At 69.7% G+C, this 115,343-nt stretch carries 102 protein-coding genes, 3 tRNA genes, 1 pseudogene and 1 riboswitch; of the genes and pseudogenes, 50 read left to right on the forward strand and 56 right to left on the reverse strand.

The window, feature by feature from the left end; genetic code table 11:
- Positions 1–38: 38 nt before the first annotated feature.
- Positions 39–872: a rhomboid family intramembrane serine protease gene (locus KIH27_RS08985; protein WP_307856823.1), complete on the reverse strand. Its 834-nt coding sequence runs from the start codon at positions 870–872 to the stop codon at positions 39–41.
- A gap of 39 nt (positions 873–911) precedes the next feature.
- Between KIH27_RS08985 and KIH27_RS08990 the strand changes: the two genes are divergently transcribed.
- Together KIH27_RS08990 and KIH27_RS08995 are read left to right on the forward strand one after the other, a co-directional pair.
- Positions 912–1,553 (forward strand): class I SAM-dependent methyltransferase, encoded by a 642-nt coding sequence (locus tag KIH27_RS08990; protein ID WP_214092603.1) that lies wholly within the window; start codon positions 912–914, stop codon positions 1,551–1,553.
- A 29-nt stretch (positions 1,554–1,582) separates the two neighbouring features.
- The gene (locus KIH27_RS08995) at positions 1,583–2,035 is read left to right on the forward strand and encodes an Rv1352/Rv1906c domain-containing protein (protein ID WP_214092604.1); all 453 of its coding nucleotides are present in this window, start codon (positions 1,583–1,585) and stop codon (positions 2,033–2,035) included.
- Between the two features lie 12 nt (positions 2,036–2,047).
- On the opposite strand, the gene KIH27_RS09000 is transcribed toward KIH27_RS08995, so the two are convergent.
- From KIH27_RS09000 to KIH27_RS09020, 5 genes are all read right to left on the reverse strand, one after another.
- Entirely contained in the window at positions 2,048–3,445 is a 1,398-nt protein-coding gene (locus KIH27_RS09000; RefSeq protein ID WP_214092605.1) for a PE-PPE domain-containing protein, read from the reverse strand.
- 96 nt (positions 3,446–3,541) lie between these two features.
- Entirely contained in the window at positions 3,542–3,883 is a 342-nt protein-coding gene (locus tag KIH27_RS09005) for a DUF732 domain-containing protein (protein ID WP_214092606.1), read from the reverse strand.
- Between the two features lie 47 nt (positions 3,884–3,930).
- Positions 3,931–5,331, reverse strand: coding sequence for a PPE family protein (locus KIH27_RS09010; RefSeq protein ID WP_214092697.1), 1,401 nt, complete (start codon positions 5,329–5,331; stop codon positions 3,931–3,933).
- Between the two features lie 12 nt (positions 5,332–5,343).
- Positions 5,344–6,576 (reverse strand): PPE family protein, encoded by a 1,233-nt coding sequence (locus KIH27_RS09015; protein WP_214092607.1) that lies wholly within the window; start codon positions 6,574–6,576, stop codon positions 5,344–5,346.
- A 130-nt stretch (positions 6,577–6,706) separates the two neighbouring features.
- Complete coding sequence (locus KIH27_RS09020) at positions 6,707–7,345, reverse strand: TetR/AcrR family transcriptional regulator (protein WP_307856825.1); 639 nt, start codon at positions 7,343–7,345, stop codon at positions 6,707–6,709.
- 122 nt (positions 7,346–7,467) lie between these two features.
- Between KIH27_RS09020 and KIH27_RS09025 the strand changes: the two genes are divergently transcribed.
- On the forward strand, positions 7,468–7,914 hold the full coding sequence (locus KIH27_RS09025; protein ID WP_250149827.1) for an MmpS family transport accessory protein: 447 nt from the start codon (positions 7,468–7,470) through the stop codon (positions 7,912–7,914).
- Entirely contained in the window at positions 7,911–10,850 is a 2,940-nt protein-coding gene (locus tag KIH27_RS09030) for an MMPL/RND family transporter (RefSeq protein WP_214092608.1), read from the forward strand. Before KIH27_RS09025 ends, KIH27_RS09030 begins: the two co-directional genes overlap by 4 nt.
- A gap of 1 nt (position 10,851) precedes the next feature.
- Here the strand turns inward: KIH27_RS09030 and KIH27_RS09035 are convergent, their stop codons facing one another.
- Positions 10,852–11,481 (reverse strand): hypothetical protein, encoded by a 630-nt coding sequence (locus tag KIH27_RS09035; protein WP_214092609.1) that lies wholly within the window; start codon positions 11,479–11,481, stop codon positions 10,852–10,854.
- Between the two features lie 67 nt (positions 11,482–11,548).
- Positions 11,549–12,046 (reverse strand): SRPBCC family protein, encoded by a 498-nt coding sequence (locus tag KIH27_RS09040; RefSeq protein ID WP_214092700.1) that lies wholly within the window; start codon positions 12,044–12,046, stop codon positions 11,549–11,551.
- A gap of 90 nt (positions 12,047–12,136) precedes the next feature.
- Between KIH27_RS09040 and KIH27_RS09045 the strand changes: the two genes are divergently transcribed.
- Positions 12,137–12,913, forward strand: a complete 777-nt coding sequence (locus KIH27_RS09045; RefSeq protein WP_214092610.1) for an SDR family NAD(P)-dependent oxidoreductase — start codon at positions 12,137–12,139, stop codon at positions 12,911–12,913.
- A 72-nt stretch (positions 12,914–12,985) separates the two neighbouring features.
- Here the strand turns inward: KIH27_RS09045 and KIH27_RS09050 are convergent, their stop codons facing one another.
- Entirely contained in the window at positions 12,986–13,615 is a 630-nt protein-coding gene (locus KIH27_RS09050) for a GntR family transcriptional regulator (RefSeq protein ID WP_214092611.1), read from the reverse strand.
- Between the two features lie 129 nt (positions 13,616–13,744).
- On the opposite strand from KIH27_RS09050, the gene KIH27_RS09055 reads away from it, so the two are divergent.
- Both KIH27_RS09055 and KIH27_RS09060 read left to right on the forward strand, forming a co-directional pair.
- Complete coding sequence (locus KIH27_RS09055) at positions 13,745–14,812, forward strand: class I SAM-dependent methyltransferase (protein WP_307856826.1); 1,068 nt, start codon at positions 13,745–13,747, stop codon at positions 14,810–14,812.
- Between the two features lie 19 nt (positions 14,813–14,831).
- The gene (locus KIH27_RS09060; protein ID WP_214092613.1) at positions 14,832–15,824 is read left to right on the forward strand and encodes an isopenicillin N synthase family dioxygenase; all 993 of its coding nucleotides are present in this window, start codon (positions 14,832–14,834) and stop codon (positions 15,822–15,824) included.
- 5 nt (positions 15,825–15,829) lie between these two features.
- Here KIH27_RS09060 and KIH27_RS09065 read toward each other — a convergent pair whose 3' ends face one another.
- From KIH27_RS09065 to KIH27_RS09075, 3 genes are all read right to left on the reverse strand, one after another.
- A complete protein-coding gene (locus KIH27_RS09065) occupies positions 15,830–16,840 on the reverse strand; it encodes a glycoside hydrolase family 6 protein (RefSeq protein ID WP_372451333.1) in 1,011 nt (336 codons plus the stop codon).
- Between the two features lie 83 nt (positions 16,841–16,923).
- Positions 16,924–17,238, reverse strand: coding sequence for a DUF2710 family protein (locus KIH27_RS09070; RefSeq protein WP_214092615.1), 315 nt, complete (start codon positions 17,236–17,238; stop codon positions 16,924–16,926).
- 66 nt (positions 17,239–17,304) lie between these two features.
- Complete coding sequence (locus tag KIH27_RS09075; protein ID WP_214092616.1) at positions 17,305–18,504, reverse strand: DUF5631 domain-containing protein; 1,200 nt, start codon at positions 18,502–18,504, stop codon at positions 17,305–17,307.
- Positions 18,505–18,602: 98 nt separating this feature from the next.
- Between KIH27_RS09075 and KIH27_RS09080 the strand changes: the two genes are divergently transcribed.
- Positions 18,603–18,770: a hypothetical protein gene (locus tag KIH27_RS09080; protein WP_214092708.1), complete on the forward strand. Its 168-nt coding sequence runs from the start codon at positions 18,603–18,605 to the stop codon at positions 18,768–18,770.
- Here the strand turns inward: KIH27_RS09080 and KIH27_RS09085 are convergent.
- The 5 genes from KIH27_RS09085 to KIH27_RS09105 all read right to left on the reverse strand — a co-directional run bounded on the left by KIH27_RS09085 (position 18,767) and on the right by KIH27_RS09105 (position 22,220).
- Positions 18,767–19,081: a DUF2694 family protein gene (locus tag KIH27_RS09085; RefSeq protein WP_214092617.1), complete on the reverse strand. Its 315-nt coding sequence runs from the start codon at positions 19,079–19,081 to the stop codon at positions 18,767–18,769. The genes KIH27_RS09080 and KIH27_RS09085 overlap by 4 nt on opposite strands.
- The gene (locus tag KIH27_RS09090; RefSeq protein ID WP_214092618.1) at positions 19,081–19,395 is read right to left on the reverse strand and encodes a type VII secretion target; all 315 of its coding nucleotides are present in this window, start codon (positions 19,393–19,395) and stop codon (positions 19,081–19,083) included. The genes KIH27_RS09085 and KIH27_RS09090 overlap by 1 nt, the downstream gene beginning before the upstream one ends.
- 5 nt (positions 19,396–19,400) lie before the next feature.
- Positions 19,401–20,555 carry a DUF4226 domain-containing protein gene (locus KIH27_RS09095; RefSeq protein ID WP_214092619.1) on the reverse strand — a complete coding sequence of 385 codons (1,155 nt, stop codon included), beginning with the start codon at positions 20,553–20,555 and terminating at the stop codon, positions 19,401–19,403.
- Positions 20,556–20,622: 67 nt separating this feature from the next.
- Positions 20,623–21,468, reverse strand: a complete 846-nt coding sequence (locus tag KIH27_RS09100) for a C40 family peptidase (protein ID WP_214092620.1) — start codon at positions 21,466–21,468, stop codon at positions 20,623–20,625.
- Positions 21,468–22,220 carry a helix-turn-helix domain-containing protein gene (locus KIH27_RS09105; RefSeq protein ID WP_214092621.1) on the reverse strand — a complete coding sequence of 251 codons (753 nt, stop codon included), beginning with the start codon at positions 22,218–22,220 and terminating at the stop codon, positions 21,468–21,470. The genes KIH27_RS09100 and KIH27_RS09105 overlap by 1 nt, the downstream gene beginning before the upstream one ends.
- Positions 22,221–22,398: 178 nt before the next feature.
- On the opposite strand from KIH27_RS09105, the gene KIH27_RS09110 reads away from it, so the two are divergent.
- Positions 22,399–22,815, forward strand: a complete 417-nt coding sequence (locus KIH27_RS09110; protein ID WP_214092701.1) for a WhiB family transcriptional regulator — start codon at positions 22,399–22,401, stop codon at positions 22,813–22,815.
- A gap of 92 nt (positions 22,816–22,907) precedes the next feature.
- On the opposite strand, the gene KIH27_RS09115 is transcribed toward KIH27_RS09110, so the two are convergent.
- Positions 22,908–22,990: transfer RNA gene (locus KIH27_RS09115), tRNA-Leu, on the reverse strand.
- Positions 22,991–23,235: 245 nt separating this feature from the next.
- On the opposite strand from KIH27_RS09115, the gene KIH27_RS09120 reads away from it, so the two are divergent.
- The 7 genes from KIH27_RS09120 to pknB all read left to right on the forward strand — a co-directional run bounded on the left by KIH27_RS09120 (position 23,236) and on the right by pknB (position 32,945).
- Entirely contained in the window at positions 23,236–24,963 is a 1,728-nt protein-coding gene (locus KIH27_RS09120; protein ID WP_214092622.1) for an FhaA domain-containing protein, read from the forward strand.
- A gap of 139 nt (positions 24,964–25,102) precedes the next feature.
- A complete protein-coding gene (locus KIH27_RS09125; protein ID WP_214092623.1) occupies positions 25,103–25,570 on the forward strand; it encodes an FHA domain-containing protein FhaB/FipA in 468 nt (155 codons plus the stop codon).
- Positions 25,567–26,982, forward strand: coding sequence for a PP2C family protein-serine/threonine phosphatase (locus KIH27_RS09130; RefSeq protein WP_214092624.1), 1,416 nt, complete (start codon positions 25,567–25,569; stop codon positions 26,980–26,982). Before KIH27_RS09125 ends, KIH27_RS09130 begins: the two co-directional genes overlap by 4 nt.
- Complete coding sequence (locus tag KIH27_RS09135; protein WP_214092625.1) at positions 26,979–28,388, forward strand: FtsW/RodA/SpoVE family cell cycle protein; 1,410 nt, start codon at positions 26,979–26,981, stop codon at positions 28,386–28,388. Before KIH27_RS09130 ends, KIH27_RS09135 begins: the two co-directional genes overlap by 4 nt.
- Entirely contained in the window at positions 28,385–29,863 is a 1,479-nt protein-coding gene (gene pbpA, locus KIH27_RS09140; protein ID WP_214092626.1) for a D,D-transpeptidase PbpA, read from the forward strand. Before KIH27_RS09135 ends, pbpA begins: the two co-directional genes overlap by 4 nt.
- Positions 29,860–31,071 carry a protein kinase domain-containing protein gene (locus KIH27_RS09145; protein WP_214092627.1) on the forward strand — a complete coding sequence of 404 codons (1,212 nt, stop codon included), beginning with the start codon at positions 29,860–29,862 and terminating at the stop codon, positions 31,069–31,071. The genes pbpA and KIH27_RS09145 overlap by 4 nt, the downstream gene beginning before the upstream one ends.
- Positions 31,068–32,945, forward strand: coding sequence for a Stk1 family PASTA domain-containing Ser/Thr kinase (gene pknB / locus KIH27_RS09150; protein ID WP_214092628.1), 1,878 nt, complete (start codon positions 31,068–31,070; stop codon positions 32,943–32,945). The genes KIH27_RS09145 and pknB overlap by 4 nt, the downstream gene beginning before the upstream one ends.
- Positions 32,946–32,967: 22 nt before the next feature.
- On the opposite strand, the gene KIH27_RS09155 is transcribed toward pknB, so the two are convergent.
- Together KIH27_RS09155 and KIH27_RS09160 are read right to left on the reverse strand one after the other, a co-directional pair.
- Positions 32,968–33,663, reverse strand: coding sequence for an aminodeoxychorismate/anthranilate synthase component II (locus KIH27_RS09155; RefSeq protein WP_214092629.1), 696 nt, complete (start codon positions 33,661–33,663; stop codon positions 32,968–32,970).
- Positions 33,664–33,687: 24 nt separating this feature from the next.
- Entirely contained in the window at positions 33,688–34,449 is a 762-nt protein-coding gene (locus KIH27_RS09160) for a DUF881 domain-containing protein (RefSeq protein ID WP_214092630.1), read from the reverse strand.
- Positions 34,450–34,542: 93 nt separating this feature from the next.
- Between KIH27_RS09160 and crgA the strand changes: the two genes are divergently transcribed.
- Together crgA and KIH27_RS09170 are read left to right on the forward strand one after the other, a co-directional pair.
- Entirely contained in the window at positions 34,543–34,827 is a 285-nt protein-coding gene (crgA, locus tag KIH27_RS09165; protein ID WP_214092631.1) for a cell division protein CrgA, read from the forward strand.
- A 140-nt stretch (positions 34,828–34,967) separates the two neighbouring features.
- Positions 34,968–35,399, forward strand: a complete 432-nt coding sequence (locus KIH27_RS09170; protein ID WP_214092632.1) for a PH domain-containing protein — start codon at positions 34,968–34,970, stop codon at positions 35,397–35,399.
- 30 nt (positions 35,400–35,429) lie between these two features.
- On the opposite strand, the gene KIH27_RS09175 is transcribed toward KIH27_RS09170, so the two are convergent.
- From KIH27_RS09175 to dnaA, 10 genes are all read right to left on the reverse strand, one after another.
- Positions 35,430–35,978, reverse strand: a complete 549-nt coding sequence (locus KIH27_RS09175; RefSeq protein WP_214092633.1) for a peptidylprolyl isomerase — start codon at positions 35,976–35,978, stop codon at positions 35,430–35,432.
- Positions 35,979–36,101: 123 nt separating this feature from the next.
- A tRNA-Ala gene (locus tag KIH27_RS09180) sits at positions 36,102–36,174 on the reverse strand.
- Positions 36,175–36,184: 10 nt separating this feature from the next.
- A tRNA-Ile gene (locus KIH27_RS09185) sits at positions 36,185–36,261 on the reverse strand.
- 86 nt (positions 36,262–36,347) lie between these two features.
- Complete coding sequence (locus KIH27_RS09190; RefSeq protein WP_214092634.1) at positions 36,348–37,175, reverse strand: DUF3566 domain-containing protein; 828 nt, start codon at positions 37,173–37,175, stop codon at positions 36,348–36,350.
- A gap of 41 nt (positions 37,176–37,216) precedes the next feature.
- Positions 37,217–39,742, reverse strand: a complete 2,526-nt coding sequence (gyrA, locus tag KIH27_RS09195) for a DNA gyrase subunit A (protein WP_214092635.1) — start codon at positions 39,740–39,742, stop codon at positions 37,217–37,219.
- A gap of 49 nt (positions 39,743–39,791) precedes the next feature.
- Positions 39,792–41,807: a DNA topoisomerase (ATP-hydrolyzing) subunit B gene (gene gyrB, locus KIH27_RS09200; RefSeq protein ID WP_214092636.1), complete on the reverse strand. Its 2,016-nt coding sequence runs from the start codon at positions 41,805–41,807 to the stop codon at positions 39,792–39,794.
- Positions 41,808–42,029: 222 nt separating this feature from the next.
- Positions 42,030–42,617, reverse strand: a complete 588-nt coding sequence (locus tag KIH27_RS09205; protein WP_214092637.1) for a DUF721 family protein — start codon at positions 42,615–42,617, stop codon at positions 42,030–42,032.
- Positions 42,614–43,759 (reverse strand): DNA replication/repair protein RecF, encoded by a 1,146-nt coding sequence (gene recF, locus KIH27_RS09210; protein WP_214092702.1) that lies wholly within the window; start codon positions 43,757–43,759, stop codon positions 42,614–42,616. Before recF ends, KIH27_RS09205 begins: the two co-directional genes overlap by 4 nt.
- A gap of 28 nt (positions 43,760–43,787) precedes the next feature.
- On the reverse strand, positions 43,788–44,984 hold the full coding sequence (dnaN, locus tag KIH27_RS09215) for a DNA polymerase III subunit beta (protein WP_214092638.1): 1,197 nt from the start codon (positions 44,982–44,984) through the stop codon (positions 43,788–43,790).
- Positions 44,985–45,507: 523 nt separating this feature from the next.
- Positions 45,508–46,983, reverse strand: coding sequence for a chromosomal replication initiator protein DnaA (dnaA, locus tag KIH27_RS09220; protein ID WP_214092639.1), 1,476 nt, complete (start codon positions 46,981–46,983; stop codon positions 45,508–45,510).
- 573 nt (positions 46,984–47,556) lie between these two features.
- On the opposite strand from dnaA, the gene rpmH reads away from it, so the two are divergent.
- The 9 genes from rpmH (at position 47,557) to KIH27_RS09265 (ending at position 53,839) form a co-directional block, all read left to right on the forward strand.
- Positions 47,557–47,700: a 50S ribosomal protein L34 gene (gene rpmH, locus KIH27_RS09225; RefSeq protein ID WP_073695092.1), complete on the forward strand. Its 144-nt coding sequence runs from the start codon at positions 47,557–47,559 to the stop codon at positions 47,698–47,700.
- A 17-nt stretch (positions 47,701–47,717) separates the two neighbouring features.
- The gene (gene rnpA / locus KIH27_RS09230; RefSeq protein ID WP_214092640.1) at positions 47,718–48,080 is read left to right on the forward strand and encodes a ribonuclease P protein component; all 363 of its coding nucleotides are present in this window, start codon (positions 47,718–47,720) and stop codon (positions 48,078–48,080) included.
- Complete coding sequence (gene yidD / locus KIH27_RS09235; protein ID WP_214092641.1) at positions 48,077–48,346, forward strand: membrane protein insertion efficiency factor YidD; 270 nt, start codon at positions 48,077–48,079, stop codon at positions 48,344–48,346. The genes rnpA and yidD overlap by 4 nt, the downstream gene beginning before the upstream one ends.
- Entirely contained in the window at positions 48,330–49,427 is a 1,098-nt protein-coding gene (gene yidC / locus KIH27_RS09240) for a membrane protein insertase YidC (RefSeq protein WP_214092642.1), read from the forward strand. The genes yidD and yidC overlap by 17 nt, the downstream gene beginning before the upstream one ends.
- A gap of 54 nt (positions 49,428–49,481) precedes the next feature.
- Positions 49,482–50,045 (forward strand): Jag family protein, encoded by a 564-nt coding sequence (locus KIH27_RS09245; RefSeq protein ID WP_214092643.1) that lies wholly within the window; start codon positions 49,482–49,484, stop codon positions 50,043–50,045.
- 60 nt (positions 50,046–50,105) lie between these two features.
- On the forward strand, positions 50,106–50,828 hold the full coding sequence (gene rsmG / locus KIH27_RS09250; protein WP_372451334.1) for a 16S rRNA (guanine(527)-N(7))-methyltransferase RsmG: 723 nt from the start codon (positions 50,106–50,108) through the stop codon (positions 50,826–50,828).
- Positions 50,717–51,823, forward strand: coding sequence for a ParA family protein (locus tag KIH27_RS09255; protein WP_250149830.1), 1,107 nt, complete (start codon positions 50,717–50,719; stop codon positions 51,821–51,823). The genes rsmG and KIH27_RS09255 overlap by 112 nt, the downstream gene beginning before the upstream one ends.
- The gene (locus KIH27_RS09260) at positions 51,820–52,836 is read left to right on the forward strand and encodes a ParB/RepB/Spo0J family partition protein (protein WP_214092645.1); all 1,017 of its coding nucleotides are present in this window, start codon (positions 51,820–51,822) and stop codon (positions 52,834–52,836) included. Before KIH27_RS09255 ends, KIH27_RS09260 begins: the two co-directional genes overlap by 4 nt.
- A 244-nt stretch (positions 52,837–53,080) precedes the next feature.
- Entirely contained in the window at positions 53,081–53,839 is a 759-nt protein-coding gene (locus KIH27_RS09265; RefSeq protein ID WP_214092646.1) for an acetyltransferase, read from the forward strand.
- Position 53,840: 1 nt separating this feature from the next.
- Here the strand turns inward: KIH27_RS09265 and KIH27_RS09270 are convergent, their stop codons facing one another.
- The 8 genes from KIH27_RS09270 to KIH27_RS09305 form a co-directional block, all read right to left on the reverse strand.
- Positions 53,841–55,046, reverse strand: a complete 1,206-nt coding sequence (locus tag KIH27_RS09270; RefSeq protein WP_214092647.1) for an N-acetylmuramoyl-L-alanine amidase — start codon at positions 55,044–55,046, stop codon at positions 53,841–53,843.
- Positions 55,047–55,237: 191 nt separating this feature from the next.
- Complete coding sequence (gene trxA / locus KIH27_RS09275; protein ID WP_214092648.1) at positions 55,238–55,576, reverse strand: thioredoxin; 339 nt, start codon at positions 55,574–55,576, stop codon at positions 55,238–55,240.
- On the reverse strand, positions 55,573–56,601 hold the full coding sequence (gene trxB, locus KIH27_RS09280) for a thioredoxin-disulfide reductase (RefSeq protein WP_372451335.1): 1,029 nt from the start codon (positions 56,599–56,601) through the stop codon (positions 55,573–55,575). The genes trxA and trxB overlap by 4 nt, the downstream gene beginning before the upstream one ends.
- Positions 56,602–56,634: 33 nt before the next feature.
- On the reverse strand, positions 56,635–57,156 hold the full coding sequence (locus KIH27_RS09285; protein ID WP_214092650.1) for an RsmA family anti-sigma factor: 522 nt from the start codon (positions 57,154–57,156) through the stop codon (positions 56,635–56,637).
- A gap of 32 nt (positions 57,157–57,188) precedes the next feature.
- Positions 57,189–57,803, reverse strand: a complete 615-nt coding sequence (sigM, locus tag KIH27_RS09290; RefSeq protein WP_214092651.1) for an RNA polymerase sigma factor SigM — start codon at positions 57,801–57,803, stop codon at positions 57,189–57,191.
- 70 nt (positions 57,804–57,873) lie between these two features.
- Positions 57,874–61,257: a murein biosynthesis integral membrane protein MurJ gene (gene murJ / locus KIH27_RS09295; protein ID WP_307856827.1), complete on the reverse strand. Its 3,384-nt coding sequence runs from the start codon at positions 61,255–61,257 to the stop codon at positions 57,874–57,876.
- Positions 61,254–63,548: a hypothetical protein gene (locus KIH27_RS09300; RefSeq protein WP_250149847.1), complete on the reverse strand. Its 2,295-nt coding sequence runs from the start codon at positions 63,546–63,548 to the stop codon at positions 61,254–61,256. Before KIH27_RS09300 ends, murJ begins: the two co-directional genes overlap by 4 nt.
- A gap of 95 nt (positions 63,549–63,643) precedes the next feature.
- Entirely contained in the window at positions 63,644–64,429 is a 786-nt protein-coding gene (locus KIH27_RS09305; protein ID WP_214092652.1) for an NUDIX hydrolase, read from the reverse strand.
- A 98-nt stretch (positions 64,430–64,527) separates the two neighbouring features.
- On the opposite strand from KIH27_RS09305, the gene KIH27_RS09310 reads away from it, so the two are divergent.
- From KIH27_RS09310 to KIH27_RS09330, 5 genes are all read left to right on the forward strand, one after another.
- A complete protein-coding gene (locus KIH27_RS09310; RefSeq protein ID WP_214092653.1) occupies positions 64,528–65,970 on the forward strand; it encodes a CCA tRNA nucleotidyltransferase in 1,443 nt (480 codons plus the stop codon).
- Positions 65,971–66,015: 45 nt separating this feature from the next.
- Complete coding sequence (locus KIH27_RS09315) at positions 66,016–66,525, forward strand: pullulanase (protein WP_214092654.1); 510 nt, start codon at positions 66,016–66,018, stop codon at positions 66,523–66,525.
- Positions 66,526–66,661: 136 nt separating this feature from the next.
- On the forward strand, positions 66,662–67,279 hold the full coding sequence (locus tag KIH27_RS09320) for a hypothetical protein (protein WP_214092655.1): 618 nt from the start codon (positions 66,662–66,664) through the stop codon (positions 67,277–67,279).
- A gap of 5 nt (positions 67,280–67,284) precedes the next feature.
- Positions 67,285–67,506: a hypothetical protein gene (locus tag KIH27_RS09325; RefSeq protein ID WP_214092656.1), complete on the forward strand. Its 222-nt coding sequence runs from the start codon at positions 67,285–67,287 to the stop codon at positions 67,504–67,506.
- 324 nt (positions 67,507–67,830) lie between these two features.
- Positions 67,831–68,691 carry a PE-PPE domain-containing protein gene (locus KIH27_RS09330; protein ID WP_214092657.1) on the forward strand — a complete coding sequence of 287 codons (861 nt, stop codon included), beginning with the start codon at positions 67,831–67,833 and terminating at the stop codon, positions 68,689–68,691.
- A 113-nt stretch (positions 68,692–68,804) separates the two neighbouring features.
- Here the strand turns inward: KIH27_RS09330 and KIH27_RS09335 are convergent, their stop codons facing one another.
- Positions 68,805–69,578: a TIGR03084 family metal-binding protein gene (locus KIH27_RS09335; RefSeq protein WP_214092658.1), complete on the reverse strand. Its 774-nt coding sequence runs from the start codon at positions 69,576–69,578 to the stop codon at positions 68,805–68,807.
- Positions 69,579–69,587: 9 nt separating this feature from the next.
- A complete protein-coding gene (locus KIH27_RS09340; protein WP_214092659.1) occupies positions 69,588–70,880 on the reverse strand; it encodes an MFS transporter in 1,293 nt (430 codons plus the stop codon).
- 130 nt (positions 70,881–71,010) lie between these two features.
- Between KIH27_RS09340 and KIH27_RS09345 the strand changes: the two genes are divergently transcribed.
- On the forward strand, positions 71,011–71,616 hold the full coding sequence (locus KIH27_RS09345; protein WP_214092660.1) for a YqgE/AlgH family protein: 606 nt from the start codon (positions 71,011–71,013) through the stop codon (positions 71,614–71,616).
- 14 nt (positions 71,617–71,630) lie between these two features.
- On the opposite strand, the gene KIH27_RS22510 is transcribed toward KIH27_RS09345, so the two are convergent.
- Both KIH27_RS22510 and KIH27_RS09355 read right to left on the reverse strand, forming a co-directional pair.
- Positions 71,631–72,239: a hypothetical protein gene (locus KIH27_RS22510; protein WP_250149831.1), complete on the reverse strand. Its 609-nt coding sequence runs from the start codon at positions 72,237–72,239 to the stop codon at positions 71,631–71,633.
- A 28-nt stretch (positions 72,240–72,267) separates the two neighbouring features.
- Positions 72,268–73,128: an LpqN/LpqT family lipoprotein gene (locus KIH27_RS09355; RefSeq protein ID WP_214092661.1), complete on the reverse strand. Its 861-nt coding sequence runs from the start codon at positions 73,126–73,128 to the stop codon at positions 72,268–72,270.
- 185 nt (positions 73,129–73,313) lie between these two features.
- Here KIH27_RS09355 and leuS point away from each other — a divergent pair, with 185 nt between their 5' ends.
- Both leuS and KIH27_RS09365 read left to right on the forward strand, forming a co-directional pair.
- Complete coding sequence (gene leuS, locus KIH27_RS09360) at positions 73,314–76,208, forward strand: leucine--tRNA ligase (RefSeq protein WP_214092662.1); 2,895 nt, start codon at positions 73,314–73,316, stop codon at positions 76,206–76,208.
- Positions 76,209–76,224: 16 nt separating this feature from the next.
- Entirely contained in the window at positions 76,225–77,358 is a 1,134-nt protein-coding gene (locus KIH27_RS09365) for an adenylate/guanylate cyclase domain-containing protein (protein WP_214092663.1), read from the forward strand.
- 4 nt (positions 77,359–77,362) lie between these two features.
- Here the strand turns inward: KIH27_RS09365 and KIH27_RS09370 are convergent, their stop codons facing one another.
- From KIH27_RS09370 to KIH27_RS09395, 6 genes are all read right to left on the reverse strand, one after another.
- Complete coding sequence (locus KIH27_RS09370) at positions 77,363–78,028, reverse strand: SDR family oxidoreductase (protein ID WP_214092664.1); 666 nt, start codon at positions 78,026–78,028, stop codon at positions 77,363–77,365.
- Between the two features lie 5 nt (positions 78,029–78,033).
- Positions 78,034–78,549 carry a MarR family winged helix-turn-helix transcriptional regulator gene (locus tag KIH27_RS09375; protein WP_214092665.1) on the reverse strand — a complete coding sequence of 172 codons (516 nt, stop codon included), beginning with the start codon at positions 78,547–78,549 and terminating at the stop codon, positions 78,034–78,036.
- Between the two features lie 59 nt (positions 78,550–78,608).
- On the reverse strand, positions 78,609–79,352 hold the full coding sequence (locus KIH27_RS09380) for an amino acid ABC transporter ATP-binding protein (RefSeq protein ID WP_214092666.1): 744 nt from the start codon (positions 79,350–79,352) through the stop codon (positions 78,609–78,611).
- Positions 79,352–81,112, reverse strand: a complete 1,761-nt coding sequence (locus KIH27_RS09385; RefSeq protein WP_250149832.1) for an ABC transporter substrate-binding protein/permease — start codon at positions 81,110–81,112, stop codon at positions 79,352–79,354. Before KIH27_RS09385 ends, KIH27_RS09380 begins: the two co-directional genes overlap by 1 nt.
- An 80-nt stretch (positions 81,113–81,192) precedes the next feature.
- Positions 81,193–82,299 (reverse strand): inositol-3-phosphate synthase, encoded by a 1,107-nt coding sequence (locus tag KIH27_RS09390; RefSeq protein WP_214092667.1) that lies wholly within the window; start codon positions 82,297–82,299, stop codon positions 81,193–81,195.
- 58 nt (positions 82,300–82,357) lie between these two features.
- Positions 82,358–82,900: a PadR family transcriptional regulator gene (locus KIH27_RS09395; protein WP_214092668.1), complete on the reverse strand. Its 543-nt coding sequence runs from the start codon at positions 82,898–82,900 to the stop codon at positions 82,358–82,360.
- Positions 82,901–83,045: 145 nt separating this feature from the next.
- On the opposite strand from KIH27_RS09395, the gene KIH27_RS09400 reads away from it, so the two are divergent.
- The 11 genes from KIH27_RS09400 to KIH27_RS09450 all read left to right on the forward strand — a co-directional run bounded on the left by KIH27_RS09400 (position 83,046) and on the right by KIH27_RS09450 (position 97,093).
- A complete protein-coding gene (locus KIH27_RS09400) occupies positions 83,046–85,280 on the forward strand; it encodes a transglycosylase domain-containing protein (RefSeq protein WP_214092669.1) in 2,235 nt (744 codons plus the stop codon).
- Positions 85,281–85,354: 74 nt separating this feature from the next.
- Positions 85,355–85,780 carry a DUF5318 family protein gene (locus KIH27_RS09405; RefSeq protein ID WP_214092670.1) on the forward strand — a complete coding sequence of 142 codons (426 nt, stop codon included), beginning with the start codon at positions 85,355–85,357 and terminating at the stop codon, positions 85,778–85,780.
- Positions 85,773–88,271: a transglycosylase domain-containing protein gene (locus KIH27_RS09410; protein ID WP_214092671.1), complete on the forward strand. Its 2,499-nt coding sequence runs from the start codon at positions 85,773–85,775 to the stop codon at positions 88,269–88,271. The genes KIH27_RS09405 and KIH27_RS09410 overlap by 8 nt, the downstream gene beginning before the upstream one ends.
- The gene (locus KIH27_RS09415; RefSeq protein ID WP_214092672.1) at positions 88,268–89,959 is read left to right on the forward strand and encodes a glycosyltransferase family 87 protein; all 1,692 of its coding nucleotides are present in this window, start codon (positions 88,268–88,270) and stop codon (positions 89,957–89,959) included. The genes KIH27_RS09410 and KIH27_RS09415 overlap by 4 nt, the downstream gene beginning before the upstream one ends.
- Positions 89,960–89,969: 10 nt before the next feature.
- The gene (gene rpsF, locus KIH27_RS09420; protein WP_214092673.1) at positions 89,970–90,260 is read left to right on the forward strand and encodes a 30S ribosomal protein S6; all 291 of its coding nucleotides are present in this window, start codon (positions 89,970–89,972) and stop codon (positions 90,258–90,260) included.
- Positions 90,261–90,312: 52 nt separating this feature from the next.
- Entirely contained in the window at positions 90,313–90,819 is a 507-nt protein-coding gene (locus KIH27_RS09425) for a single-stranded DNA-binding protein (protein WP_214092674.1), read from the forward strand.
- Between the two features lie 74 nt (positions 90,820–90,893).
- Positions 90,894–91,148, forward strand: coding sequence for a 30S ribosomal protein S18 (rpsR, locus tag KIH27_RS09430; protein WP_085128913.1), 255 nt, complete (start codon positions 90,894–90,896; stop codon positions 91,146–91,148).
- 29 nt (positions 91,149–91,177) lie between these two features.
- The gene (gene rplI, locus KIH27_RS09435) at positions 91,178–91,636 is read left to right on the forward strand and encodes a 50S ribosomal protein L9 (protein WP_214092675.1); all 459 of its coding nucleotides are present in this window, start codon (positions 91,178–91,180) and stop codon (positions 91,634–91,636) included.
- Positions 91,637–92,115: 479 nt separating this feature from the next.
- On the forward strand, positions 92,116–95,184 hold the full coding sequence (locus KIH27_RS09440) for a replicative DNA helicase (RefSeq protein WP_214092676.1): 3,069 nt from the start codon (positions 92,116–92,118) through the stop codon (positions 95,182–95,184).
- A 490-nt stretch (positions 95,185–95,674) separates the two neighbouring features.
- Positions 95,675–96,538 carry a hypothetical protein gene (locus tag KIH27_RS09445; RefSeq protein WP_214092677.1) on the forward strand — a complete coding sequence of 288 codons (864 nt, stop codon included), beginning with the start codon at positions 95,675–95,677 and terminating at the stop codon, positions 96,536–96,538.
- A 297-nt stretch (positions 96,539–96,835) separates the two neighbouring features.
- The gene (locus tag KIH27_RS09450) at positions 96,836–97,093 is read left to right on the forward strand and encodes a DUF3297 family protein (protein ID WP_214092678.1); all 258 of its coding nucleotides are present in this window, start codon (positions 96,836–96,838) and stop codon (positions 97,091–97,093) included.
- A 44-nt stretch (positions 97,094–97,137) separates the two neighbouring features.
- On the opposite strand, the gene KIH27_RS09455 is transcribed toward KIH27_RS09450, so the two are convergent.
- Together KIH27_RS09455 and KIH27_RS09460 are read right to left on the reverse strand one after the other, a co-directional pair.
- Complete coding sequence (locus tag KIH27_RS09455) at positions 97,138–99,276, reverse strand: DNA gyrase subunit A (RefSeq protein ID WP_214092679.1); 2,139 nt, start codon at positions 99,274–99,276, stop codon at positions 97,138–97,140.
- A 9-nt stretch (positions 99,277–99,285) separates the two neighbouring features.
- On the reverse strand, positions 99,286–101,319 hold the full coding sequence (locus KIH27_RS09460) for a toprim domain-containing protein (RefSeq protein ID WP_214092680.1): 2,034 nt from the start codon (positions 101,317–101,319) through the stop codon (positions 99,286–99,288).
- A gap of 221 nt (positions 101,320–101,540) precedes the next feature.
- On the opposite strand from KIH27_RS09460, the gene KIH27_RS09465 reads away from it, so the two are divergent.
- Positions 101,541–102,431: an alpha/beta fold hydrolase gene (locus KIH27_RS09465; RefSeq protein WP_214092707.1), complete on the forward strand. Its 891-nt coding sequence runs from the start codon at positions 101,541–101,543 to the stop codon at positions 102,429–102,431.
- Here KIH27_RS09465 and KIH27_RS09470 read toward each other — a convergent pair.
- From KIH27_RS09470 to KIH27_RS09480, 3 genes are read right to left on the reverse strand one after another with little or no spacing between them, the layout of a single operon-like run.
- Positions 102,428–103,450: a CobW family GTP-binding protein gene (locus KIH27_RS09470; protein WP_214092681.1), complete on the reverse strand. Its 1,023-nt coding sequence runs from the start codon at positions 103,448–103,450 to the stop codon at positions 102,428–102,430. The genes KIH27_RS09465 and KIH27_RS09470 overlap by 4 nt on opposite strands.
- Positions 103,451–103,465: 15 nt before the next feature.
- On the reverse strand, positions 103,466–104,668 hold the full coding sequence (locus tag KIH27_RS09475) for a PPE family protein (protein ID WP_214092682.1): 1,203 nt from the start codon (positions 104,666–104,668) through the stop codon (positions 103,466–103,468).
- 14 nt (positions 104,669–104,682) lie between these two features.
- The gene (locus KIH27_RS09480) at positions 104,683–104,982 is read right to left on the reverse strand and encodes a PE family protein (RefSeq protein WP_214092683.1); all 300 of its coding nucleotides are present in this window, start codon (positions 104,980–104,982) and stop codon (positions 104,683–104,685) included.
- Positions 104,983–105,270: 288 nt separating this feature from the next.
- Positions 105,271–105,442, reverse strand: a riboswitch (M-box (ykoK) riboswitch).
- Between the two features lie 394 nt (positions 105,443–105,836).
- Between KIH27_RS09480 and KIH27_RS09485 the strand changes: the two genes are divergently transcribed.
- Positions 105,837–106,604, forward strand: coding sequence for a DUF1906 domain-containing protein (locus KIH27_RS09485; RefSeq protein ID WP_307856828.1), 768 nt, complete (start codon positions 105,837–105,839; stop codon positions 106,602–106,604).
- A gap of 28 nt (positions 106,605–106,632) precedes the next feature.
- Here KIH27_RS09485 and KIH27_RS09490 read toward each other — a convergent pair whose 3' ends face one another.
- Positions 106,633–107,118: a TetR/AcrR family transcriptional regulator gene (locus KIH27_RS09490; RefSeq protein WP_214092685.1), complete on the reverse strand. Its 486-nt coding sequence runs from the start codon at positions 107,116–107,118 to the stop codon at positions 106,633–106,635.
- A gap of 333 nt (positions 107,119–107,451) precedes the next feature.
- Here KIH27_RS09490 and KIH27_RS09495 point away from each other — a divergent pair, with 333 nt between their 5' ends.
- Positions 107,452–108,852: a PE-PPE domain-containing protein gene (locus tag KIH27_RS09495; RefSeq protein WP_214092686.1), complete on the forward strand. Its 1,401-nt coding sequence runs from the start codon at positions 107,452–107,454 to the stop codon at positions 108,850–108,852.
- A 13-nt stretch (positions 108,853–108,865) separates the two neighbouring features.
- Here the strand turns inward: KIH27_RS09495 and KIH27_RS09500 are convergent, their stop codons facing one another.
- Positions 108,866–110,095, reverse strand: coding sequence for an acyl-CoA dehydrogenase family protein (locus KIH27_RS09500; protein WP_214092687.1), 1,230 nt, complete (start codon positions 110,093–110,095; stop codon positions 108,866–108,868).
- A gap of 108 nt (positions 110,096–110,203) precedes the next feature.
- Between KIH27_RS09500 and KIH27_RS09505 the strand changes: the two genes are divergently transcribed.
- Positions 110,204–113,551: a DEAD/DEAH box helicase gene (locus KIH27_RS09505; protein ID WP_214092688.1), complete on the forward strand. Its 3,348-nt coding sequence runs from the start codon at positions 110,204–110,206 to the stop codon at positions 113,549–113,551.
- A 30-nt stretch (positions 113,552–113,581) separates the two neighbouring features.
- Here KIH27_RS09505 and eccA read toward each other — a convergent pair.
- A pseudogene (gene eccA, locus KIH27_RS09510) lies at positions 113,582–115,315 on the reverse strand (type VII secretion AAA-ATPase EccA).
- Positions 115,316–115,343: the final 28 nt, after the last annotated feature.

Consider the following 115,343-nt stretch of genomic DNA (forward strand, 5'->3'; position numbering starts at 1 on the left):
CTTCGCCTCTCCTTCGTCGAGGCTCGCTAACCGCCGGGTCAGGCGACCAATTCCGTGGTGCGCCACCAGATCAGGACCGCGAACAGCACCAGGGTCGCAACACCGGCGACGACCTGGATCTGGGTGCGGCGGTGCCCGGCGCCACCGAGGTATCCCAGCGTGACCAGCGTGCCGACGATCAGCCCGCCGAGGTGTCCCTGCCAGCTGATGCCCGGGACGCTGAACGTGAAGATCAGGTTGATGACGATCACGCCGACCACCCAGCCGGTGTCCATCCGCAGCCGCCGGGCCACCACCGCGGTCGCGCCGAACAGCCCGAAGATGGCCCCGGATGCGCCGGCGGTGGCGGTGTCCAGCGGCGCCAGCAGGTACACGGTGACCGACCCGCCGAGCGCGCTCAGCAGGTACAGCGCGCTGAACCGCCACCGGCCGAGGAAGCCCTCCAGGGCGGGACCGACCACGTACAGCGCCCACATGTTGAACAGCAGGTGCATCGGGCCGTAGTGCAGGAACGCCGAGGTGAACAGGCGGTAGAACTGGCCGTCGGCGACCGCCGGCGACCACAGCACCAGCGCGGATTCGACGTCGCGCGAGGCGTTCTGCGCGATGAACAGCAGCACGTTGAGCGCGATCAGGCCGTAGCTGACCACCGGCAGCGCCGCCAGCCCGCGACCGACCGCCGCGCGGGGCCGGCTTCCCGCACCGGCGTCGGCGGTGGCGCAGTCCGGACACTGCTGCCCGACGGCGGCGCTGCGCATGCAGTCCGGGCAGATGTGGCGGTCGCACCGGGTGCACCGCAGCTGGGTGGCGCGGTCGGGATGCCGGTAGCAGGTGGGAGGCGCGGCCGACGGCTGCTGGATCGGATAGGTCACCGCTACACCTTCCCATCGTTCACCGGTAGGTTTCACTCCATGACGACTTCACCGCCGCGCAGAGGGCTCAACGAACTGGTCACCCGGTTCTGGAGCTGGGCCGCACCAGCCTATGACGCGGCGTTCCTGCAGCACTGGGTGTACCGCCCGGCCCAGGACGAGCTGATCGCCCAGCTGCGCGCGCACCAGCCGGCCCGGGTCGCCGACATCGCGTGCGGCACCGGGATTCTGGCCGACCGCATCGAGCGGGAGCTGCAGCCGGGGACGGTGTACGGCGTGGACATGTCCGCCGGGATGCTCAACGAGGCCAAGGCCCGGTCGTCGCGGGTGCACTGGCTGACCGGCCCGGCCGAGCAGCTGCCGTTCGACGACGGCGCCCTGGATGCGGTGGTGACCAGTTCGGCGTTCCACTTCTTCGACCAGCCGGCCGCGGTCCGCGAGTTCTACCGGGTGCTCGCGCCGGGCGGGATGGCGGCCGTCACCGCGCTGAGCCCGCGGCATCCGCTGCCGATGAGCCGGCTGTTCGGCGGCCGCTGGGCGCCCGCGCACCAGCCGCGGCCGGAGGAGATCCGGGCGATGTTCACCGATGCCGGGTTCGACGTCCGCGACCAGCACCGGGTGGCGCGGCCGGCCTGGACCCTGGTGGTGTCCGACCTGCTCACGGTCGGTATCAAGCCGTAGGCTGCCCCGCTGGCCTATCCTGGCGCGGTATGAGACCGAGGAGACTCGCCGCGACGGCGTCGGCGCTGCTCGTCGCCGCGTGCTGGTCGGGCGTCGGCGCTGCGGCCGCCGACCCGACTCCCCCACCCACGCCCCCGCCGGGCCCGAAGACCGTCATCGATCACGACGGCACCTATGCGGTGGGCACCGACATCCTCCCGGGCACCTACAGCACCCCGGGCCCGACGGAGGGCAACGTCTGCTACTGGAAGCGCGTGCAGGGCGACCAGATGCTCGACAACAACATGAGCAAGAAGGCGCAGGTCGTCCGCATCGAGCCGACCGACACGGCGTTCCGGACCACCCGCTGCCAGCCCTGGCAGCTCACCGACTGCCCGCCGACCTGCGCTCCCGCGCAGCAGCCGGTGCTGGGCCTGCCGGATGTGCTGAAGGGTATTCCGCTTCTCCCGCCGCAGCCGCCGCCGGCCGCCGGCGGGCACTGACCGGCGCCGGGCTCAGAACAGCCCGGACAGGTCGGCGGAGATCGCGCTGGCGGTCTGCTGCAGCACCATCACCCCGATGCCGGCCGCGAGCGTGATCAGGCCGGTGTCGGCCGCGAGCGGCAGCCCCAGCGCACTGAGCGGGTCGGACAGGTGGTCGGCGAACAGCGTCGCGTCGTAGGCCGGCATGCTCACCCCGAGCGCGGTGGCGATGTCGGCGAACGGCAGCGTCGTCGAGTACGCCTGGGAGAACGCCGCGGTCAGCCCGTTGATCACGTCGGTGAACGACGCCGGGTCGGTCGCCGCGGCGGTGCCGCCGTCGGTCACCGCGGTGGTGACCGGGTGCTCCAGGTCGTTGGTGAAGGCCGCGAACCCCTGCTGCAGCGCCGGGCCCATGTTGTGCAGCGCGGTCATCAGCTGCTCGCTGGACGGGAAGAGCCCGAACTGGGTGGCCACGTTGGGCTGGCCAACATCCCAGCCGTTGTTGTCCGGGTTGTCGTAGCCCAGGTTGACGATCTGGGTCAGCACCGGGTTGAGCAGGTCGGTGAGCGGCTTGCCGATGCCCGGGATGTTCTCGAACGGCCGCAGCAGCGGCAGGATCTGGCTGTCGGTGTCGCTCAGCGGGATCATGTAGTAGGTGGTGTGTCCGTCGTAACCCTCGGTGGGGTCCAGCTGGATCGCGTTGTTGACCTGGTCGGCGGTGAGGTCGCGGTAGGTGGGGTGGATGTACTCGATGCCGAGGAAGGCGTTGAGGTCGGCGAGGAAGTTCAGCGTGTACTTCGGGAAGTCGGCGAAGCCGTCGTACTCCTGGGTGTAGATCGTGGTGTCGTAGATGCTGTCCGCCGGGGTGGCGCCGCTGAATGTGATGCCCAAGCTCGGCAAGCTCAGCCCCGCGAACCGCTCCAGCAGACCGCCGTCGGGGTTGGACGGGTCACCGACCAGCACGAACTTGACGGCGTCGGCGGGGACGCCGTCCTTCTCCAGGTTCGGCATTACCATGCCGGAGATGGTGGAGCTCTGCGACTCCCCGAAGACCGCCACGGTGTTGCCGGCCTGAACCTGCTGTTCGATGTCGTGGGTCAGGATCGTGGTGCCCTGCGCGAACGACTGGTCGAAGGTGAGGCTCTTGACGCCGGTGTAGATCGGTGAGCCGCCCTCCGGGGTGAACACGCCCTGCGGGGTGGCGCCGGGCAGGATGCGCTGGATGTAGGCGTCGGCGCCGTCGATGTAGGCCTGGCCGGGGATCGGGGTGCCGGTGCCGCCGACGATCAGGCCGACATCCTCGCCGGAGGTGAGCTGCACGGCCCGCAGCTGCAGGTCGGGCGCCGCCGCCGTGGCCGGGGTGACGGCGACCAGGCCGGCTCCGACCAGGGTGATGCCGGCAGTGACGTAGGGGCGCAGGGCGCTAGACATGACTCATCCTCATCGACCAGAAGCGGGGAACTCCTGAATCGTACGGTTGAGCAGCCTGAGTCCCAAATAAGTACGACTGTCAATCAGCTGTGAACGTTATTTCTTGGTCAGGTGGTGGTTGCAGTACGTGTTCGCCGCGATCGCCGCGAACTGGGCGGCGCCGTCGGTGGTGAAACCGGGGTTGTTGGCCTTGAGGTCGGCGATCAGTTCCAGGCCCGGCTCGCCCCGGTCGGCCAGGTTGCACAGCGTCCGGCCGGCCGTGACGGCCTGCGCGGGGTCGCTGTAGGAGATCCCCGCGGCCCGCAGGGATTGTAGGAAGACGCCGTCCTGCACGACGGTGGTGTCGACGCCCGCCTGCTCGTCGACGGCAGGATCGGCGTGGGCGTGCGGCGCCAAACCGACCACTGAGATCCCCAGCAGGGACAGCAGAAACTTCATCGGTTGCACCTCCGGTTGCAGATGGTATCGCCGGTCGACGGGCTGCGTCAGCCGGATTTCGACGCGGCCGGTTCGCCCTTGGCGCCCTTCTTCAGGTGCACGGCGTGGAAGCCGGGCTTCTTGGCGAGCTCCTCGAGGAGGTCGTCGAGGCCGGCCTCGTCGATCTGCCAGTGCTGGACGCTGTCCTTCTGCTGCTGCAGCTGGGCGATGACCTTGTCCAGCTGCACCGGCGCCTCGCGGCCCCGACCCGCACCGCCGCGCACGCTGGCGCCGTTGATCAGCCGCGATCCCGGGCTGCCCAGCGCACCGCCGGTCAGACTGCCCAGCGCCGCGGGGCTGAGCAGGCCCTCACCGATACCGGCCAGCGGCGCTGCGCCGGTGGCGGCCGGCAGCGAGGTGGCGGCCAACCGGATCGCCGGGGTGGTGGTGGCCCAGCCCTGCGGCACCGACAGTGCGCCGACCGATGGGGCGGTGCCCACGTCCGCGGTGACGGCGCGGATCAGTCCGCCGGCGTTCGCCGACGTCGGCCCGGTCAGCCCGAGACCGGCGCCCAGCGAGTTCATCCCGGCACCGCCGAGGCCGGCGCCGAGTGCGGACTTGGGGATGTCGGGCAACAGCGACAGCGGCTTGAAGAACGTCTTGAACTCGACCATGCCGAAGTTCGGCACGCTCATCGCCGCATTGCCGATGCCGTCGAACTTCACCACGTTCGCGACGGTGCCGAACAGGTTGGTGTAGAGCGCCGCCAGCCCGTCTCCGATCGACGACGACCCGGCCGTGCCGGCACCGGCGACGCCGGCCGACTGCGCCCCACCCAGCCCGAGAGCCTGCAGCAGTTGCGGGACCATCGACTGGACGCTGCTGCCGGCCGTGGTGGCGGTGGCGTTGCCGGCCGCGGCGGCCGAGGCCGCCTGCCCGGCCGGGTTGGTGGTCTGCGGCGGGGCGCTGAACGCGGCGAGCCGGGTGGCGGCCGCCGAGGCGGCAGCGTAGCCGTACATCGCGGCGGCGTCCTGCGCCCACATCTGCAGATACTGCGCGTCGGCGGCGGCGATCGCCGCGATGTGCTGCCCGAACACGTTCGACGCCACCAGCGATGCGCGCAGGCTGCGGTTGGCGGCGATCACCGGCGGTGGCACCACCGCCGCCAGCGCCGCCTCGAACGCGCTCGCCGCCGTGGCGGCCTGCACCGACGCCTGTTTGGCCGCGACGGCCGCGTTTCCCATCCACGTCACGAACGGCGTCGCCGCAGCCGCCATCGCCGCCGACGACGGGCCCGCCCAGCCGTCATCGGTCAACCCCGTCACGACCGCGCCGTAGGCACTCGCCGCGGCGGACAGCTCTGCTGCCAGTGACTCCCAGGCGGTGGCGGCGGCGACCATCGACTCCGCACCGGGTCCGGCGTAGATCCGCCCCGAGACGATCTCCGGGGGCACTGTTCCGAAATCCAGCACGTCGCCTCCTCAGTCCTCGGGCACCGGGATCACCAGGATGGTGGCCGTCGTCAGCTGTTCGGTGTCGGGCGCCCTGCCGATCACCCGGGAACCACCACCGCCGGCCACCGTGCGCACGGTGGTGCCGCCGACCGCACGCCCGGCCAGCGACGACAGCGCCATTTCGTTGAACATCCCGCCGGAAGACTCCAGGGTGATCGTCGTGGTGGCCGCGTTGGCCGGCAGCGACGTCGACAGCAGCTTCACCGCCGGGGCGTTGGCCGACCACGCGCTCGGCACCGACAGCGACCCGATGAGGCTGGACTGCCCGGTGACCGCCGACACCGTGCTCGCCGAACTCGCCGCGCCGGCCGCCAGCGGGGCCTGGTAGGAGATGAACCCGCCGGACAGCGGCCCCAGCGCACCGGTGATCGGCGGGGCGCCGCTGAGCATGCTCACCACGCCCGGCACGTTCTGGGCGTAGGCCAGGATCTGCATGGCCGTCAGCCAGCCGGTGCCGACGTTGGCGATCGACCCGAACGGCGAGTACGCCCCGCCCAGGTTCCCGAGCATCCCCGAGACGTCCGACAGCCCGCCGTTCACGCCGTCGAGCATCGACTTCGCCGAACCGGCGACGTTGCGCAGCATGTTCGGCACCACCGACAGCGCCTGCGTCACCTTGCCGGAGGCGTTCGTCGTCTCGGCGGCCGAACCGGCCGCACGCGACGCCGACCCGACCAGGCCCGACGTCTTCGGGGGCCTGCCGAACACACTGAGCCGGGTCGCCGACGAGGACGAGCCCGCATAGCCGTACATCGCGGCCGCGTCCTGCGCCCACATCTCGGCGTAGTGCGCCTCGGTGGTGGCGATCGCCGGGGTGTTCTGGCCCAGCAGGTTCGTCGCGATCAGCGTCAGCAGCAGGCTGCGGTTGGCCGCGACCACCGGCGGTGGCACGTGCCCGGCGAACGCCGCCTCGTAGGCCGCAGCGGCGGCCGCCGCCTGCGCGCCCGCCTGCTCGATCTGCGCGGCGGTGGAACTCATCCACTCCACGTAGGGCATGGCCGCGGCGGCCATCGCCTCGGCCGACGGTCCGTGCCAGCCGGCGGTCAGATCGGAGAGCACCGCCCCGTACGCGGCGGCCGCGGAGTGCAGTTCGGCGGCCAGCCCGTTCCACGCCGCCGCGGCGGCGAGCATCGGCCCCGGCCCCGCGCCGGCGTACATCCGCCCCGAATTCACCTCCGGCGGCAGCGCTCCGTAATCCATGGGCTTCGACCTCCGGCTCGGGCGTGGCTGCGACGGCCACACCGGTGGCCATGAGGCAACTTACAATCGGCGGCTGGAAGGTTCTTGTACGCAACCTGTGAGTGTTACGGGAGTCAGCTGTCGGGTCGGATCACGTCGGCTCGGGGTTTGCCAACTGCAGGATCGCCGCGTCGACCATCGTCTGGATCACCTGGTCGGTGCTGAAATCGCTGAGCCAGAGGTTCGGGGCGTCGGTCCGGTGCAGCATGGCCACCCCGTGCAGCGCCACCGACAGGGCCGCGGCGATACGCGCGGAGACAGCATCGGCCGGGGCATCGAGGCTCTCCGCGGGGAGCGGTGCGATCCCGACCCGGCAGGCCAGCAAACCCCGCGTCACCACGTCGAGCGCCTGCCGGGCCGCCGGCGGCGTGTGCGAGGCCTGCGTCATCAACGCGTAGCGCAGCGGATGCCGCTGGGCGAACGCCACGTAGACCCGGCAGCCGATCAGCAGCCGCTGCCGGGGATCGCTCGCCGATTGGACCTGCTCGGCGATCTCCTGGGAGACCTGCACCCAACTGGACTCGGCGACCGCCTCCAGCACCCGGTCGCGATCGTCGAAGTGCGCGTACACCGAGGGTGCGGCGATGCCGGCCTCCCGGGCGATCCGCCGCAGGGAGACCTCTGCCTCGGTGTCGGCCTGATCGATGACCCGGACGGCTGCGGACAGGATCTCGTCGCGCAGCAATGCGCCGTGGCCGCGCAGATTGCGCCGACGGGTTGGACTGGGCACGACGTCATCCTAACGACCGTAAGTTGATTCGACCTGCGCCTCGGGCAACATCGGCCGGTCGAGTGTGACCTGAGGCAACGTAACTTTACATGTGTTTCCTTATGGTCGTAAGGTTAGCGGTCATGAACGCTCTGACAAAACTGCGCAGCGTGGTCCGGGGGCTGTGGATCGTGCTGGTGATCGTCCCGGTCGCCGCGGTCGGGACGCTGGTCATCTACCGATTCCACGGGATCTTCGGCGCCGATCCGCTGGCGTCGGCGCCGGCCGGCGGTGGCGAGATCGTGTCCACCGTGCCCAAGTACGTCACCTACGAGGTGTACGGACCGGAAGGCACCACCGGCATGGTCAGCTACGTCGACGAGCGCGCCGAGTCGCGGGAGGCGCAGTTCACCAGCCTGCCGTGGACCCTGACCCTGACCACGACCGTGCCCAGCGTGTTCGCGAACATCGTCGCGCAGGGCGACAGCCACGAGATCGGCTGCCGGATCACGGTCAACGGCGACCTGCGCGTCCAGCAGCAGGGCACCGGGCACGACGCGGCCGCCTTCTGCGTGGTGAAAGCCGCATGAGCACCCACCGCTCCGGCGAGAAGCCGGCCCTGTTCCCCCGGCTGATCCGCGCGGCCGCGATCCCGATCATCCTGTTCTGGCTGGCCGCCACCGCCGCCACCAACATCCTGGTGCCGCAGCTGGAGATCGTCGGCGCCCACAACGCGGTCTCGCTGTCCCCGCAGGACGCCCCGTCGGTGATCGCGATGAAGCACATCGGGGAGACGTTCGGCGAGTTCGACTCCGATTCCGTGCTGATGATCGTGCTGGAGGGCGACGGCGAACTCGGCGGCCCCGACGGCGAGGCCCGCCGGTACTACGACCGGCTGGTGACGACGCTGCAGGCCGACACCGAGCACGTGCAGCACGTGCAGGACTTCTGGGGTGACCGCGTCACCTCCGCCGGTTCGCAGAGCGAGGACGGCCGGGCCGCCTACGTGCAGGTGCACCTGGCCGGCGGGCAGGGCTCCGCTCAGGGGGTCGAGTCCGTCGACGCGGTGCGCGAGATCGTCGAGCACTCGGACCCGCCGGCGGGCCTGCGGTCCTACGTGACCGGGCAGGCGGCGGTGGTCGCCGACACCAACGAGTCCGGCGACGCCTCGATGGTGAAGATGACCGGCGTCACCCTGGTGGTGATCGCGATCATGCTGCTGGTGGTCTACCGGTCCTGGGTGACCACGCTGATCGGGCTGACCGTCGTCCTCACCGAGATGAGCATGGCCCGCGGGCTGATCGCTGTGCTGGGCAACTTCCACGTCTTCGCGATCTCCACGTTCGTGGTGTCGATCCTCACCGCGCTGGCGATCGCCGCCGGCACCGACTACTGGATCTTCCTGATCGGGCGTTACCACGAGGCCCGCAACGCCGGCGAGGACCGGGACACCGCGTTCCCGATCACGCTGGCCGGCGTCACCCACGTGATCCTCGGCTCCGGGCTGACGATCGCCGGGGCGATGCTCTGCCTGCACTTCACCCGGCTGAACTACTTCAACACGCTGGCGGTGCCGTGCGCGCTGGGCATGTTCACGATCCTGGTGATGGGTCTGACGTTCGCCCCCGCCGTGCTGGTGGTGGCCAGCCGGTTCGGCCTGCTCGACCCCAAGGCCGCCACCAAGACCGGCGGCTGGCGGCGGATCGGCACCGCGGTGGTGCGCTGGCCGCTGCCGATCCTGGCCGCCGCGACTGCCGTCGCCGCCGTCGGCGTCCTGGTGCTGCCGGGCTACCGGGCCAACTACGACAACCGGCACTACATTCCGGCCAGTGTGCCGTCGAACGTCGGCTACGCCGCCGCCGAACAGCACTTCACCACGGCCCGGATGAACCCGGACATGCTGATGGTCGAGGTCGACCACGACATGCGCAACCCGCGGGACATGCTGGTGCTGGACCGCATCGCCCGCAACATCTTCCGGGTGCCCGGCATCGCGCGGGTGCAGAGCATCACGCGTCCGCTCGGCCCGCCGATGGAGCACGGGTCGGTGCCGTTCCAGATCAGCGCACAGGGCGTGCAGCTGCGGGAGAACCTGCAGTTCATGAAGGCGCGCCTGGACGACACCCAGACCATGGCCGACCAGCTCGGCTCGATGGTGACGGTGCTGGATCGCCTGCACGGACTCACCCTGCAGCTCTCCGACGCCACCCACGGCACCGCCGACGCCACCCACGACATGCAGGCCACGATGGCCGAGGTTCGTGACCACATCGCCGATTTCGACGACGAGGTGCGGCCGCTGCGCAACTACTTCTACTGGGAGCCGCACTGCTTCAACATCGGGGTCTGCAATGCGTTCCGGTCGGTCTTCGACGCCACCGACGGCTTCGACAAGCTGGCGGAGAACACCAAGGCGCTGGCCGATCAGATCGACCGGGTCGACGGGCTCACCCCGCAGATCGCCGAGCAGATTCCGCCGATGATGACCATCGCCACCAACATGCGCGATCTGATGCTGACCATGCACAGCACCTTCGGCCAGGTGATCGACCAGCTGGAGCAGATGACCGACACCGCCGCGGTGATGGGTCAGGTCTTCGACGACGCCAAGAACGACGACATGTTCTACCTGCCGCCGGAGGCGTTCTCCAGCCCCGACTTCCAACGCGGCATGGAGCTGCTGATGTCGCCGGACGGACACGCCGCCCGGTTCACCATCACCCACGACACCGACCCGGCGTCACTGGACGGCATCAGCCACGTCGACGCCGAGCTGTCCGCGGCCAAGGAGGCCGTCAAGGGCACCCCGCTGGCCAAGGCGAAGTTCTCACTGGGCGGTACCGCGGCCACCTACAAGGACATTCAGATCGGGGCGCACTACGACCTGCTGATCGCCGCGATCGCCGCGATCATCCTGATCTTCGTCGTGATGCTGCTGATCACCCGGGCGCTGGTGGCCTCGATCGTGATCGTCGGGACGGTGGTGCTGTCACTGGCGTCCTCGTTCGGGCTGTCAGTTCTGCTGTGGCAGTACGTGTTCGGCATCGAACTGCAGTGGCTGGTGATCGCGATGAGCGTGATCGTGCTGCTGGCCGTCGGCTCGGATTACAACCTGCTGGTGGTCTCCCGGATGAAAGAGGAGATCTTCGAAGGACGTCGCGCCGGGCTGCGCACCGGGTTGATCCGGGCGATGGGCGCCACCGGCGGCGTCGTGACCGCGGCGGGGATGGTGTTCGCGTTCACCATGATCGCGATGCTCGCCAGCGACCTGCGCTCGGTCGGCCAGATCGGCACCACGATCGGCCTGGGTCTGCTGTTCGACACGTTCATCGTCCGCAGCCTGATCACCCCGTCGATCGCGGCGCTGCTCGGCCGGTGGTTCTGGTGGCCGATCAACGTGCACCGGCGCCCGGCCCCAGCCGCTCCGCCCGCCAACTCGCCGAGCGTGAACTCAGGTTCACCGTCGCCGGTCGAGCGTGAACCCATCTTCACGTTCGGGGCGGGGACGGCGGCGCCGACGGCCTGACTCAGGCCGTGCAGGAGGTGAGCCGCGGCGGGGAGAACGTCACCGACCCGACCCCGCCGAGCACCATGCCGTTGTCCCGCAACGTCATCGCCGACACATACGGGCACCGCTGGATCTCGGTCAGCCCGTCGAGGTACACCACGTCGAAGGTGTAGGCGAACGCGCGGACCAGCTGGCCGGCCCGCCACGGATGGTCCACCACGAAGCCCAGCGATGACGCCGAGTGCGCCCCCAGGCCGCGGGCACCGCCCTCGCCGATGTGCGGGCGGACCAGGAACCCGGTGCCCTCCCGGGTGGTGCCGGTCAGGCTGACACTGTCGATCCGGTAGCCGGTGGCCGCCGCCGGCACCAGTGGCCCGGCGTCGATGCGGGTGCTGAACAGGACGGAGTAGTTGGTGCCGCCGGCCACGGCGGTGGTGCTGAAACTGGTCGAGGTGAACTGCTCCGGCACCTGCACCGCGCAGCCGTTGATCAGTTCGTTCGGGTCGCCGCACGAGTTCGGATCCTGCGGATCGGCCAGCGCCCGCGGTGCGGCCAACGCAACACCCACCGCGCCCAGCGTCGGGACCGCCAGCGCGACGCCGCGCACGAAGGCCCGCCGCGATATCGCCGAACCGGGTGTGTCGGTCATGGGTGGAGCTCCTTCCGGTCGCTCAGCCGACAGTACCGAGTAGCGGTCATCGACGGCCCGTATCCGGCTAGCGACCGACCGCGAACCGTTCGTCGGTGTAACGGCGGAGGTTGGCCAGGAACCGGCGGAACGCCAGGTTCATCACCGGTGCGCTCAGCGGGGCGAACAGCCGGGCCGGGCCGGTCAGCCGGTTGGCCAGCGTCCAGGTCAGCCGGCAGCCGGTGGCGGCCGGCTCGATGCGGTAGTCCTCGGCGAACGCGCCCAGGGCGGAGGTGGAACTCGCGGTGAACCGGAACGCCATGCGCTGCCCCGGCTCCCAGGCCAGGAACTCCTCGTCGCCGACGATGCCGAAGCGCATGTCGACCAGCCGGGTGGTGCCGACGCCGTGCGGTTGCGGGCTGGTCCAGGTCACGTTCGTGATGACGGTGGCCCAGTGCGGCCAGGCCGTGGCGTCGGCCAGCACCTCGAACACCTGGTCGGGGGTGACGGCGAGGTCGACGCTGTTGGCGAACCGGTGCGGTGCGGTCGCCAGGAAATCGAGGTCGACCGGCTCGCAGGGGTGCATCCGGGGCATGGGGTTCCTTTCCGAGGGATCGTCCTGCGCACAGGGCCCAGCCATCATGCTCCTATGACGCGTACCACGTAGTCTGTCGGCGTGGAACTCAACGGAGCTAGCGCGATCGTCACCGGTGGCGCATCAGGAATCGGGGCGGCAACCGCCCGTCAGTTGGCCGCCAAGGGCGCCAAGGTCGTCATCGCCGACATGCAGGCGGAGAAAGGCGAGGCCCTCGCCAAGGAGATCGGCGGGGTGTTCGTCTCCGTCGACGTCACCGACACCGACCAGATCATCAACGCGGTCGAGACCGCGGTGAAGCTGGGGCCGCTGCGCGCGCTGGTGAACTCGGCCGGTGTCGGCTGGGCGCAGCGCACGATCGGCAAGGACGGCCAGTACGAGTCGGCGCACAAGCTGGACCTGTACAAGAAGGTGCTCGACATCAACCTGGTCGGCACCTTCGACTGCATCCGCATCGCCGCCACCGCGATGAGCCGCCAGGAGCCCACCGAGACCGGTGAGCGCGGCGCGATCGTCAACATGACCTCCGTCGCGGCGTTCGACGGCCAGATCGGCCAGGCCGCCTACTCGTCGTCCAAGGGCGGCGTCGTGGGCCTGACCCTGCCGGTCGCGCGGGACCTGTCGGCGGTCGGCATCCGCGTCAACACCGTCGCCCCCGGCCTGATCGACACCCCGATCTACGGCGAGGGCGAGGCCTCCGAGGCGTTCAAGGCGAAGCTGGGCGAGTCCGTGCTGTTCCCGAAGCGCCTCGGACAGCCGGCCGAGCTGGCCTCGATGGTGATCGAGCTGATCACCAACTCCTACATGAACGCCGAGGTCGTCCGTGTCGACGGCGGCATCCGGATGCCCCCGAAGTAATCTCCCGATCAACGCGAAGGCCCCCGCACCGGACAGGTTCGCGGGGGCCTTTCGCGTTTCGGCTGCCGGCGCTTACTGGGCTTCGTGTCCATGCGATTGGTGTTCGCGCAGCAGCGTCGAGAATGCGATCCAGTCGCCGGACTCGGCGTGATCGAGCAGGCTCCGGTGTTCCGCCAGCACCAGGTCCGGTTCGTGGCTGACGGTCGGGTTCCGGATGATCGACAGGTACTGGTGATCCTGCAACCTGTCGTAGAAGGCCAGCATCGCGGTGTTGTTCGTCAGCTCGACGAAGCCCCGGTGAAACTGCATCGACAGCGTCGCGAAGTCCGGGAAATCGCGTCGCCGCAGCGCTTTCTCTTGGCTGTCAAGGTTTTTCAGCATGCGCCGCCCCAGCGTTCGACGTGCGTCGGGATCGCCGATCTGCACACCGGCGCACTCGAAGGCGTGCCGCACCTGCGCGGACTCCCGGATCTCGGCGGAGGTCAACTCGCGCACCAGCGCACCGCGCTTGGGGTAGATCCGCACCAGGCCCTCGTCCTGCAGGCGGCTCAGTGCGCTGCGCACCGGGGTCCGGCTCATCGACATCGCCGTGGCCAGCACCGACTCGCTGAGCATGGAACCGGCGGTGAATTCCCCGCTGAGAATGCTCGCCCGGATCATTCGGTGAGCGCGCTGCGCCGTGTCGACCGTCGCGCCGTCCATGCGAACCTCCTGCCCGGCTCCCACGTTGTGCCGCATCCCGATCGGATACCGCTAGTATCCTAGATGACGTCCAGCCGACCGGGCCGGCTCACGGGTCGAGTGTCGGTCCGATTCGAGACGAGGTGCGCGGTGCCCACACCTGCAGAGGACACCGCGGCGTTCGCCGCCCGGGTCACCGACGTGCTGGACACCGCCAGCCTCGCGCTGCTGCTCAGCATCGGACATCAGAGCGGGGTGTTCGACGCGATGGCCGGGCTGGCCGGGCCGGCCACCAGCTCCCGGATCGCCGAGGCCGCCGGGCTCGACGAGCGCTACGTCCGCGAATGGCTCGGCGGTGTGACGGTCGCCGGCGTCGTCGACTACGACCCCGAGACCGCCACCTACCTGCTCCCCGAACACCGCGCCGCGGTGCTGACGCGCGCCGCCGGATCGGCCAACCTGGCGCGCATCGCGCAGTACATCCCGCTGTTGGCCGAGGTCGAGCAGAAGGTGCTGACCTGTTTCCGCCGGGGCGGAGGGCTGGACTACAGCGAATACCCCCGCTTCCACACCGTGATGGCGGAGCGCAGCGGCGAGGTGGTCGACACCGCGCTGGTCGATGTCACGCTGCCTCTGGTCGACGGGTTGCCCGAGCGGCTGCGCGCCGGCGCCGACGTCGCCGATTTCGGCTGCGGCAGCGGTCACGCGATCAACGTGCTGGCGCAGGCCTTCCCGGCCAGCCGGTTCACCGGCCTGGACTTCTCCGCCGAAGGCATTGGGCGGGCGACACGGGAAGCCGCCCAGCGCGGGCTGACCAATGCGACGTTCGAAAGCCACGACCTCGCCACGTTCGACCGGGCATCGGCCTATGACCTGGTCACCGCTTTCGACGCCATTCACGATCAGGCGAAGCCGGCGCGGGTGCTGGCCAACATGTACCGATCCCTGCGCCCCGGCGGCGTCCTGCTGATGGCCGATGCGAAGGCGTCGAGCCACCTGGAGGACAACGTCGGCGTCCCCACCAACACCTACCGGTTCACGGTATCGCTGATGCACTGCATGCCGGTCTCACTGGCGTTCGACGGCGCCGGCCTGGGCACGATGTGGGGCCGTCAGCGCGCCATGTCGATGCTGGCCGACGCGGGCTTCACCGAGGTGCGCTGCACCGAGATCGATGAGGATCCGTCGAACTACTACTACCTCGCCACCAAGAACTGACCGGGAAGGCGGCGCACCTTTGCTTCCCGTCGTGAATTTCGACCGACTCGATTCCACCGACGAACGCCTCCGACTGCGGGAGATCACCCACACCGCCGGATTCTTCTACCTCGTCGGGCACGGCATCGCACCGGAACTGACCAGTGCACTGCACGGCGTGGCACGCGAGTTCTTCGCCCTGCCAACCGAAGACAAGCTGGCGATCGGACTCGACCGCAGCCCGCACTTCCGCGGCTACTCACAGGTCGGCGGTGAACTGACCAACGGCGAAGTGGACTGGCGCGAGCAGATCGACTTCGGCCCGGAGTCCGACGCCGTCCCCGGCGCCACCGGTGCGCAATGGCTGCGCGGACCCAATCAATGGCCGCGGGCCCTGCCCGCGCTGGCCGGACTGATCGGTGAGTTTCACGACGAGATGGACCGAGTCGCGCGGGAGTTGTTGCGGCGCTGGGCAGAATCCCTCGGCTCGCCGCCGGACATCTTCGACGCTGCCTTCGGCGCCGAACCCGCATCGTTGATGAAGCTGATCCACTACCCGCCGCGTCCCGCCGGTTCGGCCGACGACCAGGGCGTCGGCGCGCACAAGGACCCCGGCGTGCTGACACTGCTCTGCCTGGAGCCCGACTCGGGCGGCCTACAGGTGCAGTCACTCGACGGGCAGTGGCTGGACGCGCCGCCCATGGCGGACGCTTTCACAGTGAACATCGGTGAGCTGCTTGAGGTTTCGACCCGTGGTTATTTGCGCGCCACTCCGCACCGGGTGCTGACCCCGACGGGCGGCGAGTCGCGCGTCTCGATCCCCTACTTCTTCGGCCCGGCGCTGGACGGCGTGGTTCCCACTCTTGAGCTGCCGCCCGACCTGGCCGCCCGGACCCGCCCGATCAGTCACGACGCGAGCAATCAGTTGCACAGCACCTACGGTGCGAACATGTGGAAGGCCAAGCGCCGCGCCCACCCGGACGTGTTCGCCCGGTGGCACGACGCGGAGCCCGACCCGCAGCGGTCGGCCTGACGGCCCTACCGGCCGGCGTTGCGGGCCAGGTCGATCGCGTACTGGCTGACGAAGTGCCCGGCGGCCGGTTCACCCGAGCCGCAGCTGCCGTCGGACTCCCCCACCCGCTTGACCCACAGGTAGGCGTCGGCGTGCCCGCCGGCGGTGTCGGTGGTCGGGGGGGTACCCAGGGCCCGGCCGGCCGGGTTGCACCAGCCGTACGGGTCGCCCTCGGCCGGGCCGGCGCCGTTGCGGGAGGTGTCGATGACGTAGTGCTTGCCACCGGTCATCCCCGAGATCGCCTCGCCGTAGCCGGTCTCCTCGTCGGTGGTGAAGTAGTTCGTGGAGTTGAGGCTGAAGCCGCGGGCGCGGCCGACGCCGGCCTGGTTGAGCCGGTTGGCCATCTCCTCGGCGCTGACCCAGCGCGAGTGCCCGGCGTCGACGTAGACCGCGGTGGCCGGATTGCGGCCCAGGGTGTCGACGGCGTAGTTGATCAGGTCGAAGCGTTCCTGCCGGGCATCCCCAGACAGGCAGTCGGCCATCGCCAGGGCGTCGGGCTCCAAGACGATCGCCGCCGGGTTGCCGCCGATGCCCTCGGCGACACCGTCGACCCAGGCCCGGTACGACGCACCGGACGAGAACCCGCCGGCGGCGTAGCTGCCGCAGTCGCGGTGCGGGATGGCGTAGAGCACCAGCACCGGCGTGGCGCCGGCCGCGGCGGCTGCGCCGGTGTGCCGCGCCACCGTGGCGCTCACCGAGCCAGGCCCGAACGCCTGGTCGAGCCAGTACGCCTGCGGTGTGTTGGCGACGTGGGCGAGCTGGGCGTTGTCCGGCTGGGCGCTGGCGGCGCGCATCGCCGCCGAGATCGGGTCGACGTAGAACGGCCGGCCGGCCAGCGGGTTGTCGTCGTTGACCAGCCGCAGCGCCGGGGCGGTGACCACCTGTGCCGGGCCGAGGGCAGCGGCTCCGACCACCGCCGCGGCGGTCATCAGGGGGGCTGCCAACCTCGTTACCAAACCGATACCTGAGAACATCACCACTGGAAACTAATGCCGCGAGCCGCCAATGCCAAGTCCCGCCCGGACGGCCACCCACCGAACCGAGCGGGCCGACCGGGGACTCAGCCGGGTTCGCCGCAGAGTTCGGCGAAGTCGGACCGAACCTCGTCGCGCAGCGCAGCGAACGCCGTGTTAAGCCGGTCACTCAACTCGTCGTGCGTGTAATCGCTTACCACGCAAGGATGCAACGCCAGTTCGACCAGCCGGCCGTCGGCGTCGGCGACCACCCGGACGTCGCCGAGGTCCACGCTGTAGGTCACGCTCTGAGCCTCGGCCACCAGCGCTTCCCACTTCTCGGCGGCTTCCCGCAGGTCCCGCAGCACCGCGTCGACGAGGTCTTTGTCACTCGTCTCCGCCCGGTGATCCGGCCCCGACATGTGCCCAGTATGTGAGCCGCTGTGAACAGCGTCAATTCACCCGCACCGCACGACCGGCGGTGGTAGCTAGGCCGGATCCCAGCGGCTGGGACCGGGTGCGCTGAGCGCCTGGAACCAGCTGAAATGGTAGTTGGCCGCGACCCGGTCACCGGTCGCGATCGCCTCGGTGGCCGCCAGCAGCATGCAGTTCAGCAGCAGCGCGCCGTCGGCGTGCGGGTACTGCGCCAGCAGCTGGTAGCGGGCCGTGTCCAGGTGCACCCGCAGCAGGTCCATCTCCGCGTCGACGACCCCGGTGCCGGCGGCCCCCGCCTTGGCCAGGGTGTTCGTCATCCGCGGCAGGTCGTCTCGCCAATGCGTGGCCTCGGCCAGCTGCCAGCCCAGGTCGTCGACGGGCGGCAGCTCGCGGGGCGCGACGGAGGTCGGGGTTGGGCCGAAGTCGGCCGCCGGGGCCAGCCGGTCGCCGGGGATGTAGGACGCCCCGGTGACGACGCTGCCCAGCAGGGCGGTCGCGTCGCCGGTTCGCCGGCCGGGCTCCAGCAGCCGCACCTCGGCCGGCAGCACGACACCCGGCGGAATCCAGCCCTCGGCGAGATCGGTGACCAGCAGGATCCGGCCGGCGCCGCTGCCGATCGCCCAGCGCAGGCCCGGCTGCTGTCGGGCCACGAACGCCAGCAGCCGCTGCAGCCGCCGGTCCTCGGATTCGGCCACCGGCTCGGTGCGGACGGGTCCGCCCGCGACGGTGTCCGGTGTGTGCTGCACGCTGCCGGTCTCGTCGATCACGACGCCGCCGGTGGATTCGAAACGCCGGTGCCGGTGTGTTTCGGAATGGCCCGGATCCGGTTCGTCGGGGCCACGGTCGGGGGCCGGGACCGGTGGCGTGGCGGTCAGGCTGAAGTATTCGGCGCGCAGCTCCAGGGATTCCCGGTGCAGCTGCCGAACGGTCGACTCCACCCGCAGCACGGCGAACGCCCGCGCGACGTTGATGACCCGAGCCTCGGCCGCCTGCCGGGCCGGGCCGACCAGACCGGCCCGGCTGATCGCCGCCAGCTTGTCGTTAGTCGAGGCGGCGATCCGCTGCAGATCCGCATTCAGGTAATGGGCCAGGGGCGCCGTCTCGGCGGTGACCGTCGCCAACTCGGCCGGCCACAGCCCGTTGAGCACCCAGGCGCTGCAGTCGACGGGGCCGCTGAAGGCGGGGATCGCCAACGATTCCCGGGCGGCGCTGCGGAGGCGTTGGCGCGCCGACCGCCGACCGAAGATTGCCACCGCGTCAGCGTACCGTCGCCGCCGGTCACAGCCGATATTGTCGCCCGTGCGGGCCGGGGTGAATTGTGGCCGCCGCGACGGCTGGGTAGCGTGCCGGCATGGCCGAGATGAGGTCTTCGGGCCGGGTGGGCGACGCGGTCGCCGCCCAGTTGAGCGAGGTGCTCCTGCTGCTGGGTCGGGCGCGAAGATTGTTCGGGGACAACCCGATCCGGCCACCGGATCGCATCGGCCCGGATATCGGTGCCGCAGCGCGGCGCGTCGTCTAACCGGCGGTGCGTCGGCCGCGGTGCAGGTGATGCTCCGCCAGCCGTCCAGCGGCCACCCGAAGGTCGTCGACGGTCGGCAGGGCCGCGGACGGGGTGTGCCCCGCGGACACGATCTCGCGGCGAATCTGCAACGCCGCCTTGAGGAATGACACGTCGGCCGCCAGGATGATCGCCTGCGCCAACGCGGCGGCATCGGCGCTCATCGCCGCCGCGGTCAGCGACACGCTGTGCAGGCAGCCACCGCGGCAGGACCGGAAGACGACGGCACCGCCGGGATGGGTCGCGTCGAACTCCGGCAGCGGCTCGGTCATCACACGCCGCCGGTGAGTCGGCGGTGGGCGGCGGTGACGTCCTGCTCGTGGTCGTCCCAGGTGGCCACCGTCAGGTACAGGTTGTCGGCGAGTTCGGAATGCGCCGCGGCCTGCTCCTGATAGCACCGCCGGCGCGCTTCGAGCAGTGGACCCGCCGCCGCCAGGAGGTCGCCGTACACCGGTCCGAGGGACCGCAGACTCGCCTCGATCTGCGGGTGGGCGGCGGGGACAGCCGCCAGGTGATCCGAGGTCTGGGCATGCTGTCCGGCGGCGCGCGCCAGAGCGCCCGGATCGATGTGAATCCGCTCGGGCATCTCCGCTACCTCCCCGACCGCGCGGTGCCGGTCGCCGGGCGGGTCGGCTCCGGTGGCTCCACCTGATCCGGGGCCGTACCGAAGGCCGATCCCCGCGGGTGCAGCCAGCCCAGGAATCCGGGCCCGCGCAGGTTCGCCACGTCCTGGAACTGGCCGTCGAGCAGCGCCCTGCCATCACCGACGGCCAGCGCATGCCGGTCGGTGAACACCCCGAGGTCACCGGGGCGCAACCGGGTCGGGTCGACCGGGGCGCTGACCGTCGTGCCGGGCGGCGGGATGTCGATGCCCTGGTGGGCGAACGCCTCGGCCACCGGCGTGCCGTCGGCGACCGCCTGCATGGCCGCGGCCAGTTTCGGGTCGGCGACGCTGGTGGTCGTCCCGTCCGGCAGCCGCACCTCGACGGGGCCGGCGGCGTCCGGTGCGGCCGCCGCTCCAGCGCCGTCCCCGGCCGGCGGATCCGCCGGCGGATCCTCGGGGGCGGGCCCGTCCTCGGCTGGGGTGTCGCCGCGGTGCAGCCCCGACAGCAGCCCCAGCGGCAGACCGGACATCCCGGCGGCGGGCAGCCCGCCAAGGCCGGGCAGCTCACCGCCGAATCCGGGCATGCCGGACAGCTCGGGCATGGCGGGTGTGCCCCGCCACGGCGCCGGCGCCGGGCCGGGCGGCAGCGGGTCTTCGGGTGGCTCGTCGAGGTAGGCGTCCGCGAGATCCCCGTCGGGATCCGGCTCGCCGGGCGGCGGGGCCGGTTCCGCGCGTTCGCCGGGGTCAGCCGGGGCGCGGTACAGGGCGGTCAGGGCCGCGACCAGGGTCCGCTTGGCGGCGGCGTCACCGTCGGCGTCCTCGACCACGTCGATGACGTCGCCGAGTCTGGCGGTGAGAAACCGCTGGAACTCCCGCTCCCCCACCGGGGTGCTCAGGTCCCAGGTTCGGGCGGCGGCGACGATGTCGGCTTCCAGGTGGTCCAGCCGCGCCCGGCCGCGGACCGTGGTCAGCTGCGCGAGCAGCAGCGTGTCGACGAGTTGCCGATCGAGTTCCGCGCTGGCGCAGAGTCGCTGTGCCAGGTGCGCTTCGGTGTCCCGAATGGCCTGTGCCGTGCAGCCCGCCGATTGGTCACACCCCAACACCGTTGGCTCAGGCTGTGATTCGCGCACCCGGGGGTTCATGCGCGGGACCCTATCGGCGTCGCACCGGGTCGACAATTCACCCGCGGGCCGGCTGTGGACGAAGCGGTCAGGGCACCGGGCGGCGGATCGCCACCTGGGCGCCGAGCGGGCTGATCCGCACCGCTGCGCCGGCGTGCGGCGCCTCGATCACCTGGTTGTTCCCGATCGCCAACTGGACGTGCCCGGTGCTGGGGAAGACCAGGTCACCCGGCCGGATGTGCGCCGGCGACACCGCGACTCCGTCGTGGATCTGGCTGTAGGTGGTGCGATCCAGGTGCACGCCGGCCTGCGCGTAGGCCCACTGGGTCAGGCCGGAGCAGTCGAACCGGTCCGGCCCGGTCGCCCCCCAGACGTAGGGCCGGCCCAACCGGGACAGCGCGGCGCGCACCGCCAGTCCGGCGCGAGTGTTGTTGGGAGGCAGGTGATCCGGGCTAACCGCCCGGCGATGCCCGGTCCGGTAGTGCAGCCCGAGCAGCCGGGCGCGGTGCGCCAGCGCCCGGCGCCGGGCCGTCAGCACGTGCCCGCGCTGGGTTCGCAGCCGGGCCGCCCGGCGGCGCAGCGCCTCCCGGTGGGCCAGCGGGGTGTCCGGAGTGATGCGGGCGGTGTCGGCCCGCGCGGCGTGCACGACGGCGGCCGTCTGCCGGCGGGCCTGCGAGTGGTCGGCGGTGGCGCGGGCCAGTACGGCGCCGGCGACAGCGTCGGTCTGCGCCGCGGTGAGCAGCCGCGCCCGGTGGGCCAGCACGGCAGCGCGATAGCGCTCCCCCAGCGCGCCGCCGAGACCGTCGTCCCGTTCGGCGATCCGCTGCAGCAGTGCGGCGTGGTGGTCCGCGTCCGCCGTCAGCGACACCGGCTGCGGGTCGGCCGCGAACAGGCGGTGCGCACGGCTGAGCAGTTCCACCTCCGCGGCGTCCATCAGCGCTCCCCCGGGTCGGCCGTCCCGCCCGCGTCGGCGAACGCGCGCACGCGGGCCAGCGCACCCGGCGGGATGATCCCCCGGTTGCGGATGTCCCACATCTCCTCGGCGGTGACGCCCACCAGGGCGGCGATCACCGGTTCGGGCAGCGTCGAGCGGGCGCACACCCGGTCGAATCGGGTGCTCAAACTGGCGGGCAGGCGCTGCAGCAGGGCGGTCCGGGTGGCCTCCAGGGCTTTCAGGTGCGTCATCAGCCGGTCGGCGTGATCGGCGCCCGCGTTGACCGCGACCCGCCAGGAACTGGCCGCCAGCATCTCGGCCTTCACGCACTGAGTGACCACGGAAAGAATATACGTCTCATATTCGTCTGATGCTTCCGGTGGCAGACGGGCTATCACCGAACGCAGGGCTTCGAGCTGGGCTTCCGCATAGCCCTCCAGCACCTCGGTGTCGCTGTGCCGGTCGACGACGACGGCGCCGTCGGCTCGCGCCGGGGATGGCGGGACGCTGAGCAACTGCGCGAGTTCGGCTTCGGCGTCCTCGGCGGCCAGCAGTCGCGCATAGCTGCCCGGCGGCAGCCCGAGACCGTTCTCAACCTTTTGTACTGTGCCTTTGTGCGGTTTGCGGGCACCGCGCTCGAGGTAGCTCAAACCCATGATGCTGACCCCGGTCTGCGCGGCGAGATCGGCCAGCGACCAGTCTCGTGCCTCACGCAGCGCCCGGATCGCCGCACCCGCCGACTCGCGGCTCACCGTTGCGCCCCAGCCATATCCGAATACTACACAGCGTGGGACCGCGAGGAAGCGTAGTTAGTTTCATATATGTATTTATCCCGGTTCTCTTGTGATCTACGGAATCATCTGTATACGTTTCCTTCTACGTTGTTGATTCTGTTCGTTCGAGGAGGCCCCGGTCATGCACATTCCCGCGATACCCACCCCCTGCGCCACCGACCCGGAGCTGTTCTTCGGCTATCCCGACGACTACGGCGCCGACGGGGCCGCCAAGGCACGCGCCGATGCGGAGTCCTCGGCGGCGGCGCGGCTGATCTGTCTGCGTCGCTGCCCGCTGGGGCAGCAGCGGCGCTGCGCTGCGCTCGCACTGGAACGCGGCGAGGAGTACGGCGTGTGGGCGGGGATCAAGCTGCCCGGCGGGCAGTACCGCAAGCGCGCGGAGCTGGCCCGCGCCCACGAGGTGCTGCGCGCGATCGCCACCGGCGCGGTCAATCCGCGGGAACTGCCCGAGAACCAGGAGCTGCTGGCCCGCCACGAGTCCGACCGGGTCGTGACCAGGGCCACCGTGTTCCATGTGCCGACCGCGCGGGTGGTGCCGTCCTCGGCGGCCTGACCGACTGCCGCACACCCCACCAAACACAAAGGTCACGACCTCTTTCGAGGCCGTGACCTTGATGCCGGCGGTTCGCAGTGAACCGCACGCGGTGGGCGAAGGGGGACTTGAACCCCCACGTCCCGAAGGACACTGGCACCTGAAGCCAGCGCGTCTGCCATTCCGCCACTCGCCCGAGCGACTGAGGGAGACTATCACGGCTCCGAGGCACCCCCGCACACCCGGTCCCGAACCGGGCCGAACTGCCCGCCGGGGCCCGTGACCCCTTCGTGACCTGGTCTTATCCGATTCTCTGCCGAAGAAGGGTGCCGACCTGCCGCACCGCGTCGGTACCATGCTTGAGGCGGATGCAGCTGATCGACACGCCGCAGCGACGTCCACCGACCAGGAGATTCAAGCGGCGAGTGAGGCGGGCAGGTGATGGACAGCCAGCGCAGGCTGGTTCAGCGCATCGAGCGCAAGCTCGAATCCGCCGTTGAGGATGCCTTCGCCCGAGTCTTCGGCGGGGAGGTGCTGCCCGAGGAAGTGGAGGCCGCATTGCGCCGCGAAGCGGCCGCCGAGGTCCGGGCGGTGGCCGGCAATCAGCTTTTGGCGCCCAACGACTACGTCATTACCCTCGCTACCGATGACTACGAGAACGTGAGCGCCGACCAGGATTTGACGGCGGATGCCTTCGCTCGGCATTTGGCCGGATACATCGGCGAACAGGGGTGGCAAACGTATGGTGATGTAGTTGTCCGGTTCGTGCAGGCGGAGAGTCTGCGCACCGGTCAGGTTCGAGCCCGGGGAGCCGTCAACCCCGACGCCGGCACCCACCCGCCGAGCAGTGATTCCATCCCGCCCCGACCCGAGCATGCGGCCACCGCAGAACCAGGAGTACCACCGATGACCGACAACCCGAGCTACCCCGGCGCCCACGGGCAGGACCGACCCGCCGACGACTACTACGACGCGCGCTACGGACGGCAGGACGACCCGCGGAGCCAGGAGCCCCGGGGTCCCTACCCGCCGGAGCCGGACCCGTTCTCGCCGGACCCGCGCGGCGGCTACCCCGACCAGGGGCAGGGCGGTGGCTACCCCGATCAGGGGCAGGGCGGTTACGGCGCACCGCCGCGGCGGCCCGAACAGGGCGGTTACCCGCCCCAGGGCGGCGGCTACAACCAGTCCTACGAGCAGCGCCCACCGAGCGGCTACGGCGCGCCCGGCGGTTACGACCAGGGCTACCCCGCCCAGCAGCCGGCCCCCGGATACGGCCCGGGCGGCGGCGCTCAGCCCGGTTACGGCGACCACGGCGGCGACTATGACCGTCCGTCGGACCGCCCGTCGGACCGACCCGCCCCGCGGCACGACGACTACGGCTACCCGGATCAGGGCGGCCCGTCGTACCCCGACCAGGGCGGTTCGGCCTACGGCCGGCAGGACTACAACCAGCCCAGCAGCCAGCCCGACTACGGCCAGGCCGCTGGCCAGCAGGATTACGGCCAGGCCGGTGGCCAGCAGGATTACGGCCAGTTCGGTGGCCAGCAGGATTACGGCCAGGCCGGTGGCCAGCAGGATTACGGCCAGTTCGGTGGCCAGCAGGATTACGGCCAGGCCGGTGGCCAGCAGGATTACGGCCAGTTCGGTGGCCAGCAGGATTACGGCCAGGCCGGTGGCCAGCAGGATTACGGCCAGCCCGACTACGGCCAGCCCGACTACGGCCAGCAGGACTACAACCAGCAGGACTACAACCAGCAGGGTGGGCAGCAGGACTACCGCTACCCCGACGCGCAGGGCGGCGGCGGTGGCAGCTACGACTACGGCCAGCCGCCCGCGGCCGGCGGCTATGACGGCGGCTACGGCCAGCGCGGCTACTCGGCGCCGGCGGCGGTCACCCTGCAGCTCGACGACGGCAGCGGCCGCACCTACCAGCTGCAGACCGGCACGAACGTGATCGGCCGCGGCCAGGACGCCCAGTTCCGGCTGCCGGACACCGGGGTTTCCCGGCGCCACTTGGAGATCCGCTGGGACGGCCGGGTGGCCCTGCTCTCCGACCTCAACTCCACGAACGGCACCACCGTCAACAACGCACCGGTTCAGGAGTGGCAGTTGGCCGACGGCGACGTCATCCGGGTGGGCCACTCCGAGATCATCGTCCGGGTGCACTGAGGCCCGCCGAATAATCCGCCGCCGTCGAAGGCAGGCCGCTTTGTCCTACGTCGACCGGCATCAAAGTATCGTGACCTTGCCGATGTGCGCTCCCGTGACGTGCACGACCCGGAACGCACGAGAACGGAGGGGACGCCGGATGCAGGGACTGGTACTGCAACTGACGCGTGCCGGATTTCTGACGCTGCTGTGGCTGTTCATCTGGTCCGTGCTGCGCGTGCTGCGGACCGACATCTACGCGCCCACCGGCGCGGTGATGGTGCGCCGCGGATTGTCGATCCGGGGTGTGCTGCTGCCGTCCCGCGGGCAGAACGCCACGGCGCGCCACCTGGTGGTCACCGAGGGGCCGCTGACCGGGTCCCGCATCGCGCTCACCGATCAGCCGGTGCTGATCGGCCGGGCCGACGACTCCGCCCTGGTGCTCACCGACGACTACGCGTCGTCGCGGCACGCCCGACTGTCTCCACGGGGGTCTGAATGGTATGTCGAGGACTTGGGCTCGACCAACGGCACCTACCTTGACAGGGTGAAGGTGACCACAGCGATACGGGTGCCCATCGGAACGCCGATCCGGATCGGCAAGACCGCAATCGAGCTCCGCCGGTGAACCTGGTACTGCGATACGCCGCGCGCAGCGACCGCGGCCTGGTGCGCTCCAACAACGAGGACTCGGTGTACGCCGGGCCCCGGCTGCTGGCGCTGGCCGACGGCATGGGCGGGCACGCGGCCGGTGAGGTCGCCTCCCAGCTGGTGATCGCCGCCCTGGCCCACCTCGACGACGACGAGCCCGGCGGTGACCTGCTGGCCAAGCTGGAGACGGCGGTGGGGGAGGGCAACGCGGCGATCGCCGGATACGTCGAGGAGCACCCCGAACTCGAGGGCATGGGCACGACGCTGACCACGATCCTGTTCGCCCCGCCGCGGCTGGGCCTGGCCCACGTCGGCGACTCCCGCGGCTACCTGCTGCGCGACGGCGAACTCACCCAGATCACCAAGGACGACACCTTCGTCCAGACGCTGGTCGACGAGGGCCGGATCACGCTGGAGGAGGCGCACAGCCATCCGCAACGGTCGCTGATCATGCGGGCGCTCACCGGCCACGAGGTGGAACCGACGCTGACCATGCGCGAGGCGCAGGCCGGGGACCGGTACCTGCTCTGCTCCGACGGGCTGTCGGACCCGGTCAGCACCGAGACCATCCACGAGGCGCTGGAGATCCCCGACGTCAACGACTGCGCGCTGCGGCTGATCGAACTGGCGTTGCGCGGCGGCGGCCCCGACAACGTCACCGTGGTGGTGGCCGACGTCGTCGACGTCGACTACGGCCAGACCCAGCCGATCCTGGCCGGCGCGGTCTCCGACGACGAGGAGCACCTGGTCGCGCTGGACACCGCCGCCGGCCGCGCCTCGGCGATCTCGCCGCGCAAGGTCGTCGCCAAGCATCCACTGCCGCAGATCGAGGTGCACGCCCGGCCGCCCCGCTCCAAGCGCCGCAAGTTCATCCTGGCGGCACTGGTGCTGGCGGTGCTGGTCACCGGGCTGGTGGTCGGCAACGTGATCATCCGCACCAACTACTACGTCACCGCCTACGGCGGCACGGTGGCGATCATGCGCGGGGTGCAGGGCTCGATCCTCGGCATGCCGCTGCAGCAGCCCTACCTGCTGGGCTGCCTCGACGGTCGCGGCGACCTGGTGCAGATCAGTTACAAGCAGTCCGGCGACAACCTGGACTGCCGGCTGATGACCCTGCAGGATCTGCGGCCACCGGCCCGCCAGCAGGTGTCCAACGGCCTGCCCGCCGGCACCCTGGACGACGCGATCGCCCAGCTGCGCAACCTGGCCCGCGACTCGCTGCTGCCGCCGTGCGCGTCGCCGAAGACCGGCTCGTCGAACACCCCGAAAGCCAACCCGGACCAGCCGGCCGGGGGAGCACCCGGCGCCGCGGCGCCCCAGCCGTCCAACCCGACCAGCGCACCGGCGGCCCCTGGGCCGGGAATCGACTGCCGGGCGGTCTCATGACGACAGAGCTGCAACCCGCGGTCACGCTGACGCCGGTGCTCCCGGATCGTCGTAACGCCGAACTGCTGCTGCTGTTCTTCGCCACCACGATCACGACGGTGGCACTACTGATCGTCGAAGCCAACCACGAGAACGGCGTCCGGTGGGATCTCGCCGGGTACACGGCGGCGTTCCTGGTGCTGGCGGTCGCCGCCCACCTGGCGATCCGGCACTGGGCCCGCTACGCCGACCCGCTGCTGCTGCCGGTGGTGGCGCTGCTCAACGGGCTCGGGCTGGTGATGATCCACCGGATCGATCTGGGAATCACCGCCGACGGGGCCGAGTCGCACACCGGCGCCGGTGCGCAGCTGCTGTGGACCCTGGTCGGGGTCGGCGCGTTCACCGCGGTGCTGGTGCTGCTCAAAGACCACCGCCACCTGTCCAGCAGCGGGTACGTCTGCGGCCTGGCCGGCCTGGTGCTGCTGGTGATTCCCGCCCTGCTGCCGGCGTCACTGTCCGAGCAGCAGGGCGCCAAGATCTGGATCCGCCTGCCCGGCTTCTCGATTCAGCCGGCGGAGTTCTCCAAGATCCTGCTGCTGATCTTCTTCGCCTCGGTGCTGGTGGCCAAGCGGCGGCTGTTCACCAGCGCCGGCAAGCACGTGCTGGGCATGAACCTGCCGCGCCCCCGCGACCTGGCGCCGCTGCTGGCCGCCTGGGTGATCGCGGTCGGGGTGATGGTGCTGGAGAAGGACCTCGGCACCTCGCTGCTGCTGTACACGTCGTTCCTGGTGGTGGTGTACCTCGCCACCCGCCGGCTCAGCTGGACGGTGCTGGGGCTGCTGCTGTTCGCGGTGGGCAGCATCGTCGCCTACTTCCTGTTCGGCCACGTCCGGGTGCGGGTGCAGACCTGGCTGGATCCGTTCGCCGACCCCGACGGCACCGGCTACCAGATGGTGCAGTCGCTGTTCAGCTTCGCGACCGGGGGCATCTTCGGCACCGGCCTGGGCAACGGGCAGCCCGACTACGTGCCGGCCGCGTCGACGGACTTCATCATCGCCGCGTTCGGTGAGGAGTTGGGCCTGGTCGGGCTGGCCGGCGTCCTGATCCTGTACACGATCGTGATCGTGCGGGGCATGCGCACCGCGATCGCGGTGCGCGACAGCTTCGGCAAACTGCTCGCGGCGGGCCTCTCCGCCACGCTGGGCATCCAGCTGTTCATCGTGGTCGGCGGCGTCACCAAGCTGATCCCGCTGACCGGGCTGACCACCCCGTGGCTGTCCTACGGGGGGTCATCGCTGCTGGCCAACTATGTGCTGCTGGCGATCGTGCTGCGCGTCTCGCACGCGGCCCGCCGGCCGCTGAGCACCCGGCAGATCTCGCCGGCCGGCCGCGGCGACACCGGGACGGCGGTGATCGAGCGGATATGAACACTTCGTTGCGTCGGGTCACGATGGCCCTGATGGCGCTGGTCGTGCTGCTGCTGGCCAACGCCACCCTCACCCAGGTCTTCACCGCCGACGGGTTGCGCGCCGACCCGCGCAACCAGCGGGTGCTGCTCGACGAGTACTCCCGGCAGCGCGGTCAGATCACCGCCGCCGGGCAGCTGCTGGCGTATTCGGTGGGCACCGACGACCGGATCAAATACCAGCGGATCTACCCCGACCCGGCGGTGTACGCCCCGGTCACCGGCTTCTACTCGCTGCGCTACTCCAGCAGCGGGCTGGAGCGCGCCGAGGACAGCGTGCTCAACGGGTCCGATCCACGACTGTTCGGCGTGCGGCTGGCCGATTTCTTCACCGGCCGCAGCCCGCGCGGCGGCAGCGTGGAGACGACGATCGTCCCGCGGATGCAGCAGGCCGGCTGGGATGCGATGCAGCGGGGTTGCGCCGGCGGCTGCCGCGGCGCGGTGGTGGCGCTGGAGCCCGCCTCCGGCAAGATCCTGTCGCTGGTCTCGGCGCCCTCCTACGACCCCAATCTGCTGTCCTCCCACGACTCGGCGGAGCAGGGCGAGGCGTGGCAGCGGCTGCGCGACAACCCGGCGTCGCCGCTGACGAACCGCGCGGTCAGCGAGACCTACCCGCCCGGTTCGACGTTCAAGGTGATCACCACCGCGGCGGCGCTGCAGGCCGGTATCGACGTCAACGAGCAGTTGACGGCCGCGCCGCGGATCCCGCTGCCGGACAGCACGGTGGCGCTGGAGAACTTCGGCGGCGCCGCCTGCGACCCCCACGAGCGGACAGTGCCGCTGCGGGTGGCGTTCGCCCGGTCCTGCAACACCGCGTTCGTGCAGCTGGGCATCCGGACCGGCGCCGACGCGCTGCGCAGCACCGCGCGGGCCTTCGGGCTGGACACCGCCGTCGACCCGGTCCCGCTGCAGGTGGCCGAATCGACCGTCGGCCCGATCACCGATGCCGCTGCGCTGGGGATGACGAGCATCGGCCAGAAGGATGTGGCGGTGACGCCGCTGAGCAACGCCCTGATCGCGGCGACCGTCGCGAACGGCGGGGTGACGATGGCGCCCTACCTGGTCGACGGACTCGACGGTCCCGACCTGACGACCATCTCCTCGACCGGACCGCGGGAGCTGCGGCGTGCGGTGTCCCCGCAGGTCGCGGCTAAGCTGACGGAGCTGATGATCGATGCGGAGAAAGGCACACGCCAGGAGGGGGCCATACCCGGCGTGGTGATCGCCTCCAAGACCGGGACCGCCGAGCACGGCGCCAACCCGCAACGCACCCCGCCGCACGCGTGGTACATCGCGTTCGCCCCGGCCCAGGCCCCGAAGGTGGCGGTGGCCGTGGTGGTCGAGGACGGCGGGGACCGGCTGGACGCCACCGGCGGTTCACTGGCCGCGCCGATCGGCCGCGCCGTCATCCAGGCAGCCCTGCAGGGGCGGCCATGAGTCCTCAGGTGGGAGCGGCGCTCGCCGGGCGCTACCGATTGCAGCGGCTGATCGCCACCGGCGGCATGGGCCAGGTGTGGGAAGCGGTCGACAACCGGCTCGGCCGGCGGGTCGCGGTGAAGGTGCTCAAGCCGGAGTTCTCCTCCGACCCGGAGTTCATCGAGCGGTTCCGGGCGGAGGCCCGCAACACCGCGATGCTGAACCATCCCGGCATCGCGGCCGTCCACGACTACGGCGAGACCGAACTCGACGGCGAGGGCCGCACCGCGTTCCTGGTCATGGAGCTGGTCAACGGCGAACCGCTGAACTCGGTGCTCAAGCGCACCGGGCGGCTGTCGCTGCGGCATGCGCTGGACATGCTCGAACAGACCGGCCGGGCGCTGCAGGTCGCGCACAGCGCCGGCCTGGTGCACCGCGACGTCAAGCCGGGCAACATCATGATCACGCCCACCGGCCAGGTGAAGATCACGGACTTCGGCATCGCCAAGGCGGTCGACGCCGCGCCGGTCACCCAGACCGGAATGGTGATGGGCACCGCGCAGTACATCGCGCCGGAGCAGGCGCTGGGCCAGGACGCCACCGCTGCCAGTGACGTGTACTCGCTGGGGGTCGTCGGCTACGAGGTGCTGTCCGGGCGACGGCCGTTCACCGGCGACGGCGCCCTGACCGTCGCGATGAAGCACATCAAGGAGCCGCCGCCACCGCTGCCGGCGGAACTGCCGCCCAACGTGCGGGAACTGATCGAGATCACGCTGGCCAAGAACCCCGGTATGCGATACCGCAGCGGCGGTCCGTTCGCCGACGCGGTCGCCGCGGTCCGGTCCGGCCGCCGACCGCCGCGTCCCAGCCAGTCGATGCCGCCGGGGCGCGCCGCGCCGTCGTCGATCCCGTCCGGCACGGCGGCCACCCGGGTCGCACCGCCGGTGTCGGCCCGGGCCACCGCCGCCCGGCGGGCGAGCACCGGCAACCACCGGCCGCCGGCGCCGGCGCGACGCACGTTCACCGCCGGTCAGCGCGCGCTGCTGTGGGCGGCCGGCGTGCTGGGCACCCTGGCGATCGTGATCGCCGTGCTGATCGTGGTGAACGCGAAGAGCCCGGGCGGCTCACTGGCGCCGGCCACCCCGACCGTCACCGAGACCACCACACCGTCGGCCACCTCATCCGACACGGCACCGCCCGCTCACCCCTCCGGATGGACGCTTCGATGACCACCCCGCAGCGACTCTCCGACCGCTACGAACTCGGTGAGATCCTCGGGTTCGGCGGAATGTCGGAGGTGCACCGCGCCGTCGACACCCGCCTGCACCGGGATGTCGCGGTCAAGGTGCTGCGCGCCGACCTGGCCCGCGACCCTAGCTTCTACCTGCGGTTCCGCCGGGAAGCGCAGAATGCCGCCGCGCTGAACCACCCGGCGATCGTCGCGGTGTACGACACCGGGGAGGCCGACACCCCGGCCGGCCCGCTGCCCTACATCGTGATGGAACTGGTCGAGGGCGTCACCCTGCGCGACATCGTGCACAGCGACGGCCCGATGCCGCCGATGCGGGCGATGGAGGTGATCGCGGACGCCTGCCAGGCGCTGAACTTCAGCCACCAGCACGGCATCATCCACCGCGACGTCAAGCCGGCGAACATCATGATCGACAAGCACAACGCGGTGAAGGTGATGGACTTCGGGATCGCCCGCGCGATCTCCGACGCCGGCAACAGCATGACCCAGACGGCGGCGGTGATCGGCACCGCGCAGTACCTGTCACCCGAGCAGGCCCGCGGCGAGACCGTCGATGCCCGCTCCGACGTGTACTCGCTGGGCTGCGTGCTCTACGAAGTCCTCACCGGCGAAGCGCCGTTCGTCGGCGACTCCCCGGTCGCGGTGGCCTACCAGCATGTCCGGGAGGACCCGGTGCCGCCGTCGCAGCGCCACCCGGGCCTGCCCGCCGATCTGGACGCCGTGGTGCTCAAGGCGCTGGCGAAGAATCCGGACAACCGCTATCAGACGGCCGCCGAGATGCGCGCCGACCTGGTCCGGGTCCACAGCGGCGAGCGGCCCGAGGCGCCGCGGGTGCTGACCGAGGCCGATCGTGCGTCGATGCTGGCCCCGCACCGGCGCGGTGAGGACGGCAGCCCGCGCACCGACCCGCTGCCCCGCACGCACCTCGACTTCACCAGTGAGCGGCCCGGGTCGATCGGCCGGTGGCTGGTGGCCGCGGCGGTGCTGGCGGTGCTGACCGTGCTCGTCACGGTGTCGATCAACAGCTTCGGCGGCCGGATGCACAAGATTCAGGTGCCCGACGTGCACGGGCAGTCGTCGATGGACGCGATCGCCGAGCTGCAGAAGCGCGGCTTCAAGACCCGCACCGAGCAGCAGGCCGATTCGACCGTCCCGCCGGACCACGTGATCAGCACCGATCCACCGGCCAACGCACCGGCGAACAAGGGTGACCGGATCACCGTCAACGTCTCCTACGGCCCGGAGCAGCGACAGCTGCCCGATGTGGCGTCGCTGAGTTACGCCGACGCGGTCAAGAAGCTGACCGCCGCCGGGTTCGGGAAGTTCAAGCAGGTGGATTCACCGTCCACCCCGGAGTTGAAGGACAAGGTGGTCGGGACGAACCCGGCGGCCAACCAGACGACCGCGATCACCAATGAGATCGTCATCGTGATCGGTACCGGGCCCGCCGCCAAGCCGGTGCCCGACGTCACGGGCCAGTCGGTGGACCTGGCCCGCAAGAACCTGACCGTCTACGGCTTCACCAAGATCACCGAGGTGACGGTGGACAGCCCCCGGCCGGCCGGCGAGGTGATCGGCACCGGCCCGCCCGGCGGCGACACCGTGCCGATCGACTCGGTGATCGAGCTGCGGGTGTCCCGCGGCAACCAGTTCGTCATGCCGGACCTGTCCGGGATGTTCTGGACCGACGCCGAACCGCAACTGCGGGCACTGGGGTGGACCGGGATGCTGGTGAAGGGCGCCGATGTCGACGCCGGTGGCCAGGGGCACAACCGGGTGATCTTCCAGAGTCCGGGTGCCGGGCAGGGCGCCAACCTCGACGGCAACATCACCCTGCGCTTCGGGCAGTGACCCCGCAGCTGCTCGGCGGCGGCTACGGCGCGCTGACCGGTGCGGGCGGTCGGACCGTGCGTACCGTCGCGGCCAGTTCCGCCTCCAGGCCGCGCACCCGCTCGTCGAGCGCGGCGGCGCCGCCGGCGTAGCCGCAGTCGCCCAGCCAGTTGGCCAGCATCCGGTGGCCGCCCTCGGTGAGGATGGACTCCGGGTGGAACTGCACGCCGTGGATCGGCAGGTCGGTGTGGCGCACCGCCATGATCACGCCGCCCCGGGTGCGGGCGGTGACCTCCAGCTCGGCCGGCAGAGTCTCGGGCAGGATCGTCAGCGAGTGGTAGCGGGTCGCGGTGAACGGGTCGGGGACACCCTTGAGCACGCCGGTGTCACTGTGGAACACCGTGCTGGTCTTGCCGTGCAGCAGTTCCGGCGCCCGGTCGACGGTGGCGCCGAACGCGACGCCGATGGCCTGGTGGCCCAGGCAGACGCCCAACAGTGGCACCCGTGCCGCGGCGCAGGCGCGGACCAGGCCGATCGAGGCTCCGGCGCGCTCGGGCGTACCCGGCCCGGGGCTGAGCAGCACCCCGTCGAACTCGGCCGCCACCCGGTCCAGGGCGGCCGCATCGGCCAGCCGGGCGTCGTCGTTGCGCCACACCGTCGCCGTCACGCCCAACTGGCCCAGGTACTGCACCAGGTTGAACACAAAGCTGTCGTAGTTGTCGACGACCAGAATCCGCACGACTGTCAGGCTACCGTCGCGGGATCAGTAGTCGACCGGCCCGGCCGGAACCGCGTACCGCATCCGCGTCGGTCCGGTGGCGCCGACCACCTCCAGGTCCGCGCCGGGCTGCTCGGTGTAGCCGAGCCCGAACCGGATCACGTACTGCTTGTACAGCGACACCAGCGGCGCATCCGCCAGCGCGGCCTGCATGGCGGCGGTGTCGCCGATCGCGGTTACGACGTAGGGCGGGCTGTAGGTGCGGCCGCCGAGCAGCAGGGTGTTGCCGACGCAGCGCGGCGCCGAGTCGGCGATGATCCGCTGGTCCTGCACCTGGATGGCCTCCGCACCGCCGCGCCACAGCGCGTTGATGACCGCGGAGATGTCCTGCTGGTGCACCACCAGGTCGTCGGGGGAGGCGTCCCGCGGGAAGCGGCCGTTGGCGTCGCGTTGCGCGTCGGTGAGCGTCACCACCAGGCCCGGGCCGCGCAGCGCCGCCAAGCCGGCCACCTCCGCCAGTTCCTCGGACCGGTGCCGCATCGCCGACAGGGCGGCGCCGGCACCGCGGCCGTGCACCGCCCCGATCCCGCCGGCCAGATCGTCGCGGGTGACGGTGAGCTCCTCCACCGCGGCCTGCGTCAGGCGCACCTGGTCGACCAGGCGGGGGGCGTCGCCGCGGCGGATCTCGTCGCCACCGGACACCCCGTGGGTGGCCGAGAGCAGCAGTCCGGCCAGCAGGCAGACCAGCGGCACACCGAACCGCCACGGTGAGCGGTGCGGGCCGGGCCGCGGTGAATCCGGTGCCATCGGCTCTCCGATTCAGGACTGGGGGCGGGGCTGGGCTAATCTCGTACCGACCCATCCTCGCAGCTTCACGGCCGCACTGTCCCGAGGTACCCGATGCCCAAGTCGAAGGTTCGCAAGAAGACCAGCTTCACCACCTCCTCTTCGGTGAGCCGTACGCCGGTCAAGATCACCGGTGGACCGTCCAGCGCGTGGTTCATCGCGCTGTTCCTCGGTTTGATGCTGTTCGGGCTGGTCTGGCTGATGGTGTACCAATTGGCGGCGACCGGCCTGGACGCTCCGGCGGCGCTGCTGTGGATGGCCGAGCTCGGCCCGTGGAACTACGCGATCGCGTTTGCCTTCATGATCTCGGGTCTGTTGCTCACGATGCGCTGGCGCTGAGCCGCGACCGGCTGAGAAATCGGTTACGTCTGCCTGTGCGCTATGCCCGCTTGGTAACCAAGCGATTGCTCAATAACAACGATGTGATTCATCCCCAGTGTGGATAACAGCTGTGGATGACTTCGAACGGGCAGGTCGAAATGACTGACAACCCAACGCAGCAAACACAGTGGGCGCCGCGGACGTCCGGGATCGCCGGTTGCGCGCTCGCCGGCGCGGTGTTAGCTATCACTGCTGTGACGCTCGCCACAGACCTGCCCGGGCGGCTGCTGGGCGGCGTAGCCGGGGTGGGTCTGCTGGTGTTTGCCGGATCGTCCTGGCGGGCCCGGCCCAAGCTGGCGATCACCGCCGACGGCCTGGTGCTGCGCGGATTCTGGCGCACCCGGGTGCTGCGGCCCGCCGATCTGCGCCGAATCCGGATCACCGAATTTCAGCGCCTCGGGCGCAAGCAGCGGCTGCTGGAGATCGAGACGCACGACGACCACCTGGTGCTGCTGTCCCGGTGGGACCTGGGCACCGACCCGCTCGACGTGCTCGACGCGCTCACCACAGCCGGCTACGCCGGACGCTGAGCAGCGTCCGGCGTAGCCGGTGCGGGAACGTCAGGAGATGGTGATCGACTCGATCACGACGGCCTCGGTGGGCCGGTCGCTGCGGTCGGTCGCGGTGGTGGCGATGGCGTCCACGACGCGCTGCGAGTCCGCGTCGACGACCTCACCGAAGATGGTGTGCTTGCGGTTCAGGTGCGGGGTCTGCCCGACCGTGATGAAGAACTGCGAGCCGTTGGTGCCGGGGCCGGCGTTGGCCATCGCCAGCAGGTAGGGCTTGTCGAAGACCAGCTCGGGGTGGAACTCGTCCTCGAACTTGTAGCCCGGGCCGCCGCGGCCGGTGCCGGTCGGGTCGCCGCCCTGGATCATGAAGCCCTCGATCACCCGGTGGAAGACCGCACCGTCGTAGAACGGGCCGGACGTGCTGCCGGAGGCGTTCGTCGTCGAGTACTCCTTGGTGCCCTGTGCCAGCCCGACGAAGTTCGCGACGGTCTTGGGCGCGTGGTTTCCGAACAGCGCGATCTTGATGTCGCCGCGGTTGGTGTGCAGCGTGGCGGTTCCGGTGGCAATGGGGCTGTTGGTCATGGGTGCACAGTCTGCCATTGCCGTCGCCGTGGGCTGCGTCACGGGTGCTGTTCCCGGCTTCCACGAGCGTGCCGAGTCGTCCGGGGTGTCCTGCGGGTTCGGCGGTGAACCGGGCACAGTCACGCCGACGGGAAGGGGTTGTGGAGCCTAGGAGATTCGAACTCCTGACATCTGCCTTGCAAAGGCAGCGCTCTACCAACTGAGCTAAGGCCCCGCGGGGGTCATGGTGGGCCTAGGAGGACTCGAACCTCCGACCTCTTCGTTATCAGCGAAGCGCTCTAACCACCTGAGCTATAGGCCCGTAAGTCACGGGGTGACCGAGCGACGAGATTACCGCACCCGGGTCCCCGCACCCAAAACGCCTTGTCGGGGACCCGGAATCGGGGCTCAGTCGCGGTCGGCCAGGGTCACCTCGACACCTCCGACCACGTCGGTGCTGAGGTTGTAGATGACCGCGCCGATCGTCGCCATCGCGGTCAGCACGACGATGTTCACCAGGCCGATCAGGGTGGCGCCGCCGAAGATGGATCCGGTGGAGATCATCTCCGAGGCACTGTCGCCGGTGTTCATCAGCTCACCGAAGTTGCTGTTCAGCTTGCTCCACACGCCCATGGCACCCAGCAGCAGGTAGAGGATCGCGACGGCGATCATCCAGACGAAGAACAGCGCCACCGACAGCAGCAGCGAGACCTTCAGCGCGCTCCACGGATCGATCCGGCGGATCTGCATGCTGGCCCGCAGCGGGCCGCGGGGCCCGGCCGCCGCCTGTGGCCGCCGGCCCAGCGTCGGCATCCGCGCCGCGGGCGGGCCGGACAGGTCCGGCAGTTCGCTGCCGTAGGCGTCGGCCGCGGCCGGCACCTCGGCGCGCACCGGCTCCGGCGGGGCCGGGGCGGCCGGCTTAGCAGGTGGCACCGGCTTGGCGGGCTGCTGCACCGGTTCGTTGACCGGCTCGGGCGCCGGTGCCGGCTGCGGCGAGCCGGGGGCGGAGGTACCCGACACGAAGCGCCGCACCCGCTCGTCGACACCGGGGGAGCGACCGGCGGGCGGTGCCGCCGGGGCCCGCCCCTGGCCGCGCTGCCACGGCGGTGGCTCACCGGTCTCGGTGATGCGGCCGGGCCGGCCCGCCGGGCGCCCGGACGGGTCGGCCGGGCCGTTTCGCGGTGCGGTCTTACCCGCGCCCTGCCCCGGCGGTCCCGGGTCCTTCGGTCCAGTCACCCACGGCTCCTTAGCTCGCCCCGTTTCACCGGGTGGTCGGGTCAGCTACCCGCCTCGTCATTGCTTGCCTCTTCGCCGGCCGTGTCTTCTTCGGCCGCCTCTTCGTCGGCGTTTCGCGCAATGGCTAACAGTGTGTCGCCCTCGCCCAAGTTCATCAACCGAACGCCCTTGGTCTGCCGGCCGGCTTTGCGGACCTGTCGGGCCGCGGTGCGGATCACGCCGCCGTTGGAGGTGATGGCGTAGAGCTCGCTGTCCTCGTCGACGATCAGCGCCCCGACCAGCGAACCGCGCTTGGCGTCGTACTGGATCGTCAGGATGCCCTTGCCGCCGCGGCCCTGCGCGGTGTACTCCTCGATCGCCGTCCGCTTGGCGTAGCCGCCGGCGGTGGCGACCAGCAGATAGGTGTCCGGCTGGACCACGTTCAGGCTCAGCAGCCGGTCGTCGGCGTTGAACCGCATGCCCTGCACGCCGGAGGTGGCCCGGCCCATCGGCCGCAGCGCCTCATCGGTCGCCGAGAAGCGGATCGACTGGCCGTTGGCCGACACCAGGAGCAGGTCATCGTCGGCCGAGCACAGCACGGCGCCGACCAGTTCGTCGCCGTCGCGCAGGTTCACCGCCACGATGCCGCCGGACCGGTTGGAGTCGAAGTCGGTGAGCCTGGACTTCTTCACCAGCCCGTTGCGGGTGGCCAGCACCAGGTACGGCGCGTCCTCGTAGGTCTTGAGCTGGATGACCTGAGCGATCCGCTCGCCGGGCTGGAAGGCCAGCAGGTTGGCCACGTGCTGACCGCGCGCGGTCCGCAGCGCCTCGGGCAGCTCGTAGGCCTTGGCCCGGTACACCCGGCCGTGGGTGGTGAAGAACAGGATCCAGTCGTGGGTGGAACAGACGAAGAAGTGCGCGACGATGTCGTCGGCCTTCAGCCCGGCACCCTGCACACCCTTGCCACCGCGCTTCTGGCTGCGGTACAGGTCGGTCTTGGTGCGCTTGGCGTAGCCGGTCTCGGTGATGGTGACGACGACGTCCTCGCGGGCGATCAGGTCCTCGTCGCTGACCTCGCCGTCGGCAGCGATGATCCGGGTGCGACGGTCGTCGCCGAACTTCTCGACGAGCTCGGCGAGTTCGTCGTGCACGATCCGGCGCTGGCGCTCCGGCTTCTCCAGAATGTCCTTCAGGTCGGCGATCTCGGCTTCGATCTTCGCCAACTCGTCGATGATCTTCTGGCGTTCCAGGGCGGCCAGCCGGCGCAGCTGCATGTCGAGGATCGCCTGCGCCTGGATGTCGTCGATGTCCAGCAACTCGATCAGGCCCGCGCGGGCGATGTCGACGGTCTGCGACGCCCGGATCAGCGCGATGACCTCGTCGAGGGCGTCGAGCGCCTTGACCAGGCCGCGCAGGATGTGCGCGCGCTCCTCGGCCTTGCGCAGCCGGTAGCGGGTTCGGCGGACGATCACGTCGAGCTGATGCGCCACGTAGTAGCGGATCATCTGGTCCAGCCGCAGGGTGCGCGGCACCCCGTCGACGATCGAGAGCATGTTCGCGCCGAAGCTGGTCTGCAACTGGGTGTGCTTGTACAGGTTGTTCAGCACGACCTTGGCCACCGCGTCGCGCTTGACCTCGACGACGATCCGCAGGCCCACCCGGTCGCTGGACTGGTCCTCGATGTTGGCGATGCCGGCCAGCTTGCCGTCGCGGACCTGCTCGGCGATCGAGGTGATGAAGTTGTCGTGGTTGACCTGGTAGGGGAGTTCGGTGATGACCAGCAGGGTGCGGCCCCGCGAATCCTCCTCGATCTCGACAACGCCGCGCATCCGGATCGAGCCGCGGCCGGTGCGGTAGGCGTCGCCGATGCCCTGCGAGCCGACGATCAGGCCGGAGGTGGGGAAGTCGGGTCCCTTGACCCGCTCCATCACCGCGGCCAGCGTCGCCTCCTCATCGGCGTCGAAGTGCTCCAGGCACCAGAACACCGCCTCGGCGAGTTCGCGCAGGTTGTGCGGCGGGATGTTGGTCGCCATGCCGACCGCGATACCGCCGGAGCCGTTGGCCAGCAGGTTCGGGAACCGGCTGGGCAGCACCGTCGGCTCCTGCACGCGCCCGTCGTAGTTCGGGATGAAATCGACTGTCTCCTCGTCGATTTCGCGTAGCATCTCCATGGCCAGCGGGGTGAGCCGGGCCTCGGTGTACCTCATCGCGGCAGCGGGGTCGTTGCCCGGTGAGCCGAAGTTGCCCTGGCCGTCGACCAGTGGGTAGCGCAGCGACCACGGCTGGGCCATCCGCACCAGGGTGTCGTAGATCGACGCGTCACCGTGCGGGTGGTAGTTGCCCATCGTCTCGGCAACCGAGCGTGCGGATTTCGCGTGGCTCCGGTCGGGCCGGAACCCCGAGTCGTACATGGCGTAGAGCACCCGGCGGTGCACCGGCTTGAGGCCGTCGCGCACCTCCGGCAGCGCGCGGCCGACGATCACGCTCATCGCGTAGTCGATGTAGCTGCGCTGCATCTCCTGCTGGATGTCGACGGGCTCGATCCGGTCCACCGAATCGCCGTCGGGGGGCAGGGTGGTGTCAGTCATCTATTCCTCGTTCGGGTCGGCCGGAGGTGTGAAGGCAGGTTTGGTGTCGCTAAACATCAAGGAAGCGAACGTCTTTCGCGTTCCGAGTGATGAAGCTGCGGCGTGCCTCGACGTCCTCGCCCATCAGGATCGAAAACAGTTCGTCGGCTGCGGCGGCGTCGTCCAGGGTGATCTGGCGCAGCACCCGGACGGTCGGGTCCATCGTGGTCTCCCAGAGTTCCTTGGCGTCCATCTCGCCGAGACCCTTGTAGCGCTGAATGCCGTCGTCCATGTTGATCTTCTTGCCGGCCGCCTTGCCGGCCTCCAGCAGGCCGTCCCGTTCCCGGTCGGAGTAGGCGAATTCGGAAGGGGTGCCGCGCTGCCACTTCAGCTTGTAGAGCGGCGGCTGCGCCAGGAAGACGTGGCCGTGCTCGACCAGGGGGCGCATGAACCGGAAGAGCAGGGTCAGCAGCAGCGTGGAGATGTGCTGCCCGTCGACGTCGGCGTCGGCCATCAGCACGATCTTGTGGTAGCGCAGTTTGGCCAGATCGAACTCGTCGTGAATACCGGTGCCCAGCGCGGTGATGATCGCCTGGACCTCGTTGTTCTTCAGCACCCGGTCGATGCGGGCCTTCTCGACGTTGATGATCTTGCCGCGCAGGGGCAGGATCGCCTGGAACATCGAGTCGCGACCGCTCTTGGCCGAGCCGCCGGCCGAATCCCCCTCCACCACATACAGTTCGCACTTGCTCGGGTCGTTGGAGCGGCAGTCGGCGAGCTTGCCGGGCAGGCCGCCGAGATCGGTTGCGCTCTTGCGCCGCACCAACTCTCGCGCCTTGCGCGCGGCCAGGCGAGCCTGCGCCGACGACACGGCCTTGTTGATGATCGTTTTCGCCTCGGCGGGGTTCGCCTCGAACCAGTGCGACAACTCCTCGTTGCAGACCTTCTGGACGAACGACTTCACCTCGGTGTTGCCGAGTTTCGTCTTCGTCTGGCCCTCGAACTGCGGCTGCGAAACCTTCACCGAGATGACCGCGGCCAGGCCCTCCCGGATGTCGTCACCGGTGAGGTTGGGGTCCTTGTCCTTGAGCAGCTTCTTGTCTTTGGCGTACTTGTTGACCACGCTGGTCAGCGCCGACCGGAAGCCTTCCTCATGGGTGCCGCCCTCGGCGGTGTTGATGGTGTTGGCGAAGGTGTGCACCGACTCGGAGTAGCCGCCGTTCCACTGCATCGCGATCTCGACCTCGTGGCCGGTGCCCTTGCCGTCGAAGTCGACGATCGTGGGGTGGATCGGGGTCTTGCTGCGGTTGATGTGCTGCACGAAGTCCCGCAGACCGCCCGGGTAGTGGAAGATGCGGTGCTTGACCTTGTGCGGGGCGACCGCCTCGGCGGCGCTCGCCTCGGCGGATTTGGGCGCCTCGGCGGTGTCGCTGACCACCTCGTCGACGACCTCTTCGGTGCGGACCCGCTCATCGGTGAGCTCGATGGTCAGGCCCTTGTTCAGGAACGCCATCTCCTGCAGGCGTCGGGCCACCGTCTCGAAGTCGTAGTTGGTGGTCTCGAAGATGTCCGGGTCGGCCCAGAACCGGATCGTGGTGCCGGACTCCGTCGTCTCGCCGCCCTTGGTCAGGGTTCCCGGCACCGACTTGTCGTAGGTCTGATGCCATTCGCTGCCGTCCCGGCGGATGTCGGCCTCCAGGCGGGTGGACAGCGCGTTGACGACGGAGACGCCGACGCCGTGCAGTCCGCCGGAGACCGAGTAGGCCCCCTCCTCGAACTTGCCGCCGGCGTGCAGCACGGTCATCACCACGTCGACGGTCGGCACACCGGTGGCGTGCATCGCGACCGGAATGCCACGGCCGTCGTCGGTGACCTCGACGCCGCCGTCCTCGAGGATCCGCACCGAGACCTTGCTGGCGAAGCCGGCCATCGCCTCATCGACGGCGTTGTCGACGACTTCCCAGATCAGGTGGTGCAGACCGCGCTCACCGGTGGAGCCGATGTACATGCCGGGGCGTTTACGGACGGCCTCCAGGCCTTCGAGCACCTTGATCGAATCCGCACCGTACTGTTGTTGGGCAGCCACGTTGGACGGGTCTCCTTGGGGTTGGCGTGCACGCGGCTGCGGGCACCGCAGCAGGTGATCCAGCACAGTCTACCTGTAATGACGGTCCGCACCGGATTTCCCGCGGTGTTTCCGGCCAGCTATCCGCGCCGTGTGGTCAATAATTCGATCCGGGCCGAGTCCAGTCGCCGGTCAGGGGTCGGAATCCGTTTGTGGCGGCAATCAGCCGACCGAATCGTCCGGTCAGCCGTAGGTGTCCCGGGGGCCGCGGCCGGAGATGTGCAGCGGTCCCTTCCGCCAGGACGGCGCCGTCGGCCCGGTGATCCGCAACGTGGTGACGACGCCGTCACCGACCGCCGCCGCGATCTTGGCCAGCAACTGGGCCTGCACCATCCGCAGTTGGGTGGCCCAGGCGGTGGATTCCGCCGTCACGCTGAGCACACCGTCGGACAGCTTGGTCGGGACGGCATGCGCGGCGATGTCCTCCCCGACGACGGTGCGCCACCGGCCGAGCACGGTTCCCTCGGCCACCTGCGCCGACCAGCCCCGCGACTGCGCCAGATCGCGGGTCGCGGCGGCGAGCGGTTGCGGGTCACGGCGATCCGGGCCCGGTCCCGACCAGGACCGCCGCCCGCCGCCGGCGCCGGGCTCCCGGCGGCGGACCGGGGACCGGCGACCGCGACCGACATCCTTACCCTGACTGCGGGCGGCGTCTCGGGCTTCGGCCAGGGTGCGGCGCACCAGATCCATCCCGGTCAGCCCGGCCAGGTGATCCGGCGGGCCGGTCTCCCCATCGGGGCTGCCGGCGGCGTCGCCGTCGTCGGCGGTCATGAGGGGGCCAGTTCCGACAGCCGGCCGTCGTCGGTCTCGGTGACCTCGATGCGGATCTGGCGGGCCTGCCACTCGCCGGGCACGTCCTCCGGTACCGCCGCCGTGACCAGCACCTGCTCGGCGGCGCCGGCGACGTCGGCCAGCGCGGTGCGGCGCTTGCTGTCCAGTTCGGCGAAGACGTCGTCGAGCAGCAATACGGGTTCGGCGCCTTCGCTGCGCAACAATTGGTAGGCCGCGAGCCGCAGTGCCAGCGCCATCGACCAGGATTCGCCGTGACTGGCGAAGCCCTTCACCGGCCGGCCGCCGAGCTGCAACTCCAGTTCGTCGCGGTGCGGTCCGACCAGGCAGACCCCGCGGTCGAGTTCCGCGGGTCGGCGCCTGCCCAACTCCGCCAGCAGCAGCTCGCGTAGCTCCGCGGCGTCGGCGGCCGCGCCGATCTCCAGTTTCGGCCGGTAGGCGATGTGCGCCGGCCGGGTCCCCGGGGCCAGCAGCTCGTAGGCCTTCGCCACCTCCGGCATCAACTGGTTGACCAGGTCGATCCGGGCGGCCATCAGCTCCGAACCGTGCTGCGCGAGCTGCCCGTCCCACACGTCGAGCGTGTCGAGCACCGAACGGTCGCCGCGGTGCACGGCGCCGGCTGCACCCTTGAGCAGGGCCGTGCGCTGCCGCAGCACCTTCTCGTAATCGGCTCGGACACCGGCGATGCGGGGACGGCGCACGCTGGCGAGTTCGTCGAGGTAGCGGCGGCGTTCCCCGGGATCCCCGCGGACCAGCGCCAGATCCTCAGGGGCGAACAACACCGCCCGCAGCACCCCGACGACTTCCCGCGAGTTGCGGACCGGCGCCCGGTTCAGCCGCACCTTGTTGGCCCGGCCGGCGACGATCTCCAGGTCGACGGCGAGTTCCCGGCCGTCGTTGACGACGATCGTGGACACCACGGCCCGGTCCGCGCCGGAACGGATCAGCGGTGCGTCGGTGGCCACCCGATGCGACCCCAGCGTGGACGAATACCACAGGGCCTCAATGATATTGGTCTTGCCGTACCCGTTCGGGCCGACGAGTACCGTCGGCCCCTGCTCGAGGTCCAGGTCGACCTGGGCCCACGATCGGAAGTCGCGTAATCCCAAGTGCCGCACGTACACTGAGGAATCCACCCCCTCCTGGCAGCGATCAGCCGGGCAGCCGGACCGGCATCAACAGGTAGACGTACTCCGACGGGCCGGCCGGGAACGGGCCGTCGCCGGTCGGCTGCGGGTCGTCGTCCCGGGCCGGGCGCAGCACGGCGGGCTTCTTCGGGTCGGTGAACCCGATCGACACCCGGTCGCTGTGCAGTGCGGCCAGCCCGTCGGTGAGGTACGTCGGGTTGAACGCAATGGTCAGCGGGGTGCCGGCGAATTCCACCTGCAGGTCTTCCTCGGCAGCGCCGAAGTTGTCGGCGCTCGCCGACAGCCGCAGACTGCCCTCGGAGAGCTCCATCCGAACCTGGGTGCCGCGGTCGGCCACCAGGGCGACGCGTTTGATCGCCTCGATCAGCTCACTGACCCCCATCGTGGCGATCGCGGTGTGCTCGCTGGGCAGCAGCTGGCGAAACTTCGGGAACTCGGCGTCGAGCAGTCGTGTCGTGCTGCGTTTGCCGCCGCTGGTGATGCCGAGCAGCCCGTCGGTGCCCACCTCGGATCCGGCACCCAGCGCCAGATGCACCTCGGTGCCGTCCGCACTCGCCTTCGCCGCCTCGGCCAGCGTCTTCGCCGGCACCAGCACCGCGGCCTCCGTGCCGGGCGCCGCCGACCAGGTCAGCTCCCGGACGGCCAGACGGAATCGGTCCGTTGACGCCAAAACCACTGCGTCGCCGGAGATTTCGACGCGAATACCGGTCAGCATCGGCAGGGTGTCATCCCGGCTGGCGGCCACCGCGACCTGGGAGATCGCCTCGGCGAACAGGTCACCGGCCAGCACCCCGGTCTCGTCGGGGAGCGTCGGCAGCGTGGGGTAATCCTCGACGGTCATGGTCGGCAGCGAGAACCGGGCGTTACCGCAGGTCAGGGACACCCGACCGGATTCGACGTGGACGTCGACGGGCTTGGCCGGCAGGGCCCGGGTGATGTCGGACAGCAGCCGACCGGACACCAGAACACTTCCCGGAGAAGCGATTTCAGCAGCGAGCTGGACTTCGGAGGAGACGTCGTAGTCGAATCCGGAAACCGTCAGCCCGGAGTCGGTGCCGGTCAGCAGCACGCCGGCCAGCTGGGGGATCGTCGGACGGGCGGGTAACGCCTTGGCCACCCAGGCAACCGCGTCGGCGAAGCCGTCCCGGTCCAGGCGGAACTTCAAATCTGTCAGACCAGCGTTCATCGTCGCCGCGTCCATAGCGTCCTCTCGTCACCTCGATATCGAGTTCCACCCCCAGCGGCGAGCACCCCCGCATGCGGGTAGCGCCCACGACAAGCGCAAGGGCGGTAGGGAACCAACCGTAGAGCCTGACGGGCTGTCGTGAAAGTTAAACAACAACACCGACGGCCTGCGGCGGACGGGTGCCCGAAGGGGTCCGGGCGAAGGTGTGCACAGGCCCCGAGGCACGGAATCCCCACCCGCCTGCTTTTAAGAGAAATCGATGGAGATACATCAGTATTAGTAGTAAGGCCTGTGGAGTCTGGGCACAGCCGGGCGTCGTCGCAGTTGACAGCGGTGCGGCGGCTGGGGATGAGTCGTGAGTGACGGCCGGATGCGCCGGCGGCGGCTGTGCATAGAACCGGCGTTGTGGATGCGGGGCTGTCCGGCTGTGGTTTGTTCGACAGGTTCTCCGCAGGGCTGTCCACAGGCCCGAGGGGTAACGGGTGGTGCGAGTGTGATGGAAGTTTTTTTCCAGAATCCCGCGGCGGAACGGTTGAACTCAGCGCTTGGCGCGCTGGCGGATGCGGGTGGTGAGCTCTTTGACCTGATCGAAGACCTCACGGCGCTCGGCCATCTCGCCGCGGATCTTGCGTTCGGCGTACATGACCGTGGTGTGGTCGCGGCCGAACGCCTGACCGATCTTGGGCAGTGACAGGTCGGTGAGCTCGCGGCAGAGGTACATCGCGATCTGGCGGGACTGGGCCAGCGGCCGGGTCTTGCCCGGTCCGCGGAGCTCCTCGACGGTGATGTCGAAGTACTCGGCGATGACCGCCATGATGATGGCCGCACTGATCTGCATGGAGCTGGCGTCGGCGATCAGGTCCCGAAGGACGATCTCGGCCAGTGACCGGTCGATCGGCGTCTTGTTCAGCGATGCGAACGCGGTCACCCGGATCAGCGCACCTTCGAGTTCGCGGATGTTGCGCTCGATGCTGGTGGCGATCAGTTCCAAGACGTCACTGGGGACATCGAGGCGTTCCAACTGCGCCTTCTTGCGCAGGATCGCGATCCGGGTCTCCAGGTCGGGTGGTTGGACGTCGGTGATCAAGCCCCACTCGAAGCGGGTGCGCAGCCGGTCCTCCAGGGTGGCGAGCTGTTTGGGTGGCCGGTCGGAGGTGATGACGATCTGCTTGTTCGCGTTGTGCAGGGTGTTGAAGGTGTGGAAGAACTCCTCCTGGATGCCTTCCTTGCCTTCAATGAATTGGATGTCGTCGACGAGCAGCACGTCGATCTCGCGGTAGCTGCGCTTGAACGCCACCTTGCGGTCGTCGCGCAGCGAGTTGATGAAGTCGTTGGTGAATTCCTCGGTGGAGACGTACTTGACGCGCATCCCGGGGTAGAGCCGCTGGGTGTAGTTGCCGGCGGCGTGCAGCAGGTGGGTTTTGCCTAGACCGGATTCACCCCAGATGAAGAGCGGGTTGTAGGCCCGGGCCGGGGTTTCGGCGATGGCCAGGGCGGCGGCGTGGGCGAACCGGTTGGAGGTGCCGATGACGAACGAGTCGAAGGTGTAGCGCCGATTCAGGGTCGCGCCGTCGGCGGTGACGGAGTCGTCGCTGGGCCGCTCGGTGAAATAGGTCGGCCAGTCGTATTCGACGTCGGTGACGACGGCGTCCTCGTCGGCCTCGTCGGCGGCCGGTTTCGCAGGGGTCTCGGGCTGGTCGACGGTGTCGGTGCCGGCCGGGGTCTCGCTCGGGGGAGCGATGCGCACGCCGAGCTCGATCGGCTGACCGAGGCGACGGGTCAGGGCTTCGGTGATCTGCGGCCGCAGGTGACGTTCGATCTCGTTCTGGACGAAACTGCTGGGTACGGCCAGCAGTGCGAAACCCTCGACGATCGCCAGCGGGTGAACCAGATTGAGCCAGGCCTTCTGCTGCGGGGTCAGCGGTTTATCCGGTCGATCGACGCCGTCGTCGCCGTTGAGTTCGGCGACGACGTCATCCCAGAGGGCGAGAAAGGCCCCGGGCTCATCCGTCAATGCCAGATCTCCCTGGTTCGGCGTCGTGGGCTGTCTGCATACTGCCGCACCATGCTATCCACACGGTTATCCACAACTGTGGATGAGGTGCGGAATTCGGGTATCGAACTGCGTTGCCGGGTTTGCGATGACTGGCGCCCTTGACAGTCGGTGGGCGTCGCCTGCGCCGGCAGGGGACGCGTGATCTTTGTCCGTGGTGGGTTGCCGTCCGGGTGTGGAGGGCGTTGAAGCAAGAAGTTAACAGGTTTTCCATGGGTCGACCACCGTTTTGCTGGACGATTTTCGTCGGGACCCCGGCAGGCCGTAAATAGAGTTGCCGGTGGTGTCATTGATGAATATGAGATGAGTTTGTGACCGCATCCGGGCGAGGTTTGACCCGGCGAAGCGGCATCAGTACCCTCGAACAGTCGCCCGAACGTTGGCGATACGGCTGCGACCGGCCCCCGGGCCGGAGGTCGCGCCGGTTACGAGTGAGACGCAGCGAGACTTATCGAGCGCGTCGCCCGCCACGACACAGCGGATCTCCGGTGTGCGGGGTGGATGCGGCGCCAGAAGCAGCAAGGAGATTGTGCCGTGGCCAAGGGCAAGCGGACCTTCCAGCCCAACAACCGGCGCCGGGCCCGGGTTCATGGATTCCGGTTGCGCATGCGCACGCGTGCCGGCCGCGCCATCGTCTCCGCCCGGCGGGGCAAGGGCCGGCGCTCGCTGACTGCCTGAGTACGGGCAGCACGCAGGTGCTTCCCGCGGAATACCGGATGCGCCACTCGGCCGAGTTCGGGCCGACGGTGCGGTACGGCCGACGGGCGGTGCAGGCCGACATCGTGGTGCACGCGCGACCTGGCGGCGATGATGATCCCACAGCAACCCCCAAGGTTGGTTTGATCATCGCGAAGTCGGTCGGTGGCGCGGTGGACCGGCACCGGGTGGCACGGCGGCTGCGGCACGTCGCACGCGGACTGCTCTCTGAGCTGCGACCCGGCGAACACGTTGTGATCCGTGCGCTGCCCAGCAGCAACCTGGCTAGTTCCGAACAGCTGAGCCGACAACTGCGGGACGGACTGCATGCAGCGCACCGTCCGAGCGGATCGAGACGATGATTGCGGTGGGCCGGCTCAAGACCGCGCCGGTGCGAGCGGTGATCTACGTGATCCAGCTGTACCGGCACATGGTCTCCCCGCTGCGGTTGCCCAGCTGCCGATTCACCCCGACCTGCAGCCAGTACGCGGTGGACGCGCTGGGGGAGTACGGACTGATCAAGGGTTCCTGGCTGGCGATGGTGCGACTGGCGAAGTGCGGCCCGTGGCATCAGGGTGGCTGGGATCCGATACCGGACAAGCAACGGGAGAGTGAGTCGGTTGTTTAATTGGCACAGTCTGGACTGGGTCTACTATCCGGTGTCGGGCATTATGTGGTTGTGGTACAAGGCTTTTGCCCTTGTACTGGGACCCACGAACTTCTTCGCCTGGGCACTGTCGGTGATGTTCCTGGTGTTCACCCTGCGGGCGATCCTCTACAAGCCGTTCGTCAAGCAGATCCGCACGACCCGGCAGATGCAAGAACTGCAGCCGCAGATCAAGGCGCTGCAGAAGAAGTACGGCAAGGACCGCCAGCGGATGGCGCTCGAGATGCAGAAACTGCAGCGGGAGCACGGATTCAACCCGATCCTGGGTTGCCTGCCGATGCTCGCGCAGATCCCGGTGTTCCTCGGGCTGTACCACGTGCTGCGCTCGTTCAACCGGACCAGCAGCGGCATCGGCCAGCTGGGGCTGTCGCCGGAGCAGAACCGGCAGTTGGGCAACTACTTCTTCACCGCCTCCGACGTCGGGAACTTCCTCGACGCCAACCTGTTCGGGGCACCGCTCGGCGCGACGATGATTCAGCGCACCGGTCTCGATGCCTTCACCGAGTTCAGCCGGCCGGCGGTGATCCTGGTCGGGGTGCCGTTGATGATCGCCGCGGGCATCGCGACCTACTTCAACAGCCGGGCGTCGGTGGCGCGGCAGAGTCCCGAAGCCGCGGCCAACCCGCAGACGGCGATGATGAACAAGCTGGCGCTGTACGTCTTCCCGCTCGGCGTCGTCGTCGGTGGGCCGTTCCTGCCGCTGGCGATCATCATCTACTGGTTCTCGAACAACATCTGGACGTTCGGACAGCAGCACTACGTCTTTGGCTTGATCGCCAAAGAGGAGGAAGCGAAGAAGGACGAGGCGCTGCGCCGGCGATCGGCGAACGCGCCCGCGCCGGGAGCCAAGCCCAAGCGGGTGGCCCGGCCCGAGACCGACGGGGATGGACCGGTCGTGGTCGACGCGGAGGATGCCGCTGACGTCACCGGATCGCGTGACGGAACTGCGGCCCGTGAGACCGCCAAACGCAATCCCGGCAAGCCCCCGGCCCGCGGTGGCCGACCGGGCGCCGGATCCAAGCCGAAGAAGCGCAACCGGTAATCGGTTCGCGTCACAAGTCCAACCGGTGAGCAGCCGGCGACAGAGGGAGACGACATGACAGAGACGACGGGTTCAGCGACCGCCGACCACGAGGCCGAGGTGCGCGACGAGCAGGACGCGGAGGCGGGGCAGGCCGGTTCGGCCGGGCCGGATCTGGAGGATCGACTGGTCGCCGAGGGTGAGATCGCCGGCGACTACCTGGAGGAGTTGCTGGACCTGCTGGACTTCGACGGTGACATCGACCTGGACGTCGAGGGCCGGCGTGCGGTGGTCAGCATCGACGGCGGAAACGACCTGACGAAACTGGTCGGCCGCAAGGGTGAGGTGCTCGACGCACTGCAGGAGTTGACCCGGTTGGCCGTGCACCAGAAGACCGGTGAGCGCAGCCGGCTGATGCTGGACATCGCCGGGTGGCGTCGGGGACGCCGGGAGGATCTGACTGCACTCGGAGACGAGGTGGCGCGGCGGGTGCTGGCCAGCGGTGAGGACGAGGAACTGTCCCCGATGAGCCCCTTCGAACGTAAGATCGTCCACGATGCGGTGGCCGCGGTTTCGGGTGTGCACAGCGAAAGCCTGGGTGTGGAGCCGTCGCGGCGCGTGGTGGTCCGGCCGGACTAGGCGTGCACGGAATTACAACTGAGTAATTCTCGGGGCGGCCGTTCCGGGGAGGCCGGAGGATTGTTTCACGTGAAACATGAAGCGGATGCGTCCGCAGGGCCGCCACCGGCGGCAGCCGCAGTCTTCGGATCCGGTCTGGACATGGCCGTCCGCTATGCGGAGATACTGGCGACCGACGGTGTCGAGCGCGGTCTGTTGGGACCGCGCGAGGTCGACCGGCTCTGGGATCGTCACCTGTTGAATTGCGCGGCGGTGAGCGAGTTGGTGCCTGACGGCGCCCGGGTGGCCGACGTCGGGAGTGGAGCCGGCCTACCGGGGATCCCGCTGGCGATCGCCCGCCCGGATCTGAAGATCGTTCTGGTGGAACCGCTGCTGCGACGCAGCACGTTCCTGTCCGAGGTGATCGCCGAGCTCGGCCTGGACGTCGATGGACGGGTTGCCGTGGTGCGCGGTCGGGCCGAGGACCGGCCGGTCCGCGACGCCGCCGCCGACCAGGACGCGGTGGTGTCGAGAGCGGTCGCCAGCCTGGACAAGATCGCCCGATGGAGTCTGCCGCTGCTGAGGACCGACGGCCTGATGCTCGCCATGAAGGGGGAGCGGGCCGGCGCGGAAGTCGAGGAATACCGACGAGCGCTCGCCGGACTAGGCGCGAAGGACGTAAGGGTGGTGAGATGTGGCGTGAACTATTTAACCCCGCCCGCGACCGTCGTGGCGGCGCTGCGGGGCGAGACCAGCGGGGCCCGACGCGGGCCGAACCGGCGGCCGACCAGGAGACCCAGATGAGCAGACCAGCGACCTCCGGAACGAGCGGGGTGGCGGCAAAGCACGCGGATCGACCGTCGGGGGACAGCGCTGTTTCACGTGAAACATCGACGGTTTCACGTGAAACGTCGACGGAGTTCGACACCCCGATCGGCGCCGCCGCGGAGCGCGCCATGCAGGTGCTGCACACGACGCACGGCCAGCTGCCGCGTCCGCGCCGGCGCCGGGTGTTCACGGTCGCCAACCAGAAGGGCGGGGTGGGCAAGACGACCACCGCGGTGAACCTCGCCGCCGCCCTGGCGGTTCAGGGCATCAAGACCCTCGTGATCGACCTGGACCCGCAGGGGAACGCCAGCACAGCGCTCGGCATCACCGACCGCAAGTCCGGCACCCCGTCGTCCTACGAGGTCCTGATCGGCGAGGTGCCGGTGCACGCCGCGCTGCGACAGAGCCCGCACAACGACCGGCTGTTCTGCATCCCCGCCACCATCGACCTGGCCGGCGCGGAGATCGAATTGGTCAGCATGGTCGCCCGGGAGAACCGGTTGCGGACCGCGCTGGATGCGCTGGACGACCACGACTTCGACTACGTGTTCATCGACTGCCCGCCGTCGCTCGGCCTGCTGACGGTCAATGCACTCGTTGCGGCACCGGAGGTGATGATCCCGATCCAGTGCGAGTACTACGCGCTGGAGGGCGTCTCCCAGTTGATGCGCAACATCGAGATGGTCCGGGCGCACCTCAACCCGCGCCTCGAGGTCACCACCGTGCTGCTGACGATGTACGACGGGCGCACCAAGCTTGCCGACCAGGTGGCCGACGAGGTGCGCCGGTACTTCGGGGACCGGGTGCTGCGGACGGTGATTCCGCGCAGCGTGAAGGTCTCGGAAGCGCCGGGCTACAGCATGACGATCATCGATTACGATCCGGGTTCACGCGGTGCGATGAGCTATCTGGACGCCAGTCGTGAACTCGTCGAACGTGACCGACTGTCGACCGGGGAGGGGAGAGCATGACTGGACCGTCACGCAGGAAAGGCGGCCTGGGCCGGGGGTTGGCGTCGCTGATCCCGACCGGGCCGGACGACGGCTCGCCCGACGGCGACCGCGCCGCCTCCCTCGGGCCGCGGATGGGCGCTGCCGCCGCTGACGTCGTGCTGGGCGGCCGAACCGTCGCACCGCCGGCCGAACCGGTGGGTGAGATCGGGGCGGTCTATCAGGAGATCGACCCGGCCGCGATCGAGCCGAACCCGCGTCAGCCCCGACAGGTCTTCGACGACGAGGCGCTGAACGAACTGGTGCACTCGATCCGGGAGTTCGGCCTGATGCAGCCGATCGTCGTCCGGGCGCTGCCGGAGCCCGCACCGGGCGGTCCGCGCTACCAGTTGGTGATGGGGGAGCGGCGCTGGCGGGCAGCCCAGCGGGCCGGCCTGGCCGAGATCCCGGCGATCGTCCGGGAGACCGAGGACGACAACCTGCTGCGGGATGCACTGCTGGAGAACATCCACCGGGTGCAACTGAACCCCTTGGAAGAGGCGGCCGCCTACCAGCAACTGCTGGACGAGTTCGGGGTCACCCACGATGAACTGGCCACCCGGATCGGCCGGTCCCGTCCGCTGGTGACCAACATGATCCGGCTGCTGCGCCTGCCGATCGCGGTGCAGCGGCGGGTGGCGGCCGGCGTCCTGTCGGCCGGCCATGCCCGGGCCCTGCTGTCGCTGGAGGCCGGGGCGGAAGCCCAGGAGGAACTGGCGGCCCGGATCGTCGCGGAAGGCCTCTCGGTGCGGGCCACCGAGGAGGCGGTCACCCTCGCCAACCGGGACGGCACCGGACCCACCCCGGCGCCGCCGCGACGCCGGCCGATCCAGATGCCGGGCCTGCAGGACGTGGCCGAGCGCCTGTCGACGGCGTTCGACACCCGGGTGACGGTCAGCGTCGGCAAGCGCAAGGGCAAGATCGTGGTGGAATTCGGCTCGGTGGACGACCTGCAGCGGATCGTGGAGCTGATGAACTCGGCGCGCGGGGAGTAGTAACGTCACGGCGCGAAATTCCGACGAGCAATGGCACGCGGCCATTACGTCACAGTGACGAAGCAGCGTCGCCGGGACGTCGATCGAAGTGAAATCGCTTGCGCGCCAATCGGTTTCGATACAGTGATGCCGAATGACCGCGACTCAAGTCGCATGACGGCGGATCGTTGGCATCCGGCGGCGTAACCCTCCTATTCTGAAAGGGCTGCCTTCGTCGGCAGTGCCGCGCTACACCGGGAGATCAGTGTCCGTCCGAATCGCACCGCTGCTACTCGAAGGATTCGAGCAGCTTCCCAAGCACGCACGCCGCTGCGTGTTCTGGGAGGTGGATCCGGCGACCCTCGGCGGCGACGGTCAACTCTGGGATCCGGAATTCGAGAAGGAAGCCTGGCTCTCCATGGTGCTGCTGGAGTGGGGGTGCTGCGGCCAGGTCGCCCTGCCGGCCACCCCGCACGACAGCACGGCCGACGTCCCGTGCCTGGGCTACGTGCTGTACGCCCCGCCTCGTGCGGTCCCGCGCGCGCACCTGTTCCCGACCGCCCCGGTCTCCGCCGACGCGGTGCTGCTCACCTCGATGGGCGTCGAACCGGGCCCGCTCGCCGATGAGCTGCCGCGAGACCTAATCGCCCGCGCCGTCGACGAACTGGTCCGCCGCGGCGTGCGGGCGCTGGAGGCGTTCGGCCGGACCGCCGCGGTCAGCGCGCTGCTCGACACCCCCGGCGCCGAACCGGAGCTGGCACCGGTGCTGGAGGCGATGGGGGGTTGCTCGGTCGAACACTGCGTGATCGACGCGGACTTCCTCACCGACGTCGGATTCACCGTGGTGGCACCGCATCCGTACTTTCCACGGCTGCGACTGGAATTGGACAAGGGGCTGGGCTGGAAGGCCGAAGTCGAGGCCGCGCTGGAGCGACTGTTGGACAGCACCCGATTGCCGCAACCGGTCGGCGCCGGCACCACGGTGCTGCTGGCCTCGGCGCAGCATCGCCGCCGGCACCGATAGCTCAGCTGGAGCGTTCCGCAGCCAGTTCGTGGGCGAGCAGTTCGGCGAAGGTGAACGTGCCGGTTGGGCGGTCGTTCTTGCCCAGCAGGTACAGCCGTTTCACCGCGGCGAGAATCCCCTCGGCGATGGCATCCCGGGTCAACGGATCCGTCAGCAGCGCCCGGTCCCGGGGGCTGCTGATGTAGCCGACGTCGACCTCGACGGTGGGCATGCGGGTCAACCGCAGCAGATCCCAGGTTCGGCCGTGCGCCCGACAGTCCTGTAATCCGGTGCGGGCCATAACTTCCCGCTGGATGAAGTCGGCCAGGTTGCGGCCGATGGTGGAGACCGAGCCGTGCGAGTTACCGAAGTGGAAGGACGCCACCCCGCTCGCGGCCGGACTGGCATGGGTGGCGCAGCGCAAGCTGATCATCAGATCCGCACCGACGGCGTTGGCCGTGGCGGCCCGCTCCGCGTCGGTTGCGCCCTGCCCGTGCGGCCGGGACAGGAACGTCTCCATGCCGATCGCCGACATCCGGCCTTCCAGCCGACTTGCCAAGTCCCACAGGATGTCCGCTTCGCTGATCGGCCCGGAACCGGTCTGGATGATGGCCCCGGTGTCGGCGCCGCCGCGGCCCGGGTCGATCACGATCCGTTTGCCGGACAACTTCGGCCCCGACCGGCGCACCAGCTCCTCCTCGCGGATGGCATGCGGCGAACCGCCACTCACCCGGGAGGCGAGAAAAGCCAACGAGCGCAACGTCTCCGGACCGCACACCCCGTCGGCGTTGAGCCCGTACTCCCGCTGGTAGGACAGCAGGGCGTTGTGCGTCTGGATGCCGAAATAGCCGTCGACGAGGCCGGTGTAGAAACCCAGATCCTGCAACCGGGCCTGCAGGGTGGCGACGTCGTCGCCGTACATCGGCGCCCCGAACTGATGGTTGAGGATCCGCGCCCCGAGTCGGTAGGACGCCTCCTTCAATGCGCGGTTGGTGGCTTCACCGAGGATTCCGTCGACCAGCAGGCCGCGCTGCTGCTGGAATGCGCGCACCGCCCGGTCGAGGTCGTCGTCGAACAGGTCGGGTGCGACGAATTTGCCGGTGCTCAGATCCGCGTCCGGACTGTCCACCAGTCCCAGGGCCGCCAGTGCCGCGCGAACCTCGATGACGGCACTGCTGCGGTCACCGCGACGCAGCGCGTCCTGCGCGCCGCGAGGCCGACCCGACATTACACAGCCCTCCGATGATCGTTGCTGCCAGCGAAGAACCCGGATCTTGCCAGCAGATTAGGCAGCATTGTCTCAGACCCAGGCCGATTTCCTCAAAAACCGTCGGGCCCGTTGCGGCGCCGGTCGCCCCGGCACCGAGAAACACGCTGGTCGTCGCCGAACCGGGTTCCCACCGGCCCGTCGACTGCTGATCAGTCCAGCTCGGCCAGTTCACGCAACAGCGCGGCCTTGCCCTTCGCACCCACGATCCGTTTCACCGGCTGACCGTCCTTGAACAGGATCAACGTCGGTATCGACACCACGTTGAAGTCGCGCGCGGTCGCCGGGTTGGCGTCCACGTCGAGCTTGGCGACGGTGAGGCGACCGGCCTGTTCGCCGGCGATCTCGTCGAGGACCGGCGCCACCATGCGGCACGGCCCGCACCAGGTCGCCCAGAAGTCCACCAGCACCGGGGTGCTGCTGGCCAGGACGTCGGCGGCGAACGTGGCGTCGGAGACGGTCACCGGTGCGCCGGTGCTGCTGTCGCTCATCGGGGTGCTCCAATCAGGGTGTCTTCGGTGATCTCGGGGGCCTCGGCGAGCCACCGCTCGGCGTCGATGGCGGCGGCGCAACCGGTGCCCGCCGCGGTGATCGCCTGCCGGTAGGTCCGGTCGACCAGGTCGCCGGCGGCGAACACACCGTCCAGGGAGGTGCGGGCGCTCGACGGCTGCACCAGCACGTAACCGTCCGCGTCGACGTCCAGCACATCGCGGACCAGCTCCGATCGCGGGTCGTGGCCGATCGCGACGAACACCCCGGTGACCGGCAGGGTGCTCTCCTCGCCGGTGACGGTGTCGCGCACCCGGAGGCCGTTCACGGTGCCGCCGTCGCCCTGCACCTCGACCGGCACGGCGTTGGTCAGGAAGCGGATCTTGTCGTTCTCCCGGGCCCGGTTGAGCATGATCTTGGAGGCCCGGAACTCCTCCCGGCGGTGCACCAGCGTGACGCTGCGGGCGAACCGGGTGAGGAAGGTCGCCTCCTCCATCGCCGAGTCGCCGCCGCCGATCACCGCGATGTCCTGGTCCCGGAAGAAGAAGCCGTCGCAGGTCGCGCACGAGCTCACGCCGCGGCCCAGCAGTTCCTGCTCGCCGGGGATGTGCAGGTAGCGGGCCGCCGCGCCCATGGCCAGGATCACCGCCCGGGCCCGATGGGTCTCGCCCTCGGCCGTGGTCACCGACTTCACCGGACCGGTCAGCGACACCGACTCGACGTCCTCCATCCGCAGGTCGGCGCCGAACCGCAGCGCCTGCTCGCGCATCTCGTCCATCAGCTCCGGCCCCATGATGCCGTTGCGGAAGCCGGGGAAGTTCTCCACCTCGGTGGTCGTCATCAGCGCCCCGCCGAACGAGGTTCCCTCGAACACCAGCGGCGACAGCTGTGCGCGGGCCGCGTAGATCGCGGCCGTGTAGCCGGCCGGTCCGGAACCGATGATGATCACATCGTGGACGACCGGTGTCTCGGAGTTCGAGGTCATTGCGGGCCTTTCCGCTCGGGTCGTGGCTACAGGGGCTACCAACGTCAGCGTAGGCGGCGCTGTTCCGCCGGACCGTTACGGGCGGGCCACGCTGGTGTTCACCAGCAGCCCGGTGTCGGCGGAACTGCACTGCGGTGCCACCGCCAGCGCGATCACGGTGCGGGCGGAGTCGCCGGGCAGCAGCAGCAGGATAGCGGGTCGGCCGTGCACCTCGATCGGCTGCGCGCCCAGCACCCGCGTCGCCGCCGGATAACCCAGGCCGGCCAGGCAGGAGGCGCGGCGCCCCGGCGCGGCCAGCGCCCCGAAGTCGGGGTCACGGTCCAGCAGGGCCAGGACCTCCGGGTCGCTGAGCGGCAGCACCGCGGGCGGCTCACCGGTCACCGTGATGGCGTCCACGGTGCGCGGGCCGCTGGCGGTGGGTCCCGGATCCCGGATCAGCGCCGTCGTGCCGATCGCCACCGCGATCACCGTCGCGGCGATCCCCACCCCGGCGGCCGTCCGGCGGCTCGGGCGCGGCAGCGGCCGGCTGGAATGTGCGGGACGGGCGGCGCGCACCGGGTGCACCGGCGTGTCCTCCGGGTCCGTACCCGCATCCATCAGCGTCCGTCGTTTCCGCCCGCCGCGGGCCGTCATGCGCAGTCGTCGATCCGACCGTCCCGTGCCGCCAAGGGTATCCGGCCGGCAGGGGCTGCGCCGGGTGCCGGGGAGCCGTCGGCGAACTGGCCGAGCAGCACCGCGAGCCGGGCCCGGCCGCGGGCGCACCGGCTCTTGACCGTGCCCTCGGCGACGCCGATGGCACGCGCCGCGTCGGCGATCGAGTAACCCCGCAGGTCGACGGCGACTACTGCGGTGCGCTGCTCGACCGGCAGCCGCCGCAGCGCGTCGCGGACCGCCAGCGCGGCCTCCACGGCGGCGGTGTGGTCGCCGTCGGAGACCCGGTCGCACAGCGGCTCGGTGGCCTGAATCATGCTCTGGCGCAACCGATCCATGCTGGCGTTGACGACGATCCGGTGCAGCCAGCTGCTGACGGCGCAGTGGTACCGGAACCCGCCGGCGAAGCGATGCGCCGACAGCATCGCCTCCTGCAGCGCGTCGTCGGCGTCCTCCCGGCAGCGGCTGGCGCGCCGGGCCACCCGGTGCAGATGCCGGCGATGGCGGTGGAACAACTCCTCGAACGCGTAGCGGTCGCCGGCGACGTGCGCGGCGAGCAGTTCGTCGTCGCTGCGGGTGTACTGGCTGCCCATGCGCGGACAGTAATCAGGATGCGCCTGATCGGCACTTCACCCGTGCACAGGGCTGCGGATCAGACTTTGATCAGGCGGCAGCCTGCACCGTGATCTCGGAGATCTGCGCGCGGTTCTCCCCGTCGATGGTGCCCAGCGTGCAGATCCACACCAGCAGGTTCGACGTTGGTGACGTCGCGTCCACGGTGATCTTGTTCGCCCCGTTCTGCATCGCCTTGGCCGGCGCCAGGACCTTGGTGTCCTCGAGTGCCGCCGGCTTCGGCGTCGACGCGGACCGGATCTCGATCCGGGTGCCGGCGCCGGTGAGGTTGATCGTCACGGTGCTGACCACGGTCGGCTTCGGCAGTTGCAGCATCAGCCCGACGCCGCTCTTGAAGTTCGGGAACGGCACCGGGTCGTGATAGGTGTCGGTCGACCAGGAGGTGCCCGGACTGCCGTCGATCGCAAGCCCGGCGTCCTGCGGGCGGTCTGCTTCGCCGCCGGGGGAGAAGACCGTCACCTGCACCGGTTTGACGGTGCTGCCGGGGGTGGTGTGCGGGGCGTGCGACGACACCGCCGTCGGGCTGCCCAGCCCGAGTCCGGTCTTGTCCAGCCCGTTGACGTCGCCGAAGATCCGGTTCAGCACCGAGGCCAGCACCAGCAGGGCGACCAGGATGATGGCGCCGCCGATGCCCGCGCCGATCAGCACCCGTCGTCGCCGCAGCGCCCGGACCTCCGGATCCGCCGCAGCCGGTGGGGCCGGGCTCCGGGCCGGGAGCTCCTCGGTGACGGTGTCGGGCGGTTCGGCATGCTCGGCCACCGCGGTGGCCTGCTGCAGCAGGTTGGCCAGCGTCGACGCACCGCGCATCCCGCCGTTCGCCGCCAGGGCCTGGGTGGTGGCCGCAGCGATCTGGAACGGAATCGCCGGGTTGACGGTGTCGGGGCTGACCGGGTTCCCGGCGGCGTCAAGCGCGGCCGGGGCCAACTCGCAGTCCCCGGTCTCCGGCAGCGGCCACCGATTCACCAGCAGCGCGTAGAGGGCCGCGCCCAGCCCGCGGATGTCGTCCTCGGGAGTCGTCTCGGGCATCGTCGCCGGGAAGGCCAGGCTGACGTCGCCGTCGATGCTGACCCGGATCCGGGCCGGGTCGTCGATCGACAGGGTGACGCCGCTGCGGTGCGCCGACTCGGTGGCCGCCGTCAGCGCCAGCAGTGCCCTAGCAGCTCCGACCGGCGCCGGGGCGGTGCCCGCCACCTCGCTCAGCGCCGCGCCGCGTACCCATTCGGCCACCACCAGACCGCCACCGCCGACCCGCACCACGTCGAGCACCCGGGCGATGCCCGGCAAGCTGATCTGTCCCAGCCGCTGGGTGCGGGCCAGGATGCCGTTCAGCTCGTCCTCCGGCATGGTCTGATCCGGGTCGATGAACGTCAGCGCCACCTGCCGGCCCAGCGCGGTGTCCTGCGCCTGCCAGAACTCCAGTTCACCGGTGGCTCCGTGGCAGACCAGCAGCCGGTAGCGGCCGCCGGCGATGCTGAGGCCGGGGACGAGCTGCGCGTCCGCGCTGCGCGGCCGGGATCGCGGCGGAGCAACGGGGTCGGCTGCGACGCGGCCGCCGGTGTCCTCCACGGGGATGTTGCCCACCTCCGCCCCTTTCGGTCTCCCGTCACCGGCGATGGTGTCCGGCGGCGTGTGCTGACCGGTCCCGCGCAACCGGGCCGGATCCGGTGCGAGCAAACGATCCCGCTCAGCGTACGGGACAGCCGGGTCCGGGGACGGCGGGTTCGGAATCAAGATCTGTCGGGTGGGCGCACCGGCGCCGAGCCGGGCGCGGACCGCCGCCAGCGCCGCCTGGGCCTCGGGCACTCGGCCGCGGAGCAGTACCGCGGCGATCACCGGCAGCATGATCAGCGTCAGCAGCACCAGCCGCAGCATCGACCCGGCCCCACCGTGCTCGGTCAGATCCCGCAGCCCGAGCACCCGGTCGGCGATCTCGGCGATCAGCCCGGCCAGCAGCGACCCGGTGACCGTGACGAGCACCGTCCGCAGCACCTCGGGCCCGACCAGCCCCCGGTGCGTGGGCTGCGGCCCCAGGTCGGCGATCGGCAGCAGCGCGCGGCGCAGCAGCAGATGCCCGACCACCGCGCCGGCGGTGAACCCGAGCCCGTTGGCCAGACCCAGATAGCCGGCGACCAGGTCCGGGTTGTCGGTCAGGTGCGGAGCCAGGACCGAGGCGACGATCTTCACCGCGGTGATCACCACGATCATCGCGATCGGAGTCCAGGGCTGCTCCCGGGCGTAGAACACCCGCAGCTGCAGCAGCACCAGCGCGTAGGGGATCAGCGTGAACGCCGACAGCGACACCGCGACACCCAGGTAGCCGGCGTCGACGTCGCCGAAGTTGCCGTAGGCGAACAGCGCACTGCCGATCGCCGGGCCGCCGACCGTCATCACCGCCACGATCGGGATCAGCGTGATCATCATCAGCCGGGTCGCCAGCGACAGGTCGGCCAGCACCGCGCGAGTGTCGTCGGCGGCCGCGTTTCGGCTCAACCGCGGCATCACCACCGTCAGCACGGTCACGCCGATCATCCCGAACGGCAGCTGCAGCAGCAGCCAGGCGTAGTAGTAGATCGCCGGGCCGGACGCCGCCGCGGTGCTGGCGATCTGGTTGGTGACGATCAGCCCGACCTGGCTGATCAGCACGTACAGCACCATCGCGGCGGCCATCGCGCCGAATTTCCTCAGCCGGTCGTCGATGCCCCACAGCGGTCGCAGGCTGATCCGTTCGGCGCGGATCGCCACCAGCAGCACCGCGGTCTGAGCGACGACGCCGGCGGTGGTGCCGATGCCGAGCACCAGCAGTTTGGCGTTGCCCATCCGCACCGGGTCGACCGACAGCTCGCCGGGCACCAGCAGGTAGATCACCAGGGTGACGATCGCGACGACGTTGTTGATCACCGGCGCCCAGGCCGGCGCCCCGAAGATGTTGCGGTTGTTCAGGATCGCCATGAACACCGACGACAGGCCGTAGCAGATCACCTGCGGCAGCAGCAGGTAGGCGAAGGCGACCGTCAGCGGCTCGTTGACCTGCGGGTCCCCGCCCAGCATCAGCCGGACCAGCAGCGGCGCCGCCGCCACCGAGATCACCGTGGTGGCCAGCAGCAGCGCGGTGGACAGCGTGACCAGCCGGCGCACGAACGCCGCCCCGCCGTCGGCGTCGTCGCGTTCGGCGCGGGCCAACACCGGCACGAAGATCGCGGTGAACGTCGCCTCCAGCACCAGCGCGGCGATCTGGTTCGGCAGCTGATTGGCCACCGAGAACGCACTGGACAGCGCGGCGCCCAGGATCGCGGCCAGCAGCACGATCCGGATGAACCCGGTGATCCGGCTGACCAGCGTCGCCAGCGCCATCCCCCAGGACCGCGACACCACCGCGGCGTCGGTCAGTTCCGGGCGCCGCCCGGCCGCGCTCACGCTGCCCCGCCCGGTTCGGGACGATCCAGGTCCGCGCGGTCGGGCTGACCGCGGAACCGGTGCCACAGCCGCCGCGCGGTCAGCGCGATCAGCACCGCGGCGGCGGTGATCGTGATCAGGAACAGCACCATGCCGTAGGCGTTGGAGTGCACCGACAGCCGCGCCGGCTCACCCAGTGGCAGCCCGTCGGGTGTGCGCAGCGCGACGTCGACGACGAAGTACTGGTTGACCCGCACTTCGACCGGCACCCGCAGCGGCAGATACCCCGGTGGCAGTTCGATCTCCCCGACGTCGGCCACCGCCATGCCCGGCGGGGCGTCGACCTGCAGCCGCACCCGGATCGGCACCGTCAGGTTGTTGCGCAGCGCCAGCGGCAGCGGGCTGTGCTCGGTGGCCAGCGTGTACGACCCGGCTGGGTTGACGATGGTGACCGCGGCGAACATGTCGGCGATGGTGCCGCCGACGATCCGCAGCCGCTCGGCGGCCAGGTCGTTGCGCTGGTCGGGGGGCTGGGACTGGCTCAGCGCCCGCAGCATGTCCTCGCGCAGCGGCGCGGTGTACTGCAGGCCGGTCAGACCGGTGCGCGGATCGGGGGCCAGCGCGGCGGTCAGCCCCCACAGCCGGCCGATGTCGGCGCGGATGGCGTCGATGACGGTGGTGTCGAAGCCACCGGCCTGCTGCTCCCGGGCCGGCGGGTGGGTCGCCGCGCCGGTGGCGGCGCGGGCCGCGGCGATCAGGTCGGGCAGTGGCTGCGGCTCGGCCAGCCCGGACCGCAGCGCCGTGCCCAGCGTGGTCAGCACCGCCTGGGCGTCGTCGGCGTGGGGTTTCCAGTACGCCGGCGGCAGCAGGATCCCGGCCCGCGGCGAATCCGGGCTGTCCAGGCTGTCCGCCGGTTCCAGGGTGCGCCACAGGATCGACCCCAGCGCGTCCTGGCGGCGGGCGACAGCCGAGTCGTGACCGACCCGGACCGTCAGGGACGGGTCCAGGTAGGTGGGCTCCACCGGATCGGTGCCCAGGGCCGCCAGCGCCGCACCGACGGCCGGGTCGAACGGCGCCAGCACCACCCGCGGCGTGTACCGACGCGGCATCAGATCGGTGGTGGTCGACGCCCCGGTGGCCGAATCCTGGGCCGAGCAGTCACCGGCCGCGATCACCACCACCTCGGAGGCGTCCGGGTTGGTCGGGGTCGCCCGGGTGTCGGCCTGCGCCCCGAGCAGGTTCACCGCGCCGGCGGTGAGCCGACCGTCGCCGAGCAGCACCGCCCCGCGGATCGACGCGGTCTGCAGGATCCGGTCGACGATGTCGGCGGGGTCGCGCACAGCGGCCGCGTCCAGGCCGGGGTCGCCGACCCGGGCCAGCGCCGTCAGATCGGCCTGCGCGTAGGGCGTCGCGGTGACGCAGGTGCGTTGCGCCAGCCGGCGCAGCCGGTCCAGCCACGCCGCCGCGGTCCGCTGGCCGGCGCCGGGGTCGCCGTCGGCCACGACGTAGCCGCCGGTCATGGCGTTGACCGTGACCAGTAGGTCCGGGTCGGTGGCCAGGCAGAGCGACCGCGCGAGCACCCCGCCGGGGTCGACGGACGGGCTGGTGGCGAACTCGGCGGCGGACAGCAGCGCGTCGAGGCGTCCGCCGGGGGCCAGCGACGTCGCCAGGTCGTCGTCGGTCAGCCGGATCGGTAGCGTGCCGCCGGGTGCACCGGGCGCCAGCCGGGGCCGGTCGGCCAGCGGCCACAGCATGGTCAGCCGCATCGGCGCGGAGGTGTCGGGGGCGACGGCGCCGGCGAACGGGCCGGTGCCGCCGGGTGTCCGGGGCAGGCCCACCACCGGCAGCAGGAAGCGGGCGTCGTCGAGTCGGGCCGGTTCGCCGAAGTCGGGGGTGCCGTTGACGTTGACCAGCACCGGGTACACCCCGGGCCGCTCGATGTCGAGGCCGGCCGGGTTTGTCGGGCCGCCCGCGCGCAGCGGAGCCGTCACGGTGAACCGGGCGTTCTGACCGCGCTGCAGTTCGTCGGCGACGGTGCTGAACACACCCACCGGCCGGTACTGGTCGTTGGTGCCGTCCAGATTGGTGCGCAGGCCCGCCGACGACGCGACGGCACCGGCCTGCTCGAGGCGCACCATCACGTCGTGCACCGGCCGGTCGCCGACGTTGGTGACGGTGCCGGCGACCGTCACCGTCGGGGGACTGGTGGTGGTGACGACGTCCGGGGTGACCCGGTCGATGCGGATCTCGACGAACGGCGAACCGTCCGGTTCGCCGGTGCCGGCGTGCGGCGCGCCGGTCGCCACGGCCATGCCGGCCAGCAGGCCGGCAGCCAGGATTGTCACCGCGGTGAAGCGGACTGCCAGCACCCGCCGGGTCAGACCCTCACCGCATCGTCGCAGCCGGGTCACGAGCCCAACCCGCGACCGTTCTTCCGGTCCGGTGCGTGTTTGTCGGGGCGGATGTTGCGGGTCCGCGAATGCGTTTGTGGCCGCCGCCACGGCGCGGACACCGGCAGCGGCGGCAGCGCGGCCGGGCCGTCGGACTGCAGCCGGTCGATCAGTTCGTCGGCGACCAGGGCCAGCCGCCGTTCGTCGGCGTAGGCCAGCCGGGACGGCAGTTCCCGGATCGGCACCCACGCCACCTCGGCGACCTCCATGTCGTCGTCGCAGAGTTCCCCGCTGGAGAACCGCATCAGATAGTGATGCACGGTCTTGTGCACCCGGCGGCCCTCGGTGACGAACCAGTAGTCGATGCTGCCCAGCGCGGCCAGCACGCTGGCCTGCACCCCGGTCTCCTCGGCGACCTCGCGGATCGCCGTCTGCTCAGCGGTCTCGCCGACCTCGATGTGGCCCTTCGGCAGGGACCACAGCATCCGTCCGCGCCGGTCGATCCGGCCGATCAGCGCGGCGACCTGCTCCTCCCGCGGGCCGTCGATGCCGTCGATGACCAGGCCGCCGGCCGACGTCTCATGCACGGTGCGCAACCGGTCCGGGCCGTGCCGCGCCGTGCGGGGCCGGCGCTGCGGCGACCGGCTGGTGCTGGGCCCGGGCGTGGGGGCGGGATCGGGGGGAGTGGAGCCAGACTTCGCGGGGCTGACCTCGGAGTGGTTCCCCTTGGAACCAGGGGTGCGCCGACCGCGGCGCCGCCTGCGGCGCCGCCCCGAATTGGCTTCTCCGCCGTCGGCCGACACCCATGCGATAGTAGCTGGCACTCGGGGGTCCGCCCGCCTCCCTCGCCGGGTCCGGGGTCTTATCGTCCGACCAGGCAGTCGCGTTAGGCTCATCGTCCGTGCCCGAAGCCATCCAGGACGCCGAGCTGCTGGCCGCCGCCGCGGTCATGCTCAACCAGCACGCCGCGTTGCTGCGTGAGCTCGGCGAATTGTTCGACGCCGCCGGCCATCAGCTGTATCTGGTGGGTGGGTCGGTGCGCGACGCGCTGCTGCGCCGCGCCAGTCCCGACCTGGACTTCACCACCGATGCCCGCCCCGCGCAGGTGCAGCGGCTGGTGCGCGGCTGGGCCGACGCGCTGTGGGACACCGGTATCGACTTCGGCACGATCGGGGTAGGCAAGGGCGCCAAACGCCTGGAGATCACCACGTTCCGCGCCGACCAGTACGACCGGGTGTCGCGCAACCCGGAGGTCCGGTTCGGCGACTCGCTCGAGGACGACCTGGTGCGCCGCGACTTCACCGTCAACGCGATGGCGGTGCGCATCACCGGCGCGGGCCCGGGGGAGTTCCTCGACCCGCTGGGCGGTCTGGCGGCGCTGCGGGATCGGGTGCTGGACACCCCGACCGCGCCGCAGGACTCCTTCGGCGACGACCCGCTGCGGATGCTGCGCGCCGCACGTTTCGTCGCCCAGCTCGGTTTCACCGTGGCGCCCCGGGTGCAGACGGCGATCGTGGAGATGGCGTCGCAGCTGTCCCGTATCACCGTCGAGCGGATCGCCGCCGAACTGGACAAGCTGCTGCTGGGCGCCGACCCGGCTGCCGGCGTCGACCTGATCGTGACCAGCGGGATGGGTGACGTGGTGCTGCCGGAGATCGGCGGCATGCAGATGGCGATCGACGAGCACCACCAGCACAAGGACGTCTACCAGCATTCGCTGACCGTGCTGCGCCAGGCTGTGGATCTCGAGGGTTCCGGCGGGCCGGATCTGGTGCTGCGCTGGGCGGCGCTGCTGCACGACATCGGCAAGCCGGCCACCCGCCGGCACGAGGCCGACGGCGGTGTGAGTTTCCATCACCATGAGGTGGTGGGGGCGAAGATGACCCGCAAGCGGATGCGGGCGCTGCGCTACTCCAAGCAGATGATCGACGACGTCTCCCAGCTGGTCTACCTGCACCTGCGGTTCCACGGCTACGGCGACGGGAAGTGGACCGATTCGGCGGTGCGCCGCTACGTCACCGACGCGGGCCCGCTGCTGCCCCGGCTGCACAAGCTGGTGCGCGCCGACTGCACCACCCGCAACAAGCGCCGGGCGGCGCGGCTGCAGGCCAGCTACGACGAACTGGAGCACCGGATCGCGGCGCTGGCCGAGCAGGAGGACCTGCAGCGGGTGCGGCCGGACCTGGACGGCAACGAGATCATGGAGCTGCTGGGCATCCCGGCCGGGCCGCTGGTGGGCCGCGCCTGGTCGTTCCTGAAGGAGCTGCGGCTGGAGCGCGGGCCGCTGTCCCGCGACGAGGCGACCGCCGAACTGCTGTCCTGGTGGGGGACACAGAAGACGTAGCGGTCTTAGCGGAACCGGTAACCGCTCGGGTCCGTCTAACCGGGTATGGACTACTGCCTGGGTGACGGTGACGGCACGGCGACGTTCTTCAGCGGCCCGCCGGATCTCGACCTCGACGGTGACGGGCTGCCGGACGCGATCGGCCTCGATTTCGACGGCGACGGGCTGCGCGACGACGCGCTGGCCGACCTCGACGGCGACGGGATCGCCGACCATCTGGTGCTCGACGCCGATGCCGGGGGTCGGTACTTCACCGACGACGGGACCGGGACGTGGGGGCAGGGCTCGGCGGGCCGGCCGGGCGGCCTGCGGTGGCTGGGCCTCGACGGTGCCGAGCACACCGGCGGCCCGATGGTCGACTTCGACGGGACCGGGCACGCCGACGACCTGCTGGTCGACAGTGACGGCAACGGGCTGGCCGACCGGGTGCTGATCGGTGACGGCGCCGGCGGGTACCGGGAGGCCTACGTCGACACCGACGGCGACGGGCGGTGGAACGTCAAACTGACCGATGCCGACGGCGACGGTGCGGCGGACGGGGCGACGGTGTTGTGAGGGCCGTCGAATGATCGCTCGCCAGTGCGCCGGAGTTCATCCCCACCGCCCGCGGCGACTCGCCAGTCGACGGCGGCACCCCGATCGCTGATGCGGTGGGTCGTTCACCGCAGCCCGTGCAGCAGGAGATGAGGCCGTGTGGACGGGCGCGGCCGGTGGCCCGTCCGGAATGAGCGGTACTGGATCCGATGATCTCGAGGACGACTGCGTCCGCCGCATCATTGCGGCGGCAGCCGAGCATGAGCCCGGGATCACGGCGATGGTGCGATCGATTGCCGCGGCTTCTCTTGGCGGCCTGCAACGACCCGATTCGCGACTCAAGACACCTGAGGCGGTCGCGGAGAAGTTACGGAGGCTGGCCAGGCGCGGTCAAGACGTTGCGAAACCGAACATCATCAGCGACGCACTTCGCTACACGTGGGTTTCGACCACTGACCCCCGGTACTGGGAAGCCGCTGAAACTCTGATCGAAAGATTCACTGCCGCGGGCTATGCGGTAGTGAACGACCCGCGCGGATGGCTTCGTGACGGGTACAAGGGTCGCAATGTCGTGCTTAAAGCGCCCGACGGGTACCCGTTCGAGATACAACTCCATACGAATGCTTCCCTCACCGCAGCAGAGGAGACGCATCAATTTTATGAAATCGAGCGTCGGCCCGAGACACCCTCGTCGGAGAAGCGACGGTTGCGAAGGCGGCAGAGTGCTGTTTTCAAAGACGTACCCTGGCCGGATAGTGTCCCGGCGGTAGGATGAACGCCGTGCGGTACTGGGTTTGGCCGGAAGGCGCGGACGCTTTAGTGATCCGCGCCGAAACTGATCCGCGTACGGATTTCGATGTCGTGCCGCAGATTTGGAACCGTGCCGAGTCGCGGTGGATGGACGACTACGAGATCGCCGGTGAGATGCTCCGCGAACCGAACGTGTCCGAAGTTTCCGCGGAAGTGGCGCTTGCGCTGATCGGCGCGCACGACGCAGCCTGATCGGCGAATCCGAGACGCCACATCGGCGGGTAACGGGGGCGTGCGTCGATACCGACGGCGACCGAACCACGGGCGGGGCGACGGTGTCGTGAGCCTGGCTAGCTAACTGATCTTGTGCGTCCGGGGTGGGTTGGCGGTCCGGTTGGGGTCGAACTGCGCTCCATCGACCGCGACCCGAGGTTCACTCGAATGCACCGATGCGATGGCTGTTCCTGGATGTGGAGCGTGTGTCGACGCCGCTTGGTGTTTCCTCAGACGTGTGCCAGAATCGGGCGCAGCAAAGCCACCTGCGTGATGCAGGGGTCAGGTTTGGGGGAGTGCGCAATGAACAAGACATCCATTGGGGCGTGCCTGGTGGCGCCGCTGCTGGCGGCACCGCTGGCGATCGGCGCGGCGAGTTTCCCGGCGCTGGCCGCCGAGGCAAGCCACACCGGCTACCTGCTGACCAGCGAGGCGCTGGTGATGATCCCGGCGATGAACCAGGACTGGCTCGACCTGACCAAGTCGCTGTACCTGGTTCCGAACGGCTTCGACAAGGACAGCGACCCGACGTTCCTGCAGGTGCCGGAGACCTCCAACCTCAACCAGAGCATGGCCGGCGTGCAGGACATCCTGATCAAGGCCATTGAAACCAAGTGGGATGCGGGGGAGTTCAGCGCCGAGGACCCGCTGTACGTCTTCGGCTACTCGCAGGCAGCGGTTGCGGCGGGGATGAGTGAGCAGGCGCTTCACGACTACGGAATCCCCTCGGACGCCTTGCACTTCGTGTTCGTCGGCGACTCAGCGACGCCAGACGGATTCCTCGCCAACATCATGGCCACCCTGCTGCAGTGGGTGCCGGAGTCGTGGCGGCCGGAGGTGACCGACTGGATCAACCAGTTCGCCGAGATGAACCACATCAACACGGCGATCGGCGTGGTTACCCCGGACAACCTGTTCACGACCGATACCTACACGTTGACCGGTGACGGCTTCGCCAACTGGGACAACGGCGCCAACGCCCCGGGGATGTTCTGGGATCACCTGGCGTACCTCGGGTTGACGCCAGACGAGATCGCAGGTGCGACTATCGACCCCTCAGATCTGACGACGTACCACATCATCGACAGTGCCGACGTGAACATGTTTGACGCACTGTCGAACTCGTTCAACATGATCATGGGCGGGATGCTCGCCTGGTTCTGAGTCGCCGGTGCGCTCAGCGCCCAACGCTGTGTTGAACGGCTCCGGCTCGCTTCGCGTAAGCGCTCAGCGACCGGGCCTCGGTCTAACGGTCCCGGCTCGCTTCGCGCAAGCGCTCAGCGACCGGGCCCGGGCGGCCCCGCGAAAGCCTGGGCGATCCCCAGCCAGCGCTGCGCGTCGTCGCCGGCCGCCACCAGATCCAGGTCGGCGAGCGCCCGGCGCTGGGTGACCAGGAAGCAGAAGTGCTCCGCCGACCCGGTGACCCGCTGCGCGGCGTCGGCCGGCCCCCACGACCACACGCCACCGTCGGGCGCGCGCAGTTCCACGTGAAACACCTCCGCCGGCGGCGTCAGGTTGTGCACGGTGAACGCGAAGTCGCGGGTCCGCACCCCCAGGTGCGCGATCGAGCGCAGCCGGGCGGTCGCGGGCCGGGTCACGCCGAGGGCGTCGGCGACGTCCAGGCCGTGCGCCCAGGTCTCCATCAGCCGTGCGGTCGCCATCGACGGGGCGCTCATCGGCGGACCGAACCAGGGCAGCTTGCGTCCGTCGGGCACCGCCAGCAGCGCCTCGTGCAGCCGCGCCCGGGTCGCCCGCCAGTCCGCGAGAAGCTCCGCCGGTGGCAGCGCGGCGAGGTCGGCCGCGCCCTTGTCGACGAACCCGGTCGGGTCGGTCATCGCCGCGGCCAGCGCATCGGCGAAGCCCGCCTCGTCGGTGACCGCGGTCAGCGAGATCCGGTCGGTCCACAGCAGGTGACCGATCTGGTGGGCGATCGTCCAGCCCGGGGCGGGTGTCGGCTCCGCCCAGCGGGCCTCGGCCAGCGGCGCGACCAGCGCATCCAGCTCGTCACCCTCGGCGGTCAGATCGGCAATCACCGCAGCAGCATCAGCCATCTGCGTACTCTAAGCCCTGGCCTCCGCCGGGTCCCGGCGCCGTCCGAGCACGCTGTGCGCGACGAGGCCGATCAGATACAGCAGCACCCCGGCGACGATCAGCCCCGGCGCCTGCCCGTTCGGTGGCACCACCGCCGCGGTGCCGGTCACCGCGATCAGGAACGCCACCCAGAACACCGAATCCTGCACGGTGAAGACGTGCCCGCGCAGGGCGTCGTCGACGTCGATCTGCATCGCGGTGTCCGCGCAGAGCTTCACCACCTGTCCGGCCACCCCGAGCAGGAAGCCGCACCCCACCAGTACCGGCAGGTACAGCCCGATCGCGCCGAGTTGGATCGCCGCCGCCGCCGCCAGCGCGCCGTTGCCGGTGGCGTAACGCCCCCACCGGCGCACCGCCGGCGGGGTCAGCACCGTGGCCAGAAACGACCCACTGCCCGCCGCGGCGACGAACAGCGCCGTCATCCCCAGCCCGGCCACCGAGTGCTCGCCGACATGGCGGACCAGCACCAGCACCAGCAGCATGTTGATCCCGAACGCCATTCGGTGCGCGGCCAGCCCGGCCAGCGTGGCGGCCACCGTCGGACGGTCCCGCACCGTGCGCACCCCGTGCAGCCAGCCCGTCGTCACCGCGTAGAACACCGACCCGTGGATCGCCCGCTTGGTGTCGTCGGGGCCGAGCACATGCGGGGCGAACCGCAGCGACAGCACCAGGGCGAGCGCCACCGGCAGCGTGACCAGCAGCATCACCGACGCCGCCCCGCGGTCGTCGGCGCCCACCAGCCAGCGCGGCACCAGCATGAAATTGGCGCCGAAGAACGCGCCGACCGCGCCGGTGGCGATCGCCAGCGCGTTCATCGTCACCACCTGCTCACGCGGCACCACGTGCGGCAACGCGGCCGACAGCCCGGAGGAGATGAACCGGGTGAATCCGTTGGCGAGCAGCGCCGTGCACAGCACCGGCAGATCGCCCGTCCCCGCCGCCAGCAGCGCCGCGATCACGACCACCAGCACCAGGCGCGCGATGTTGGTCACCACCAGCACCATCCGCCGGTCCCAGCGGTCCAGCAGCGCCCCGGCGAACGGCCCCAGCAGCGAATACGGCAGGAACAGCACGGCGAACGCCCCCGCGATCGCCCACGGGTCGGCGGCCCGGTCCGGGTTGAACAGCAGCGCACCGGCCAGCCCCGCCTGAAACAGCCCGTCGCCGAACTGACTCGCGGCCCGAAGCTCCAGCAGCCGCCAGAACTCCGGCAGCCCGCGCGCCGACCGCCACAGTGCGGCGGGGGCGCGGGTGTTCACCACTGGACCTACTTCCGGGTGCGGGCGGTTGTCCGTGCGGCACCGGCCCTGCGCCAGAGTACAAACCGCACACCGATGTCACGGTCCGGCGGAGGTCGACACGTTCGCCAGGTGCGGGTGCCATGATGGGGGGATGGCGCAGTCCGAAGACCCCGAGGATTTCATCGCGCCCGCGACGCACCGGGTCCGGGCCGGCACCCTGCTCCTGGCGAACACCGATCTGCTCGAGCCGACGTTCCGGCGCACGGTCATCTACGTGGTCGAGCACAACGACGGCGGGACGCTCGGTGTGGTGCTGAACCGCCCCAGTGAGACCGCGGTGTACAACGTGCTGCCGCAGTGGTCGGACCTGGCCAGCAAGCCCAGGACCATGTTCGTCGGCGGCCCGGTCAAGCGCGACGCCGCGCTCTGCGTGGGACTGTTGCGGATCGGGGTGCGGCCCGACGGCATCCCGGGCCTGCGTCACATCGACGGCCGGCTGGTGATGGTGGATCTGGACGCCGACCCGGAGACGATCGCCCCCCATCTGGAGGGGCTGCGGATCTTCGCCGGCTATGCCGGCTGGACCATCGGTCAGCTGGAGGGCGAGATCGAGCGCGACGACTGGATCGTGCTGTCCGCGCTGCCGTCAGACGTGCTGGTGGGTCCGCGGGTGGACCTGTGGGGGCGGGCGCTGCGCCGTCAGCCGTGGCCGATGTCGCTGCTGGCGACCCACCCGGTCGACATCAGCCGCAACTGACGGACCGCCGGGAGTTACCCGCAGCCGCAACCGCTTCCGCAGCCGCCGGCCGGCTCCGCCGGGACCGGTGCGCTGCCGGAACAGCCGCAGCCGTCACCGCAGCCCAAGGCCTCGATCGCAACGGCCGGGTGGTCCGAGCAGCCGCAGCCGTCGCCGCAACCGAACGCCTCGATCTTCACCGCCGGCTCGGGCATGCTGCCGGGCATCAGCCCCGGGATCGACATGTCCACTGTGCCGGGCTGCGCGGCAGCTTCCGACGCCTCGTCCGGGGCGCCGCCGGCGCACCCGCACCCGTCGCAACAACCACCACCACCACCGGTGGCGGCGGCGATCAGTTCGTCCTGTCGGGCCGCGTACCGGGCGCCCAGCCAGGCGCCGGCGCCGAGGGTGGCCAGCGCCCCGGTAACCCCGATGAACACCCCGAGCAGTCCCACCGCGGGCGGACCGGCCAGTGCGGCCGCGCCACCGGCGCCCAGAATCACCCCGGCGGCCACCTGGGCCGGCGCCACCGCGCGCATCACCCGTTGCTCGGGATCCGCGGTGACCGGGCGGCTCAGCGTCCGCACTCCGAAGCCCAGCGACGCGACGGCGGCGAGCAGGCACAACACACCCGTGATCAGCATGACCTCCAGAATACGAGGTCGTGACCGGTCAGTGGCCGGTGCCCACCCGGGGCTGCGGTGCGGGGGCCGCCGGGGCTGTCGGGGCGCTGCCTGGAACGCTCACCCGGAACCCGTTGATGATCGCGTCGGTTGCCGGCGCTGTGCCGACCGACCGGCCGGCCCCGGTGGTCACCGTCAGAGACACCAGGTAGTTGTTCGCGCCGGCCGGGACGATGACGTGCCGCCGCGACGTGTTCAGGGTCATGTCGCCCTCGCGATAGGTGCCCTCGATCACCGACGACGGGAATCCGTCGAAGTCCGCCAGCGACGCGTTGGTGGTCTGCCAGGCCATCTGCTGCCGACTGTCGACGAAGCCGTGGGTGATCGCCTCCTTCGGGTCGAAGTGTCCGACCAGGCGATACACCACCAGCTGGACGTTCGGGGTGTACAGCGCACCGCTGCGCCGGTCGGCGAAGACCGCGAACGCGTCGGGCACATTGGGGTCGGGCACCTGCGTCCAGCCCGGGGGCAGCGGCAACGTGAGGTTCAGTGCGGTGAAACCGGCCGCCTGCTGCGGTTCGAGCTGCACGTCGTGGGCGGCGAAGTAGTCGTGCAGGGTGCCGGAGGCGGCGGGCACGGCCGTGGGTGGCATCGCGGCCGGCGGTGTCCCCACCGGCGGCAGGCCGACGGGTGGTGCCCCGACCGGCGGCATCCCGACGACCCCGGACGCCCCGCCCGGAAGCATCGTGGTGCCCGGGACCGGCACCGCGGCCGGCTGCACGACGGGCGGGTAACCCGGCGTGGGCGGAACCGGAAGCAGGGGGTCGGCTGCTGCGGTGGCGTCGCCCAGCACCACCGCGGTGGCCGCGGCGAGCGCCGCGCACCCCACCCATCGTCGCAAGCTCGTCATCTCGAATCGGTCCTTCCCCACGGCCCGCGGCAACCTCGGACCGTGCCTGGAATCGACCGTAACCGGGGTTCGGCCGCCGGGCGCCGCTCGCAACCGACCTGGAACGAAGCTCTCACCCGCCCGCAACCCCACCGAGACCAACCTGTGGCGATCGACCCGGCAAACCGGCCCTTTACCCTGTTGAGGTGACCGAAGCCCCGACCACCCAGGCCGACCGCGCCGCCGCCGAGCAGGCCGATGCCGCCCCCCGCCACCGCTACGGCGCGGACCTCGCCGGCCGCATCGAAACCGCGTGGCAGGACCGCTGGGAACAGGCCGGCACGTTCAACGTCGCCAACCCGGTCGGCGACCTCGCCCCGACGGACGGCACCGCGGTGCCAGCCGACAAGATGTTCGTGCAGGACATGTTCCCGTATCCGTCCGGCGACGGCCTGCACGTCGGGCACCCGCTCGGCTACATCGCCACCGACGTCTACGCCCGCTACTTCCGGATGACCGGCCACAACGTGCTGCACGCGCTCGGCTTCGACGCGTTCGGTCTGCCCGCCGAGCAGTACGCGATCCAGACCGGCACCCACCCGCGCACCCGCACCGAGGCGAACATCGTCAACTTCCGGCGCCAGCTGCGACGGCTGGGCCTGGGGCACGACACCCGGCGCAGCTTCGCCACCACCGACACCGACTTCTACCGCTGGACGCAGTGGATCTTCCTGCAGATCTACAACGCCTGGTTCGACGCGGCTGCCGGCAAGGCCCGCCCGATCGCCGAGCTGATCGCCGAGTTCGACTCCGGCACACGCACACTCGACGACGGCCGGGACTGGGCGGCGCTGGGCGCCGGTGAGCGCGCCGACATCATCGACGGCCACCGACTGGTGTACCGCTCCGATTCGCTGGTGAACTGGTGCCCCGGCCTGGGCACGGTGCTGGCCAACGAGGAGGTCACCGCCGACGGGCGCAGCGATCGCGGCAACTTCCCGGTGTTCCGGAAACACCTGCGGCAGTGGATGATGCGGATCACCGCGTACTCCGACCGACTGCTCGACGACCTGGACGCGCTGGACTGGCCGGAGAAGGTCAAGACCATGCAGCGCAACTGGATCGGGCGCTCCACGGGGGCGGCGGCACTGTTCGCCGCGACCCTGTCCGACGGCGGCGCCGTCGACATCGAGGTGTTCACCACCCGGCCCGACACGCTGTTCGGCGCCAGCTACCTGGTGCTGGCGCCCGAACACGAACTGGTGGACCGGCTGACCGCGACGGCCTGGCCCGACGGCGTCGACCCGCGCTGGACGTTCGACGCGGACACCCCGGCGGAGGCGGTAGCCGGCTACCGCAAGGCGGTTGCGGCGAAGTCGGATCTGGAACGCCAGGAGAACAAAACCAAAACCGGTGTCTTCCTAGGCGGTTACGCCGCCAACCCGGCCGACGGCCGGCCGGTGCCGATCTTCATCGCCGACTATGTGCTGGCCGGTTACGGAACCGGCGCGATCATGGCGGTGCCCGGCCACGACCAGCGGGACTGGGAGTTCGCCCGCGAATTCGGGCTGCCGGTGGTGGAAGTCGTTGCCGGCGGCGACATCTCGGAGGCGGCCTACACCGGTGACGGACCGCTGGTGAACTCTGGCCCGCTGGACGGGATGACGGTTCCCGACGCCAAGGCGGCGATGACCGAGCGGCTGACGACGGCCGGGCGCGGCTGGGCTCGCATCGAATACAAGCTGCGCGACTGGCTTTTCGCCAGGCAGCGCTACTGGGGCGAGCCGTTCCCGATCGTCTACGACGGCGACGGCCGGGCGCATCCGCTGGCCGACGCCGCACTGCCGATCGAACTGCCGCACGTGGCGGACTACTCGCCGGCGCAGTTCGACCCCGAGGACGCCGACAGCGAACCGGCGCCGCCGCTGGCGAAGGCAGCCGACTGGGTGCACGTGGACCTGGACCTCGGCGACGGCCTGCAGTCCTACACCCGCGACACCAACGTGATGCCGCAGTGGGCCGGCAGTTCCTGGTACGAGCTTCGTTATGCCGACCCGACCAACTCGGAGACGTTCTGCGGCAAGGAGAACGAGGCGTACTGGATGGGGCCGCGGCCGGCCGAACACGGGTCCGGCGACCCCGGTGGGGTGGACCTCTACGTCGGCGGGGTGGAGCATGCGGTGCTGCACCTGCTGTATTCGCGGTTCTGGCACAAGGTGCTCCACGACCTGGGCCACGTCAGTTCGCGGGAACCGTACCGGCGCCTGGTCAACCAGGGCTACATCCAGGCGTTCGCCTACACCGATGCGCGCGGCTCCTACGTGCCGGCCGCCGAGGTGATCGAACGCGACGGCCGCTTCGTCCTGCCGACCCCCGACGGCGACGTCGAGGTGACCCAGGAGTACGGGAAAATGGGTAAGAGCCTGAAGAATTCGGTCTCACCCGACGAGATCTGCGACGAGTACGGCGCCGACACGCTGCGGGTCTACGAGATGTCGATGGGCCCGCTGGAGATGTCCCGGCCGTGGGCCACCAAGGACGTCGTCGGGGCGCACCGCTTCCTGCAGCGGGTGTGGCGCCTGGTCGTCGACGAGGAGACCGGCGCGACCCGGGTGGTGGATCAGGATCTGGACGTCGACACCCGGCGGCTGCTGCACCGCACCATCGCCGGTGTCTCGGAAGACCTTGCGGCCCTCCGTAATAACACTGCGATCGCGAAGCTGATCGAATACACCAACCATCTCACCAAGGAGCATCGCGACGCCGTGCCGCGCGCCGCCGTCGAACCGCTGACGCTGATGCTGGCACCGCTGGCGCCGCATCTGGCCGAGGAACTGTGGCAGCGACTGGGCCACGACGGCTCGCTGGCGCACGGGCCGTTCCCGGTGGCCGACCCGGCCTACCTGGTCGCCGACACCGTCGACTACCCGGTGCAGGTCAACGGCAAGAAGCGCGGTCTGGTCACGGTGGCCGCCGACGCTGCCGCCGACGTCATCGAAGCGGCGGCACTGGCCGACGAGAAGGTGCAGGCGTTCCTGGCCGGGGCGACCCCCAAGAAGGTGATCGTGGTGCCCGGCCGGATGGTCAACCTGGTCGTCTGACGGCCGGGGCGGGATCATGTGGACCGACGGCGGCGCCTTCCGCGACGCGCTCGCGGAGATGGGCCTGCTGAACGGTCTGGACGAGAGCGCCCGCGAGGAGCGCACCGAACTGGTCCGCTGGTTGTTGGAGCAGGGCTTCACCTTCGAGCAGATCCGGGCCGAGGTCGCGCCGATGCTGCTGCCCGCGCACCGGGAACTGGGCAACGACGGCCGATATGTGTCCGAGCGGCAGGTCAGTGACGGCGACGGCATCGACCCGGAACTGCTGCGCGGTCTCGAACGCGCGCTGGGCCTGCCCCGGCTGGCCGACCCGGACACCGTCGGACTGCTGCGGGCCGACGCCGACGCTGCGGTGCGGCTGCAGCGGCTGATCGCCGCCGGACTCGACCCCGGTCAGGTCACGCTGTTCGTTCGCCGTCTGGCCGAAGGGATTTCGCACGCGGTGCCGGCGTTCCGCTACAGCACGATGTCGGCGATCATGTCCCCGGGACTGACCGAGCTGGAGGTGGCCAAAGCCTACGAGCAGATGGTCGGCGAGGTGATCCCACTGCTGGGCCCGATGATTCAGGACATCCTGTTCGTGCAGCTGCGCCGGGCGCTCGAAGGTGAGGCGGTCAACGCCAGTGAGCGGGCGGAGGGCACCGCGCTGCCCGGCGCCCGCAAGCTCTCGGTGGCGTTCGCCGACATGGTCGGTTTCACCCGGCTCGGGGAGGCGGTACCACCGGAGGAGCTGGTGAGATTCGTTGAGCGGCTGGTGGATCTGGCGCACGAGGTGGTCAATCCGCCGGTCCGGCTGGTGAAGACCATCGGGGACGCGGTCATGCTGGTCTCCTCCGACCCGCTGAAACTGCTGGACACGACGATGGATCTGCTGGCGGCCGTCGGCCGGGACGAGCGGCTGCCGGAGCTGCGGATCGGGCTGGCCTCCGGGTGGGCGGTGAGCCGCGCCCGGGACTGGTTCGGCAGCCCGGTGAACGTGGCCAGCCGGGTGACCAGCGTCGCCGAACCCGGCACCGTGGTGGTCGCGGGGGCGGTGCACGATGCGATCGCCGACGCGGCCGGCTACCGCTGGACGTTCGTCGGCGCGCGCCAGCTCAAAGGCGTTGAGGGCGAGACCAGATTGTTTCGCGCACACCGCGAACCGCGGTGACGCCTCAGCGCGGCCGCACCACCACTTCGTGCAGGTGCGCGTCCGGCGGTGCCGTCACCACGTTCGCGACGATCCCCGCCACCGTCTCCGGGCGCAGGAACCGGGCCGGGTCGTACACCCCGCCCTCGAACGCGACCAGGTCGCGCTGCATCGCGGTGTCCACGCGGCCCGGATACACCGTCGTCACCCGCAGTCCCGGCTCGTCGTTCCGCAGCGAATCGGCGAAGGCACGCAGCGCGAACTTGCTCGCCGAATACGACGCCATCCCTGTCGAGACACGTTGCCCGGCACCGGAATTGATGAACACCACCCGGCCCTCGCCGCGCCGCAGGGCGGGCAGCAGCGCCAGCGTCAGCGCCACCGCGCCGAACACGTTGACCTCGAACGTGGCCCGCCACTCCTCGATGTAGGACTCGCCGACGGGGCCGGGCACCAGCACGCCGGCGTTGTGCACCAGCACGTCGAGTTCGTCGATGACCTCCACCGCGTCGGCCAGGCCGTCGGAGTCGGCCAGGTCCAGCGGCCAGGTGGTGGCACCGAGCCGGTCGGCGACGGCGTCCAGGTGCGCCGACGGCCGACCGGCCAGCAGCAGCGTGTGGGTGGGTTCCAGGGCGGTGGCGATCGCGGCGCCGATTCCGCTGCCGGCACCGGTGATCAGGGCGGTCGGCATGAATCTCAGGCCGGTTCGCCGGCCGAGGCGGCAGCCGAATCGTCGGCCGGACCGTCGGCCGGCTCACCACTGGCCAGCCGCTCCAGCGGTTCCAGCGCGCGGGTCAGCGTGGCGAGCTCCTCGGAGCTGAGCCGGCAGAGCATCGATGCCAGTGCGGCGTGCCGGGCCGCCAGCGACTCCCGGTGGGTGGCCAGCCCCTCCGGGGTGATGTCGACCAGCACCGCGCGCAGGTCGGAGGGATCACGGGTGCGTTTGACCAGCCCGATCTTCTCCAGCCGGCGAATCGCCACCGTGGTGGTGGGGGTGCGGACCCGCTCCAGCGCGGCCAGTTCCGTCATCCGGATCGGGCCGCGGTCCAGCAGGGTGATCAGGATCGACAGCTGGGCCAGCGTCAGCTCGCCGGTGGTGGTCCCGCGGCTGATGTCGCCGCGGCGCAGGATCGCGAAGAGTTTGGACAGCGAACGGTGCAATCCCTCAGCTATCGCCGTGACCTCCGGCGACTCGGGTGTGTGCTCCGCCATAGTTGACCAGTCTAAACGGGCGGACGGCTCACCGGGGGTGCCACCTGCGGTTAAGTCCTTCACAGCACCTGGGACAGGAAGCGCTGCAACCGTTCGGTCTCGGCCGCGGTGAACAGCCGCTCCGGCGGTCCCGATTCCACGACCTTGCCGCGGTCCATGAAAACGACGGTGTCGGAGGCGGATCGGGCGAAACCCATCTCGTGGGTGACCACGACCATCGTCATGCCGTCGTCGCCGAGCTCGCTGATCAGCGCCAGAACACCTTTGACCAGTTCGGGATCGAGCGCGGAGGTGGCCTCGTCGAAGAGCATCACCTGCGGTTGCATCGCCAGCGCCCTGGCGATCGCGACCCGCTGCTGCTGGCCGCCCGACAGCGCCGTCGGGCGCACCCCGGCCTTGTTCTTCAGCCCGACCCGGTCCAGCAGGTTCAGCGCGAGATCGCGGGCCGCGTCGGCGGACAGGCCGCGCAGCTTGCGCGGGGCCAGCGTGATGTTCTCCAGCACACTGCGGTGCGGGAACAGGTTGAAATGCTGGAACACCATGCCGATCCGCTGCCGCAGTTCGTCGGGGTCGTCGCCCAGCACCGATCGACCGCCGAGCAGGACGTCGCCGCTGTCGGGTTCGTAGAGCCGGTTCAGGGTGCGCAGCATCGTCGACTTGCCGGAGCCCGACGGGCCGATCACCGCGGCCGTGCTGCCGGCCGGCACCTCCAGGTCGACGCCGCGCAGCACCGTCGTCTTGCCGAAGGACAGGTGAATGTCCTTGGCGGTCAACGACACCGGCTCCCGATCCGGCTGGGTCATCAGGTGATCTCCTGGCTCGATACCGAGGGGTTGAGTTCCAGGTCGTCCTCCGGTTCGGCGGCCCGGCCGCGCCGCAGCCGATTGTCGACGACGTTCACCAGGTGCGTCAGCGGGATCGTCAGCGCCAGATACAGCAGGCCGGCCGCCACCAGCGGCGACAGGCTGCCGGTCTGGGCGTTGAAGTCGCGGCCCACCTGGAACAGTTCCCTCTGCCCGGCGACCAGACCCAGGAAGTACAGCAGCGCAGAGGCTTTCAGCAGCGCGATGAACTGATTCACCAGCGCCGGCAGCACCCGGCGGATGCCCTGCGGGATCACCACCAGCTGCATCGACGCCGGGTAGCCGAACCCGAGTGCGCGCGCGGCCTCCAGCTGCCCGGACTCCACGCTCTGAATTCCCGAGCGCAGGATCTCCCCGATGTAGGCCGCGGCCGTCAGGCCCAGTGCGGCGATCCCCAGCGGGTAGGGGTTGTTGTGGGTCAGCCCGCCGATCAGCGGCCCGACCGCCAGCCCGATCAGCAGGATGATCAGCACCTCCGGCAGCCCGCGGAAGATGTCGGTGTACACCCGGGCCGGCCAGCGCAGCCAGCGGGTGCGGGAGATGCCGGCGACGGCCAGCCCCAACCCGGCGACCAGGCCGATGGCGCCGCCGCTCAGGGTCAGCAGCACGGTGTTGGGCAGGCCGACCTTGATCAGATCCGGCAGCGCCGCCCGGTAGAGCCGCCAGTCGAAGAACGAGTCCCGCAGTTGTGCCAGCGTCGATTTCGGCGTGTAGGTCTCGGTCTCCGGCTTGTGGTGCCGCGCGGCGATCGCGGCGAAGTCCGGTAGGTGCGGGGTGGCCGCGGACTTGGAGCCCGGCTGCCAGCCCGGCGGCAGCGGCCGGGGGATCCAGTCGGTGTACAGCTGCGGCCAGGTGCCGTCGTCGATGACGGCGTCCAGCCCGGCGTTCAGCGCGGAGATCAGCGCCCGGTTCTCCTTGGCCACGGCGTACGCCTCGAAGCCGGCCGGGCTGAACGTGTAGCCGACGATCTGCGCCGGATCGTCGGCGCGCATCAGGTTGATCGCGGTCAGCGACGGGGCGACCCACGCGTCGACCTGGTGGCTCTTCAGCGCGGTGTACAGCGTGATGGAGTCGGGGAACCGCACCGGTTCCAGCTCCAGGGTGTCGACGACGTAGGCGTCCTCGACGGTGCCCTGCACCACCGCGATCCGCCGCCCGCGGGTCAGATCGTCGAACCCCGTGACGTCCGAACCGGCCGGGACCACCAGCGCCATGTAGCCGGTGTCGTAGCCGTTGGTGAACCCGACGGTGCGGCGGCGGGCATCGGTGGCGTTGATCGACGCCGAGCCGACGTCGAACCGGCCCGACTCCACCTGGGCGAGCAGCCCGAAGAAGTCGGTGCCGACGAACTGCACCCGCAGGCCGAGCTTGCGGGCGATCGCGCGGAGCAGTTCGTTGTCGAAGCCGGTGTAGCGGCCGGCGGCGTTGATGCAGTTCGTCGGGGGACTCTCGGTGAGCGTGCCGACGGTCAGCACGCCCGGCGTGATCAGCCCGAGCTTGCTGACGTCGATGGAGCTCAGCGGTTCGACACCGGCGGTGGTGTATTTGTCCTCGCGCGGCCGCTTGGCCGTCGCCAGCTTCTGCGGCAGCGCGATCGCGGATTCCTGACCGGCCGGTGCGCACTGGTCGGGGACGGCCCCGGCCGGCGGTGCGCAGCCGAGGCCGGCCACGATCAGCAGTACCGCCGCGAGCGCGAGCAATCTTCCGTTGACTCTGCGCTCAGGGCGCAGAAGTGCGGGTGAGGTGCGCCGTGAACGCAGAGTCAACGTCGAGAACGTCGCTAGCCGGTGATGAACTCTTCGAGCTGAACGCGCGCGACGTCGTCGGGCAGCTGCTTCGGCGGGCTCTTCATCAGGTAGGCCGACGCCGGGACGATCGGGCCGCCGATGCCGCGGTCCTTGGCGATCTTCGCCGCGCGCACCGCGTCGATGATGATGCCCGCGGAGTTGGGGGAGTCCCACACCTCGAGCTTGTACTCCAGGTTCAGCGGCACGTCGCCGAACGCGCGGCCCTCCAGCCGGACGTAGGCCCACTTGCGGTCGTCGAGCCAGGCGACGTGGTCGGACGGGCCGATGTGCACGTTCTTGTCCTCGACCTTGCCGGCCAGCGAGCCGGTGAGGTTGGAGGTGACGGCCTGGGTCTTGGAGACCTTCTTCGACTCCAGCCGCTCGCGCTCGAGCATGTTCTTGAAGTCCATGTTGCCGCCGACGTTGAGCTGGTAGGTGCGGTCCAGGGTGACGCCGCGGTCCTCGAACAGCTTGGCCATCACCCGGTGGGTGATGGTGGCGCCGACCTGGCTCTTGATGTCGTCGCCGACGATCGGCACCCCGGCGTCCTCGAACTTCTTGGCCCACACCGGGTCGGAGGCGATGAACACCGGCAGCGCGTTGACGAACGCCACGCCCGCGTCGATCGCGCACTGGGCGTAGAACTTGTCGGCGTCATCGGAGCCCACCGGCAGGTAGGAGACCAGCACGTCGACTTTGGCCTCCCGCAGGGCGGCCACCACGTCGACCGGGTCGGCGTCGGAGACCTCGATGGTCTCGGCGTAGTACTTGCCGATGCCGTCCAGGGTCGGGCCGCGCTGCACGATGACGTCGGTCGGCGGCACGTCGGCGATCTTGATGGTGTTGTTCTCCGAGGCGAAGATCGCCTCGGACAGGTCGAACCCGACCTTCTTCGCGTCGACGTCGAACGCGGCGACGAACTTGACGTCGCGCACGTGGTACTGGCCGAAACGCACGTGCATCAGGCCGGGGACCGTCGAGTTGTCGTCGGCGTTCTGGTAGTACTGGACGCCCTGGACCAGCGAGGACGCGCAGTTTCCGACGCCGACAATGGCGACCCGCACATCCGTCGACGCCGCCGATGCGGTTTGCTCACTCATTTCCGACGTTCTCCTTTTTCTGCTTCCACTGCTGAAGTGCTGGTGTTCTGGTGTTCGATCAGGGTTGTTCGGGTCGACTCTGTGCCACTCGCTCGGCCGCGATCAGTTCGTTGAGCCACTTGACCTCCCGTTCGCTGGATTCCAGCCCGAGCTGGTGCAGTTGGCGGGTGTAGCGGTCCAACGAGTTGGTGGCGCGCATCACCGCGTTGCGCAGGCCCTCCCGGCGCTCCTCCACCTGCCGGCGGCGGCCCTCCAGAATCCGCATCCGCGCCTCGGCCGGGGTGCGGTTGAAGAACGCGAGGTGGACGCCGAATCCGTCGTCGGTGTAGTTCTGCGGGCCGGTGTCGGCCACCAACTCGTTGAACCGCTGCCGGCCGGCGTCGGTGAGTTGGTACACCCGGCGGGCCCGGCGCACCGGGGTGCCGGCCGGGGCGGCGTCCTCGGCGATCAGCCCGGCCGTCTGCATGCGGCGCAGCGCCGGGTACAGCGAACCGTAGGAGAACGCGCGGAAGGCGCCGAGCAGTCCGGTCAGCCGCTTGCGGAGTTCGTAGCCGTGCATCGGGGACTCCAGCAGGAGGCCCAGAACGGCAAGCTCCAGCACCTGAACACCTCCCCGCGATTCCGCTACGACGCTCCGACAGTTCGCGACATAGTATCGCGCCGATATAACCCGGACCACCCCGCGGGTGTGGTTGAAGTCGCGATTTGCCTAGCGCTGTGACGGCGGCGAGCCTAAATTGTGAAAGGTGCGACTACAGAGACAGGTGCTCCACAGGGCGCTGTGGGGGGTCGCTGTTAGTGCAGGGCCGGATGGTGCCGGCGATGATGCGAACCCGGCCGAACCGCTGCGGCCGGTGGACTGGGCGCGAGCCCGGCGCCGCGGGGCCGCTGTGGCCGCCGTACTGCTGCTTGCGCCGGCGCTGACCTTCGCGGTCGCCTACCGGCGTGCCGACGTCCCGGCGCCGGGTGACGTGACCACCAACCAGGTCTCGACGATCCTGGCCCGGGACGGCGGGCTGCTGGCGAAGATCATCCCGCCGGAGGGCAACCGCGTCGACGTCGCCATCGACCGGGTGCCGGTGCACGTGCGCGATGCGGTGCTGGCCGCCGAGGACCGGGATTTCTACACCAATCACGGTTACTCGCTGTCCGGACTGGTGCGGGCGGTCAAGAACAACCTTTTCGGCGGCGACACCCAGGGCGGGTCCACGATCACCCAGCAGTACGTCAAGAACGCGCTGGTGGGGTCGGAGCGGGTGGGCTTCGGCGGACTGGAGCGCAAGGCGAAGGAACTCGTGATCGCCACGAAGATGTCGTCGCAGTGGTCCAAGAACGAGGTGCTGGAGGCCTACCTCAACATCATCTACTTCGGCCGGCACAGCTACGGCGTCTCCGCGGCCGCCCGGGCGTACTTCGACAAGCGGATCGAGGACCTGACGGTCGCCGAGGGCGCCCTGCTGGCGACGGTCATCCAGCGCCCGTCCGCGCTGGACCCCGCCGTCAACCGGGAGGCCGCGGTCAACAGGTGGAACTGGGTGCTCGACGGCATGGTGGAGATCGGTGCGCTCTCCGCCGAAGACCGTGCCGCCCAGCGGTTCCCGGTGACGATGCCGCCGGACAAGGCGTACCTGGCCGATCAGACCGTCGGGCCGAACGGGCTGATCGAACGGCAGGTCATCGCCGAACTGCTGGATCTGCTGGGCATCGACGAGCGGACGCTGAACATGCAGGGTCTGCAGATCACCACCACGATCGACCCGACCGCGCAGCGCGCCGCGCGGGAAGCCGTCGCGAAATATCTGGCCGGGCAGAACCCGGACATGCGCGCCGCCGTGGTGTCGATCGACGCCGGCAGCGGCGGGGTGCGGGCCTACTACGGCGGCGCGGACGCCAACGGGTTCGACTTTGCGCAGGCGGGGCTGCAGACCGGTTCGACGTTCAAGGTGTTCGCGCTGGTCGCGGCGCTCAAGCAGGGGATCGGTCTGGGGCACGAGGTGGACAGCGCACCGCTGACCGTCCACGGAATCAAGATCAGCAACGTCAGCAACGCCAGTTGCGGGGTGTGCAACCTCGCGGAGGCGCTGAAGCGCTCGCTGAACACGGCCTACTACCGGCTGATGCTCGACCTGCGACACGGACCGCAGGATGTGGCCGACGCTGCGCACCAGGCCGGGGTGGCGGCGAGTTTTCCCGGCGTACCGCACACCCTCAGCGAGGACGGCAAAGGCGGCCCGCCGAACAACGGGATCGTGCTGGGCCAGTACCAGACCCGGGTGATCGACATGGCGTCCGCGTACGCCACCCTCGCCGATTCGGGGATCTACCACACGCCGCACTTCATCCAGAAGGTCGTGGACCGCGACGGCCGGGTGCTCTTCGACCGGGCCCGGGAGAAGCATCAGCACGAGCAGCGCCTGCCCGCGGCGGTCGCCGACAACGTCAGCGCCGCGATGGAGCCGATCGCCGCCTATGCGGGCGGGCACGCCCTGGCCGGTGGGCGCCCGTCCGCGGCGAAGACCGGCACCACCCAACTCGGCACGACCGGCGCCAACCGCGACGCCTGGATGGTCGGCTACACCCCGACGCTGTCCACCGCGGTGTGGGTGGGCACGGTCACGGGCGACGAGCCGCTGAGTAACAAGTGGGGCGGCCCGGTCTACGGTGCCGGCCTGCCGGCCGACATCTGGAAGGCGACCATGGACGGCGCGCTGCGGGGCACCCGCAACGAGTCTTTCCCCAAGCCGGCCTCGATCGGTGGCTTCGCCGGGATACCGGTGCCGCCGCCGCCCCCACCGGTGTGGGTGCCCGCGCCGCTGCCGCCGCTCGAACCGTTGACTATCCCCGATCTCCCGCCGCTGCCGGGAATGCCGGGAATGCCGCCCCCACCGCCGCCGCCCCCGCCGCCTCCACCGCCACCGCCGCTGCCCCCGCCGCCGCCACCACCGCCGCCGCCGTTGCCGTTGAGCCAGCCCGTCCCCTAGGGCCGGACGTGGCTTTCACCTCAGACCGGCTTGCTACGCATCGGCGCGCAGCGGACCGACGTACTCTGGTGATCGTGCGATTGCAGCGACAGGTGGTGGACTACGCGCTTCGGCGCCGCTCCCTGCTGGCCGAGGTCTACTCCGGGCGCACCGGGGTCTCCGAGGTGTGCGACGCCAACCCCTACCTGCTGCGCGCCGCGAAGTATCACGGCAAGACCAGTGCGGTGGTGTGCCCGATCTGCCGCAAGGAGCCGCTCACGCTGGTGTCCTGGGTGTACGGCGACCACCTGGGCCCGGTGTCCGGATCGGCGCGCTCCGCCGAGGAGCTGGTGCTGCTGGCCACCCGCTACCCGGAGTTCTCGGTGCACGTCGTGGAGGTATGCCGAACCTGCAGCTGGAATCACCTGGTGAAGTCGTACCTGCTCGGAATGGCACGTCCGCCCAAGGGCACCCAGCGTCGACGGACGGCGCGGACCGGCGCGCGCACGGCCAGTGAGTAAGCACGACGACGACCGGCCGGAGGATGTCCCGGCCGGCCACCCCGAGAGCGGCTCCCGCAGTGGCGGCCGCCGCCATGCCCCGCCGGACAACCGGCTGACCACGATCATCCCGGCCGTCACCGACGACGCCCGGACGGAACTGCGCGACCCGCTCGAAACGGTGAAGGCGGCGCTGGACGGCCCCCGCCCGCGGCGCGACGAGGCGCTCAGCGGCCGCAGCCGTCGGGTGGAGCCTGCGGAGGTGGACGCCGCCCCGCGCGCCGAGCCCCGGCAGCGATCGGCGCGGCCCGCCCCGCGCGGCCGGCGCGGCGACGAGCAACCGGTCCCGGATGCCCCGGAGCCGCTGAATCCGCTGGAGTGGCTGCGGCTGCACCGACCGAAGCCGAACTGGAGATGGATCCGGCGCGGGATCTACGCCGCGCTGGCGGTGATGCTGCTGCTGCCGATCATCACGTTCGCGATGGCCTACTCGATCACCGACGTCCCCAAACCCGGTGACATCCGCACCAACCAGGTGTCGACGATCCTGGCCAGTGACGGCAGTGAGCTCGCGAAAATCATTCCGCCAGAAGGCAATCGCGTCGACATCAACATCGAACAGGTTCCGGTGCACGTGCGCAACGCGGTGCTGGCCGCCGAGGACCGCGACTTCTACACCAACCCGGGCTTCTCGGTCTCCGCGTTCGCCCGCGCGATCAAGAACAACCTGTTCGGCGGCGACACCCAGGGCGGCTCGACGATCACCCAGCAGTACGTCAAGAACGCGCTCGTCGGCTCGGAGCGGGTCGGTATGGGCGGCCTGGTCCGCAAGGCCAAAGAGCTGGTGATCGCCACGAAGATGTCGCGGGAGTGGCCGAAAGACGAAGTGCTGCAGTCCTATCTGAACATCATCTACTTCGGGCGCAGCGCCTACGGGATCTCCGCGGCGGCGAAGGCCTACTTCGACAAGCCGGTCGAGCAGCTCGACGTCGCCGAGGGTGCACTGCTGGCCGCACTGATCCAGCGGCCGTCCACGCTGGACCCCGCCGTCGACCCGGAGGGCGCCGCCGACCGGTGGAACTGGGTGCTCGACGGGATGGTGGAGACCGGCGCGCTGTCGCATGAGGAGCGTGCTGGGCTGGTGTTCCCGCCGACGGTGCCGCCGGAGCAGGCGCGCGCGGCGAACATCACCACCGGGCCCGACGGGCTGATCCAGCGCCAGGTCACCAAGGAACTGCTGGACCTGTTCAACATCGACGAGCAGACGCTGAACACCCAGGGGCTGCAGATCACCACCACGATCGACACGGCGGCGCAGCGCGCGGCGGTGGACGCCGTCAAGAAATACCTGGACGGCCAGACGCCGAACATGCGAGCCGCGGTGGTCTCCATCGATCCGCGGACCGGCGCGGTGCGGGCCTACTACGGCGGTTCGGACGCCAACGGCTTCGACTTCGCGCAGGCCGGGCTGCAGACCGGGTCGTCGTTCAAGGTGTTCGCGCTGGTGGCCGCGCTGGAGCAGGGGATCGGTCTGGGCTATCAGGTGGACAGCTCCCCGCTGACCGTCAACGGCATCAAGATCGGCAACGTGGAGGGTGAGGGCTGCGGCACCTGCAACATCGCCGAGGCGCTGAAGCGGTCGCTGAACACGTCGTACTACCGGCTGATGCTCAAACTCAAGAACGGCTCGCAGGACGTTGCCGACGCGGCGCACCGGGCCGGGGTGGCGAGCAGCTTCCCCGGTGTCCCGCACACCCTCAGCGAGGACGGTCAGGGCGGACCGCCCAGCAACGGGGTGGTGCTCGGCCAGTACCAGACTCGGGTGATCGACATGGCCTCGGCGTACGCGACGCTGGCCGACTCCGGCATCTACCACCCGCCGCACTTCGTGCAGAAGGTAGTCAACGCCGAGGGCCGGGTGCTCTTCGACGCAGACACCGCCGACGACACCGGCGAGCAGCGCATCCCCAAGGACGTCGCCGACAACGTCAGCGCCGCGATGCAGCCGATCGCCGGCTGGTCGCGTGGCCACACCCTGGCCGGCGGGCGGCCGTCGGCGGCCAAGACCGGCACCACCCAGCTCGGCGACACCGGGGCCAACCGGGACGCCTGGATGGTCGGGTACACGCCGTCGCTGTCGACGGCGGTCTGGGTCGGCACCACCGGGGGCGACGAGCCGCTGGTGAACGAGTGGGGCGGGCCGGTGTACGGCTCCGGGCTGCCGTCCGACATCTGGAAGGCCACGATGGACGGCGCGCTGGACGGCACCCCCACCGAGAACTTCCCCAAGCCCACCGAGATCGGCGGCTACGCCGGCCTGCCGGTCGCCCCGCCGCCGATGCCGGCCGGGCCGCCGCCCCCGCCGGCCGAGACCGTCATCCAGCCGACGATCGAGATCGCGCCGGGCATCACCATCCCGATCGGGCCGCCCACCACCATCACCGCCGCGCCGCCGGCGCCGGAACCCCCGCCGCCCGGGCCGCCGGAGGCGGGCGCCCCACCGCCACCGTGACCGACACCGAATCCCGCATTGTCGTCGCGTCGCCGCGGGCACTCGCGACGGATCTGCGCACCGCCGACGACCGCGATCTGCCCAGCCGGACGGACGCGCTGGCGAATGCTCTCTCCGAGACCGTCGGGGGACCGGTGGGCCGGCACGCGGTGATCGGGCGCAGCCGGTTCATGACGCCGCTGCGGGTGATGTTCCTGATCGGCGTGGTGTTCCTGGCGCTGGGCTGGACGACCAAGGCCGCCTGCCTGCAGAGCGTCGGCGCCGGCGCGCCCGACCAGCGGGTGGCCAACTGGGACAACGGCCGTGCCTACTTCGAGCTGTGCTACTCCGACATCGTGCCGCTGTACAGCGCCGAACTGCTGGACGAGGGCAGGTTCCCGTACAAGTCGCACTGGATCGAGAAGGACGGGGCCGGCAAGGAGCAGGTCCGCTACGACGGCCGGCCGGCCGTGCGCTACATGGAGTACCCGGTGCTGACCGGGCTCTACCAGTACGCGGCGATGACGATCGCCAAGACCTACACCGTGATCAGCAAGGTGGTGCCGCTGCCGGTGCTGCGCGGGGTCGCCGAGGTGGTGGTGTTCTTCGACATCTGCGCGCTGGGCCTGGCGCTGTGCTGGCTGACGGTGGTGTGGGCGACCGCCGGGCTGGCCGGGCGACGGGTGTGGGACGCCGCGCTGGTGGCGGCCTCGCCGCTGGTGATCTTCCAGATCTTCACCAATTTCGACGCGCTGGCCGTCGCGTTCGCGGTCGGCGCGCTGCTGGCCTGGGCGCGCCGACGCCCGGCGCTCGCCGGGGCGCTGATCGGGCTCGGCACGGCGGCCAAGCTCTACCCGCTGCTGCTGCTGGTGCCGCTGCTGCTGCTGGGGCTGCGCACGGGCCGGCTGCGGGAGGTGCGATCGGCGGTGACGACGGCGGCCGTGGCCTGGCTGGCGGTGAATCTGCCGGTGCTGCTGGCGTTTCCGCGCGGCTGGAGTGAGTTCTTCCGGCTGAACGCCCGGCGCGGTGACGACATGGACTCGCTGTACAACGTGCTGCGGTCGCTGACCGGCTGGCCGGGTTTCGACGCCGAACTGGGCTTCTGGCAGCCGCCCGGGGTGCTCAACACGGTGGTGGCGGTGGCGTTCGCGGCGTGCTGCGCGGGGATCGGTTACCTCGCGCTGACCGCGCCGACGCGCCCGCGGCTGGCCCAGTTGGCGTTCCTGACGGTGGCGGCGTTCCTGCTGACCGGCAAGGTGTGGAGCCCGCAGTTCTCGCTGTGGCTGGTGCCGCTGGCGGTGCTGGCGCTGCCGCACCGGCGGGTGCTGCTGGCCTGGATGACGCTCGACGCGCTGGTCTGGGTGCCGCGGATGTACTACCTGTACGGCGCGGACAAACGGGGCCTGACCGAGCCGTGGTTCACCGGGACCGTGCTGGTGCGCGACCTGGCGGTGCTGGTGCTGTGCGGTCTGGTGATCCGGCAGATCTACCGGCCTGCCCACGATCTGGTGCGCTGGGGCGGCCGGCTCGACGACCCGGCGGGCGGGGTGTTCGATGCGGCGGTGGATGCGCCGCCGGCGTGGCTGCCGGGGTGGCTGCGGCCGACGATTTCGCGCCTGACCCCGCCCTCCGGTAGCCTGACCGGGTTACCGACGCAGGTGACCCTCCTGCCACGGGATTCCGTGGCCGAACACGACCATAGGAGGTGATGAGGTTCCCATGCGTCCTTACGAAATCATGGTCATCCTTGACCCCACTCTCGACGAGCGCACCGTAGCTCCGTCGCTGGAGACTTTCCTCAACGTCGTCCGCAAGGACGGCGGCACTGTCGACAAGGTCGACATCTGGGGGAAGCGCCGCCTTGCCTACGAGATCGCCAAGCATGCCGAGGGCATCTACGCGGTCATCGACGTCAAGGCCGCCCCGGCGACCGTGTCCGAACTGGACCGTCAGCTCGGCCTGAACGAGTCGGTGTTGCGCACCAAGGTGATGCGCACCGACAAGTCGTAGCTGTTGCGTAGGCTCAGCGCCAACAGCAGCCGATCAATTCAAGGAGGGCCCCGTGGCCAGTGGTGACACCCCGATAACCGTCATCGGAAACCTGACCGCGGACCCCGATCTGCGGTTCACCGCGTCCGGGGCGGCCGTCGCCAACTTCACGGTGGCGTCCACCCCGCGGGTCTTCGACCGGCAGACCAACGAATGGAAAGACGGCGACGCACTGTTCCTGCGGTGCAACATCTGGCGGGAGGCCGCGGAGAACGTGGCCGAGAGCCTGACCCGCGGGTCACGCGTCATCGTCACCGGTCGGCTCAAGCAGCGGTCGTTCGAAACCCGTGAGGGGGAGAAGCGCACCGTCGTCGAGGTCGAGGTCGATGAGATCGGTCCGTCGCTGCGCTACGCGACCGCCAAGCCGAACAAGATCAGCCGCGGCGGCGGTGGTGGCGGTTTCGGCGGTGGCGGCGGGTCCGCCCCGGCGGCCCCGTCCGGTCCGCCCGCGGAGGACCCGTGGGGCAGCGCCCCGGCCACCGGCTCGTTCGGCGGCGCGGACGACGAACCGCCCTTCTGACACATCGCGCGGAGCACGGCCCGACGGCCGGCCCGCACGGACAACTTGAACTACAGCACGAAAGAGACAGGTAGATGGCTAAGACCAACAAGCGGCGCCCGGCGCCCGAGAAGCCGATCAAGACACGCAAGTGCGCATTCTGCTCCAACAAGAAGCAGGTGATCGACTACAAGGACACCTCGCTGCTGCGCACCTACATCAGTGAGCGGGGCAAGATCCGCGCCCGCCGCGTGACCGGCAACTGCGTTCAGCACCAGCGCGACGTCGCGCTCGCGGTGAAGAACGCCCGCGAGGTTGCACTGCTGCCCTTCACCTCGTCGGCCCGCTAGCCGCACACCGACGGAGAAAGTACGAAATCATGAAGCTGATTCTGACCGCCGACGTCGAGCACCTCGGTGCCGCCGGCGACACCGTTGAGGTCAAAGACGGTTACGGCCGCAACTACCTGCTGCCGCGGGGCCTGGCGATCACCGCCACCAAGGGTGCCGAGAAGCAGGCCGCCGACATCCGGCGGGCCCGCGAGACCAAGATGGTGCGGGACCGCGAGCACGCCGACGAGCTCAAGGCCGCCATCACCGACCTGGGTCCGGTGGCGCTGCCGGTGAAGACCTCCGGGGATTCGGGCAAGCTGTTCGGCTCGGTGACCGCCGCCGACGTCGTGGCCGCCATCCGCAAGGCCGGTGGGCCGAAGCTGGAGAAGCGGATCGTCCGGCTGCCGAAGCTGCACATCAAGAAGATCGGCAAGCACCCGGTGTTCGTGCACCTGCACCACGACGTGACCGTCGAGATCTCCCTCGACGTCACCCCCGGCGAGTAGCCGGCTCGATACGACGAAGCCCCGACGGCGCCCCTGCGGCACCGCCGGGGCTTCGTCGTCGGCGGATCTCTCGGGAAGCAGGCTAATTTCTGACAACGGCCGGTTCTCGGCGGCGTTCACCGCCCGGTAGACGCGCGTCCACCCGCCGGCGAGGCAACACGCCCAAGCCGTCCACCTGATGCGACACGCCGAACAACTTGTCCTCCACAGCCCAGCCCCACCCGTGTGCTGCGCTTACCAGCAGTGATAGTGCAGCGAAGCCGCTTCATCCACAGGTCTTCCCCACCGCCGCGAACAGGACGGGGGGCGGTGCCCACAGTCCATCCACACCTTTGTGAACAACCCCGTTTGGTGTCGTCGCCAGCAACGCCTAGCGTCAACCCGGCACGAATCGACAGGGGTGTCGGTGGCCACGACTACGGTCGGGACACCGGCGGCGAATAGCTGGTCGAGCGTGTTGCCGGAGGGAGGTGGGGCGCATGGCAGTGGTTGACGATCGTGGGCACTCCGAGTTGGAGGAGCCGCCCCGCGAGGATGTCGGCCGCCAGCCGCCCCAGGACCTCGTCGCCGAGCAGTCCGTGCTCGGCGGCATGCTGCTGAGCAAGGACGCCATCGCCGACGTGCTGGAGCGGCTGCGGCCCGGCGACTTCTACCGCCCGGTGCACCAGAACATCTACGACGCGATCCTCGACCTCTACGGGCGCGGTGAGCCGGCCGACGCGGTGACGGTGGCCGCCGAACTGGACCGCCGGGGCCTGCTGCGCCGGGTCGGCGGCGCCCCGTACCTGCACACGCTGATCTCCACGGTGCCGACGGCGGCCAACGCCGGGTACTACGCCGGGATCGTCGGTGAGAAGGCGATCCTGCGCCGGCTGGTGGAGGCCGGCACCCGGGTGGTGCAGTACGGCTACGCCGGGGCCGAGGGCGCCGACGTCGCCGAGGTGGTCGACCGCGCCCAGGCCGAGATCTACGAGGTGGCCGAGCGGCGCACCTCCGAGGACTTCGTGCCGCTGGAAGACTTGCTGCAGCCCACGATGGACGAGATCGACGCGATCGCCTCGCACGGCGGCATCTCCCGGGGGGTGCCGACCGGGTTCACCGACCTCGACGAGGTGACCAACGGGCTGCACCCCGGCCAGATGATCATCATCGCGGCTCGGCCCGGTATGGGGAAGGCACTGGCGCTGGACACCCCGCTGCCCACCCCGGGCGGGTGGACCACGATGGGCGATGTCACCGTCGGCACCGAGTTGCTGGGGGCCGACCTTGCGCCCACGCGGGTGGTCGCACTCACCGAGATCATGCTGGGCCGACCCTGCTACGAGATCGAGTTCTCCGACGGCACCGTGATCATCGCCGACGAGCAGCACCAGTGGCCGACCGGTTACGGGGTGCGTACCACCGGCGAACTGCGCCACGGCGACGACAGCATCTGCGCCGGCGAGCCGGCCGGTGGGGGAGCGCCGGTGCTGACCCCGGTCGTTCAGGTTCAGGCGGTGCGGCGGGTGCCGACGGTGCCGGTGCGCTGCGTGCAGGTGGACAACCCGGCGCATCTGTACCTGGCCGGGCGCGGCATGGTGCCCACCCACAACTCCACCCTGGCGCTGGACTTCATGCGCTCCTGCTCGATCAAGAACCGGATGCCCAGCGTCTTCTTCTCGCTGGAGATGGGCAAGTCCGAGATCGTGATGCGGCTGCTGAGCGCCGAGGCGAAGATCAAGCTCGGCGACATGCGCTCGGGCCGGATGACCGACGACGACTGGACCCGGCTGGCGCGGCGGATGAGTGAGATCAGCGAGGCGCCGCTCTACATCGACGACTCGCCGAACCTGACGATGATGGAGATCCGGGCCAAGGCCCGCCGGCTCAAGCAGAAGGCCGACCTGCGCCTGGTCGTGGTCGACTACCTGCAGCTGATGTCTTCGGGCAAGAAGGTGGAGTCGCGTCAGCTCGAGGTCTCGGAGTTCTCCCGCCAACTCAAGCTGCTGGCCAAGGAGCTGGAGCTGCCGGTGATCGCGCTGAGCCAGCTCAACCGTGGTCCCGAGCAGCGCACCGACAAGAAGCCGATGCTGTCGGACCTGCGTGAGTCCGGGTGCCTGACCGCCTCGACGCGAATCCTGCGGGCCGACAACGGTTCCGAGGTCACCCTGGGTGAGTTGATGCGCACCGGGGAGCGCCCACTGGTGTGGTCACTGGACGACCGGCTGCAGATGGTGGCCCGGCCGATGACCAACGTGTTCCCCAGCGGGCACCGCGAGGTGTTCACGCTGCGGATGGCCTCCGGGCGTGAGGTGCAGGCCACCGCCAACCACCCGTTCCTCACCTTGGACGGTTGGGTTGCGCTGGGCGACTTGAACGTCGGAGACCGGCTGGCGGTGCCGCGGCGGGTGCCGGAGCCGGTGCAGACCCAGCGGATGGAAGACTCCGAGGTGATCCTGCTGGCGCACATGATCGGCGACGGGTCGTGCGTGAAGAACCAGCCGATCCGTTACGCCTCGATCGACGAGGCGAACCTGACTTCGGTGACGGCCGCGGCGATGCACTTCGGGGTGACGGGGGTGCGCGACGAATACGCCGCCGCCCGGGTGACCACGTTGCGCCTGCCGGCCCCGTATCACTTGACGCACGGCAAACGGAACCCGATCGCGGCCTGGCTGGACAAGCTGGGGCTGTTCGGCAAGCGCAGCTACGAGAAGTTCGTCCCGGCGGAGGTTTTCGCGCTGCCCAACGATCAGGTGGCGCTGTTCCTGCGGCACCTGTGGGCGACCGACGGCTCGGTGTCCTGGGACGGCAAGCACGGGGTTGGGCGCATCTACTACGCCTCGACGAGCCGGCAGCTGATTGACGACGTGGCAGCCCTGCTGGCACGGGTTGGGGTGTTCGGCCGGATCAAGCGGGTGACCAAGGCCGGCTACCGCGACGGCTGGCACCTGTGCCTCTTCGGTGCGGAGAACCAGGTCCGGTTCCTGCACATCGTCGGAGCGCAGGGCGCGAAGGCGGTGGGGGCCAAGGAGATTCTGGCCCAGCTGCAAGGGGTGGCGCGCAACCCCAACCTGGACACCGTGCCGAAAGAGGTCTGGGCGCAGGTCCGCCGCGCGTTGGCCGATCAGGAGATGACCCAGCGCGAGTTCGCTGCGGCCATGGGCACCAAGTACTGCGGGTCGACGATGTGGAAGCACGCACCGAGTCGCGGGCGGTTGCACCGCGCCGCCGCGGTGCTCGAGGACCATGACATCCATGACCTGGCGACCAGCGACGTGTACTGGGACACCATCGTGGAGATCACCAGTATCGGCGAGCACGATGTGTTCGACGGCACCGTGCCTGGCACGCATAACTTTGTCGCACAGGGGATCTCGGTCCATAACAGCCTTGAACAAGATGCGGATATGGTGATCCTCCTGCACCGCCCGGATGCCTTCGAGCGTGACGACCCGCGCGGTGGTGAGGCCGATCTGATCTTGGCCAAGCACCGCAACGGGCCGACGAAGACCGTGACGGTGGCGCACCAGTTGCACCTGAGCCGGTTTACGAATATGGCGCGCTGAGGGTTTGGCGGGGCTGTAGGGTCTCACGCTCCGTGTCGTTTTCTCACGGTCGGTGTCATCTCCTTGCCGCGTGTCTCAGAGACGTGTCATACTGGCGGGGGTATTGTTTAGGTTCGAAGTCGAGTTGGCTCGCCGCAGTCCTCGGTATCGCGCGGACGTAGGTGGCGGTCCAAGTGTGTCCGTCGGTGGTCAAGTTGTGACGTCCGATGTGGGTGAGTCGGATGAGGAACATGATCTTCAAGAATGATGATCGTAATATTTCAATCAGTTAAATCAACTTGCTGAAATAGCGGTGCACAATCGCCGACGATCCAACCTGTGTGAATGTCCAACATTGCTGTGTCATTCCAGATAGTGTTCCGCAATCTCACGCAATTCGACACAGCTAGGCAATCAAACCTTGCCCGGTTCGCGACCGAATTCGACCACCCGAAAAACTGATATCCTCACGTCTACAGAAATTGACACAGCCCAGCCGAGAGGATCACCGGTGAAGGAGTCTATTGTTGTCACTGGTCAGGCCGCCAGCGAGCTTGCCAATTTCGACGCCGCCCTACGTAACGACCGGAAAGCGCTAACTCCTGTTGTCGTTGAAACCTTGCCGCCCCCGTACTACCTCCTGCATCCTCTGGACATCCTGCGCGCGAGCCTTCGCATGCCGGAACTGCAACGCAACGACCGGTTCTACGGACTGGTCAATGCCGCACTGGTGCTTGCCCCGCCCACCGTCCTGATCACCGCCGGCTTTTGGGCTGCCGCCGTCTGGTCCAGCGCACGTGAAATAGCGCTCCTGTTCGCTGGCGCCTGGTTGGGGTTTCTCTTTCGTCGACCCTACGAAACCTGGACCAACGCCGTCCGGAGCTTCGTTGAGGAGGCCCGTAACTCGCCATTCAAAACACCGTGGGCGCATCTCAGACACAGCTACATCCGGCCATTCTTCTCTCCGGTGGTCGAGTGCACTGACGGTCGGAAGTACGGCTCAATCAGCCCTGCTAACTGGGCGTTGCTGTCGTGGCGGGTGCGCCGTCTCGAGCGGGCATGGCGGCGCGTCTTCCGCGATTACGAGATCCGACCCGTGCCACCCACCGCCGGGCCTGGCTTTGAGCCGCCGTCGTTCCCCCGGTGCTGCACTCCTAGTCGGCGCTGGTATCAACGCTGGGAGAGAAGCAGGTTGTTCGTACGCTGGAATCTGATGCGTTCTGGATGTCTGCTCCGCCGGGCTGGCCGGCTGCTCACGCGGACGAGGGTGCTCCTGCCCGCTGAGGTCCGCGCGACTGGTCAGGATTTGCCGGCGGTCTACATCGCGCAGTATTGGACCGAGCGGGGGCTACCGATCCGCTATTTTCGAGGGTAGTCGTCCGCGCTGCCGACACACGCCGCGGAATTCGTCAAGGCGTTCGAGCCCAACGGGTGTTAGGAGACTGCTATCCGGCTCTCTTGAGGTGAGACCCTCAACCGGCATCGATATCACTGTCGGTGCAATGGGGATTGCCCCGACCGTGGTTGGCGCCTGGCGTGTGCAGGGTTCAGGCCACGTCTGCGACCTAGCAGATGGTCTCAAACTCGACCGGAGCGGGTCGCCTCGCGAGTCGCGTAGGATTCTTCGAGAATCAAGCCCGACCGCCGGGCGCAGCATTGGACGAAGGCCATCATGCCCAACGACGAAAACGCAGACGTTCCACCGAATCACCTCTCCATCGATCCGCGCAGCGCGTTCTATGACGAAGAGGTGCTCCTCCGCGACGTGGGCATCCGCTTCAACGGCGTCGAGAAGACCAACGTTCACGAGTACAACGTGGCCGAGGGCTGGGTGCGTGCCGAGGTCCCCACCGCGAAGGATCGCCGCGGAAATCCCATGGTCGTCAAGCTCAACGGCACGGTGGAACCCTATTTCCGCGTAGCGGAGTAACGGACCTCCCCGGTTTGCCGGTGCCGGCAGTGGCTCCCCGGGCCCTACCCCGCCGGCGTCACGTCAGCGCCGCTGCCCTTCACCGACGCCTTCGCGCGGTTGGCGGCCCGCACCGGCTTCCCACCCCGAACGAACCCGGTCGCCGAGATCGACGCCGAGATCAAGGTGTCCTCGCCCTTGACGAACGGGTGGAACCCGACACCCGCACCGCCGCGGCCCTTGACCGGAATGTCGGCGACTTCGGTTACCTTCCAACTCTTTTCGGAGATCGACAGAATCGCCTCACCGTTGCCGCATGTCACCGGTAGCGCCGCGATCACCTCGTCGCCGTCGGCCGCCAATTTCACCCCGGCGACGCCGTTGCCGGCGACACCCTGCGGGTTGACGGCAGTCGGGTCGATGCGCAGAATCTTCCCGCGCCGGGTCACCAGCGCCAGGTGCTGTCCTTCGGCCAGCAGCCCGGAGCGCAGCAGTCCGGTGATGTCCGGCGCCACCGGGATGTCGCGGATCTTGTACGGCAGACCACCACCGGTGGTGAACTTGATCCGGCCGTCGGTCCACACCGCCCAGCCCAGGCCGGAGGTGAGCAACTCGCCGTGGCTGTCGGAGAACACCCCCCGGTCATCGAGACGCCAGGAGGCGTTGACCTTGCGCTCGCGGGGCCCGTCGTCACCGGAACCCGCCGTCACCGGCGTCGCCTCGAAGTCCAGCACCGTGCGGCGGTCGAACTCGGGGCCTTTGAACAGTTTCGCGGTCTCCACCAGCTCCTTGTCGATCACCGCCCGTCGGGCATCGGGGTTGGAGACCAGTTCGGTCAGCTCCGCGAACTCGGCATCCAGCTTCTCCGCCTCCGCCCGCAACTCGATCACATCGAGCTTAGTCAGCCGGCGAAGTTGAAGTCCCAGAACGTAGTTGGCCTGCTCCTCATCGATGGTGAAGCGTTCCTGCAGGCCCCGGCGGGCGTCGTCGACGGTGTCCGAACCGCGGATCACCGCCACCGCGGCGTCGATGTCGAGGTGAATGGTCATCAGGCCGGTCACCAGATGCCGCCGGGCGGTGACCTTCTCCAGCCGGTATTCGCTGCGGTGCAGCACCACGGAATCACGCAGATGCAGGAACGCGGCGATCAGTTCGCGCACCGACCACCAGCGTGGCACCCGGTTCTCATCGAGGGCGACCAGGCTGGCGGCGAACGTCGACTCCAGCGGGGTCAGGGCTAGCAGCTGGTCGCGGATCTGTTCGGCACTGTGGCCGCGCTTGGCGGTGACGACGATCCGCAGTCCGTTGCGCCGGTCGGTCAAATCCGACATGTCGGCCACACCGGCCAGCTCGCCGGACTCGACCAACGCCCGAATGCGGTCCTGCACAGTAGAACTGGCGACTCCCGGCGGCAGCTCGGTGACGACGACGTTCTTCCCGTCGACCGACACGGTGCCGCGCACCGTGAACGCCCCCCTGCCCGTCGTGAGGTACTCCCGCAGCCCGGCCGTGCCGACCACCGTCGACCCGCAACCCCAGTCGGGTCCGGGAATGAGCTTCGCCAGCCGGTCGTCGGTCATGTTCGGCCGGGCCAGCAGCGCCCGGCAGGCCGCCATGATCTCGCGGGGATTGTGCGCGGGCACCTTGGTGGCCCATCCCTCGGCGATGCCCACGGCGCCGTTGCACAGCAGCACCGGCCACTGCGCCGGCAGCATGGTCGGTTCGGTCCACTCGCCGTCGAACGTCGCCACCATCGGCACCGCGTGGTCGTCGAGCTCGGCGGTGAGCGCCGCACCGGGTGCGGACAGCCGCATCTCGGTGTAGCGGTCGGCTGCCGGGATGTCGCCCTGGATGCGCGGGAATGCGCCCTGTCCGTCAATGACTTTCACGCGCTGGAACTCGGCGGCCAGCAGCGCCGCGGCCCCGTACATCGACGCGCCGCCGTGCGGATGCAGGTTCCCGGTGACCGCCGAGCAGACCTTCGAGGACTTCTGCGGCTTGTTGCCGGGCAGCAGTTTCGAGTCGTGCATCTGGTACAGCAGCCGACGCTGACCGGGCTTGAGCCCGTCGTACGCCGACGGGATGGCGCGATCGCTGACGCTGTAGAGCGCAAACGTCAGCTGGTAGTGGTTCCAGTAGTCGTCGGCGCTCTGGTCGAGCACCAGATCGGGATTCTGTTCGGGAACATCCAGGGTGGCGGTCATCTACGGCTCCTAGTCCAAGTCCAGCGCGGCGGTGTCGACACGGGCGGCGACATCGGCCATCCACGTGCGCCGACCCTCCGGTGGCCCGCCGAACAAGATGTGGTGCAGGTTGTGCTCGCCGTCATCGAGATGCACGCGAATCACGGTGCGCCGCTGCGGATCCAAAACGGTGTTCCAAAAGTCGTCGGCGTCCATCTCGCCCAGGCCCTTGTTGCGTTGCACCTCCACCCGGCGTTTGGAGTTAGCCCGCATCTGGGCCACCGCGCTGTCCCGCTCGGATTCGTCCTGGCAGTAGATCCGCTGGGTGCCGTCCTTGACGACGAACAGCGGCGGCAGCGTCACGTAGACCATCCCGGCCTCCACCAGCGGACGGTAGAAGTCCAGGAACATCGAGATCAAGCTGGAGTTGATGTTGCCGCCGTCGGGGTCGGCGTCGGAGGCGAACAGAATCCGGTCGTAACGACACTGCTCGGGGTCGCACTGGTCACGCACCCCGCAGCCCAGGATGCGTTCGATCGAATCGAACTCGTCCTTGGCCCGCGCCTTGCTCACGGCGAAGCCGTAGACGTTGGGCGGCTTGCCTTTCAACGGGAAGGCCGCCTGAAACGTCGCGTCGCGCGCCGCCTTGATGGTGCCCAGCGCGGAATCGCCCTCACACAGGAACAATTCGGCGCCCGACCCGCGGCCCGATTCCCGGCTGGGCAGCAACTTCGGGGGCAGCGACAGGTTCGTGCCCAGGCCTTTGGCTTTCGACGCCGCACGGGACCGGGCCTTGGCGCCCTCGGCGCTGCGGCGGGCCCGCGCGGCCTCCAGCGCTAACTTCGTCCAGAGCGACACCGCGTCGTTGTTGCCCGGGTTGGCCGCCCAGATGGTGACGCTGCGTGCCACATCCGGCACCATCGCCACATTCAGCGACCGCGACGAGACCGCGGTCTTGGCCTGTGAATCCCACCCCACATCGGGGGCGCGGGTGTCCACGGCCAACGCGGTGACCGCGGCGAAATCCTGCGGTTCCGGACCCAATTCGCCTTTGGCCAAACCCAGGTCACGGATCCGGGAGGCCCGATCGGCCAGCGCCTCGGAGAAGCCCTTCACCGCGGCGTTGAGGTGGGATCCGCCGCCGGGGGTGCGCACCGTGTTGCAGAAGGCGGCCACGGTGGCCGGCTCGGCCGGGCCGGCGGTCAGCGACCAGCCGAAGGGGGTCGGGCCGCGTCCGGTGGTGTATTCGCCGCGGCCCTCCACGACGGCACGCACCACGGGTGCGGGGTTGCCGGCGGCGGTGCACATCAGATCCAGCAGAGTCTCGGTGCCCCAGGGGCCGCTGAACGGCTCGAGCAGCGCCGGGGGAACCTCGCCGCCCGGCCAGCCCTCGTCGACGACGATCAGGTGCACCCCGGGGGACATCCGCGCCGCGGCGTGCGCCCGCAGCAGCACCTCACCGATGTCCACGCCGGCATCGGGCACCACGGCCGGGTCGAACAGGATCCGCACCGTCGTGCCGTGCGCGTCGGGCTTGCGATTGCTCACGCCACGCAGTTGCTGGGTGTCGTCGCGGGTGAACTCCGCGCCCGGGTCGAAGTCCTTTCCCTCGAACACCCCCGGGTAGCCGTCGCCGAAACTCTGCAGATAGGTCTTCCCCGCTCGGCGCACCGTCACGTCGGTGCGTGCGGAGATGAACACCGCGGCGGCGGCGCCGATCCCATTGAGTCCCGCTCCCGTGCTCAGGGCATCGGCGTGCGCGGAGAACTTGCCGCCGGCCCGCGCCGTGCCCAGCGTCTTGACGATGCCGTTCTTCCCGGTGACCGGGTCGGAGTCAACAGGCAGGCCACGGCCGTCGTCGGCGACACTGACCGACCCGTCGGCATGCAGGGTGATCGTGACGGTGGAACCGCCGTGGCTGGGAACGGCCACCTCTTCGACCGCGTTGTCCACCAGCTCCCGCAGCGCGGTGTTGAGCACGTCCAGGCCCAGGTTCACCGCCGGCCGCAGGCGGGTGTGCTGTACGTCGTCGAGTTCGGTGATGTCTGCGGCGTTGTAGCTCACTGCTGTCCTCCCCAGCGATCCTCTCGTCAACAAGGTGCGCCGCAGGAATGGTAGGCGTCCAATCCGACAGCTTCGTGCAGCCCTGCCGGTGTCGGAAGGTGGGTTCGGCTACACCGGGAACGGTATCGGCTCGCTAACCTCGAGATGTGCCGGACTCAACGAAACACCAGCCCGCCCGCCCGGGTCGGGTCGGAGCGGACGGCGACGGCTCCTCCACCCCCATCGTTCTCGACGTGGAGGGTTCCGGTGTCCAACCGCCGGTCACCCCTCGGGTGCGACGGGCGTTCTGGCTGCTGGAGCGACTCGCGCCGGCAATCGGGTCGCGGTGGGCAGTGGAACTATGGTGCACCCCGCCGGTCATCGAGTCCAGCCTGCGCATGCCGCCCGGCGTCCCGCCCGGTCAGCCGTTGGAAGCGCACTGGGACGGTCACCGGATAGCCGGGGAGGCCTGGGGCGAAGGGCCTCCGGTCTACCTGGTGCACGGCTGGGGTGGGCGTCGCCCACACCTGGGCATGTTCATCAAACCGCTCGTCGAATCCGGGCACCGCGTCATCGCATTCGACCTGCCCAGCCATAACGAGTCCGATCCCGGCGTCCTGGCGCCCGGCCGCACCACCGCCATCGAGTGCGCCGAAGCGGTTGCCGCCATGATCGCGACGCACGGCGCGGCCCGCGCGGTCGTCGCCCACTCCATGGGGTCCAACGCGACCGCGTTCGCGGCGTCGTGGGGCGCGGAGGTCGGGCGGTTGGTGTTCCTGGCGCCGATGGGCGAGTTCCCGATCTACCTGGATCTGTTCGCGGCGCGCCACAACTTCGGCCGACGGATTCGCGCCGGGCTGCATCGGCGTCTTGAACGCCGGATCGGCATGCCGCTGGAGGACACCAACATGGTCCGGATCGCCGAGCGCACCGAATATCCGCCGCTGCTGGTGATCCACGATCCCGATGACCCCGACACCCCCTGTGCGACGAGCGAGAAGGTCGTCGCGTCCTGGCCGGGGGCACGCCTGATGACGACGAAGGGGCTGGGCCGGCTGGCGCACTTCCGAATCCTGCGGCATCGCCCCGCGATTCGCGCGGGCGTCGAGTTCATCGGACCCGCCGGCACCTAAATGCTGTAGCGCCGCAGCCGCTGCAACCTCCGCATACCGGCGGTGGCCACCTTCTCCGGTGCCGGTCGCAGGGCGGCTTCGAGTCGTGCGCGAACCTCCTCGGCGTCGAGGTGGGTGCCGATTGCGACGAGGTGGCTGTCCGTTGGTCCCCCGGCGGCGGTCGTCACGTGGACGGACGTGCCGACGACGTTCACGAGGTAATGGCGCTTGCCGATCGCGACGGTCCCCTTCATCCGGTAGACGCCCCGGGGTGGCTGTTCGAGCAGGTCGATGAGCGGTCCGGGGTCGACGGCGCCGTCGCCGACGACGGTGACCGACGTGGCGTGCACGTGGTCGTGGTGCTCGTCGTCGGCGGCCTCGTCGAGCAGCAACTCCCGAAACGACAGCTGCCCGGACTTGCCGCCACCGCCGACGTCGTACAGCAGCCGGGGATCCACCCGGCCCGCCACCGCGCCGACAACGTGGGCGTCCGGATTCGTTTCGTGTACCCGGGCTTGCACCCGACCAAGGGTCTCCGCGCGGGCGTCCTCGGCGATCCTGTCCAGCTTGTTGACCACCACCAGTGACGCCGCGCTGTAGCGCGACGGCGGAGCGGACTCCGTGTCGACGGTGTCGAAGTGCTCCACGGCGTCGATGACGTCGACGACGCCGCCGTGCCGGATCCGCTCCACCCCGCTGAACCGGATCAGCCGGGAAATCGCGACCGGCTCGGCCACCCCGCTCGCCTCGACGATGATCGCGTCGAGCGCCAGCTTCGGATCGGCCAGTTTCTCCAGCGCGGCGTCGAGTCCGCCCTCGTCGGGCAGGCAGCAGATGCAGCCGCCGGCGATCGACACCGGTTCGTCGACCTGACCGGTGACCAGGCCGGCGTCGACGTTCAGTTCGCCGAAATCGTTGATGACGACGCCGATCCGCGCGCCCGGAGCTCGCAGCACATGGTTGAGCAGCGTGGTCTTGCCCGCCCCGAGGTGCCCCGTGAGCGCGATGACGGGGATGGCGGGGGCGCTGCGGTCGACCACCCGGCCATTATCGCGTCACCCGACCACGACGGGGCGCGGCATCACGGTGAGCTTCTCGCCGTAACGGGGTGTCCCGAAGCCGTGGCCACCATTGCGCCCACCGCCGCCCGGGGGGATCGGCGGAGGCATGGCGCTGACCGACCTGGCCTCCGGGGCGACGGTCCAGCCGCTGCCCGTACCGGCGGCGGGCGCAGTCGCCGGAACGGTCGCCGCCCAGGTCGGCGGCGTGGACAACGATCCGACCAGGGTGGCCCGGCCCACACCGGCCGACACCGGCGCGCCGGCGCCGCGCCCGGCGGCCTCGAGACCCCCGGTGGCTGCCGAGGCGAGTGTCATGCCCGGCGTGGCGCCGAGCCCGCCGCCGGCCAGGGCGGCCGTACCACCATCCATGCCGCGGGCCAGGAACCCGAGCGTCGCCAGGCCGGCAAAGCCCTCGATATTCCCGCCGGGATCGAAGATCCCGGTCGCGGCGATGGTGTTCCACAGCTGGGCGTTGATGTTCAGACCGGACCCGTCGTCTCCGCCCCAGGTGCCGTCGAACAGGCCGTCGAAGAAGTTCGTCCAGTGCCAGTCGGGATCCGACGGCGACATGCCCTCCGCCGGTGATGCCATGCTGCGCAACGCGTTGGGCACCTGGGAGTGGGCGTTCACGGCATCGGCGTCCGCGGTGCTGGGTTCCCCGTCGCCCTCCGACTTCGTGGTCTCGGGCGCATCGGCGAACGGGAGCAGTTCTGCGGCAGCGGCCGACGCGGCGGCGTAGCCGTACATTGCGACGGCATCCTGCGCCCACATCTGGGCATAGCGCGCCTCGGTCGCCGCGATGGCCGCTGCGTTCAGCCCGAGCACATTGGTCTTGACCAACGACGTCAACATCACCCGGTTGTTCGTGATCATCGGCGGCGGTACCGTCGTGGCGTAGGCCGACGCATGGGCGTCCGCGGCTGAGTAGGCCTGCGCCGCAGTGTGTTCGGCCTGCTCGGCGGTGACGTTCAGCCATGTCGTGTAGGGCTCGGCCGCTGCGATCATCGCGACCGCGGATGGCCCCGACCACCCCTGGCTGGCAAGTCCGGCCACCGACCATTCGAAGGACAAGGCTGCTGCCCGAAGCTCCGCGGCCAGTAGGTTCCAGGCTCGCGCGGCGGCCAACAACGGCCCAGATCCGGGCCCGGCGTACATCCGCGCCGAGTTGATCTCCGGCGGAATCGATCCGTAATCCATCACTCAAAAGCCTTTCACTGAACCGAGATGACGTTGGCGGCGTCGGTTGCCGCATAGGACTGGGCGCTGTGCTGCAGCGTGCTCACGAACAGCGCATGTACGACGGCAGCCCGTTTGCTGATCACCTGGTACAGCTGTGCGTGCCTGGCGAATTGGGCGGCGGTCAGCGCCGATACCTCGTCGGCGGCCGCGGGAATCACGCCGGTGGTCGGCGCTGCGGCAGCCGCGTTCTGCGCGGTCACCAGTTCACCGACCCGGTGCAGATCGGCCGCGGTCGCGGTCAGCTCCTCGGGCAGTGCGGACACAAAAGACATCACAAGCCTCCTTCACGGAAGAATGGCGAATTACCCGGTCGTGCCGGATATTTCGCATGCAGAAGCCGCGCTGGTCCGCTGGAGCGGACGGCGCGGGTACGGGACGGCGCGAGCCGACTCAGCAGGTGGAGTCGGCGGCGGGGCCGGATTCGAACGAAACAATCGTCGATCTCGGATAAGGACTATCGCTCGAAGTCAATCTCGCTCTCACCTCCTCACGGCCAGGGCACGCGGGGGTGCCGTTGCAGCGCGCACAACGGGACAAGCCGAACCGGCGGAATCCGCGGGACGGCACCCCTCTCGTCAGAGCTTCAGCACTGCACGGCGTATTCGGTCAAAACCGAAAGCCACTTGGGCTCAACCCTTGAGCCGGGAAGAGCTGTCCTGACCCGGGGCGTCTCTCGACGTTGGAGGTCAGTGGCCTGTATCCGCACAGAGGCCTCACCTAGCGAGGTGCGTTCGCGGCCCATGCTGGCATCGTGAATGGGCTAAGTCAACTCCTACGCCGAGCCGTCGGCGCGCGTTCGCTTATTGTCGCGGGACGATAGATGGCGTGGAAATTAACTGTCTGGCAGCAAATTTCAGTAGGCATGAGCATGGACGCATGAAAATAACCTGCTGCACCGTTAATTCCACGTATCCGCAAACCGAATCGACTGGTGCTGCTCAGGATTCGCAACGCTGGGTGGAAGCTCACCGACCGAAGGGGGTGAAGCCGGCACGGTGGCGACACCCTCAATGCGCCGTGCCCCGGATATGTTCAGCCGGATTCAGGCGGACCCCGCCCCTCGGCGATGCCGCGGGGCGCTCGATTCTTCCGTCCGGCCCCGCAGGTCGCCGCTATCCTTCGCTGTGTGACACGTCCTGTTTCCCGGCGTGACGTCCTGAGGTACGCGGCACTGCTCGCGCCGGCGCTCTGCGTCCCGACAGTGCTCGGCACTCCGACGGCCACCGCCAAGCCCATGCAGCTGATCGACTTCGCCGACCGCCTGGTCGATCCCGAGCAGATCCGCGCGGCCGGCTTCGACGGCGCACTGGTGTACGTCTCCGAACTGCGGCCGGGGGCGACGTTCGACTTCAAGCCGGTCACCCGCGACTACACCGACCGTCTGCGCGCCACCGGACTGCAGGTCGTCAGCTGCTATCAGTACGGCAAACCCGGCTGGGTGAACTCACCGTCGGACTTCACCCGCGGCTACGACGGGGGAGTGGCCGACGCCCGCACGGCGCTGCGCTTGCACACCGCGGCCGGGGGACCGGACACCGCGCCGATCTTCTTCAGTGTCGACGAGGACATCGACGCCAAGACGTGGAAAGCCCAAGCGCTGCAGTGGTTCCGCGGCATCAACTCGGTGCTCGCCGTGGAGCGCACCGGGATCTACGGCGGCGCCCGTCAACTCGGCTGGGCGATCGCCGACGGCGTCATCGGACACTCGACGAGCGCCGGGCGCCGCTGGGCGTGGCAGACCAAAGCCTGGTCGGGGAGCGACCGCGAGCCGGCGGCGGTGCTGTTCCAGCGGGAAGTCGTCACCGCCTCCGACCCGGGCGTGCTGATCGACGGCGTACACGTCGATGTCGACGACGTGCTGGCGGCCGATTTCGGCCAATGGGACAAAACCTGACTCCGAAATCATTGCTCACGCAGCCGATTTACTGTGGCCTCGCGGGTGCTTGCTCGGCGCCGGCAAGGTAGGAGGTTTCGATCCCGGTCAGCAGGGCCTGCAGGAGCTGATCGAGTTCCGCCTCGTCGTGCACCGCGGGTCGTCCGAGGACGAAGCTCATCAGGACGCCGTCGATGAATGTCAGCATCGCGTTCGTCTGCTGTTCCACGATCCGCTTCGGCAGCGGATCCCCTGCGGGCTGCCAGTGCGTCACGACCTCGCCGACCAGGCGGTGCAGCAGATCGGCGATCGCCTGGATGGTGGTGCGCAGCGCCGGATCCCGGCCGGCTTGCAGGGCGATCTCGTACCTTGCCCGGGTCAGGGTCAGCTGCGGCTCCGTCCCGGCGATGATCACCAGGCGCGCCAACGCGGCCGTACCCGCGTAGACGTCGGGTGCGTCGACGCTGAGTTGGAGCAGTTGCGATAGATCGGCGATGTATAGCTCGGTGATCCGAGCCGCAATGCCCTGCAGCAATGCTTTGCGGGTCCGGTAATGGACAGACGTCGTACCGCGGGGAACGCCGGCATGGCGGTCGACTTTGGGATGGCTGAGCCCCCGATCGCCATCGGTGCCGAGCAGTTCGATCGCCGCGTCGCACAGTGCTCGTCGGCGTTGTTCGGGGTCGCGTTTCCTGGGCGTGCCGATAGTCGCAGTCTAGTGCGGAGCCTCGTCCGGAACGGCCAGAAAGAGACACTAAAGAATTAGTTTTGACACTATCGTCACGGTATCTATGCATGTTACTTTCGGGTAATCAAAGGCCTGCCCGCCGTTTGTGCAGGAGAGCGACCCCGCCCGAAGGAGAACTCAGTGCGCCGGACGTACCGCCCCCTCTGCGTCGCCGCCGTGCTCGGCGCCGGTCTCGTCGTCGCTGCGCCGGCGGCACCGCTCCCCGGAACGCAACGCCACGAACTGCTGCTCGCCAGCGCGGATGCACCCCTGGGCGACGGCATCGCGTTCGTGATGGGCGGCAGCGGGCTGGCCACCCCGGGCCAGGCGTACGCCGACGCGGTCAACGCGCTGTACCTGGCGCCGCTCGGCTTCACCGGCACCACCCAGATCGTCACCACCCCCGAGGAGCTGTACCCGTTCTTCGGCCCATTCGGCGGGACCCTCGACAAGTCGCTGGCGCAGGGTGGCCAAGCCCTGGACGACGCGATCATGGCGAAATTCCACGCCGGCGAACTCAGTTCGGAGCACCCCGCGGTGGTGTTCGGCTGGTCGCAGAGCGCGATCATCGCCTCGCAGGTGCAGAGCCAACTGGCCGACCAGGGCGTGCCGTCCGACGACGTGCGCTTCGTGATGATCGGTGACGTCAGCGCCCCCAACGGCGGCCTGCTGGAACGGTTCAACCTGCCCGACAACGCCCAGCCGAGCCTGCCGAGCCTGGGCATCACGTTCAGCGGTGCGGGGCCCTCCGACCTGTACCCGACCGACGTCTACACCCACGAGTACGACGGGTTCGCCGACTTCCCGCAGTACCCGGTCAACGTCCTGGCCGACCTCAACGCGCTGCTCGGAATCGCGTTCGAACACACCACCTATCTCGGGCTGACGGCCGATCAGATCGGCGACGCGATCCTGCTTCCCACGTCAGCGGCCGACACCCTGACCGACTACTACATGATCCCGGCGAACGGCCTGCCGCTGCTGGACCCGCTGCTGTTCTTCGGCAGCGGCGGCAAGGCCGTCTACGACCTGCTCGAACCGGACATGCGCATCCTGGTCAACCTGGGCTACGGCAGCATCACCGACGGCTGGAGTCAGGGCGACGCCGACGTTCCCACCCCGCTGGGCTTCCTGCCGGACTCCGCCACCCTGCACACCCTCGCCGCGCAGTTGCCGCAGGCGCTGCTCGACGGATGGCAGCAGGGTGTCACCGCCTTCGCCGCCGATCTGACGCATCCGGACAACACCACGCCCGGATTCCTGACCGAGCTCAGCGCCCTGACGAAAATCATTCCCGGCACGCAGCTTTCGGAGTTCTTCTCGACGCCCACCACCGCGGCGGACCTGTTCGACACGTTCCCGCCGCACACCGGCATCCCGGCGCTGGACATCGCCAGCGCGGTGCTGATCAACCTGCCGCAGATCGACTACAGCGTGTTCACCTCCGAACTCGCGGACGGCAACCTGCTCGACGCGATCGGCATCCCGATCGCCGCCGACCTGGGCATCCTGCCGCTCGCCCTGCTGGGCGCGCTGATCTGATCAGGACCGCGGGTCAGTGCCGCGTCGCCGCCACCGCGAGCGGGCTTGGCGCGGTGTCGATCTCGACGCGTGCGACGGTGCGCTCGTGCACTTCGTCGGGGCCGTCGAAGATTCGCATGGCCCGGTGCAACCCGTAGAGTTTCGCCAGCGGGGTGTCGTCGCCGATGCCGGCGGCACCGTGCACCTGGATGGCCCGGTCGATCACCGTGCAGGCCATCTTCGGGGTCACCGCCTTGACCTGCGCCACCAGACTGCGGGCTGCCTTCCCGCCGTGCTGGTCGACGGTCCAGGCGGCCTTCTCGCAGAGCAGCCGGGCCTGATCGATCTCGGTGCGGGACTGCGCGATCGACTGAGCCACCACCCCCTGCTCGGCCAGCGGGCCGCCGAACGCCGTCCGGCTGCGAGCCCGGTCGACCAGCAGCGCCAGCGCCCGCTCGGCGACACCGACGCAGCGCATCCCGTGGTGCAGCCGGCCGGGATCGGCCCACGCCTGCATCATCGCGAATCCCGCCCCCTCCTCGCCGAGGCGGTTGCTCACCGGCACCCGCACGTCGTCGAAGGTGATCTCGCAGTGCCCCTGCTGGTGCTGCCAGCCGAACACCGGCAGCGAGCGGAGAACGGTGACCCCCGGGGTGTCCAGCGGCACCAGCACCAGTGAATGCTGCCGGTGCTGGGCGGCCTCGGGGTCGGTGCGGCCCATCACCACCAGCAGCCGGCAGCGCGGATCCGCGGCGCCGGAGATCCACCATTTGCGGCCGTTGAGCACGTAGTCGGTGCCGTCGCGGGCGATGGCGGTGGCGATGTTGCGGGCGTCGCTGGAGGCCACCGCCGGTTCGGTCATCGCGAACGCCGCCCGAATCGTGCCGTCCAGCAACGGGTTCAGCCAACGTTCCTGCTGTTCGGCGGTGCCGAACAGGTGCAGGATCTCGATGATCCCGCTGTCCGGTGCGGAGCAGTTGGTGGCCTCCGGCGCCAACTCCACACTCCACCCGGTCAGTTCGGCGAGCGGGGCGTAGTCGAGGTTGGACAGCCCGGACGCCGGGGTGAAGAACAGGTTCCACAGGCCGTCGGCGCGGGCCGCGGTCTTGAGGTGCTCCAGTACCGGCGGCACCGTGTGGTCGTCGGGGCCGGCCGCCGCCCGGAACCGGTCGTATTCGGTCTCGGCGGGCAGCACGTGCTCGATCAGGAACGTCGACAGCCGCCGGTGGTAGTCGGCTGTCGTCGCGGACATCGCAAAGTCCATGTTGAGCGCCCCTGTCGTGGAAACACCTGCCCGACCGTCCTGACCTCGTCAGGCTAGCCGCGTCTCGCCCTGCGTGGACTTGTCGGCGGTGTTCTCTATCCTTCCGACATGTCGGCAGTACCGCGGTTCGTCATCCGCCCCGACGATCTCGGGGTCGAGTTCGATGCCGCGACCATCGGCCGCGGCGCCCGCTACGCCGCCAACGGCATGGTGTCCGACATCAGGTGGGATGCGGGAAGCACCAGCCTCTCGGCGTCCTGCGACGGGTCGCGCGGGTTCCCGTACAACGTGCAGGTCAGCTTCGACAGCGAGGATGACCGGCTCCTCCTGGACTGGGCGTCCTGCACGTGCCCGGTCGGCAACTTCTGCAAACACGCGGTCGCACTGCTGCTGACCGTCGGCGCCCCGGAAACAGGCCCGCCGCCCGACGACCCTGACCTGTGGCGGACGGTGTTGTCCCGGGTACTCGACGAGATCGAGACACCCGCCGCGACGGCCGGTGCCCCGATCGGCCTGGAGTTCTCCCTGACGGAGGCGACGCGGTTCCGGCCCGGCGGACTGATCGCGCTGCGCCCGCTGACCATCGGCAAACGGGGAACCTGGATCAAACGCGGACTGACCTGGCGGCAGCTGCTCTACACCCCGATCATCGGAGACTTCGACCGGCGGCAGTACGGCCTGCTGCGCACCCTCGTCACCGACCTGCAGCGCGCCTTCCCGGTGATCGACGGTGACCTGCTGATCCTGACCGCGACGTCACCGGCGCTGTGGCCCGCGCTGGCCGCCGCCCGGGACGCCGGGGTGGCACTGGTTCCCGACCAGGCCAGCGGTCTGCAGGCGGTTGAGCTGATCGAAAGCGCCGCGTTGCGACTCGATTTCACCGGTGACGACGCGGGTGGGGCGACGATGTCGGTGCGGGTGCTGATCGACGGGGCCGAGTTCCCGCCCGGTGACGTCGTCCTGGTCGGGCATCCGACGCCGCACGGCGTCGGCCAGATCGTCGACGGTGTGCTGCGGCTCGGTGGCTTCGACCCGGCGCCGGGTCCGACCATGCTCGACCTCGTCGCCCACGACCGCCGGGTACACATCCCCGCCGCCGGGGCAGCGGAGTTCACGCTGAACGTCCTGCCCCGGCTGGCCGGCGCCCTGTCGGTGGAGGTCGATGCCGGACTGTTCAGCCCGCCGACCGTGACCGGGCCGGTACCCGTCCTGACGGTCACGATGACCGATAGCGGCGCCCGGCTGTACTGGAGCACCCGCTACCAGGTCAACGACAAGCACCACGACTTTGACCCGGCCGCACCGCTGTCGTCGACCGGATATCGGGACGCCGCAGCCGAACAGGCCATCTGGACGCAGGCGACTCCGCTGCTGCGCAGGGTCGCGGCAACCTCATGCACGTGGAAACGCCAGGCGACTTCACACGTCATGCGGCGGGTCTCCCGGTTGATCGGCGAATCTCCAACCGATGAGTTGCGCGCCCTGGTGCTGGCCGCGGACACGTCGGCCGCCGTCGCCGCCGCATCGGTGGCGACGCTGCAGTCCGCGGTGGAGTTGACCGCCGTGGAGACCGCGGTGCTGTGTGCAGAGGTTCTGCCGGAGGTGACCGCGGCCGGCCTGGCCGTGCAGATCGACGGCGCTGTCCGGGAATTCCGGCTGGCCGACGACGCTCCACAGCTGCAGTTCTCCGGCGATGAGGGGCCGGCGTCCAACGACTGGTTCGGCCTGGACATCGCGGTCACCGTCGGCGGGCACACCGTGCCGCTGGCGGATGTGATCACCGAGTTGTCCTCGGGGGCAACACACATGCTGATGTCCGATGGCCTCTATTTCCGGCTGGACGCCCCGGAGATCCTCCGGCTGCGGGAACTGCTCGACGAGGCCCGCGCGCTCGGTGAGATCGACGGTGACAAGGTCAATGCCCGGTCGCTGAACGCCACCCTGTGGGAGGAACTGCTCAGCCTCGGCGTCGTCGATCAGCAGGTGGCCCGATGGCAGCAGAGCCTGGTCCGGCTCAGCACCGCGCAGGCACCCGAGCGTGTCGAGGTGCCGGACGGGTTGGCGGCCACCCTGCGTGACTACCAGCGTGACGGCCTGGACTGGCTGTCATTCCTGTGGGACAACGGGATCGGCGGCGTACTCGCCGACGACATGGGCCTGGGGAAGACCGTGCAGACACTGGCGTTGATCGCCCGCGCCAAGGCAGCCGGCGCCGGGCGGTTCCTGGTGATCGCACCGACCAGTGTCGTCGGCAACTGGGCCGCCGAGGCCGCCAAGTTCACCCCCGGCCTGACCGTCGCCGCGGTCACCGCCACCGAGGCCCGGTCGGGCTGTCCGCTCGCCGACCGGGTGGCCGGCGCCGACATCGTCGTCACCTCCTACGCACTGTCCCGGATCGATTTCGATGCCTACGCTGCGATCGATTGGGCCGGAGTCATTCTCGACGAAGCCCAGTTCGTCAAGAACCACAACAGCAAGACCCACCAGTGCGTGCGGCGTCTCGATGCCGGGTTCAAGCTGGCGATCACCGGCACGCCGATGGAGAACAACCTGATGGAGTTGTGGGCGCTGCTGTCGATCACCGTGCCGGGGCTGTTCCCCTCGCCGAAGGTGTTCGGCGATTACTTCCGAAAGCCCATCGAATCGGGCACCGACCCGGAGCGGCTGGCGGTGCTGCGGCGGCGGATCAAGCCGGTGATGTTGCGCCGCAAGAAATCCCAGGTGGCCACCGAACTGCCGGCCAAGCAGGAGCAGGTACTCGCCGTCGAACTGGGCACCAAACACCGCAAGATCTACGACACCCGGCTGGCCCGGGAACGCCAGAAAGTGCTGGGGTTGCTCGGTGACTGGGACAAGAACCGCTTCCAGATCTTCCGGTCGTTGACCCTGCTGCGGCAGTTGAGCCTGCATCCCGGGCTGGTCGACGGCACCGATCTCAACGTCGGTTCGGTGAAGGTCGACTTCCTGGTGGAGCAACTGCTGCAGTTGGCGGCCGAGGACCACAGCGCGCTGGTGTTCAGCCAGTTCACCGGGTTCCTCGGCATCGTCCGGTCGCACCTGGACGCCGCGGGTGTCAGCTACAGCTATCTGGACGGCTCGGTCAGCGCCCACGCGCGCGCCGCAGAACTGAAGAGGTTCCGCGCCGGCACCACCCAGGTGTTCCTGATCAGTCTCAAGGCCGGCGGTTTCGGGCTGAACCTGACCGAGGCCGACTACTGCTTCCTCTGCGACCCGTGGTGGAGCCCGGCGGCCGAAGCCCAGGCAGTCGACCGTACGCATCGCATCGGCCAGACCCGGCCGGTCACGGTGTACCGGTTGGTGTCGCAGGACACCATCGAAGAGAAAGTCGTTGCGCTGCAGGAGCGCAAACGGGAACTGTTCACCGCGGTGGTGGATGACGGTGAACTGTTCAGCGCGGCGGTCACCGCCTCGGATGTGCAGGAACTGCTGGCGTGACGGCGGGTCGAACACTCGCCAGGCCGGCGCTCACCAGACGATAGCCGCCAACTCCCGGTTGGCGCTGCAGACGGCGTGGATCGCGGCCCGGATGTCTTCTGCGGTCAGCGTTTTCAGATCATCGACCGTCACCGGGTGCCCGGCGCGTTTCCGGCCGGCCAGCCGGGTGTCGCGGGACAGCTCGGCCTCCTCGATCACGTTGCGGGCGAAGCGTCCGTTGTGCAGGACGTCGATGCCGTGGTCGCCGCGCGGCGTTCGGTGGGCGCCGACCGTCGTCACCAGCTCCAGAAACCGTTGCCGTGCCGTCGGGTCGAGCACGGTGGCCCGGTCGGCGCCGTAGCGCTGACCGATCTCGACGACCTCCGCCGGGGTGTAGGACTCGAACCGGATCCGGCGGTTGAACCGGCTCGCCAGGCCCGGGTTGACGGTGAGGAAGTCGTCGACCCGATCCTCGTAGCCGGCTGCCAGGAAACAGAAGTCGAACCGGTGCTTCTCCAGTGCGATCAGCAACTGGTTGACCGCCTCCATCCCGATCATGTCCGGCGTGCCGTCCTGGTGGCGCTCCACCAGCGAGTAGAACTCGTCCATGAAAAGGATTCCGCCCAGCGATCTTTCGATCAGCTCGTTGGTCTTCGGGCCGGACACCCCGATGTGCTCGCCGCAGAAGTCGGAGCGGCGGACCTCGCGGATCTGCGGGGTGCGCACGATCCCCAGCCCGGCGTAGATCTTGCCGAGCGCCTGCGCGGTGGTGGTCTTACCGGTGCCGGGTGGGCCGACGAGCAGCATGTGATTGGTCTGGCCCTCCACCGGCAGACCGTGCTCCAGGCGCATCGCCCGGACCTCCAATTGGTCCTCCAGCGCCTGCACGGCCCGCTTCACCTCGGACAGTCCGACCTGCCGGGCCAGCTCGGCGCGCCCCTCGGCCAGCAGCAAAGCCCGGAGATCCGCGGCGCCGGGCTCGTCGAGTTCGGCGGGCGTCTTCGCCGACGCGACGTCGAATCGGTCGCTGCGACTGTCGATGACGGACTCGTCGGTGACGGTCAGACGCAGATCCGGTTCGGCCAGCGCGGCGTTGGCCGGTTCGGTCAGCACACCGTTGACGGCGGCTTTCGACAACCAGACCTGAGCGCGGTCCTCATCGCCGAGCTGGCGGTGCACCATGCCGCGCAGGTAGGCCAGATCCGCCGTCAGCAGCGGAATCTCACCGCCATCACCCGGCACCCGGTCCAACCAGTCCAGCGCCACCCGGCCGCGCCCCAGGTGGGCGGCCGCATGGCCGGCCAGCACCCGGATCGACGCGGTCACCGCCGGCATGACGACGGCCCGCTCCGGCAACTCCTCGGCGGCGACGGTCAGCACGTCCGGCCACCGCTGGGTGGCGAACATCAGGTAACCGCGGCCCAACTGGTGCCACTGGTGGTTCACCCACCCGTCGAGCAGGCGGTCGTCCGCCAGTAGCGCGTCGGCCCGGGCGTACGCACCGGCGGCGGTCAGCGCGGAGGCCAACGCCAGCCCGGCGTGTGAGGCGTCGGTGACGGTGATCGACAGGTACGGTCCCAGCGGAATCTCGGCGGCCAGCTGCCGGCCCAGCCGGGTGGTCTCCCGGTGCAGCCAGTCGCCGGTGGTATGGAGCTGCTCCAGTGTCGCCAAAGCCGTGTCGCCGCAGGCGATCCGGCCGAGCTACGCGTCGGCCATCGACGGATCCGCCGCGGTGGCCGCCGTGAACTCCGCCAGCGCCGCGCTGCGGTTCGCCAGGTCCGCCATCGCCCGGTCGAAATGCCTGCGCGCCGCC

This window comes from Mycolicibacter acidiphilus (genome assembly GCF_018455725.1).
In the GTDB taxonomy this organism is placed as follows: Bacteria; Actinomycetota; Actinomycetes; order Mycobacteriales; family Mycobacteriaceae; genus Mycobacterium; species Mycobacterium acidiphilum.

Coding starts and splice junctions, on each gene's coding strand:
- KIH27_RS08990 (WP_214092603.1), top strand. CDS start 912: ATGACGACTTCACCGCCGCGCAGAGGGCTCAACGAACTGGTCACCCGG.
- KIH27_RS08995 (WP_214092604.1), top strand. CDS start 1,583: ATGAGACCGAGGAGACTCGCCGCGACGGCGTCGGCGCTGCTCGTCGCC.
- KIH27_RS09000 (WP_214092605.1), bottom strand. CDS start 3,445: ATGTCTAGCGCCCTGCGCCCCTACGTCACTGCCGGCATCACCCTGGTC.
- KIH27_RS09005 (WP_214092606.1), bottom strand. CDS start 3,883: ATGAAGTTTCTGCTGTCCCTGCTGGGGATCTCAGTGGTCGGTTTGGCG.
- KIH27_RS09015 (WP_214092607.1), bottom strand. CDS start 6,576: ATGGATTACGGAGCGCTGCCGCCGGAGGTGAATTCGGGGCGGATGTAC.
- KIH27_RS09025 (WP_250149827.1), top strand. CDS start 7,468: ATGAACGCTCTGACAAAACTGCGCAGCGTGGTCCGGGGGCTGTGGATC.
- KIH27_RS09030 (WP_214092608.1), top strand. CDS start 7,911: ATGAGCACCCACCGCTCCGGCGAGAAGCCGGCCCTGTTCCCCCGGCTG.
- KIH27_RS09035 (WP_214092609.1), bottom strand. CDS start 11,481: ATGACCGACACACCCGGTTCGGCGATATCGCGGCGGGCCTTCGTGCGC.
- KIH27_RS09040 (WP_214092700.1), bottom strand. CDS start 12,046: ATGCACCCCTGCGAGCCGGTCGACCTCGATTTCCTGGCGACCGCACCG.
- KIH27_RS09050 (WP_214092611.1), bottom strand. CDS start 13,615: ATGGACGGCGCGACGGTCGACACGGCGCAGCGCGCTCACCGAATGATC.
- KIH27_RS09070 (WP_214092615.1), bottom strand. CDS start 17,238: ATGTCGGGGCCGGATCACCGGGCGGAGACGAGTGACAAAGACCTCGTC.
- KIH27_RS09080 (WP_214092708.1), top strand. CDS start 18,603: ATGGCCGAGATGAGGTCTTCGGGCCGGGTGGGCGACGCGGTCGCCGCC.
- KIH27_RS09085 (WP_214092617.1), bottom strand. CDS start 19,081: ATGACCGAGCCGCTGCCGGAGTTCGACGCGACCCATCCCGGCGGTGCC.
- KIH27_RS09090 (WP_214092618.1), bottom strand. CDS start 19,395: ATGCCCGAGCGGATTCACATCGATCCGGGCGCTCTGGCGCGCGCCGCC.
- KIH27_RS09095 (WP_214092619.1), bottom strand. CDS start 20,555: ATGAACCCCCGGGTGCGCGAATCACAGCCTGAGCCAACGGTGTTGGGG.
- KIH27_RS09100 (WP_214092620.1), bottom strand. CDS start 21,468: ATGGACGCCGCGGAGGTGGAACTGCTCAGCCGTGCGCACCGCCTGTTC.
- KIH27_RS09120 (WP_214092622.1), top strand. CDS start 23,236: ATGGACAGCCAGCGCAGGCTGGTTCAGCGCATCGAGCGCAAGCTCGAA.
- KIH27_RS09125 (WP_214092623.1), top strand. CDS start 25,103: ATGCAGGGACTGGTACTGCAACTGACGCGTGCCGGATTTCTGACGCTG.
- KIH27_RS09135 (WP_214092625.1), top strand. CDS start 26,979: ATGACGACAGAGCTGCAACCCGCGGTCACGCTGACGCCGGTGCTCCCG.
- pbpA (WP_214092626.1), top strand. CDS start 28,385: ATGAACACTTCGTTGCGTCGGGTCACGATGGCCCTGATGGCGCTGGTC.
- KIH27_RS09145 (WP_214092627.1), top strand. CDS start 29,860: ATGAGTCCTCAGGTGGGAGCGGCGCTCGCCGGGCGCTACCGATTGCAG.
- pknB (WP_214092628.1), top strand. CDS start 31,068: ATGACCACCCCGCAGCGACTCTCCGACCGCTACGAACTCGGTGAGATC.
- KIH27_RS09160 (WP_214092630.1), bottom strand. CDS start 34,449: ATGGCACCGGATTCACCGCGGCCCGGCCCGCACCGCTCACCGTGGCGG.
- crgA (WP_214092631.1), top strand. CDS start 34,543: ATGCCCAAGTCGAAGGTTCGCAAGAAGACCAGCTTCACCACCTCCTCT.
- KIH27_RS09170 (WP_214092632.1), top strand. CDS start 34,968: ATGACTGACAACCCAACGCAGCAAACACAGTGGGCGCCGCGGACGTCC.
- KIH27_RS09175 (WP_214092633.1), bottom strand. CDS start 35,978: ATGGCAGACTGTGCACCCATGACCAACAGCCCCATTGCCACCGGAACC.
- gyrA (WP_214092635.1), bottom strand. CDS start 39,742: ATGACTGACACCACCCTGCCCCCCGACGGCGATTCGGTGGACCGGATC.
- KIH27_RS09205 (WP_214092637.1), bottom strand. CDS start 42,617: ATGACCGCCGACGACGGCGACGCCGCCGGCAGCCCCGATGGGGAGACC.
- dnaN (WP_214092638.1), bottom strand. CDS start 44,984: ATGGACGCGGCGACGATGAACGCTGGTCTGACAGATTTGAAGTTCCGC.
- yidD (WP_214092641.1), top strand. CDS start 48,077: ATGATTGCGGTGGGCCGGCTCAAGACCGCGCCGGTGCGAGCGGTGATC.
- KIH27_RS09245 (WP_214092643.1), top strand. CDS start 49,482: ATGACAGAGACGACGGGTTCAGCGACCGCCGACCACGAGGCCGAGGTG.
- KIH27_RS09255 (WP_250149830.1), top strand. CDS start 50,717: ATGTGGCGTGAACTATTTAACCCCGCCCGCGACCGTCGTGGCGGCGCT.
- KIH27_RS09260 (WP_214092645.1), top strand. CDS start 51,820: ATGACTGGACCGTCACGCAGGAAAGGCGGCCTGGGCCGGGGGTTGGCG.
- KIH27_RS09270 (WP_214092647.1), bottom strand. CDS start 55,046: ATGTCGGGTCGGCCTCGCGGCGCGCAGGACGCGCTGCGTCGCGGTGAC.
- trxA (WP_214092648.1), bottom strand. CDS start 55,576: ATGAGCGACAGCAGCACCGGCGCACCGGTGACCGTCTCCGACGCCACG.
- KIH27_RS09285 (WP_214092650.1), bottom strand. CDS start 57,156: ATGGATGCGGGTACGGACCCGGAGGACACGCCGGTGCACCCGGTGCGC.
- sigM (WP_214092651.1), bottom strand. CDS start 57,803: ATGGGCAGCCAGTACACCCGCAGCGACGACGAACTGCTCGCCGCGCAC.
- KIH27_RS09300 (WP_250149847.1), bottom strand. CDS start 63,548: ATGGCCGTGGCGACCGGCGCGCCGCACGCCGGCACCGGCGAACCGGAC.
- KIH27_RS09315 (WP_214092654.1), top strand. CDS start 66,016: ATGGACTACTGCCTGGGTGACGGTGACGGCACGGCGACGTTCTTCAGC.
- KIH27_RS09330 (WP_214092657.1), top strand. CDS start 67,831: ATGAACAAGACATCCATTGGGGCGTGCCTGGTGGCGCCGCTGCTGGCG.
- KIH27_RS09335 (WP_214092658.1), bottom strand. CDS start 69,578: ATGGCTGATGCTGCTGCGGTGATTGCCGATCTGACCGCCGAGGGTGAC.
- KIH27_RS09345 (WP_214092660.1), top strand. CDS start 71,011: ATGGCGCAGTCCGAAGACCCCGAGGATTTCATCGCGCCCGCGACGCAC.
- KIH27_RS22510 (WP_250149831.1), bottom strand. CDS start 72,239: ATGCTGATCACGGGTGTGTTGTGCCTGCTCGCCGCCGTCGCGTCGCTG.
- KIH27_RS09355 (WP_214092661.1), bottom strand. CDS start 73,128: ATGACGAGCTTGCGACGATGGGTGGGGTGCGCGGCGCTCGCCGCGGCC.
- KIH27_RS09365 (WP_214092663.1), top strand. CDS start 76,225: ATGTGGACCGACGGCGGCGCCTTCCGCGACGCGCTCGCGGAGATGGGC.
- KIH27_RS09370 (WP_214092664.1), bottom strand. CDS start 78,028: ATGCCGACCGCCCTGATCACCGGTGCCGGCAGCGGAATCGGCGCCGCG.
- KIH27_RS09375 (WP_214092665.1), bottom strand. CDS start 78,549: ATGGCGGAGCACACACCCGAGTCGCCGGAGGTCACGGCGATAGCTGAG.
- KIH27_RS09380 (WP_214092666.1), bottom strand. CDS start 79,352: ATGACCCAGCCGGATCGGGAGCCGGTGTCGTTGACCGCCAAGGACATT.
- KIH27_RS09390 (WP_214092667.1), bottom strand. CDS start 82,299: ATGAGTGAGCAAACCGCATCGGCGGCGTCGACGGATGTGCGGGTCGCC.
- rpsF (WP_214092673.1), top strand. CDS start 89,970: ATGCGTCCTTACGAAATCATGGTCATCCTTGACCCCACTCTCGACGAG.
- rpsR (WP_085128913.1), top strand. CDS start 90,894: ATGGCTAAGACCAACAAGCGGCGCCCGGCGCCCGAGAAGCCGATCAAG.
- rplI (WP_214092675.1), top strand. CDS start 91,178: ATGAAGCTGATTCTGACCGCCGACGTCGAGCACCTCGGTGCCGCCGGC.
- KIH27_RS09440 (WP_214092676.1), top strand. CDS start 92,116: ATGGCAGTGGTTGACGATCGTGGGCACTCCGAGTTGGAGGAGCCGCCC.
- KIH27_RS09450 (WP_214092678.1), top strand. CDS start 96,836: ATGCCCAACGACGAAAACGCAGACGTTCCACCGAATCACCTCTCCATC.
- KIH27_RS09455 (WP_214092679.1), bottom strand. CDS start 99,276: ATGACCGCCACCCTGGATGTTCCCGAACAGAATCCCGATCTGGTGCTC.
- KIH27_RS09475 (WP_214092682.1), bottom strand. CDS start 104,668: ATGGATTACGGATCGATTCCGCCGGAGATCAACTCGGCGCGGATGTAC.
- KIH27_RS09480 (WP_214092683.1), bottom strand. CDS start 104,982: ATGTCTTTTGTGTCCGCACTGCCCGAGGAGCTGACCGCGACCGCGGCC.
- KIH27_RS09500 (WP_214092687.1), bottom strand. CDS start 110,095: ATGGACTTTGCGATGTCCGCGACGACAGCCGACTACCACCGGCGGCTG.
- KIH27_RS09505 (WP_214092688.1), top strand. CDS start 110,204: ATGTCGGCAGTACCGCGGTTCGTCATCCGCCCCGACGATCTCGGGGTC.